The organism is Pseudomonas sp. GW821-FHT07G10 (assembly GCF_059418545.1).
The window spans coordinates 57,672-165,368 of the sequence record NZ_JBWKQB010000007.1 but is presented as its reverse complement, the minus strand read 5'-3'; the positions used below and the strand labels follow the sequence as shown (position 1 = coordinate 165,368).

Genomic DNA, 107,697 nt, shown 5'->3' with positions numbered 1-107,697 from the left:
CTCCATGGACGCTCTGCGTCCAATGTGACGCAGAGCGTCACAGGCTGCGTTCCCACGCGGGAGCGTGGGAACGATCTATGTCGTGTCATGGGCTTTTTTGTGTGCCGTGTCTCGTCCTGAATAAGGTTTACACCTGTTTCAGGACTAGACACCGCTGATCGTTCCCACGCTCTGCGTAGGAATGACTCCATGGACGCTCTGCGTCCAATGTGACGCAGAGCGTCACAGGCTGCGTTCCCACGCGGGAGCGTGGGAACGATCTAACTTCTTATGCCAACTCGACTGCCCGCTGCTGATAATCCGTGGCCAACGCCTGGATCTGCGGATCGCTCGCGCTCAACAGCACTGAGCCTGCCACTCTCATGAATTCTGATTCACATGTGAAGTCGCCAGGCCCCGCTCATCACGATGAGCGGGGCTTTTGCATGTAAAGAGGAATGTTTCTCGACAACTCACGGCATAATGCACGCCGTGAATTTTTCTTGAACAAACAGTTTCAGATGAACAAGGCGGTCGACGTGTTGAAGAAAACCCTGTTCCAGCTGCATTGGTTCTTCGGCATCAGTGCCGGGCTGGTGCTGGCCTTGATGGGCATTACCGGTGCGGCGGTGTCGTTTCAGGACGAGATCCTGCGGGCACTGAACCCACAGGTCTTGCAGGTCGGGAAGCCGCTGGCCGGTGTGCTGCCGCCTGCCGAACTGGTGGAGAAAATCGAGGCCGCTGAAGGCAAAAAGGTCTCGATGCTCTGGGTCGAAACCGACAGCGGTAACGCCGCGCGGGTGTTCTTCACCCCGCCGCCCGGCGAGCGTCGCGGACAGATGCGCTACTTCGACCCCTACACCGGCGACTTCATGGGCGATGCTACAGGTCAGGACTTCTTCAGCCTGATGCTGCAGCTGCACCGCTTCCTGGCGATGGGCGATACCGGCCGGCAAATCACCGGCGCCTGCACGCTGATTCTGATTTTCTTCTGCCTGTCTGGCCTCTATCTGCGCTGGCCGCGTCAGGTCGCAAGCTGGCGCGCCTGGCTGACCTTCGACTGGGCAAAAAAAGGCCGCAGCTTCAATTGGGACCTGCATTCGGTGGCCGGTACCTGGTGCCTGATTTTCTATCTGCTGGCGGCATTGACCGGATTGTCCTGGTCCTATGAGTGGTACAACAAAGGCCTGAACAAGCTGCTCTCGGATTCTCCCGATAGTCAGATGCGTAAAGGTGGCCGAGGCGCACCGCCGTCCGGCCCGGCACCGACCGCCGATTACCGCGCGATGTGGAGCAGCATCTACAGCACTGCCGGCCCAGGCTTGAGTGCCTACAACATCCGCATGCCGCCAATGGCCGGACAACCGGCCACGGTGTTTTACCTGCTGAAGAACTCGCCCCATGATCGTGCGCTGAACCAGATCATGCTCGATCCGGCCAATGGCGCTGTCAGCCGGCATGATCGCTATGCCGACAAAAGCTTCAAGGCACAACTGCTGACCAGTATTTACGCGCTGCATGTCGGCAGTTACTTCGGGATTGTGGGGCGCATTGTGCTGACCCTCGCCGCCCTGACCATGCCGCTGTTCTTTGTCACCGGCTGGCTGTTGTACCTGGATCGTCGACGCAAGAAACGCCAGGTAAAAGACGCCCGCAATGGCCTGGGTCAAAATAATAGCGATGCACCGGCCTGGCTGATCGGTTTCGCCAGCCAAAGCGGTTTTGCCGAACAGCTGGCGTGGCAAACCGCCGGCCAATTGCAGGCCGCCGGGGTGCCGGTCAAGGTGCAGCCATTGGCGGATGTCAGCGAACAGCATTTGCGAGAGTCAAACCACGCGTTGTTCGTGGTCAGTACTTTCGGCGACGGTGAAGCACCGGACAGCGCCCGAGGCTTCGAACGCAAAGTGCTCGGACAGGCGTTGACACTAAACAACCTCAATTACACGGTGCTGGGTCTCGGTGATCGGCAGTATCAGCACTTCTGTGGCTTTGCCCGACGTCTGCACGCCTGGCTCGCAGAACATGGCGGCGCCACGCTGTTCGCCCCGATTGAAGTCGACAGCGGCGACCCCTACGCCCTGCTGCACTGGCAACAGCAACTCGGTCAACTGACCGGGCATACCCCGGTGGACACCTGGAAAGCACCGAGTTTCGACAACTGGACACTGAGCCAGCGCAGGCTACTCAACCCTGACAGCAGTGGCTCAGGCGTGTATTTGCTGGGGCTGACCGCGCCAACCGCCAGCAGTTGGCTGGCCGGCGATCTGGTGGAAATCCTGCCGCGCAACAGCGGTGCTGCAGTCGAGCATTTTCTCAGTGGGATGAGCCTGCCTGCGACAGCTCCAGTCCAGCTCGACGGCTTGCAGGAAACCCTGGCCCAGGCCCTGGCAGGTCGCCAGTTGCCCGACAATCGTGTTCATCTGGTCGGTCTGCAAGCCCAGGCATTGGTCGATGCCCTGGTGCCGTTGGCCATGCGCGAATACTCGATTGCCTCGATCGCCAGCGACGGCCTACTGGAACTGATTGTGCGTCAGGAGCGTCACGCCGATGGCAGTCTGGGCATCGGCTCCGGCTGGCTGACCGAACACGCGCCGCTGGGTTCTGCCATCAGCCTGCGGGTGCGGCGCAACAGCGGTTTCCATCTTCCCGCAGAACCACGACCGCTAATCCTGCTAGGCAACGGCACCGGCCTGGCGGGGCTGCGCAGCCTGCTCAAAGCACGCATCGCCGATGGTCAGCAACGCAACTGGTTGTTGTTCGGTGAGCGTAATGCCGAGCATGACTTCCATTGCCGGGACGAGCTGCACGAATGGCTGGCATGCCGCGATCTGGCGCGCCTGGACCTGGCGTTCTCGCGGGATCAGCAAGAGAAGATCTATGTGCAGGATCGACTGCGCGACGCAGCCGAAGAGTTGAAAAAGTGGCTGGCCGATGGTGCGGCCATTTATATCTGCGGCAGCCTGCAAGGGATGGCGGCGGGTGTGGATCAGGTGCTCAATGACATGCTGGGGGCTCAAGAGGTTGAGAAGCTGATCGAGCAAGGGCGTTATCGACGGGATGTGTACTGATACACCGAGTAACTGATCGCTCCCGCGCTCCCGCGTGGGAATGCATCCCGTGCCGCTGCGCGTCACATCCAAAGCAGACGCAGAGCGTCCAGAGCGGCATTCCCACGCAGAGCGTGGGAACGATCATAACGCGGTGCGCCAGCTAGACCGCGTTGACCTTATCGCAGGCAACAGCTAGGCGCCCCCCTGCTTCCTACAGGCATCAGGCTTATGCCGGCTCCAGAACCAACTCAACCACCTCAGGCCGCTTGATCAGCGCATACGTCACCGCCGTCAGCAAACTCCCGGCGACAATCGCCAAGAGATACAACAACGCATGGTTGATTGCATTCGGGATCAGCATAACGAACAGCCCACCGTGCGGCGCCATCAGCTTGCAGCTGAAGTACATCGACATTGCGCCAGTCAACGCACCGCCGGCGATGCTCGCCGGGATCACCCGCAACGGGTCCTTGGCGGCAAACGGGATCGCCCCTTCGGAGATAAAGCACAGGCCGAGCACAAATGCCGCTTTGCCGGCTTCACGCTCGGCCTGGGCAAACTTGCGGCGGGCGATGAACGTAGCGATGCCCATACCAATCGGCGGCACCATACCGGCAGCCATGGTGGTGGCCATCGGTGCATAACTTTGCGATGCCAGCAGGCCCACCGAGAACGCATAAGCGGCTTTGTTGATCGGCCCACCAAGGTCAACGCACATCATGCCGCCGAGCAACACACCGAGCAGAATCGCGTTGGTCGTACCCATGCTGTCGAGGAAGTGAGTCAGCCCTTCAAGCAACCCGGCAACCGGTTTACCCACCACGTAGATCATCACCAGCCCCGTGAACAGGCTCGCCAGCAACGGGATGATCAGGATTGGCTTCAACGCTTCGAGACTTTGCGGCAAGCGCGCCCAGCGATTGATCGCTTGCGCGGCATAACCGGCGATAAAACCGGCAATGATCCCACCGATAAAACCCGCCCCCAGGGTACTGGCCAACAGACCGCCAATCATCCCCGGCGCCAGGCCCGGACGGTCGGCGATCGAGTAGGCGATGTAACCGGCAAGCAGCGGCACCATCAGCTTGAATGCGCTCTCGCCACCGATCTGCATCAGCGCCGCGGCCAGGGTCCCTGGCTCTTTGAACGCCGTGATACCGAAGACAAATGACAAGGCGATCATCAACCCGCCGGCCACCACCATCGGCAACATGAACGACACACCGGTCAGAAGGTGCTTGTAGGCACCGGTTTTTTCTTGCTTGGCCGGACCTTTGGTGCCGGTCGAAGCACTTTCCTGCTGCCCCTCGGCCAACGCTTTATTCAGCGTGGCTTCGGCCTGTTTCAAGGCGATGCCCGTGCCGCAGCGGTAAATCCTCTTGCCGGCAAAACGCTCAGTGGCGACTTCGATATCCGCCGCCAGCAATACCACATCGGCGTCGGCAATCGCCGCTGCGCTCAAGGGGTTACGTGCACCGACCGAGCCCTGGGTTTCCACCAGCAGGTCATAGCCCAGGCGCTTGGCCGCTTGCTGCAATGCTTCGGCCGCCATAAAGGTGTGAGCGACGCCGGTCGGGCAAGCGGTCACTGCGACCAGCCGTGGCGCGCGTTTGCCAACGGCGGCCGGCGTGGCAACCACGTCGGGCGCGGCATAGACCTGCGCCTCCTCGGCACCGCGTCGCAATACCGCTTCGACGTCTTGCAGCGCTTGAGCCGGCGAGCTCTGAAACACTCGCTTGCCAACAAAGCGCAACATATCCACCGGCGCGCTGCTGACCACCAGCACCCACTCAGCAGCTTCGATGGTCGCGGCCGACAACTGGCGTTCCGGATGCGCAGCGTCATGCACTTCGACGCTGGTGCTCCAACCCTGGCGTTGCGCCGCTGCGTCGAGCAAACGCGCGCAGAGCACACTGGTGACCATGCCATTCGGGCAGGCAGTAACAATGGCTAACTTCATTACGAACCCTCTTATTGTTCTGTCAGGGGATGAATACGAACACCCTGTTCGAGCTGCGCCAGTTGCGCAGCATCGTTGATTCCAAAACCGATCTGGGTAACGGCCATGGCGGCAATCGCGGTGGCCGTGCGCAAGGTATGTTCAGGGGTATGAGCACTGAGCAAACCGTGCAGCATCCCCGCCAGCAATGAATCGCCAGCACCGACGGTACTGGCGACTCGGACCTTCGGTGGCAGTGCCTGCAAGGCACAACCGACGCTGAACCAGTTCACACCGTCGGCACCTTGGGAAATCACCACATGCTCGACACCTTGCGCCCTTAACCGGCTTGCCGCCTCGGTTTGCGCAGCCACCGACACGACCGGATAATCCAGCACTTGGGCCAGCTCTTCAGTATTGGGCTTGACCAGCCATGGACCTGCCGCGAGCCCTGCACGCAAGGCTTCGCCGCTGGTGTCCAGGGCAACTTTCAAGCCGAGATTTTTCAGGCGGATCAGCAACGTCTGCAACCACTGCGCACTGACGCCCTGCGGCAGACTGCCAGCGACCACCACCGCATCATGCCCGACGGCGATCTGATCGAGACGATCAAGCAGCGCCTGTTGAGCGGCTTCACTGACCAGCGGGCCCGGCCCATTCAAGTCGGTGATACGCCCATTGCTTTCAGCCAGTTTGATATTGCTGCGGGTTTCTCCGGGCACGCGAATGAACGCATCGACAAAACCACGCCGGGCAAACAGGGTTTCGAAGGCCTGTAGATTGTCTTCGCCGAGGAAACCGCTGACGGTCAGCTGATGCCCGAGATCGGCCAGCACCTGCGCCACGTTCACACCCTTGCCGGCGGCGTGGGTGTGCATGGCATCACTGCGGTTGACCTGACCGGGTTCCAGGCAGGCCAACTGGACGGTGAGGTCCAGCGCCGGGTTCAGGGTAAGGGTAAGAATCTTAGCCATTACAGTGCCTCCACTAAAGCACGCACTTCATTGGCGCTGCCCACGGCCAACGCCTGCTGAGCAAGGATTTTTGCCTGGCTCAAACCGAGCTCGCGAACCCGCGCCTTGACCTCGGCAATACTGCGCGCCGAGACACTCAGTTCATCCACGCCAAGCCCCACCAGCACTGGTACGGCCAACGGATCAGCCGCCAGCTCTCCACACACGCCGACCCATTTGCCATGGGCATGGGCCGCACGCACGGTGATGTCGATCAGTTGCAACACGGCTGGGTGCAAGCCATCGGCCTGGGCCGACAACGTCGGATGGCCGCGGTCGATGGCCAGGGTGTATTGGGTCAGGTCATTGGTACCGACGCTGAAGAAATCCACTTCCCTGGCCAATACCGGAGCGAGCAACGCCGCCGACGGCACTTCGATCATGATCCCCAATTGTAGATCGGCCACCGGGATTTCCAGACGCAGGCGCTCGGTCATGTCCCTGGCCTGGCGCCACTCATCGACGCTGCCGACCATCGGGAACATGATCCGCAGCGGCCGGTTATCAGCGGCGCGCAGCAAGGCGCGCAACTGGGCTTCCATGATCTGCGGACGTTGCAGAGTCAGACGAATGCCGCGAACACCGAGGAAAGGGTTTTCTTCCTTGGCGATCGGCCAGTAAGGCAGCGGTTTGTCACCGCCAACATCCAGGGTACGCACCACTAAAGGCCGGCCGGCCAAACCATCGAGCACACGGCGGTATTCGGTTTCCTGGGTCGCCTCATCCGGCGCTTGCGTGTGGGCCATGAAAATCAGTTCGGTGCGCAGCAAGCCAATGCCTTCGGCGCCCTGCTCCACGGCACTGACGACACCTGCGCTTTCACCGATATTGGCGAACACTTCAACGGCGTGGCCATCGGTGGTCAACGCCGGTTCGTGGCGCTGGGCCGCTGCGGCTTGCAGACGTTGCTCGCGGGTATCGCGCTCTACGGTGGCGCGCTGCAATGTCGCGGCATCGGCGTCCACATGCAGGCGGCCACGCTGACCGTCGAGCAACAGGGGCGTGCCCGGCGCCAGCAGCAATACCGCAGCGCCGGCACCGACCAGCGCTGGAATGCCCAGCGCCCGCGCGACAATCGCACTGTGGGCGGTGGCGCCACCACGAGCGGTAAGAATCCCGGCAACCCGCGCTGGATCGAGACGCGCCACATCCGAGGGGCCGACCTCATCCATCACCAGAATGTACGGTTGCTCAGGTTCGACCCGGGTTTCGACGCCACACAGCTGCGCCAGCACCCGGCGACCGACATCTCGCAAGTCCGCCGCACGCTCGGCCAGCAGCGCATCATGCAGCGATTCCTGTTGTTTGGCCGCTGCCTCGACCACCGCCATCCATGCAGCCTCGGCGCTTTCACCTTGCTTGAGGCGAGTGTCGACTTCGTCGGTCAGCTCCGGATCGTCGAGCATTTCCTGGTGAGTAATGAAAATCTCGCGGATAGCCTTGGCCTTGCTGCGCTGAATCAGCCCTTCGATGTCACCACGGACATCGGCCAGCGCCTGTTTCAGACGCTCACGTTCAATGGCGGCGGACTCACCACGCAACGGGTAATCGATGGGCTGCAGTACATGAATGTGGGCCGGACCGATGGCAATCCCGGGTGCGGCGGCTATCGCCTGAATCAGACTGCCCGAGGCCGGAACTACCAGCACCGGCTCCACTTCAGCGACGATTTCACGCGGTGCGCTGACCGCCGGCAACGGCTCGACTTCTTCGCCAAGTCCTTCTTCGATGGCCGCCAGCAACGCGGGCAAGGCATCGGCAGCGATGTTTGGTTCAGCGATAAACTCCAGCACCTGGCCACGATGGGCGCCGAGGCTGAGCAACTTGCTCAGGCTCTTCACCGACACCGCACTGTCCTTGCCGTCGACGATCCGCACGCGTATCTCGCCTTCAAAGCTTTTCGCCAGTTGCGCCAGAATCTTTGCCGGACGCGCATGCAAGCCGTGGGCATTGGCCAAGGCGATCCGGGCGCTCGGCCAGTCCGCCGGCAATTCGCCACCGAGCACTTCCAGGACCGCGCGGCTGCTGGTAGCTCGTCCCAACTCATGACCGCGACCTTCAATCAGCAACGCGCAAAGGCGTTCGAGCAAGGCTTGGTGGGCTTCACCCAGGCTGGCCAGACAGAACAGACCGCTCAGCGGTTGGCCGAGGTAGCGGATCGGCTTGTCCGGCGTGACGAAGGCCAGGCCTGGACGCTTGACCGTCTGTTCGCTGTGCAACCACCACAGGCCGTCGCCCAGCGGCAGTGCTTCAACCTGTTGCAGTACTGCGGAAAAACCATTGCTCACACAGTCGGCCTGACGCAGCAAACGCGCGCCACGCCAAACCAGCTCTTCGAAATCTTCGGCGGGCACGCCCAACCCGATCATCTGCGCATCCAGCGCCAACTCTTGCGGCGCACCTTGCAGCAGCTTCAACAGGGCCTCGGCGGAACTGGCGCGGCGCAGGGCCTGGCCCAGATCGGTTTCACCCAGGGCGCGGGTGAGTAATTGCAACAGGTGCAGGTGCTCATCGGATTTGGCGGCAATGCCGATCGCCAGATAGACGATCTGGCCATCACCCCAGTCCACCCCTTCCGGGAACTGCAACAGGCGCACACCGGTGGTGAACACCTTATCGCGGGTTTCAGGGGTGCCATGGGGGATCGCAATACCTTGACCGAGAAAGGTCGAGCCCTGGGCTTCCCGCGCCTGCAAACCGCCGAGGTAACCCTCTTCGACCAGGCCATCAGCGACAAGATGTTCGGCAAGCAGGTGCAGTGCCGCGGACTTATCCACAGCCGACTGGCCCATGGATATCTGCTCTATGGTGAGCTCGAGCATGCTTTCTCCTATTTAGCGCAAGTTCGCGCTAGGTATTGTTTTGAATGAATCAGCTTAGGCTTATTGTCAGAACAGCCTCGGGCGGCTTCTCGGCAGAACCGGCCCAACTCCTTTATACCCCTGAAAACACGCTTGCTGAAACGTTTAATCTAGAATGTTTGGCACGTTACTCGATAATCGCTCATCCTTGAAGCCCTATCTGTCGGTCGCAGTTGCGACGATGGTCGCCCCCTCATTTCGGTTACGATTGGACAAAATGTCGGGGCAAGCTCCAAAACAACAAGGAAATCCCGGGTTGAAACTCAGTGATATCGCCCAACTGGCCGGTGTGTCTGTCACCACCGCCAGCTATGTCATCAACGGCAAGGCCGAACAACAACGGATCAGCCGCAGCACCGTCGAGCGTGTGCAGGCGGTGGTCGAACAACATGGCTTCACGCCTAACCCACAAGCGGCCGGGCTACGCAGCCGGCATACGCGTACCTTGGGTTTCATCCTGCCCGACCTGGAAAACCCCAGTTATGCCAGGATCGCCAAATTGCTCGAACAAGGTGCCCGCGCACGCGGCTATCAGTTATTGATTGCCAGTTCCGACGATGCGCCAGACAGCGAGCGACAATTGCTGCAATTATTCCGCGCCCGACGTTGCGATGCATTGTTCGTCGCCAGCTGCCTGCCGCCCGATGATGACAGCTATCGCCAGTTGCAGGCCAAGGGCCTGCCGATCATTGCCATCGACCGGGTCATGGAGCCCGAGCATTTCTGCTCGGTGATCAGCGATGATCAAGAAGCCAGCTTGCAACTCACCCGCAGTCTGTTGCAACCCGCACCTCGGCAGATCGTGCTCATCGGTGCGCGTCCCGAGCTGAGCATCAGCCAGGAACGTGCAGCAGGCTTCAAGCAGGCCTTGTCCGGATTTGACGGCAAGATCCTGATCGAGCACGGCGAAGCCTTCAGTCGCGATTGCGGACGACAGCTGATGGAGGAGTTACTACAACGCCTCGGCCACTTACCGGATGCGCTGGTGACCACCTCCTATGTGCTGCTCCAGGGCGTGTTCGATGCGCTGCATGACTTCCCGCTCAAATCCCGACCGCTGCGCCTCGGTACGTTCGGCGACACCCAGTTGCTGGACTTCCTGCCGCTGCCGGTGAACGCCATGGCCCAGCAACATCAACTGATCGCGGACAAAGCGCTGCAACTGGCGTTGGCGGCGATTGAAGAACAACACTACCAACCGGGTGTCCTGGCCATCGCGCGGACCTTCAAGCAGCGTATTCACGAGGCGTGAACGTGGAGCTGATCGACAGCCATACCCATCTGGACTTTCCGGATTTCGACGAAGATCGCCAAGCGCTGCTGGCTGACAGCCGCATCCTCGGGGTGCGACGAATGGTGGTGCTGGGGGTTTATCAGCGAAATTGGCAGCGGGTATGGGATCTGGTGCAAAGCGACCCGGACCTGCATGCCGCATTCGGCTTGCATCCGGCGTACCTCGATGAGCATTGCCCGGCGGACCTGACCGAGCTTGGCGACTGGCTGACCCGTCTGGCTGGCCATCCGCAGCTGTGTGCGGTGGGAGAGATCGGTCTCGATTATTTTCTCGAACATCTCGACCGCGAACGGCAACAAGCGCTGTTTGAAGCGCAGTTACAACTGGCGGCAGATTTCCAGTTACCGGCGCTGCTGCATGTCCGCCGTAGCCATGCGACCACGATCGCGACCCTCAAACGTTTTCGCTTGAAGCGCGCGGGCATCATCCATGCCTTTGCCGGCAGTCCGGAAGAGGCCCGCGAATACATCAAACTCGGTTTCAAACTGGGCTTGGGCGGCGCCGCGACCTGGCCGCAGGCGCAGCGCATGCACAAAGTCATCAAAGGCTTACCGCTGGATGCCGTCGTGCTGGAAACCGATTCGCCGGATATGGCGCCCGCCATGTATCCAGGCCAGCGCAACAGCCCGCAGCACTTACCGGCGATCTGTTCGGCGCTGGCCGAAATCATGGCCATCAGCCCCCAGCAACTGGCGGCGGCGAGCACTGCCAACGCCTGTGATTTGTTCAACTGGAATCAGTCGCAATAGGCCTTGGCAGCCTACAGGGTCATGCTCACTCGCCGCATGGCCTGGAAGCTGCCCACTCAATGATGGCTGCCGACCTCAAACCCGGAACGCGCTGATCAACGCCTTCAACTGCACCACCTGCGCGGAAAGCTGACGGCTGGCATCTTCGGTCTGGTGCGCACCTTCAGCGGTGCGCTCGCCGGCGCGGTTGATCTCGACAATGTTTTGATCGATATCGTGGGCCACTGCGGTTTGTTGCTCGACTGCTGCTGCGATCTGTTGGTTCTGATCGACGATCATCCCTACTGCTCCAAGGATGTTTTCCAGCGCCTGCTGAACCTTTTCCGACTGGCTGACCGTTCCATTGGCCATCTGATGGCTAACACCCATGGCTTTCACCGCTGCGCCGACACCGCTGTGCAACCTGGCAATCATTTGCTCGATTTCTTCAGTCGATTGCTGAGTACGCTTGGCCAATGTCCGGACCTCATCGGCCACCACAGCAAAACCGCGCCCCTGTTCACCGGCACGCGCAGCCTCAATGGCCGCATTGAGCGCCAACAGGTTGGTCTGCTCGGCAATGCTTTTGATCACTTCAAGTACACGGCTGATGGATTGGCTGTCACTGGCCAACTGATTGATTACCAACACTGACTGGTCAATCTCACCGGCCAACTGAGCAATGCTGCCCTGCTGAGACACCACCAAACCACGGCCGCTGACCGTTTCGTCGTTGACGCTGTGGGCGCTACTGACCGCCGCTGCTGCGCTACGGGCCACTTCCTGGGCAGTCGCCGACATCTGATTCATGGCCGTGGCAACCTGTTCAATCTGGCTGCGCTGACCGGCGACGGCCTGATTGCTGCGAGCCGATACCGATTCAACCTGACCGGCCTGACGCTCGACTTCATTGACGGTCTTGCCCACCAGTTCGATCAGGTCATGGATTTTCGCCACGGTACCGTTGAACACATTGCCCAATTCACCCAACTCGTCGCGACTGTGGGCGGTGAAAGTGACAGTCATGTCCCCCGCCGCGACCTTATCCATCACCGCTCCCAGGCGTTTGAGGGTAGTGCGGGTCGAAGCGTAGAAACCGCCATAGAGGTAAACGATCAATAAAAACACCGCGGCCAGTGCAACCACCAACGCCACCATCTGCGTGCGGTTCTGCTCCAGACGCTGCTGCAATTGCGCACCAAGGAACTTCAACGTGGCCTCATTGAGTTGGTAGGTCTGCGCCATTAATCCGCTGACATGATCGTAAAAAGCTTGCCAGGGAGCATCGAGGGTATCGGCCATCACCACCTGCTCTTCGAACAGTTCGCTACCTTGCTTGAGCGTCGCTCTGCTGGCGCTGGCCAATGGGTCCAGAGTGTCGTGGGCCGCTTTGCTCGAGCCCAAAGCATCCTGCAGCTTCAAGCCATACTCGGCCTGGAGCTTTTCAATCTGCTGTAACAGCTCATCGAAACGAGTGCTCGACGACGAATTGAGGAAACCCTGCCCCAGCGAATAGCTGCCTATGGCCCGGCCTTCGCCCAGGATTTGCGTGACTTGCGGGGTGACCCCAGTGATCAACTCACTCAATTGGCGCATGTCACTTTGATTGTCGCGGCTCAAGCCGGACTGGCTGGCGATAATCTGGCTGAACACTTGCGCACTGCCGAGCAACTTGCCGATCAACGCGCTTTTGCTTTGCAAAGAGTTTTCGGCTTGCTGAGCCTTGAAGGCCGTAATCATTTCATCGCGCTTGCCATCGAAAACGCTGATCTGCCCGGGGTCGATGGTCACAGCCGCCAGCCCCTTCATGCGTTCCAGGACGCTCTGTTCAAGGACGCTGATCTTCGGCTCGACATCCCCCGCTTTGCCGGACTGGCCAAGGTTGACGTTGATCTGCACCAGGTTATTCAGGGTTTCCAGATCACGCCGTAGCGTAAGGCTGCTGCCCAACAGGTCAAGACTTTGCAATTCGACCTGGGTGCCCTGGAATTCGCGATAGGAGTCGCGGACCAGATAGAAGTTGGTCACCAGCATCGGCAGGAAAAACAGAACACTGATCAGGCTGAACTTCATACCGAAGCTCAGGCGGTTCATCAGCGCTACAGCGGGATAGAGCAAGCTCTTCACTGAAAGTCTCCCTTTTCTTTTATTTTTATTGGCAGGCACGCGAAGACAGCAGATAGCCACTATTCGGCGCTACGTCTGTATAGCTCAAATCAAAGGGAGGTTTTGTAACTTAAAGTTAACCGCGTGAGTATCGGTCTGGTGAACGGGGAAGCTCCTTTGTGGCGAGGGGCAAAGCCCTCTCGCCGCAATGTTTTTCTCACCTCAGGTTTTGTGCACGTCTCAGAGAAACACAGTCCAGAGTGCAAAGCCGGCATACCAAAGCACCGCAGCCCGGAGCAGCAGTTCCCATAACCGGTCCAGACTGGTAATACCATCCGCGCCGACCATTGGTGCCGGGATCTCGCCAGCCCCCAGGCCGACTTTCTCCAGCAACTGCGCGGCACTGATGTTCCAGTTGAGCAACTCATGCAACATCACCCGGCTGACCGCAACAAAGTTGCCCACCAGCGCAAAGCTTGCTGCCAACAATCGCACCGGCAACCAATCGAAGGCATGACGCAATTGCTCGGCGCGCTCGGCCAGCGCCGGATTTTTCCCGTGCTCAGCCGCTAATGCCAGCAAGCGATAGCTCAACGCTGCGACCGGACCGAGCAGAAAGTACCAGAAAATCACCGCAAAAAAGCTCTGATAGGCCTCCCACAGCAAGTGTCCTTGAACCCGCCCAAGCAACTGTTCGCCGCTGTCAGCGCAAATATCCAGGTCACGCTTGGCAACATGAGCCGCTGCTTGCAGGTCCTCACGACGCCAGGCATCGCGAAACGGCCCCAGAGCACCCAACAAGTCGCCGCGTCCCAGGCTGTAAATCACCACTAACAGATGAACGGGTAACGCCAACAAACCGTAGAACACCGGTTCCAGCACCACCAGCCCTAATCCCAGCACCGTAACCGGCAGTAAAACCAGCAGCGCTAGCACTAACCAGGGTCGGTTCGTCAGTCGCGGACTGGCCTCAAGCTTGGCCAACTCGCGTAACCATCCACTGTCGCGCTGTACCTGATGACGCAAGGCCGAGAATTTTTCGACCCAGACCGCCAGCAGCAACACCAGAAAACTCATTGTTCGTCCCCTTTATCCAAGGCTGCACGAAAGCGTACCCAGTCGAAAGCCGGCCCCGGATCGGTTTTTCGCCCGGGAGCAATATCACTATGGCCGCAGATGCGCTGCACAGTGATCGCCGTGTAGGCGCTCTGCAACTGCCGGGTCAAGGCAATCAACGCCTGATATTGAGCATCGGTGAATGGCAACTCGTCAGTACCTTCCAATTCGATGCCCAAAGAAAAATCATTGCACCCTTCCCGCTCATCGAAGCGTGAGACACCCGCGTGCCAGGCACGCTCAAGACAGGAGACAAACTGAGTGATCGCACCGTCACGTTCGATCAAAAAATGCGCAGACACGCGCAGATCGGCTATCCCTGCAAAATAAGGGTGCTCCGTGACATCCAGGCGATTCTGGAAAAACTCCTGCACTTTACCCGTCGCGAACTGCGCTGGCGGCAGACTGATGTTGTGGATCACCAGCAGGGAAATCTCGCCTGTGGGGCGCGCATTGAAGTTTGGCGACGGACAATGACGCACGCCCTGACACCAACCGCTAGCGGGGTCCAACTGCATACAGATTCCTTGAACAACGACTTTGATGGCCCAGTATGCCGCGATCAGCACTCAGGTTGCGATCACTTGCGATTGAGTCGACGCAAGTTACCAAGCACCGACTCCAGCGCCCGGTCGAACAACAAGGTGTCATCCAGTTTTCGAACAGCCCCGCAGTGGAACTCCAGCGCCAGCGCGGTGCGGGTTCGCTCCAGTACTTTCATGCCGGTACGGTTGACAAAAATGTACTTGCCGGATGGCTGGATGATCGCTACCAGTTTGCATCGAGCCGTGTTTTCATCGTCTTCCTGGAATTCGACCCAACACCCCGGACGCAGCTGATTAACCTCAAGCAGGCCCGCGTCATCCTTGCCCAGGCGCACAGCGGCAACGTCGACAGGCCCCTCGTCGGCGGTCCTCAGAACAATCTTCTGGACTACCTCAACCATCGTCGGCAAATCATCATTGCCCACAATAGCCGGGCTCTTCTCAAGCTCCTGGCCCGACAGCCGCTGATTCAGCTCCTGTTCGACACACTGGTGGGCCAGTTGCATTTTGGCGCGGCCTTCTTCGGCATCACGGGTGCACTGCTCCAGCAATTCGCTGCGACGGCGTTCGTCAGCGGTGAAGGCCAGAAAATCGGCCAATAGCTCGGAGAAGATCGCCGGGTCATCGACAAAGTCATTCAACAGCCGCTGCACGAGCTGCTCGATACGCAGGTACAGACTGTCGCGCTGGTAGTCATCGCACTCGCCCCAGCCCACCGCGGCGGCGGCAATTTCATTGAGCAGGCGCCGGGCCGGATGATTGCCGCGACTGAAAAAACTCTTGTCCAGCACCGCGACTTTCAGCATCGGGATCTGCAAGCGGCCGATTAGCGCCTTGAGCGAATCGGGCAAATTGCGATCACCGAGGATGAACTCGAAAAGCATCGCAATCAGGTTGATCACATCCTCATCAGCCACGTCGACGACCCTGGACTTGCCGCTTTTGACGCTGACTCGGGTCAGCAATTGCTCAAGCTGATTACGCAGATCGAAATCATCCTGAGCACTAGGCTCTGGTACGTACTGCTGTAGATGCGAGAGCAGGCGCAACAAATCCCGGGTCGAAATAGGCTGAGTCTGCGCACTGACTTCGAAGGTCGGTGCAACGCTGCCTCTGACGTGTAAAAGCAGTTCCTGCAACGCCGCGAAAACCTCCTGCACCCCATCGTCGATCTGTGCGCCGCTGGATTTGGCCGTGCCAGGGTCGGTTTGCATGGCACCAGCGTTGACGGCCGCCCGCTCGGAAGCCCGGCGGGTGGGAGCGGCCTTGAGTTCGGGCAGTACGCCGGTGACTATCAACAATTGATTGGCTTCAGCATAGAGCTGGTCACCATCGCTGAGCACATACTTCTCGAACAGCTTGAGAATGATCAACTTGACCTTGGTCTCCACACCCAGATTGCACCAGGCCTCCAGGAAATGCTCGCAGAGCATGGCCGGCCCCATCGGGTTGTGCTGATCATCGAGACGCTTGCCGAGCAACGCACTCAAACGCGCGGTCAATTGGCCCAGGGCAAAGCCGTCACGACTGAGCGCCTTGGCGACCATGGCCTCCAACGCTACGGTTCGTTCCAGCTCGTCGTTGGGAGCCTGTAGCAATGGGTCGCAAAGCACCGACCGGGGAAACGACATTTGCGTTATGTCGTACTGAGCGAGGCCGGCAAAGGCCTCGAAAAATTTCTCGAGAAAGCCACGCTCAATGCTTTTTCGCTTGAGACGCAAATCGCGCATGGCTTCGAAGAACGTGCTCTGGTCAACATTGTTCTGAGCTCGGTCAGCCATTTCGAACAAGGTGTCATAGGCGTTATCGAACAACGCTTGCAGGCCATGCTTGAGTTGCTGCGCGGCTTTGTCGCGAACCTGGAGCAGAATGACTGGCAGGCGGGCGAGCGGCGAGTGAGTCGCCTGATCAGTAGCAGCCTTGTGCAAAGGCACTACCTTCCCGTCATTGTGCATCCAAGCCTCCTGAAACGGTCATCCTTCGGTTCTGTGTAAATGATCGGCAGCCTGCAACGCGCGCGGCCCGGTTTGGGGCGGGTACGGATGCACTGCGCGGCAATTCATCGATCGAAAGAACACAGCGACGTCAAAGCCATGACGTCAATTACAAGGCAGATTATCTGGTAAAAGATGCCACTTGTGCCAGCAGACCCTGCACTTCATTTTGAAGCAGCCCCTCAAACTCGTCCCTCGCCCGAACCTGACGGCTTAGCTGAAGCGACCAAATGCAGGGTTCAGAGCGAAGTGAAGGTGTATGTCGCCTTGGGTTAGCTCACGGCATGGCCCTATAATCGGGCCACTTTGTTTGTGGAGCCCGTTATGCCGAATCTACGTCTCGCCGACCTGACCGCCGAAATCGAAGCCAACGTGCGCCGTGCGTTGCTTGAAGACATAGGCAGCGGTGACATCACCGCACAACTGATCCCGACCGGACGCCTGGCCAAAGCCACCATCATCACGCGCGACACGGCCGTCATCAGCGGTACCGCCTGGGTCGACTCGGTATTTCGGCAACTGGACCCGCGGGTCGCGGTGCACTGGCAGGTGCGTGATGGCGAGCGCGTCAGCCCCAATCAGGCGCTGTTCCACCTCGAAGGCCCTGCTCGCTCGCTGCTCAGCGGTGAACGCAGCGCGCTGAACTTCCTGCAATTGCTGTCCGGGGTCGCCACCCGCGCGCAATACTTCGCCGACCAGGTTGCCGACACCCAGGTAAAGCTGCTGGATACCCGCAAGACCCTGCCTGGTCTGCGTCTGGCACAGAAATACGCGGTGACCTGCGGTGGTTGCCACAACCATCGCATCGGCCTGTATGACGCGTTCCTGATCAAGGAAAACCATATCGCCGCTTGCGGGGGCATCGCCCAGGCAATCACTGCTGCGCACAGGATCGCCCCGGGCAAACCGGTAGAGATAGAGGTGGAAAGTCTTGCGGAACTGAAAGAAGCACTCGCTGCCGGTGCCGACATCATCATGCTGGACGAACTCAGCCACGACGACATGCGCGAAGCTGTGCGCCTTAACGCTGGCAAAGCCAAACTCGAGGCAAGCGGCGGGATCAGCGAAAGCACCTTGCGCCCAATCGCCGAAACCGGCGTGGATTACATTTCTATCGGTACAATCACCAAGGATGTGAAGGCCGTGGACCTGTCGATGCGCTTGAGTCTCTGATGTAGCAAAACGCCAGCCTCAATGAGGCTGGCGCTGGCATCAAACCACCAGATTGTTCATCTCGCAGTATTCTTCCCACGCGACGCCCAACACTTCGGCCGCTTCCTTGTGCAATGCAAGGCGTGTCGCTTCGTATTCTTCCGGCGTTGAGGTGTACTTGAGCGTCAGCTCCCAGGGCTGCAAGCCCTGCGCTTCAGCCTCGTCCTCGAACGCCCACTGAATCTGATCTTTCTGATCGTCAGCGCTCAAGTCTTTGATCTCGTCCATCAACTCGGGCGCATCAAGAATGTATTTCTTGAGGGCCTCTTCGTGCCGGGCTTCTTGTGTCAGTTCTTTAATGGTCATTTCGTTCTCTCTGATCTGGGGAATGGAAGATGGATCTGGATCATCAAGGATCTCTCTGACGCAGAAAAAACCGCGTGCAATCCGGTTTATCTGGCCTTCAGAACCATTCGGGATCATCTGAAAACAGGTGGTGCCTGGTGCCCGAGACAGGAATCGAACCTGCGACCTTCGCGTTACGAGTGCGCTGCTCTACCGGCTGAGCTACACGGGCGGTGGGCTAAACCTAGCACTGACTTTCAGGTCAGGCAACTTACTGCGTATCTGAATTTCTACAGACTTGCGCGCAACCCTCTGTAGCAGCTTGCGGAGCCTGGGTTCGGCAGCGGCTACGTTTCCTGCACACAGCAAAACGCCCCGAACCAGTCGGGGCGTTTGCGTGTTCAGCGATCAAGCGAAGGGAGTATTAAACGCCCGAAGCCTTGGCAGCTGCTACGTCTTTGATGGACAACTTGATACGGCCGCGGTTGTCCACGTCCAGTACCAGTACTTCCACTTCCTGACCTTCTTTCAGGATGTCGGTCACTTTCTCAACGCGAGCATCGCTCAACATGGAGATGTGAACCAGACCGTCCTTGCCCGGCAGGATGTTGACGAATGCGCCGAAGTCGACGATGCGCTCGACCTTACCCACGTAGATCTTGCCGATCTCGGCCTCAGCGGTGATACCCAGAACGCGCTGACGAGCGGCTTCAGCGGCTTCCTTGGTTTCGCCGAAGATCTTGATCGAGCCGTCGTCTTCGATGTCGATCGAAGCCTTGGTCTCTTCACAGATCGCACGAATGGTCGCGCCGCCTTTACCGATGACATCACGGATTTTGTCGGTGTCGATTTTCATCGCGATCATGGTCGGAGCGTTTTCCGACAGCTCGGTACGCGACTGGCCAATGATCTGGTTCATCTGACCGAGGATATTCAGGCGCGCTTCCAGGGCTTGGCCCAGAGCGATTTCCATGATTTCTTCGGTGATGCCCTTGATCTTGATGTCCATCTGCAGCGCGGTAACACCTTTGGAGGTACCGGCTACTTTGAAGTCCATGTCGCCCAGGTGATCTTCGTCACCCAGGATGTCGGTCAGGACGGCAAACTTCTCGCCTTCCTTAACCAGACCCATGGCGATACCGGCAACCGGCGCCTTCATCGGCACGCCAGCGTCCATCAGCGCCAGGGAAGCGCCGCAGACCGAAGCCATGGAGCTGGAACCGTTGGACTCGGTGATTTCCGATACCACACGGATGGTGTACGGGAACACGTCAGCGGCTGGCAGCATGGCCTGAACCGAACGGCGGGCCAGACGGCCGTGACCGATTTCGCGACGACCAGCGCCACCCATGCGACCACACTCGCCCACCGAGAACGGAGGGAAGTTGTAGTGCAGCATGAAGGGGTCTTTTTTCTCGCCTTCCAGGGTGTCCAGCAGCTGTGCGTCACGGGCGGTACCCAGAGTCGCGACTACCAGAGCCTGGGTTTCACCACGGGTGAACAGTGCCGAACCGTGGGTCTTCGGCAGAACACCGACTTCGATGTTCAGCGGACGTACGGTGCGGGTGTCGCGGCCGTCGATACGTGGCTTGCCGTTAACGATGTTTTCGCGAACGGTGCGGTATTCGATTTCACCGAAAGCAGCTTTGACTTCGCTGGACGAAGGCTGGCCTTCTTCACCGGACAGCTTGGCAACAACCTGGTCTTTCAGTTCACCCAGGCGAGCATAACGGTCGGCCTTGACGGTGATGGTGTAAGCCTGGGAGATCGCTTCGCCGAACTCGGCACGGATAGCGCCCAGCAGTGCGGTGGCTTCTGGCTGAGGAGCCCAGGTCCACGTTGGCTTGGCAGCTTCGGCGGCCAGCTCTTTGACAGCGTTGATCACCACCTGGAATTCGTCGTGGGCGAACAATACCGCACCCAGCATCTGGTCTTCGGTCAGCTCTTTGGCTTCCGATTCAACCATCAATACCGCTTCCGAAGTACCGGCAACGACCATGTCCAGGCTCGATGCTTTCAGTTGTTCGTAAGTCGGGTTCAGCAGGTAGCCGGTGCTTTCGTGGAACGCAACGCGGGCAGCGCCGATCGGACCATCGAAAGGAATGCCGGAGATTGCCAGCGCAGCCGAAGTACCGATCATCGCAGCGATGTCCGGATCGGTTTTCTTGCTGGTGGAAACGACAGTGCAGACAACCTGCACTTCGTTCATGAAGCCTTCCGGGAACAGAGGACGGATCGGACGGTCGATCAGTCGGGAAGTCAGGGTTTCTTTCTCGGAAGGACGGCCTTCGCGCTTGAAGAAACCGCCAGGGATCTTACCGGCAGCGTAAGTCTTTTCCTGGTAGTGAACAGACAGAGGGAAGAAGCCCTTGCCTGGATCGGCTTGCTTGGCACCGACTACAGTCACCAATACGCTGACGTCGTCGTCAACGGTGACCAATACTGCGCCGGAGGCCTGACGGGCGATACGGCCAGTCTCGAGGGTAACGGTCGACTGACCGAACTGGAATTTTTTGATTACCGGGTTCACGGTGTCCTACCTTCTTTGTGGCTCTTGGGGGAACTGGTTTCTTGCGAAATTCTTGGGCAACGCCGGGAATCGGCCCGACTTGTATTGTCCAGATAAAACTACTGTCCAGATAAAACTTGAGGCTGGGAGCCTGCCATGCGCCTGCGGGAAACCCGCTGACGCACGACAGACAACCAACCTCTAGCGCAATCGCTTATTAGCGACGCAGACCCAGGCGACCGATCAGAGCGCTGTAACGGCTCAGGTCTTTGCCTTTCAGGTAGTCCAGCAGCTTACGACGCTGGTTTACCATGCGGATCAGACCACGACGGGAGTGGTGGTCTTTACCGTTGGCCTTGAAGTGACCTTGCAGTTTGTTGATGTTGGCGGTCAGCAGTGCAACTTGCACTTCTGGCGAACCGGTATCACCAACAGCTTGCTGGTAGTCGGTAACGATTTGAGCTTTTTCTTCAACGCTGAGAGCCATGAGGCAATCCTTTTATCAGGAAACTGTTTCAAAGAAACAGCTTCAACAGGCCAGGGACAAATCCCTGTATCTATAAATGAGTAGTGACCGTGCCTGTTAACAGCCACCCTCGTCCGGTCATTCTGACCGAATCAGTCGACGAGGCGCGATACGCCCGTCTTCGCTCACTTCACCGATACCGATGAAGCGACCGTTATGATCCTGTACCCGTACCATGCCGAACTTCGGTGCATCCGGGGCTCGTACCGGCTGGCCGTTAAGCCAGTAGAACGAGCTGTGCTCCGAGAACTGCAACAGTGGCCAATCCAGCAGGCCGCTGTCCGATGGCATCAGGAAGCGGTCAACCGCCTCATTGCCGCCTTCGGCATGTACTGCTTCCAGCTCTTCCAGCGTAACCGTCTGGGCCAGGCTGAAAGGACCGGCCTGGGTACGTCGCAATTGAGCAACGTAAGCGCCACAACCGAGTTGCTCACCAATATCCTCCACAAGGGTCCGGATATAAGTGCCTTTGCTGCAATCCACTGCAAGCCGGGCAGTATCGCCCTCGAACGCAAGCAATTCCAAGCGCGCAATAGTAACAGAACGCGCTTCGCGCTCCACCACTTCACCTGCACGGGCCAACTTGTAAAGCGGCTGGCCATCACGCTTGAGAGCTGAGTACATCGGTGGTATCTGACTGATTTGACCGCGAAAATTCGGTAAAACCGCTTCAATATCGGCGCGACCGACGGTCACTTCCCGTGTCTGCAAAACCTCACCTTCGGCGTCCGCCGTGGTGGTGGTCTTGCCCAATTGCATCAAGGTTTCATAAGCCTTGTCCGAATCGAGCAAATATTGCGAGAACTTGGTGGCTTCACCGAAGCACAACGGCAGCACGCCAGTGGCGAGCGGGTCCAGGCTGCCGGTATGCCCGGCCTTCTCGGCATTGAGCAACCAACGGACTTTCTGCAGCGCTGCATTGGAGGTGAACCCCAACGGTTTGTCGAGCAGGATGATGCCGCTGACGTTACGACGGATACGTTTGACCTGAGCCACCGATTACTCCTTGGCGTCTTCGGGTTCAGCCGCAACCAGGTGCTGACTGTCTTCAGCCACTGCGCGTTCGATCAATGCCGACAGATGAGCGCCACGCACGACGCTTTCGTCGTAGTGGAAGTGCAGCTGTGGAACGCTGCGCAGCTTCATCTCACGAGCCAGTTGCATACGCAGGAAACCGGCGGCCGAGTTCAGCACCTTGATGCTTTGAGCGATGTCGTCGGCGCTGTCCTGCCCCATCACGGTGATGAAGATCTTGGCGTGACCGACGTCACGGCTGACTTCAACAGCGGTAATGGTGACCAGGCCGACGCGCGGGTCTTTGACTTCACGACGGATCAGCTGTGCCAGCTCACGCTGCATCTGATCGCCGATACGTTGGGTACGGCTGTATTCTTTTGCCATGTATTGTTACCTGTTACTGCCTCACGGTGAAACCCGTGTGGTCTGAAAGCGGCAAACGCCCGGCCTGACAGAAGCCAGACCGGGCGTTGCGTTTAGAGTCCGGGTGATGCGCCGTGCATTTGCATGCGGCTGCCCATCACGGCTCTTGAAGTGCGCGAGTTAGAGGCTGCGAGCAACCTGAACCTTCTCGAAGACTTCGATCTTGTCACCGACCTTGACGTCGTTGTAGCTCTTCACGCCGATACCGCATTCCATGCCGGCACGTACTTCGGAAGCGTCATCCTTGAAGCGGCGCAGGGATTCCAGCTCGCCTTCGAAGATAACGATGTCTTCACGCAGTACACGGATTGGACGGTTACGGTGCACAACACCTTCGATAACCATACAACCGGCGATCGCGCCAAACTTCGGCGAACGGAACACGTCGCGGACTTCAGCGATACCCAGGATGTTCTCCCGAACGTCGCTGCCAAGCATACCGGTGAGGGCTTTCTTGACGTCTTCGATGATGTCGTAGATCACGTTGTAGTAACGCATATCCAGACCTTCCTGTTCGACGATCTTGCGAGCGCCGGCATCGGCACGCACGTTGAAGCCGAACAGTACAGCGTTGGAGGCCAGTGCCAGGTTGGCGTCGCTCTCGGTGATACCACCGACACCGCCACCGACTACGCGCACTTGCACTTCATCGTTACCCAGGCCGCCAAGGGCGCCCTGCAGAGCTTCCAGCGAACCACGGACGTCGGACTTGAGGACGATGTTAAGCGTCTTCTTCTCTTCCTGGCCCATGTTCTCGAAGATATTTTCCAGCTTGCCTGCGTGAGCACGAGCCAGTTTGACTTCGCGGAACTTGCCTTGACGGAACAGGGCGACTTCGCGCGCCTTCTTCTCGTCAGTCATTACGCTCAGCTCGTCGCCAGCTTCCGGCGTGCCATCCAGACCGAGAATTTCGACCGGGATCGACGGGCCGGCTTCTTTGATCGGCTTGCCGTTTTCGTCAAGCATCGCCCGGATACGACCGAAGTTCGAACCGACCAGGACCATGTCGCCTTGACGCAGTGTACCGTCAGAAACCAGAACGGTTGCAACCGGACCACGACCCTTGTCGAGACGCGATTCAACCACAACGCCACGACCAGGAGCGGACGGGGTTGCCATCAGTTCGAGAACCTCGGCTTGCAGCAGGACTGCTTCCAGCAGGTCGTCAACGCCAGTACCCATTTTCGCGGAGACTGAAACGAACGGAGTATCGCCACCCCATTCTTCGGACGTAACACCGTGGACGGACAGTTCGCTACGAATGCGATCGAGATCGGCACCCGGCTTGTCGATTTTGTTCACAGCCACAACCAGCGGAACACCGGCGGCCTTGGCGTGCTGAACAGCTTCGATGGTCTGCGGCATTACGCCGTCGTCCGCCGCAACTACCAGGATCACGATGTCGGTCGCCTTGGCACCACGAGCACGCATTGCGGTAAACGCGGCGTGACCAGGGGTGTCGAGGAAAGTGACCATGCCGCGATCGGTTTCAACGTGGTAAGCACCGATGTGCTGGGTGATACCACCGGCTTCGCCAGCAGCTACCTTGGCACGACGGATGTAGTCGAGCAGCGAGGTTTTACCATGGTCAACGTGGCCCATTACGGTCACGACTGGCGCACGGGAGAACGTCTCACCTTCGAACTTCAGCGATTCTGCCAGGGAGTCTTCCAGGGCGGTGTCGCTGACCAGGGTCACTTTGTGGCCCAGTTCTTCAGCAACCAGCTGAGCAGTTTCCTGATCGAGTACCTGATTGATGGTCGCCGGAGTGCCCATCTTGAACATGAACTTGATGACTTCGGCAGCCTTGACCGACATCTGCGCGGCCAAATCGCCCACAGTGATGGTCTCGCCGATTTGGACGTCACGAATCACAGGGCCGGTTGGGCTCTGGAAGCCGTGGGCATTGCGCTTCTTCAGCTTGGCCTTGCCGCGACCACCACGACGGAAGCCATCGCTTTCTTCGTCGGTAGTACGAGGGGCAACGCGTGGAGCCGGAGCCTTCTCTTTAACGGTTGCACGATGCGGAGCATTGCTCTTGCGCTCGCCATCGCCGCGACGACTGCTGTCATCACTGCGTGGTTTGTCCGGGCGACGTTGCTCATCTCGCTTGCGAGCGTCGACAGCCGGTGCAGCAGCCACTACAGGGGCCTCTTGCACTGGGGCGACGAAAGCAGCAGGCGCCACTACAACAGCGTCATTTGCAGACACTTGCACAGGAGCAGGCTGGCGACGCGCTTCTTCTTCGGCGCGACGCTTGGCTTCTTCTTCAGCCTTTTGGCGAGCAGCATTTTCTACTGCGCGACGTTCTTCCAGTTCGCGTTTGCGCTCGGCTTCGATTTCTTCCGGGCTGCGCTGTACGAAGACTTTCTTCTTGCGCACTTCAACGCTGATGCTTTTACTGCCAGCAACACGCAGGGTGCTGGTGGTTTTGCGCTGCAAAGTGATCTTGCGCGGTTCTTCCACTTTCGCCTTGTGGCTGCTTTTCAAGTGAGTCAGCAGAGCCTGCTTCTCACTGTCGGTCACATCTTGCTCGGCGGCGGTGTGCGGCAGACCTGCCTCACGCATCTGCTGCAACAGGCGCTCTACCGGTGTTTTGACCTCATCGGCCAGTTGTTTCACCGTGACTTGCGTCATGCACTTCTCTCCTCAGGCCGCGCCTAATTACTCGAACCAATGGGCTCGGGCGGCCATGATCAACTTGCCGGCACGATCATCGTCAATGCCGTCGATGTCGAGCAGGTCGTCAATAGACTGCTCGGCCAGGTCTTCGCGGGTAATTACGCCGCGCACCGCCAGTTCCATCGCCAAATCCTTGTCCATACCCTCAAGCGAGAGCAGGTCTTCGGCCGGATGGGCGTCTGCCAGCTTTTCCTCAGTAGCGATGGCTTTAGTCAACAAACGGTCTTTGGCGCGAGCGCGAAGCTCGTTGACTGTATCTTCGTCAAAGCCGTCGATGTTGAGCATTTCTTCCAACGGTACGTAGGCAATCTCTTCCAGGCTGGTGAAGCCTTCATCGACCAGCACCTGTGCCAGATCTTCGTCGACTTCCAGCTCGTCGATGAAGTTGCGCAGGATGTCGCCGGTTTCTGCTTGCTGCTTAGCCTGGATGTCCGATTCGGTCATCACGTTCAGGGTCCAGCCAGTCAACTGGCTAGCCAGACGCACGTTCTGACCACCGCGACCGATGGCCTGAGCAAGATTGTCTGCGCCAACGGCGATGTCCATGGCATGGGCATCTTCGTCAACGATAATTGCCGCAACTTCAGCCGGTGACATGGCGTTGATCACGAACTGCGCCGGGTTGTCGTCCCACAGGACAATATCCACACGCTCGCCGCCCAACTCGCCAGACACTGCCTGGACGCGCGAACCGCGCATGCCAATGCAGGCGCCTTGCGGGTCGATGCGTTTGTCTTTGGAACGGACCGCAATTTTGGCACGAGAACCCGGATCGCGGGATGCTGCCATCACTTCGATCAGGCCTTCGGCAATTTCCGGCACTTCAATACGGAACAATTCGATCAGCATTTCCGGCGCGGTACGCGACAGGATCAACTGCGGACCGCGGTTCTCGGTGCGGATTTCCTTGAGCAGCGCACGCAGACGCACGCCAACACGGAAAGTCTCACGAGAGATGATGTCTTCACGGGCCAACAACGCCTCGGCGTTGTTACCCAGATCGACGATCACATTGTCGCGCGTCACTTTTTTCACGGTGCCGGAGATGATTTCTCCCAAGCGCTCGCGATAGGCATCAACGACTTGAGCACGCTCTGCTTCGCGGACTTTCTGCACGATGACCTGTTTGGCGGTCTGTGCAGCGATGCGGCCAAACTCGATCGAGTCGATTTTTACTTCAACGATGTCGCCAGCTTTAGCGCCCGGCTGGGTTTCCTGAGCCTGCTCGACCCACATCTCGACAGCCGGATCGTCCAGATCTGCTTCTTCGACTACCGCCCAGCGACGGAAAGTTTCATAGGCACCGGTGTGGCGGTTAATTTCCACACGCAGGTCAACTTCGTCTTCGAAACGCTTTTTGGTAGCGGTGGCCAGAGCCAGCTCCAGCGCTTCAAAAATAACGTTTGCCGGTACGCCCTTTTCATTGGATACCGACTCAACAACCAGCAGTACTTCTTTGCTCATCGTACGCCTCGCCTTTCGCAAGCCATTGGATCCGCGGGATCCGCGTCTCAGTCAAAACTGGGAATAATGTTGGCCTTGTCGATCATATCGATCGGCAACAGGAACTCATGGTCTTCAACCTGCACCACGATATCCTGCTCTTCTACGCCGCGCAGAAGGCCTTGAAAGTTGCGTCGACCTTCGAAAGGCGAGCGCAGCTTGATCTTCACTTGTTCACCGGCAAATTTTGCAAACTGCTCAATAGTGAACAGTGGGCGTTCCATGCCAGGCGAGGAAACTTCAAGGGTGTATTCAACGGCGATCGGATCTTCAACATCCAGGACACCGCTGATCTGACGGCTGACGATGGCACAATCGTCCACCAGCACGCCGCCTTCTTTATCAATATAAACGCGCAACATTGAGTGGCGACCTTGAGCCGAAAACTCAATACCCCAGCATTCATAGCCCAGGGCCACGACCACCGGGGCCAGCAAGGCCTGCAACTCTTCTAGCTTGCTCGACACCTGAACCCCCTCGTGCATGTATGTGCATGCTATGCAAAATAAAAAAATGGGCGAAACGCCCATCCTTGAAACGCCGTCGAACAGCGGCGTAGAAAGTGTCCAGCTAACAAAAAGCCCCTAAAAAGGGGCTCCGCTAAAACTGGTTGCGGGGGCCGGATTTGAACCGACGACCTTCGGGTTATGAGCCCGACGAGCTACCAGACTGCTCCACCCCGCGACAAAGCTGGGGCGGAAGTATACGACCGATCCCTTGCAGGGTCAATCGAACCTCCACCTACAAGAAAGCCCGCAACAGCGGGCTCTCCTGATAATTGGTACCGAGAAGGGGACTCGAACCCCTACACCCTATGGGCACAACCACCTCAAGGTTGCGTGTCTACCAATTCCACCACCTCGGCAATACAACGTTACTGCATGAAACCCTTCTTACTTTTGCTCTTGAGCTGGAGGTACGTCAGTCGCATTGGTTGCCGACTTTTGCTCTTGAAGCACCGGGACATCATCAGAAGCCGGTTTTTGCTTTGGAACTTCCAACACCGCTGGATTTGGCAAACCTACTTGAGTCAGCTCATGAGCTTTCTCTTTAGCAAAGTAACCTAACCCTAAGCTGGTCATGAAGAAACCTGCGGCAAGTATAGCAGTAAACTTACTAAGAAAGGTAGAGGAACCTTGGCTTCCGAACACAGTATTTGAAGCACCTGCTCCGAAAGACGCGCCAGCGTCCGCACCTTTACCCTGTTGCAGCAATACCAGAGCAACAACGCCCAGAGCACCCAACAGATGAAAAACGACTACGACTGTTTCCAGCATTTTCTCAGTTTCCCGCGGCGCGACAAATCGCACCGAACTCATCTGCATTCAGGGAAGCTCCACCAATGAGCCCCCCATCGATATCCGGCATGCCGAACAGTTCGACCGCATTGGCCGCCTTCACGCTGCCGCCGTATAGAAGCCGCACACCTCGTGCGACTTCAGAATCCTCTGCCGCCAACTGGGCGCGAATGGCTGCGTGCACATCCTGCGCCTGTTGCGGTGATGCAGTCAGCCCGGTACCAATAGCCCAGACCGGCTCGTAAGCGATTACTGCCTTTGCAAATGCACCTACGCCCAAGTCCTCGATGATGCTGCCCAGCTGACGCCCGACAACCTCAAGGGTCTTCCCGGCTTCGCGCTGCTCGAGGGTTTCCCCTACACACAACACCGGAATCAAGCCACATGCTTGCGCCGCGGCGAACTTGCGATTGAGAGTCCCGTCACACTCACCCAGGATCAGGCGACGCTCGGAATGACCCACAAGCACCAGAGAACAACCTGCGTCCTCCAGCTGACTTGGCGCAATCTCGCCAGTCAAAGCACCTTGCATGGATTCCACCGCAGAATTCTGCGCGCCGACCGAAATCGACTGACCTTTCAAGCCATCAATCACTTGATTGATATACAAGCAAGGCGGGAATACCGCGACATCAACACCGCTTGGCAAGGCCAGATGACGAAGGCCATTAATCAGCTCAGCGACGCTGGCGCGGGTACCGTGCATTTTCCAGTTACCAGCTACCATAGGGCGACGCATGCTGTACCTCGTCGGTCAAAGTGGGCGCAGATGTTACCCAACCGCATCAACACTGGCAAGCCAAAATCAGGCGCAAACTTCAGTAACCAGTTTTGCCAGCTCATCGGCGTAACCACGAACCTGCGCTTCATCATCGCCTTCGACCATTACGCGGACCAAAGGCTCGGTGCCGGACTTGCGCAAAAGCACCCGCCCACGACCCGCCATAGCCGTTGTAACACGGGCGCAAGCCTCTTTCACGGTAGTATGCTCGACCGGATTTACGCCGCCCGAAAAGCGCACATTGACCAACACCTGAGGACACTTGCGCAACGCCTGGCGGGACTGAGCAAGACTCTCTTTACGGCCTTTCAATGCCATCAATACCTGCAGCGCTGCAATGATCGCATCACCGGTAGTCGTGTGCTGGAAGCAGACGATATGGCCAGAGTTCTCGCCACCGACCTGCCAGTTACGCTCCAGCAGGTCCGCTATCACATAGCGGTCACCGACATTGGCTCGCACGAATGGAATACCCAGGTCTGCGAGAGCCAGCTCCAGCCCCAGATTACTCATCAGAGTACCTACGACGCCGCCCTGCAACTTCTTACGCTCATGCAGATCACGAGCGATGATAAACAGCAACTCATCACCATCAACTACCGCGCCCGTATGATCGACCATCAACACCCGATCGCCATCACCGTCGAAGGCAATACCAAGGTCGGCATGCTCGGCAAGCACCGCCGCCTGCAGTTGCCCCATATGGGTCGAACCGCAGTTTTCATTGATGTTCAGACCGTTAGGCTGAGCTGAAAGCACCGTTACCTGCGCACCCAACTCACGAAAGACACTAGGCGCCACTTTATAGGTAGCGCCGTGTGCGCAATCGATAACGATATTCAAACCGGCAAAACTGGTACCGGTCGGCACGCTGCTTTTGCAAAATTCGATATAACGACCTGACGCGTCGTTGATCCGTGAAACCTTACCGATTTTGCTCGACTCGACCACCGTCATCGGCATATCGAGCAACTCTTCGATCATCAGTTCGATTTCGTCCGGCAGCTTGGTGCCCTGCCCGGAGAAGAATTTGATGCCATTATCGTCATGAGGGTTGTGTGAAGCACTGATGACAATACCGGCCTCGGCCTGGAAGGTGCGAGTCAGGTAGGCGATAGCCGGTGTCGGCATCGGCCCCAACAGCATCACATCGGCGCCCGCAGCAGACAACCCGGCTTCCAGGGCAGACTCGAACATGTAGCCAGAGATCCGCGTATCCTTGCCCACCAGCACCCGACAGGCGCCCATGCTTCGAAATGCCATACCCGCAGCCCAGCCGAGCTTGAGCATGAAATCCGGGGTAATAGGAAACTCGCCGACCCGACCACGAATGCCGTCAGTACCAAAATATTTTTTAGTCATAAATGCTCCATCACTCTTAATCGGCTGATTCTACCGCTTCGATCATCCGCACCACATCGACCGTCTCGGCTACGTCATGCACGCGCAAAATCCGCGCCCCTTTGACCACGGCCAATGCGGCGAGAGCCAGACCGCCATGCAGTCGCTCTCCAACCGGACGATTCAACGCCAGCCCTATCATGCTCTTTCGCGAAACCCCAACCAACAGGGGACGCCCCAAGGCATGCAGAGCCTCCATATGCTTGAAAAGACTCAAATTGTGCTGCAGGCTTTTCGCAAAACCGAAGCCCGGATCGAGGATGATCCGCCCGGGCGGGATGCCAACCATCGCACATTGAGCCATACGCTCAGCCAGAAACTCGCTGACCTCGCTTGTCACGTTTCGATATTGCGGATTGTCCTGCATATCTCCCGGCTCGCCGAGCATATGCATAAGACACACTGGCAGCCCTGTGGCCGCCGCCGCATCTAGCGCTCCATCACGTCGCAGTGAACGCACATCGTTGATCAGACCCGCACCCAGTCGCGCAGTTTCACGCATGACCGCGGGCGTCGAGGTATCGACCGAAATAGTCACATCCAGTTCACGATGAATTCGTTCGACAATGGGCGCAACGCGCTCAAGCTCTTCGATCGGCGAAACCACCCGCGCGCCCGGCCGGGTCGACTCACCACCGACGTCAATCAGCGTCGCACCAGCCGCAACCATCGCCTCGGCATGGCGCAAGGCCGCATCGAGCTGATTGAAGCGGCCGCCATCAGAGAAAGAATCAGGAGTGACGTTAAGAATACCCATCACATGAGTGCGGGCCAAATCAAGAACCCGGTTGCCGCAAGGCAACCGGGTCGAGGACTGTACAGAAGTCATTTAAAACCTTACACGTCAGCAGCCGGACCGCCGATTGGGGTTTGCGGACGTTCGTCCTGCACTACCGGAGGAGTTCCGGAAGTACCGGCACCATCCGACCAGTCGCGAGGCTCGCGCGGAGTCCGCCCAGCCATGATGTCGTCGATCTGCTCAGCATCGATCGTCTCGTACTTCATCAAGGCATCCGCCATGGCGTCGAGCTTGTCACGGTTGTCGGTAAGGATCTGCTTGGCAGTACCGTAGCACTGGTCAATGATGCTTCGCACTTCAGAGTCGATGAGCTTCGCGGTTTCACCCGAGAAACTGGCATGCTGGCCACCACCACCGCGACCCAGGAACACCTCACCCTCCTCTTCGGCGTACATCAACGGACCGAGCTTTTCCGACAACCCCCACTTGGTAACCATGTTTCGTGCGATCTGGCTGGCACGCATAATGTCGTTGGAGGCGCCAGTGGTGACACCGTCAAAGCCCAAGGTCATTTCTTCAGCGATACGACCACCGTAAAGCGAGCAAATCTGACTGATCAACGCACGCTTGGACAAACTGTAACGATCTTCTTCCGGCAAGAACATGGTGACACCCAGCGCACGACCGCGAGGGATGATCGAAACCTTGTAGACCGGATCATGCTCAGGCACAACACGACCAACGATAGCGTGACCCGCCTCGTGGTAGGCAGTGTTCTGCTTCTCTTTCTCGGACATGACCATGGATTTGCGCTCTGCGCCCATCATGATCTTGTCTTTGGCCAGCTCAAACTCTTTCATCTCGACAACGCGCTTGCCAGTACGGGCAGCAAACAACGAAGCCTCGTTCACCAGGTTGGCCAGGTCCGCACCAGAAAAGCCAGGGGTACCGCGAGCGATTACTGCCGGAGCGACATCATCACCCATCGGCACTTTGCGCATGTGGACCTTCAGAATCTGTTCGCGACCACGAATGTCCGGCAAGCCCACAACGACCTGGCGGTCGAAACGACCTGGACGCAGCAACGCAGGGTCGAGCACGTCAGGACGGTTGGTCGCGGCAATGACGATGATGCCGTCATTCATCTCGAAACCATCCATCTCTACCAGCAACTGGTTAAGGGTCTGTTCACGCTCATCGTGACCACCCCCCATGCCAGCGCCACGGTGACGACCGACGGCGTCGATTTCGTCGATGAAGATGATGCATGGAGCGTGTTTCTTCGCCTGTTCGAACATATCGCGAACACGGCTGGCACCGACACCGACGAACATTTCGACGAAATCGGAACCGGAAATGGTGAAGAAGGGCACTTTGGCTTCGCCAGCAATAGCTTTAGCCAGCAAGGTTTTACCGGTACCCGGAGGACCAACCATCAGCACGCCGCGAGGAATACGACCACCAAGGCGCTGGAACTTGCCCGGATCACGCAAGAACTCAACGAGCTCACCAACCTCTTCCTTGGCTTCATCGCAACCAGCAACGTCGCCAAGAGTGGTTTTCACCTGATCTTCAGACAGCAAGCGCGCCTTGCTCTTGCCGAAGCTCATCGGCCCGCCCTTCCCGCCACCACCACCCTGCATCTGCCGCATGAAGAACATAAAGACGGCGATGATCACCAGGATCGGGAAGCTTGCAACCAGAAGCTGGGTCCAGATGCTTTGCTGTTCAGGCTGCTTGCCTTCGACGACTACGTGGTTATCCACCAGATCGCCGATCAGGCCATTGTCCTGAATCGCAGGACGAATGGTCTTGAAGCTATCGCCATCATTGCGCTTGCCGGTAATCACATAGCCATCTACCGCTACGCGCTCGACCTTGCCATCCTTCACTTGCTGGATGAAGTCGGAATAGTTGAGGGTCTGTGGCTCGTTAGGGCTGGAGAAGTTGTTCATCACCGTCACCAGGACAGCCGCGATGATCAACCACAGGATCAGATTCTTTGCCATATCGTTCAATTAACTACCCTCTGAAGCAAGCTCCGCTATTGGCGCGCGCTTCGCATGATATTCACCATCCTAACTTACTACAGAACCTACAGATGTGGCAGGCGCCGTCTGTAACCCTTTGTGAAACCTTGACTACACGATTTTCGTTTATGCTTCACTCGTAAAGCGACACAAAAAAAACTATCACCTGCATTAAAGACGCTCATCACTCGCAGCACCTTCAATTCCGCGAAACCCGCGACCCAGCAAATACTGCTCACGGGACCTGTCACGGGAAGACAGCGGCTTGCGCATCTGCACCTTGTCGAACAACTTGCGAATGTCCTTGTGGTACTCGTCGAAGCCTTCACCCTGGAAGACCTTGATCAAAAAATCACCACCAGGACGCAAAACCCGACCCGCAAGGTCCAGCGCCAATTCGCAGAGGAACATAGCACGTGGCATATCCACAGCAGCCAATCCACTCATATTGGGGGCCATATCGGAAATCACAAGGTCTACTTGTGTATTACCTACGGCTTCGAGGATTTGTGCCAACACCGCATCCTCGGTGAAATCCCCTTGAATGAAGGTCACATCAGGGATGCTGTCCATTTCCAGGATGTCGGATGCGATCAGTCGGCCTTGGCCGCCGATCAGACGACTGGTCACTTGCGACCACCCTCCTGGCGCCGCGCCGAGGTCGATTACACTCATCCCGGGACGGATAAGACGGTCCTTCTCCTGGATTTCCAGCAGTTTGTAGCTGGCACGCGAACGATACCCGTCTTTTTGCGCCATTTTGACGTACGGGTCGTTGAAGTGTTCTTTCAGCCAGTTATGGCTTGTCTTGGAACGGGCCACGGGCCACCTCAAAATTAAACTCAAAAATAAACGGGTCGTGATTAACTGGGCGGTCCCGGACTCGCTCGGGTAAACTGGCCGCCGCTTTTTACAAGATCAGACACAGGGGTCAGATTATGCCGCTCACTCAAGAGCAGAAGAAACAGTACAAATCCATTGGCCACCATCTGAAACCAGTTTTGACTGTGGCTGACAACGGTTTGACTGAAGGTGTGTTAGCCGAACTTGAACGCGCATTGAGCGATCACGAACTGATCAAAATCAAGCTCAACATCCTCGAACGCGAATCCCGCCTGGGAGCCATTGCCGAGCTGTGCAAGGCCGGCAAGGCGGATCTGGTGCAAGTCATCGGCAAAATGGCATTGATTTACCGCAAGAACTTCAGCGTCAACAAGCAGCTGTCGAACGTCCATCGCTTCAAGTGATATCAAGGGTCAAGGGTGTGCTTCGCGCACCCTGCCACTCCACCCCGGCACCGACTGCAATACCAGTACCAATCCGGAAAAACCCAGAACAAGATAGCTGAACAAATGCCAGTGATGTGCCTCTGGCAACCACACACGCACCACGAAATACATCGCACACGCATACGACGCCATTAACAGTAACTGCCCGCGAATATCCCGCCACAGACTGGCCCGACCCTCGGCCTGAATCAGCACCAGAATCTGCAGAGCCACGCAAACGGCTGAAAACCCCACCAGCAGCGCACTCAACATATTACCAATCTCTTCGATCAGTAACGGCGCCAGGCCAATTTGACCCAGCACCGGCAGCAGACCTATGTGCAGCAGCCAGACGCCGCCAACCCAGAGCATCTGGGTCAGCTGCCAGAGCATGGCGCCCGCATGCAGCGGGCGCCTTCTTTTAGAGGTGACGGACTTCAACAATCTCATACTCGATAACGCCACTTGGCGTTTTAACCGCCACCACATCACCCTCTTCCTTGGCAATCAAGGCGCGAGCGAGAGGCGAACCGACCGAAATCTTGCCCAACTTGAAGTCAGCCTCATCCTCACCAACGATGTGATAAGTCACGCTCTCGTCGGTTTCGACATTGGCGATTTCGACGGTAGTGCCGAAAATCACTTTGCCAGTGTGAGGAATGGTCGTGACGTCGATGATGACCGCATTCTGCATGCGACCTTCGATATCACGAATCCGCGCCTCGACCATGCCCTGCTGTTCGCGGGCTGCATGGTATTCGGCGTTTTCCTTCAAGTCGCCCAGCTCGCGGGCCGTACCGATGTCCTGGCTAAGCTTCGGACGGACGACCTTGGTCAGGTGAGCGTGCTCTTCTTCCAGGGCTTTAGCGCCCTGGACGGTCATTGGGTATTTGATCATGCCTTCAATCCTGCGTGTAGATCCTGCAAGCGGCGCACGGTCTTCTCGGGACCGAACTTGAGCGCTTCACAGATGGCTTCGCCAGCAGCAATGGTGGTAGTGCAGTAGATCTTGTGCTGCAAGGCGTTGCGACGAATGGAATAGGAATCAGCGATCGACTGACGACCCTCCGTGGTGTTGATGATCAGCGTGACTTCGTCATTCTTGATCATGTCGACCACATGTGGGCGACCTTCGGTCACTTTGTTCACACGACGCACTTTCAGGCCTGCCGCTTCAATCAGCTTGGCAGTACCGGCGGTTGCGACCACTTCAAAGCCCAGGCTGATCAGATCACGGGCTACACCGGCAACCAACGGCTTGTCATCGTCGCGCACACTGATGAACGCGGTACCGCCGGTCGGGAGCACTTCGCTGGCACCCATCTGGGCTTTGGCGAACGCTTCACCGAAGGTGTCACCGACACCCATCACTTCACCGGTGGACTTCATCTCCGGGCCCAGGATCGGGTCAACGCCAGGGAATTTGGCGAATGGGAACACCGCCTCTTTCACACTGTAGAAGTTCGGAATGATTTCTTTGGTGAAGCCGATTTCCTTCAGGGTTTTACCGGCCATGACGCGAGCCGCGATCATCGCCAGGGAAACACCGATGCACTTGGACACGAACGGAACGGTACGCGATGCGCGCGGGTTGACTTCGATGACGTAGATGTCTTCGCCTTGCAACGCCAACTGAACGTTCATCAGGCCGACCACACCCAGTTCCAGAGCCATTTTCTTGACCTGTTCGCGCATCTCGTCCTGGATGTGCGCCGGCAACGAGTATGGCGGCAGCGAGCACGCGGAGTCACCGGAGTGCACGCCAGCCTGCTCGATGTGCTGCATGATCGCGCCGATCACCACGTCGGTGCCGTCGCAGACCGCGTCCACGTCCATTTCGATGGCGCAGTTGAGGAAGTGGTCCAGCAGCACCGGGCTGTCGTTGGACACTTGCACTGCTTCACGCAGGTAGCGCTTGAGCTCTTCTTCTTCGTAGACGATTTCCATCGCCCGACCGCCCAGTACGTAGGACGGACGCACCACCAGCGGGTAACCAATCTTGCCGGCAGCACGAATCGCTTCGTCTTCGCTGCGAACAGTAGCGTTTGGCGGCTGACGCAGGTTCAGACGCTCAACCATTTGCTGGAAGCGCTCACGGTCTTCAGCGCGGTCGATGGCGTCAGGGCTAGTACCGATGATCGGCACGCCAGCCTCTTCCAAAGCGCGAGCCAGTTTCAGCGGAGTCTGGCCGCCGTACTGAACGATCACACCTTTCGGCTTTTCGACACGGACGATTTCCAGGACGTCTTCCAGGGTTACCGGTTCGAAGTACAGGCGATCCGAAGTGTCGTAGTCGGTCGATACGGTTTCCGGGTTGCAGTTGACCATGATGGTCTCGTACCCGTCTTCGCGTAGTGCGAGTGCCGCGTGAACGCAGCAGTAGTCGAACTCGATGCCCTGGCCGATACGGTTTGGACCGCCACCCAGGATCATGATCTTGTCGCGCGTCGAAGGGTTGGCCTCGCACTCTTCCTCGTAGGTCGAATACATGTAAGCGGTGTCGGTCGCGAACTCTGCAGCGCAAGTGTCGACACGCTTGTAGACCGGATAAACCTCAAGCTTGTGACGGTGGCGACGCAGGGCCTTTTCTGTCACACCCAGCAGCTTGGCCAGACGCGCATCGGAGAAGCCTTTGCGCTTGAGGCGGTACATCACGTCACGGTCGATGGTGGCCAGACCGAGAGTCTTGACCCGCTCTTCTTCCTTCACCAGATCTTCGATCTGTACGAGGAACCATGGATCGATCATGTTCATGCCAAAGATATCTTCGACAGTCATGCCGGCACGGAAAGCATCCGCGACGTACCAGATACGCTCGGCGCCCGGCACGGTCAGCTCGCGCTTGAGTACACCCATGCTTTCCGGATTGCTCAGGTCAAGCTTCGGGTCCAGACCGGATACGCCTACTTCCAGGCCGCGCAGGGCTTTTTGCAGGGATTCCTGGAAGGTCCGGCCGATAGCCATGACTTCGCCGACCGACTTCATTTGCGTGGTCAGACGAGCGTCAGCCTTAGGGAATTTCTCGAAGGCAAAACGTGGGAGCTTGGTAACGACGTAGTCGATAGACGGCTCGAAAGAGGCCGGGGTCTTGCCGCCGGTGATTTCGTTCTGCAGTTCGTCGAGGGTGTAACCGATCGCCAGCTTGGCTGCGACCCGGGCAATCGGGAAGCCGGTGGCCTTGGAGGCCAATGCCGAGGAACGGGATACCCGTGGATTCATCTCGATCACAACCATGCGACCAGTGTCCGGGCAAATACCGAACTGCACGTTCGAACCGCCGGTTTCCACGCCGATCTCACGCAGTACCGCCAGGGAGGCGTTACGCAGGATCTGGTATTCCTTGTCGGTCAGGGTCTGAGCTGGCGCAACAGTGATCGAGTCACCGGTGTGCACGCCCATCGGGTCAAAGTTTTCGATCGAGCAGACGATGATGCAGTTGTCCTTCTTATCGCGGACAACCTCCATTTCGTACTCTTTCCAACCGATCAGCGATTCGTCGATCAGCAGCTCTTTGGTCGGCGACAGGTCCAGACCGCGGGCGCAGATTTCTTCGAACTCTTCACGGTTGTAAGCGATACCGCCGCCGGTGCCGCCCATGGTGAAGGACGGACGGATAATGCATGGGAAGCCGAGTTTATCGAGAACCGCGTTGGCCTCTTCCATGCTGTGGGCGATGCCGGAACGCGGACAGGCCAGGCCGATGGATTTCATCGCCTTGTCGAAACGCGAACGGTCTTCAGCCTTGTCGATGGTGTCAGCGTTGGCGCCGATCATCTCTACGCCGAACTTTTCCAGAACGCCTTCACGCTCCAGGTCCAGGGCGCAGTTCAGAGCGGTCTGGCCGCCCATGGTCGGCAGCAGCGCGTCCGGACGCTCTTTCTCGATGATCTTGGCAACAGTCTGCCACTTGATCGGCTCGATGTAGGTAGCGTCGGCCATGTCCGGATCGGTCATGATGGTCGCTGGGTTGGAGTTCACCAGGATGACGCGGTAACCCTCTTCGCGCAGGGCTTTGCAGGCCTGGGCGCCGGAGTAGTCGAATTCACAGGCCTGGCCGATAACGATCGGGCCAGCGCCGAGAATCAGGATGCTTTTAATGTCTGTACGTTTTGGCATGGGTAGTCACTCAAATCCGCAGGTCCGACGGCAATCCCCCGAGGAGAAGCCGTCTTGATCAATCTCTGAAGTCCTTCGGGGGCCGCCGGATTACCGGGGCCACCCTCAGGAGCTTCTCGCTACATGCTCAAGGCCAGCGATTAACGTCGCTTGGCCATCTCGTTGATGAAGCGATCGAACAGTGGCGCCACATCATTCGGACCAGGACTGGCTTCAGGGTGACCCTGGAAGCTGAATGCGCTCTTGTCGGTACGCTCGATGCCTTGCAGGGTGCCGTCGAACAGCGATTTGTGGATCGCGCGAACGTTGCCTGGCAGGGTCGCTTCGTCTACCGCAAAACCGTGGTTCTGGCTGGTGATCATGACGACGCCGGAGTCCAGATCCTGAACCGGGTGGTTCGCACCGTGGTGACCATGACCCATTTTCACGGTCTTGGCGCCAGAGGCCAAGGCCAGCAGCTGGTGACCGAGGCAGATGCCGAACACCGGAATCTCGGTTTCAAGGATGTCCTTGATCGCCTGGATTGCGTAGTCGCAAGGCTCTGGATCACCTGGACCGTTGGACAGGAATACGCCGTCCGGCTTGAGCGCCAGGACTTCGCTGGCCGGGGTTTGTGCCGGAACGACGGTCAGGCGGCAGCCGCGCTCTACCAGCATGCGCAGGATGTTCACCTTGACGCCGTAGTCGTAGGCAACCACGTGGTAGGGCAGTTCGGACGCGTCGATGGTCGCGTGACTGTCGGTTTTCAACTCCCAGACAGTGGAACGCCACTCGTAGCTTGACTGGGTGCTGACGACTTTCGCCAGATCCATGCCTTTGAGGCCTGGAAAACCGCGTGCAGCTGCAATCGCTGCTTCATCGGAAATGTTGTCGCCGGCCATGATGCAGCCGTTTTGTGCGCCTTTTTCACGCAGGATGCGTGTCAGGCGGCGAGTGTCGATACCGGCGATCGCCACAACGTTGTTGGCTTTCAGGTAATCGGACAGGGACATCGTGTTACGCCAGTTGCTCGCAACCAGTGGCAGGTCGCGAATTACCAAGCCGGCCGACCAGACACGATCCGACTCGGCATCTTGCGGCGTGGTGCCGGTGTTGCCAACGTGCGGGTAGGTCAGGGTAACGATCTGTTGGGCATAGGAAGGATCGGTAAGGATTTCCTGATAGCCGGTCATTGCGGTGTTGAACACCACCTCACCAACGGTTTGACCGTCGGCTCCAATGGCTTCGCCGCGAAAAATGCTGCCATCAGCAAGGGCGAGTATGGCTGGCTTAGTCAAGAAGACCTCCCGTAAATAAAGCCTGAAGGGCAATCGCAGGTTGCAAAAAAGCGGAATGACGTATAGACACGTCACCCCGCTTCTTCGTCGAATTATCTGCGCGCTTTTAGTGGACACACTAAAGCTGTAGCTTACAGAAAAAGGCTTTTTTGGTCCACCGCTAATGAGCCTTAAAGGCAGGAGAATGCGACAGGGCGTCGCTTAGCGGTTGAAAACAGGGCTCAAACTCACGTTCGAACCCTGTTTGCGGCACATCTCAACGCAGGTCGAGCACGTCCTGCATATCATACAGACCAGGCGCACGACCATCGAGCCACAAAGCGGCACGAACGGCACCCTTGGCGAAAGTCATGCGACTCGACGCCTTATGAGTGATCTCCAGTCGCTCGCCCTCACAGGCGAACAGCACCGTATGATCACCGACAACATCACCACCACGAACGGTGGCAAAGCCGATGGTTTCGCGCTCGCGCGCACCGGTATGGCCTTCACGCCCATAGACCGCAACCTTCTGCAGATCACGATCCAACGCACTGGCGATGACCTCGCCCATGCGCAAAGCCGTACCTGAAGGCGCATCGATCTTGTGCCGATGGTGTGCTTCGATGATTTCGATATCGGCATCATCGCCCAGCACGCGAGCCGCCATATCGAGCAGCTTCAGCGACAGGTTTACGCCGACACTGAAATTGGCCGCGAACACGATCGCAATGTCCTTGCCCGCCTCGACCAGCAGCTGCTTTTCCGTGGCGCCCAATCCCGTGGTGCCGATCACCATGGCCTTGCCCGCCTTGCGGCAGAATGCCAGGTTTTTCAGCATGACCTCCGGGAGCGTGAAGTCGATCAACACATCGAACTCGTCAGCCACCTTCTCCAGGCTGCCGGTCAACGACACACCGATACGCCCCAGCGATGCCAGCTCACCGGCATCCACCCCGATCAAAGTACTGCCGGGACGCACGATCGCTGCGGTCAAACCAGTGAGCGGCGCGCGCTGCTGCACCGCCTCGACCAGGATCTTGCCCATGCGCCCGGCAGCGCCCATCACAGCTATACGTCGCATGCCTGCCTCCTTACAGATCGCCAAAGAAGCGCTTCACGCCTTCGAACCAGCCGGTCGTTTTGGGCGAATGAGTATTGTCGTCCGCCAAGGAATTGCGAAGCTCTTCGAGCAGTTCACGCTGACGACGACTCAGATTGACCGGAGTTTCGACCGCAACACGGCACATCAAGTCACCCGCACCACCACCACGAACCGGCGCAACGCCCTTGCCGCGAACCCGGAATTGCTTACCGGTTTGCGTACCTTCAGGAATCCTCAGCTTGACCCGGCCATCGAGCGTCGGGATCTCCAGCTCACCACCCAGTGCAGCATCAACGAAGCTGATCGGCACTTCGCAGAACAGGTGTTTGCCATCACGCTGGAAGATCGCGTGCTCGCGCACATTGATGACCACGTACAGGTCGCCAGTCGGCCCACCCTGAGTACCCGCTTCACCTTCGCCAGACAGGCGAATACGGTCGCCGGTGTCAACGCCAGCCGGCACTTTTACCGACAGGGTTTTGGATTCTTCGACACGACCCTGGCCATGGCAGGAGTCGCATGGATCGGCAATGACCTTGCCTTGGCCATGGCAACGCGGGCAGGTTTGCTGCACCGAGAAGAACCCCTGCTGCATCCGCACCTGACCAATACCGCCACAGGTCGAGCAAGTGATCGGCGAGGACCCCTTCTTGGCACCGGAACCATCGCAAGGCTTGCAGTTGACCAGTGTCGGAACACGGATATTCACGGTCGTGCCGCGCACCGCTTCTTCCAGGTTCAGCTCCAGGGTGTAACGCAGATCGCTGCCGCGCTGAGCGCCACCACGAGAACCGCCGCGACCACCGCCGAAAAAATCACTGAACACATCACCAAAGATGTCCGAGAAATTCTGACCGCCAAAACCGGCACCGCCGCCCCCCATGCTCGGGTCAACGCCTGCATGGCCATACTGATCGTAGGCAGCACGCTTGCTGGAATCGGACAGCACTTCATAGGCCTCATTGGCCTCTTTGAACATATCTTCCGATGCTTTGTCATCGGGATTACGGTCCGGGTGGTGCTTCATCGCCAGACGACGGTAAGCCTTCTTCAGGTCCGACTCGCTGGAGCCGCGCTCCACACCCAACACTTCGTAATAATCACGCTTTGCCATAATTCTTTGCACTCTTAAGGACGTTCGGCAAACCCCTCCTGAGCCTCGCCAAACTCGTTGAGCCCCAATACAGGCCCGGACCCAACTCACGTCAATTCAACGATCCTGGTCTTTGATTTGCGGCCAATAAACTGGCCCGCGGATGCGGTATTTGTTGACCGAAAAGCAGGAGCATCCCGACCGTACCGCCAGCACCCGAACGTTGTCGCATGCTGTAAAAATTCACTTACTCCAGACACGCCAACGCGGGAGCAAGCTCCCGCGCGGCGACATCCTACCAGTCACCGCCCGAACGCAGTCAACCGGCCGACCAACAAGCTAGCTTACTTGTGGTCTTTTACTTCTTCGAACTCAGCGTCGACAACGTCGTCAGCTTTTCCAGCGGATTCAGCTGGCTTGGCCGCTGCGTCCGCCGGATTGGCTTGCTCTGCGTACATTTTCTGAGCAATCGGGGCAGACAGCTTGGACAGTTCTTCAACCTTGGCATCGATGGCAGCCTTGTCGTCGCCTTTAACAGCGGCTTCAAGTGCAACCAGAGCAGCTTCGATCGCAGTCTTCTCTTCAGCAGTCACTTTGTCGCCAGCGTCTACGATCATTTTACGAGTAGAGTGAACCAGGGCATCACCCTGGTTACGGGCACTGGCCAGCTCTTCGAACTTGCGGTCTTCGTCAGCGTTGACTTCAGCATCGCGAACCATCTGCTGAATTTCGTCCTCGGACAGACCGGAGTTGGCCTTGATCACGATCGACTGAGTCTTGCCGGTAGCCTTGTCTTTGGCGCCTACGTGCAGGATGCCGTTGGCATCGATGTCGAAGGTCACTTCGATTTGCGGCACGCCACGTGGAGCTGGCGGAATCTCGGCCAGGTCGAACTTGCCCAGAGACTTGTTCTGCGCGGCTTGCTTACGCTCGCCCTGCAGTACGTGAATAGTCACTGCGCCCTGGTTGTCATCGGCAGTCGAGAACACTTGGGATTTCTTGGTAGGAATCGTGGTGTTTTTCTCGATCAGCGCAGTCATTACGCCGCCCATGGTTTCGATACCCAGCGTCAGCGGAGTGACGTCGAGCAGCAGAACGTCTTTCACATCACCAGCCAATACCGCGCCCTGGATAGCAGCACCCATGGCTACAGCTTCGTCCGGGTTAACGTCTTTACGAGCTTCTTTACCGAAGAACTCGGTCACCAGCTTCTGAACCAGTGGCATACGGGTCTGACCGCCGACCAGGATCACGTCGTTGATCGCGCCTATGTCGATACCAGAATCCTTGAGTGCAATACGGCATGGCTCGATGGTGCGCTGAACCAGGTCTTCAACCAGCGCTTCCAGCTTGGCGCGAGAGATTTTCACGTTCAAGTGCTTGGGACCGGTAGCGTCTGCGGTGATGTACGGCAGGTTGACATCGGTCTGCAGGCTGGAGGACAGCTCGATCTTGGCCTTTTCAGCAGCTTCTTTCAGGCGCTGCATCGCCAGCGGGTCACCCTTGAGGTTCATGCCGCTTTCTTTCTTGAATTCGTCAACGAGGTAGTCGATCAAACGAATATCGAAGTCTTCACCACCGAGGAAGGTGTCACCGTTGGTGGACAACACTTCGAACTGGTGCTCGCCATCGACTTCAGCGATTTCGATCACGGAAACGTCGAAAGTACCGCCACCCAGGTCATAAACGATCACGGTGTGATCGCCCTTGGCCTTGTCCATACCGTAAGCCAGAGCGGCTGCGGTTGGTTCGTTGATGATACGTTTTACGTCCAGACCCGCGATGCGACCCGCATCTTTGGTGGCCTGACGCTGACTGTCGTTGAAGTAGGCCGGAACGGTGATCACCGCTTCGGTCACCGACTCACCGAGATAGTCTTCGGCAGTCTTCTTCATTTTCTTCAGGATTTCAGCCGAAATCTGAGGCGGAGACATTTTCTGGCCGTTGACTTCGACCCAAGCATCGCCGTTGTCAGCCTTGACGATCTTGTAAGGGACCATCTGGATGTCTTTCTGTACGACTTCTTCGTCAAAACGACGACCGATCAAACGCTTCACCGCATACAGGGTGTTGTGCGGATTGGTCACAGCCTGACGCTTGGCCGATTGGCCAACCAGGATTTCACCGTCGTTGGCATATGCAATGATCGACGGTGTGGTACGCGCGCCTTCAGCGTTTTCGATGACTTTGGCTTTGCCGTTTTCAAGAACGGAGACGCAGGAGTTGGTGGTCCCCAGGTCGATACCAATAATTTTGCCCATGTTAACTCTCCCGAAACTTTGGATTTGGTTGCCGCAGCAGTGGTGGCTAACTGCGGTAGCACTAAAACGTTTGACTTCTAAATGGGGGCCTTGCGGCTAATTTCAAGCTTGCTCGTCAATCGAAGGCGAAACTGCCGCAGGCGCCTTGCTGACCACGACCATGGCCGGACGCAGCAAACGACCATTGAGCTGATAACCCTTTTGAAACACCTTGAGCACGCTGTTTGGCTCGACGTCGGCGCTTTCCTGCATGGCCATCGCCTGATGAAGTGCCGCATTGAAAGGCTCGCCTTCAGGATCAATCGCTTCCAACTGATAACGCTTCAGGGTGTCCTGGAACATTTTCAGGGTCAGTTCGATCCCTTCGCGCATCGGACGGATGCTTTCGTCGTCCGGGTTGGACATCTCCAGACCACGCTCGAGGCTGTCGATGATCGGCAGCAGATCGCCAGCAAATCTTTCCAAGCCAAACTTGTGGGCTTTTTCCACGTCTTGCTCGGCGCGACGGCGGACGTTCTGCAGATCGGCAGCAACACGCAAAGCCTGATCATGGGCGCCAGCCAGTTGCTCTTCGAGCAGTTGCACACGAGCCGCCAGGTCATCACCCGAAGCCTCGGGAGCCTGATCGGCGTCTAGATTTTGCGTATCCAGCGTCTGTTCGTCAGCCATAGTTTTCTCCTTTCAATTTCGTCCGCGAGCTCGACTCGCTCTTCTGCCCCGGTATATGGGGTCGCAATTTTCAGCTTCAAGGGCTGACAGAGCGGCAAAAACCCTTAACCCTTCATAAAGCCCGGATATCACAATTCCCGAGTGCGCTAAAAAACATCGCGACTCAAACAAATCAAGCTAAGGGAGGGCATTGTCAGCCAGAAACAAAACACTGTATAAATATCCACACCTAAAGCCTGGGAGCGGCCTCTATGCTGGTTCACCTGTCTGTACATAACTACGCCATCGTTGAACATCTCGATCTGGAACTGGATCGCGGGATGAGCGTAATCACAGGCGAAACCGGCGCCGGCAAGTCGATCATGCTCGACGCCCTGGGCCTGACCCTGGGTGATCGCGCCGACAGCGGCGTCGTTCGCCCAGGCGCAGACAAGGCCGATATTCTGGCGACCTTCGACCTGGTGGACATTCCAGAAGCCAGCGCATGGCTGGCCGAACGCGACCTCGACAGCGACGGCCCGTGCATTCTACGCCGGGTAATCACTGCCGAAGGGCGATCGCGCGGCTACATCAACGGCAGCCCCTGCCCGCTCGGCGACCTGAAAGCCCTCGGTGAGCTACTGATCGACATTCACAGCCAGCATGAACATCAGTCCCTGCTGAAAACCGACACCCATCGTCGCCTGCTCGACGAATACGCTGGCGCCACTGATCTGGCCCGCCAGGTACAGCTCGCCGCCCAACGCTGGCGCCAGACACGACAGGAACTGGAGCATCTCTCCAATTCTGGCGATGAACAGCGTGCCCGGCATCAATTACTCAGCTACCAACTCGAAGAGCTGGAAAACCTGGGTCTTGGCGAGAATGAGCTGGAGCAGCTGGAACAAGAGCACAAAAACCTGACCAATGCCGAAACCCTGCTGGGCATTTGCCGGCAAGTTGTCGAACAGTGCAGTGAAAGCGATTCAGGAAATGTCCTCAATGCCCTGACGGCCAGCCTTAATCGTCTGTCGAGCGTGAATAATTCAACAGGCGCCTTGGGCGAGGCAACCAATTTGCTGACGAGCGCGCAGATTCAGGTTGAAGAGGCCGTTGGCGAACTGAATCGGTTTCTCGATCACTTCGACGCCGATCCGGCACGCCTTCAGCAACTCGAGGAGCGCCTCGATGCGATTTACACCCTGGCCCGCAAACACCGTATCCAGCCCACCGAAGTCTCAGACATGCAGCAAAAGCTGCTGGATGAGATCGAAACGCTGAACGCCAACGACGAATCCATCGAGCGACTGAGTGATGAGCTGGCGTCATTCGCCCGGCATTATCAGGAGAAAGCCAGAGAGCTGAGCGATTTGCGCCATCAGGCTGCAACGAGCCTGGCCAGCGCCGTCGAAATTGAAATTCAGCGCCTGGGAATGCCCGGCGGACGCTTCACCATTGAGCTGCACCCCAACACCAGCAATGAACTACTGCCTAATGGCCTGGAACAGGTGGAGCTACTGGTCAGTGCCAACCCCGGGCAACCGCTCAAGGCGCTGGCCAAAGTAGCGTCAGGTGGTGAGCTTTCACGCATCAGCCTGGCAATCCAGGTGATTACCGCGCAAACGTCCCGAGTGCCGACGCTGGTGTTCGACGAAGTGGACGTGGGTATCGGCGGGCCGACAGCCGAGATTGTCGGCCAGTTGCTGCGCCGACTGGGCGAGCGCGGGCAAGTCCTGACCGTCACCCACTTGCCGCAAGTGGCTGCCCAGGGCCATCAACACCTTTTCGTGCACAAAGTACGCGGCAGCGATGCCACCCACACCGCTGTATCCAGACTGGGCAAAACCGAACGGGTCGAAGAAGTGGCGCGCATGCTGGGTGGCATTGATCTCACCAAGGAGTCCCTGGCACACGCGAAAAAGATGGTTGTCACCGCCAAAATCTGAGGCAGCAGACAGCACGAAGGCGACCCTGGAGTCGCCTTCGATCGTTTCGCGGTTTCCCACGCGACATGCTTACTTTTTCTTGCGTACGTACAACACCAGATTGTGATCCACCATCTCGAAGCCATGCTTCTCAACGATCGCCTTCTGAAGCTTTTCGATTTCTTCGTCGAAGAACTCGATCACTTCGCTGGTCTCAACGTTGACCATATGGTCGTGATGTTTGCCGTCATCGAGCTCGAATACCGCGTGACCGCCGTCGAAATTATGACGGACCACCAGTCCAGCTGCTTCGAACTGAGTCAGAACACGGTAAACCGTGGCCAGACCGACATCCTCGCCAGCTTCCATCAGCGCCTTGTAAACATCTTCGGCACTCATGTGTCGCTGCTCGGCAGAATCGAGCATTTGTAGAATTTTGACCCGTGGAAGGGTCACTTTAAGGCCGGCTTTACGTAGTTCGCTATTTTCAACCATGGTCAGCTTTCTCGCGGATGCTGCTTCGCAGCTTCTCTTAATGCGGGTATGATCGGGGTTTACGTTGTCCCAGCCAAGATAGTGGAAGTCGCCCACCGATGCAAAACACCAAGCTCCTGCTAACCAGTTTCACCTTCGTGGGACTGCTCGCACTCGCCGGTTGTTCATTCCCCGGGGTTTACAAAATCGACATCCAGCAGGGCAATGTCGTCACACAGGACATGATAGACCAGTTACGCCCGGGAATGACCCGCCGGCAAGTACGGTTTATTATGGGCAACCCTCTGCTGACCGACACGTTCCACGCCGATCGCTGGGATTATCTGTATAGCCTGCAGCCAGGCGGCGGTGAACGCCAACAGGAACGTATCAGCGTAATCTTCAATTCCAACGACCAGCTCGTCAGCCTTTCAGGTGATTTCAGGCCTGGCGTAAGCCGTGACGAAGCCATTCTCGGCAAGAACAGCGGCACTACGGTGGCGGCTCCAGCGGAAAACGCCGAGAAGCCGAAACCAGAAAAACCAGAAAAACCGGTCAAGCCGGGCTCCCTGCTGGACCAGATCCAGAAGGACGTGGACAAAGTGGAAACCACTCCAGTCCCGACTCCAGAACCACTGGGAACCTCGCCGCAATAATCTGCGACAAACAACAAAGCCCGGCATGCCGGGTTTTTTGTTGCCTGTCGTAAAATAAAAGCTATTGGTCCCGCGCTTTCGCTTGCGCGGCCTTGGCTGCACGCAATCGGCGGACCTCTTTGGGATCGGCCAGAAGCGGACGATAAATTTCTATTCGATCCCCCGCCTGCACCGCACGACTGTCCGGATCGGCGACCACCTTGCCGAAAATCCCCAGCGGACAATTCTTCAGATCCAGCTCGGGAAACTGCGCACCGATCCCGGAACGCAACAGGACCGCCCGCACAGTAGAACCCGCCGGCACAGCGACCTTGAGTAGCACCTGACGATCTACAGCGGCATACACCACCTCGACCTCAATCAATGACTCAACCATGCAGTTGCTTGGCGCGCTGGCAGAAAGCATCGACCAGGGTATTAGCAGCCTGGTTGAACAGCGGCCCCAAGGTTGCCCGGACAATCGGGCCGGCATAGTCAAAGGCCAGATCAAGACTGATCTTGCAGGCCTTCTCACCCAACGGTTTGAACACCCAGACACCGTGTAACTGATTGAACGGGCCTTCTTCCAGATTCATTTCAATCGAATGCCCCGGGACCAAGGTGTTACTGGTTACGAAATGCTGGCTGAGCCCACCTTTTGCGACGGCAAGGCTGGCGCGCATATGCTCGTCACTGGCCTCCAGAACCTCGGCAGAAGAGCACCAAGGCAAAAACTCCGGATAACGCGCCACATCATTGACCAGGTCATAGAGCGCTTGCGCCGGATACGGCAGCAGGGCCGAACGTTGAATATGTGTCGTCATGTCAGCGTCACTTCCACAGCTGTTTGTTGCCAGATATTGAAGGAGAACACCGTCCCCAAACCAACGAACCAGCAGATAAATGCCAGCCAGAAAGTCACCCAACCGCGACGGATGCCGGTCGCAACGAGTATAGAGTCCCAGCGACTAGCCCATCCGCCGTGGACAGAAACCTTACCTGTCGACATCGTTAACACGCCCAACCGATCAAAAAAGAGGGCGCATTGTCCGGGATTCACTCAACGTGCTCAAGCACGCAGCTTCACCGTAGCCGACACGCGTGCAACTCCCTATAATGCCGCCCCTATGGCTAAACAGAAGAAACACCCAACAGGGACCATCGCGCAAAACAAAAAGGCGCGTCACGATTACTTCATCGAACATCGGTTCGAGGCTGGCATGGTCCTGGCCGGCTGGGAAGTAAAGAGTTTGCGTGCGGGCAAGGCACAACTGGTCGACAGTTATGTGCTGCTCAAGGATGGCGAGGCCTGGCTGCTCGGTAGCCATATCTCTCCCCTGACCACCGCCAGTACGCATGTCATCGCCGATCCTACTCGCAGTCGCAAACTGCTGCTCAACCAGCGTGAGCTGGAAAAGCTGTTTGCCGCCGTGCAGCAAAAGGGTTACGCCTGCGTCTGCCTCTCGCTTTACTGGAGCAAGCACTTGATCAAGTGCGAGATCGCTCTGGGCAAGGGCAAGAAGGAATACGACAAGCGTCACACCGAGCGCGAACGCGATTCCGATCGTGAATTGCAGCGTGCGGTGCGATCCAAGGGTAAGGAAGATTAATCTCCTTACCTGATCGTTCCCACGTTCTGCGTGGGAATGCCGCCATGGACGCCCTGCTTCCGCTTTGTGACGCGCAGCGTTACGGGATGCATTCCCACGCGGGAGCGTGGGAACGATCATGAGCCGAACCTATATGCCCTTACGCCGCTCCGCCCGCGCCATTCGCTGCACTTCCTGACGCACTTCTTCCAGCACTTCTTGCACATACAAAATGTGTCGGCTGGAGACTTCCCGCGCCTGCTCCGCTCGCCCTTCGATAATCGCCAGATACAATTCCCGGTGCTGACTGATCAGCATGTCGCGGGTTTCGGTGCGCTGTTTGTACATGCCGCCGATGTTGGTCACCACATTGCGCTTGAGCAAATCGAACAGACCGCGAATGGTGTGCAGCAACACCGCGTTATGACTGGCCTCGGCAATCGCAAGGTGGAATTTCGCGTCAGCTGCGCCCTCTTCCGCCCGGCTCACTTCATCAGAACGCGAATAGCAGTCCTGCAATTCGTCGAACGCCGCAGCCAATCGTTCGCGATCGACTTCGGTCGCCCGCAATGCCGCGTAGTAAGCACATGACCCTTCGAGGGTGTGCCGGAACTCCAGCAGATCGCGTTGCGCTTCGGGATTGCTTTCCAACAGATGCAACAGCGGATCGCTGAAGGTCGAACCCAGCGATTCCACCACATAATTGCCACCGCCCTGACGGCTGACCAGCAGCCCTTTGGCTGTCAGCTTCTGGATCGCCTCGCGCAATGAAGGACGGGACACACCAAATTGCTCGGCCAGCGCCCGCTCGGCCGGAAGCCGCTCACCCGACTTCAGCGTGCCCTCAAGGATCATCCCCTCGAGCTGCTCGACAATATCGTCAGACAAACGGCGCTGACGAATCTGATCAAACCCCATAACTCACTCCCCACCATCCCGACGACTCGCCGGGCTCTCTATTCTGGCCTATTGGCGCCGTGCCAGCACCTACCAGACAGCGCTTGATCAAGCTGCTCAGCAGGCACTTGCGCAGCCCCTACGACAAAAGTTTCAGGGCGACAAATTGACACGCCACTCATAAGGCTTTTAACCTAGCCCACAGCGATTGTAAATTGGTATTACCAATTATCCAAGAACGCTGACCAGTGCCTGACCAACAACAACTAGGGGCCATCCCATATGCAAACCTGGCAACAGCTCTACAGCCCGCTCGGCAGTCTCGGCTTGTCTGCTCTCGCGGCAGTTATCCCCATCGTATTTTTCTTCCTGGCCTTGGCCGTGTTCCGCCTCAAAGGACACGTCGCCGGGAGCATTACCCTGGCTCTGGCTATCCTGGTGGCGATCTTTGCTTTCCAGATGCCGGTAGACATGGCGTTCGCAGCGGCGGGCTATGGATTTGCCTACGGCCTCTGGCCTATCGCCTGGATCATCGTCGCAGCGGTTTTCCTCTACAAGCTGACGGTCAAAAGCGGACAGTTCGAAGTGATCCGCAGCTCGGTGCTGTCGATTACCGACGACCAACGCCTGCAAGTGCTGCTGATCGGCTTCTGCTTCGGCGCGTTCCTGGAAGGTGCCGCCGGTTTTGGTGCACCGGTCGCCATTACCGCGGCGTTGTTAGTAGGCCTGGGCTTCAACCCGCTGTATGCCGCCGGCCTGTGTCTGATCGCCAACACTGCGCCAGTCGCCTTCGGCGCACTGGGGATTCCGATCATCGTGGCCGGGCAAGTAACCGGTATCGATGCCGTCAAGATCGGCGCCATGGCCGGTCGCCAACTGCCACTGTTGTCGGTGTTCGTGCCGTTCTGGCTGGTGTTCATGATGGACGGCCTGCGCGGCGTCAAGGAAACCTGGCCTGCAGCATTGGTGGCGGGTTTGAGCTTTGCCGTGACCCAGTTCTTCACCTCGAACTTCATCGGCCCGGAGCTACCGGACATCACCTCGGCACTGGTCAGCCTGGTCTCTCTGACCCTGTTCCTCAAGGTCTGGCAGCCCAAGCGTTCGTTCGCCGAAGCGACCGCCAGCGTCGGTGCCGCAACCGTGAGAAGCGCCGGAGGTTTCGGCCAACCGCGTACGACCCAGCCTTCGCCCTACAGCCTTGGCGAGATTTTCAAGGCCTGGTCGCCGTTCCTGATCCTCACCGCGCTGGTGACCATCTGGACCCTCAAGCCCTTCAAGGCGATGTTCGCCGCCGGCGGTTCGATGTACAGCTGGGTGTTCAACTTTGCGATCCCGCACCTTGATCAACTGGTGATCAAGACTGCCCCGATCGTAGCCGCCCCGACCGCGATTCCAGCGGTGTTCAAACTCGACCCGATTTCCGCGACCGGTACGGCGATTTTCTTCTCCGCGCTGATCTCGATGCTGATCCTGAAGATCAACCTTAAAACTGGTCTGACCACTTTCAAGGAAACCTTCTACGAGCTGCGCTGGCCGATTCTGTCGATTGGCATGGTGCTGGCCTTCGCCTTCGTCACCAACTACTCCGGCATGTCGTCGACCATGGCCCTGGTGTTGGCCGCGACCGGTGCGGCATTCCCGTTCTTCTCGCCGTTCCTCGGCTGGCTGGGCGTGTTCCTGACCGGTTCGGACACCTCGTCCAACGCCCTGTTCAGCTCGCTGCAAGCGACCACCGCGCACCAGATCGGAGTCAACGACACCCTGCTGGTCGCGGCGAACACCAGCGGCGGCGTGACCGGCAAGATGATTTCGCCGCAATCGATCGCCGTGGCCTGCGCCGCGACCGGTCTGGTGGGCAAGGAATCCGACTTGTTCCGCTTCACGCTCAAGCACAGCCTATTCTTTGCCACTATCGTCGGCCTGATCACCCTGGCTCAGGCTTACTGGTTCACCGGCATGCTGGTGCATTAAGAGCCACACGCATTACGGTAAAAACCGACGCCCTGGGCGTCAGCTATTCACAACCCGGTCTGCAAGGCTGCTGAAAGCTCCACACTCTACATTTCAGCAGCTGCGCCAGACAGATAACCGGGACCACCCGGAGACGCGCCTGATGAGCGAGCTTTTTTACAACGCAGTGCCAAACGCGACCCGCCTCGCCCCGCCGCTGCCCGAACCGCGCCAATACCCGAGCGAGAAACCGCAAAAGGTTTATCTGTTCGGAACGTGCGTGGTTGACCTGTTTTATCCCGAAGCCGGGATGGACGCGATTCACCTGCTCGAGCGCGAAGGCATTCGTGTCGAGTATCCGCAAGGGCAAAGCTGCTGCGGGCAGCCGGCCTACACCTCGGGTTACACCGAGCAGGCACGGCAGGTCGCGCGCGCGCAATTGGCGCTGTTCGCCGGAGACTATCCCGTGGTGGTGCCTTCGGGCTCCTGCGCAGGAATGTTGCGTGAACACTACGCCGACTTGTTCAAGGATGAGCCGGACACCTTGAAACAGGTTCAGGCCCTGGCGGCGCGGACTTACGAATTGGCCGAGTTCCTGTTGTTCGTCTGCAAGGTGCAGCTCAAGGACCGCGGCCAGCCGGTCAAGGTGGCGCTGCACACCTCGTGCTCGGCGCGTCGTGAGATGAACACCCATCTGCACGGCCGGGAGCTGTTGGCGCAATTGAGCAACGTGGAACGGGTAGAACACAGCCACGAAAGCGAATGCTGTGGCTTTGGCGGGACTTTCAGCGTCCGAATGCCGGACATCTCCGGTGCGATGGTCGCCGACAAGACCCGTGCATTGAAGGAATCCGGCGCGCACCAGGTGCTGAGTGCCGACTGCGGTTGTTTGATGAACATCAACGGCTCGCTGGAAAAACAGAACGAAGCGTTACGCGGGCAGCATCTGGCCAGCTTCCTCTGGCAGCGTACCGGAGGTGCGAGATGAGCACGCCAAGGCTGATTCCTGTTCACCAGGAGCACGTAGAAACGCAGGAAGATTTCCGCGCCCGGGCTCGCCAGGCGTTGGGGGACACGCAACTGCGAAACAACTTTCGCAATGCGATGGATTCACTGATGAGCAAACGTGCGGCGTCGTTCAGCGACGCCCACGAAAGAGAACATTTACGAGCGCTGGGCAATGCCGTCCGCGCTCGTGCGTTATCCAGGTTGCCCGACCTGCTCGAGCAGCTTGAACAGAACCTGACTCGCAACGGTGTGACAGTGCACTGGGCGGAAACGGTGGACGAGGCCAATGACCTCGTCCTCTCGATCATCCGGGCTCACGAGGCGCGGCAAGTGATCAAGGGCAAATCGATGGTCAGCGAAGAGATGGAAATGAACCATGTCCTCGCGGCTCAAGGCATTGAATGCCTGGAGTCGGACATGGGCGAATTTATCGTCCAGCTCGACCACGAGAAGCCTTCACACATCATTATGCCGGCGATCCACAAGAATGCCGGTCAGGTCGCGTCCTTGTTCCACGACAAACTTGGCGTGGAGTACACCAAGGACGTTGACCAACTTATTCAGATCGGTCGTAAGGTCTTGCGGCAGAAATTTTTCGAGGCGGACATCGGTGTCTCCGGCGTCAACTTCGCCGTGGCCGAAACCGGCACCCTGCTGCTGGTCGAGAACGAAGGCAACGGCCGCATGTCGACCACCGTTCCGCCCGTGCACATCGCCGTCACCGGGATCGAAAAAGTCGTCGAGAACCTGCGCGACGTGGTTCCCCTGCTCTCGCTGCTGACCCGCTCGGCCCTCGGCCAGCCGATTACTACTTACGTCAACATGATCTCCGGCCCGCGCAAAGCCCATGAGCTCGACGGTCCGCAAGAAGTGCATTTGGTGTTGCTGGACAACGGCCGCAGTCAGGCCTTTGCCGACAGCGAATTGCGCCAGACCCTGAACTGCATCCGCTGCGGCGCCTGCATGAACCATTGTCCGGTTTACACCCGCATCGGCGGCCATGCCTACGGCGAGGTCTACCCCGGCCCGATCGGCAAAATCATCACCCCGCACATGGTCGGTCTGGCGAAAGTCCCCGATCATCCGAGTGCCTCATCGCTGTGTGGTGCCTGCGGTGAAGTCTGCCCGGTGAAGATTCCAATCCCGGCATTGCTGCGCCGCCTGCGCGAAGAAAACGTCAAAGCCCCCGACAGCCCAAATCAAGTGATGCGCGGCCAAGGCAGCAAGTACTCGCGCAAAGAGCGCTTCATCTGGAACACCTGGGCGCGGCTCAACAGTTCGCCGACGCTGTACCGACTGTTTGGCTTCTTCGCCACCCGCCTGCGCGCCCTCACGCCGAGCAATGTCGGCCCCTGGACGCAAAACCACAGCGCACCCAAGCCTGCCGCCCGTTCACTGCACGACATGGCCCGCGAACACCTGGCCAAACAGGAAGATCGTTGATGAGCGCCAAACAGAACATCCTCAACAAACTGCGCAAAAGCCTGACCGGCACCACGCCGCTGGCCGACAACTTCGACGAAGCGCTGGTGACCGAGCCGTGGACTTATCCACCAGAACAACGCATCGCCCAACTGCGCAAACAGATGGAAGCGGTGCACACCGAAATCCACCTGACGTCCGAACAGGCGTGGCCCGAGCTACTCGCGCAACTTTTGCGTGACCGCCAACTACCAAGCCTGTTGATCGCGCCGACGACGCCACACGGCAAGCGTGTGACCGAGCACTGGGCGAGCAATCCGCAGCCCTCGACGCTCAAAGCCTATGACCGTCCCGTGGAAGAATGGAAAGCCGAGCTGTTCAACGACACTCCGGCCAGCCTCACCACCACCCTCGGTGCCATCGCCGCCACCGGCAGCCTGATCATCTGGCCGACCCGCGAAGAACCCCGCTTGATGAGCCTGGTGCCACCGGTGCATTTCGCCCTGCTCAAGGCCAGCGAAATCCATGACAACTTCTATCAGGTGCAGCAGCAATTCGAATGGGCCCAAGGCATGCCGACCAACGCCCTGCTGGTGTCCGGCCCGTCGAAGACCGCCGACATCGAACAAGTACTGGCTTACGGCGCCCATGGCCCGAAAGACTTGGTGGTACTGATCCTGGAGGACCAATGAGTCTGCCAGCCGCTTTTGTGCGTGATGCACAGCTACTGATTCCTCAAGATCGGCGTTTCGATGATCCGCTCTCGACACTCGCGTTCGGCACCGACGCCAGCTTCTATCGACTGATTCCCAAACTGGTGATCCGAGTCGAGTCTGAAGACGAGGTGGTCGCCCTGCTGAAACTGGCCCAGCGCGATCAGGTACCGGTGACCTTCCGCGCGGCGGGCACCAGCCTGTCCGGCCAGGCCATCAGCGACTCGGTGCTGATCGTCCTCGCAGACACCTGGGGCGGCAAAGAGATTCGCGGCCAGGGCACGCAGATCCGTCTGCAACCGGGCGTCATCGGCGCGCAAGCGAATGCCTGGCTCGCGCCGTTCGGACGCAAGATCGGCCCGGACCCGGCCTCGATCAACGCCTGCAAGATTGGCGGCATCGTCGCCAACAACGCCAGCGGCATGTGCTGCGGCACCGCGCAAAACACCTATCACACCCTGGCCGGCATTCGTCTGGTGCTGGCCGATGGCAGCTGTCTCGATACCGAAGACGCCCACAGCGTTGCGGCCTTCCGTGACAGTCATGCCGAGCTGCTGGAACGGCTGGCGACCCTCAGCCGCGAGACTCGCGCCAACACCGAACTGGCCGCGAAAATCCGCCACAAATATCGCCTGAAAAACACCACCGGCCTGTCGCTCAACGCCCTGGTGGATTTCGATGAGCCGCTGGATATTCTCAGCCACTTGCTGGTGGGCTCCGAAGGCACGCTCGGGTTCATCAGCGCGGTGACCTACGACACAGTCATCGACCATCCGAACAAAGCCTCGGCACTGATCGTGTTCCCCGATGTCGAGACCTGCTGCAACGCCGTCACCGTACTCAAAAGCCAGCCGGTCTCGGCCGTCGAACTGCTGGACCGCCGCAGCCTGCGCTCGGTGCAGGACAAACCCGGAATGCCGGCATTCGTTCAGCAATTGTCCGCCAACGCCTGCGCCTTGCTGATCGAATCCCGCGCCGCCACCGCAACGCTGCTGCAGGAGCAACTGGCGCAGATCATGGCCTCGCTGGCCTCATTCCCGGTGGAAAAGCAGGTCGACTTCACCGAAGACCCTGTGGAAAACGCCAAACTCTGGGCGATCCGCAAAGACACCTTCCCTGCAGTCGGCGCGGTGCGCAAAACCGGCACCACGGTGATCATCGAAGACGTGACCTTCCCGGTGGAACAACTGGCCATCGGCGTGAACCGTTTGATCGAGCTGCTCGACAAGCATCACTATGACGAAGCGATCCTGTTCGGCCACGCGCTGGAAGGCAATCTGCACTTCGTCTTCACCCAGGGCTTCAACAGCGCCGAAGAAGTCGCGCGCTACCAGGCCTTCATGGACGACGTCGCGCAACTGGTGGCGGTGGAGTTCGGCGGTTCGTTGAAAGCCGAACACGGCACCGGGCGCAACATGGCACCGTTCGTTGAACTGGAATGGGGCAGCGACGCCTACCAACTGATGTGGCAGCTCAAATGCTTGCTCGATCCGCACGGGATTCTCAACCCGGACGTGGTGCTCAGCGAAGATCCACAAATCCACCTCAAGCACCTCAAGCCGCTGCCCGCCGCCGACGAGATTGTGGATAAGTGCATCGAGTGCGGTTTCTGCGAACCGGTCTGCCCCTCGAAAGGCCTGACCCTGAGCCCGCGCCAGCGCATCGTGATCTGGCGCGATATCCAGGCGAAAAAAAGCGCTGGCATTGATACCTCGGAGCTGGAGGAAGCCTACCAATATCAGGGCATCGACACCTGTGCCGCCACCGGTCTGTGTGCGCAACGTTGCCCGGTGGGAATCAACACCGGCGAACTGGTGAAGAAGCTGCGCGGCCTCAGCGCTAACCACACCAAAACCGCCGAATGGCTGGCGACGAACTTCAAGACTGCGCTGCAAGGTGCACGCTTCACTCTGCACGCCGCCAACGGTGCATGCAGGTTGCTGGGTGCGCCGCGGCTGGCGAAGATGTCTGCTGCGCTGAGCAAGCTGTCCAAAGGTAAAATCCCGCAATGGACCAACGCCATGCCGCAACCGGAACGGGCGATTCGCTTCAGTCCGCCAGTGACGGATCAACGTCCGCGTGTTGTGTACCTGGCCGCCTGCGTGTCGCGAATCATGGGGCCAGCGGCGGGCGATAAAGAGCAGATATCGCTCTACGACAAGACCCGTGGCCTGCTGGAAAAGGCCGGTTACCAAGTAGTGTTCCCGGACAATCAGGACAACCTTTGCTGCGGTCAGCCGTTCGCCTCCAAAGGCTACACCGAACAAGCCGAACACAAGCGTCAGGAACTGATCGGCGCTCTGCTGCACGCCAGTCGCGGCGGGCTCGATCCGATCTACTGCGACACCAGCCCCTGCACCTTGCGCCTGGTGCAAGACCTCGGTGATATACGGCTGGACCTCTACGACCCGGTGCGTTTTATCCGCACGCACTTGATGGACAGGCTCGACTTCACGCCTCAGGAAGAACCCATCGCGGTGCATGTCACGTGCAGTACTCAACACCTTGGGGAAAGCCAGGCGCTGATCGATCTGGCCCGCCGTTGCAGCAACAACGTGGTCATTCCCGAAGGCATACACTGCTGTGGTTTTGCCGGCGACAAGGGCTTTACCACGCCAGAGTTGAATGCTCATTCACTACGCACATTGAAGGATGCGGTGCAGTATTGCAGCGAAGGCATCTCCACCAGCCGCACCTGTGAAATTGGCCTGAGCCTGCATGGCGGGATCGATTATCATGGGCTGGTCTACCTCGTGGACCGGGTCACCCAGGCCAGAGCGGTCTGAAAGCGAGGCACTGAAAAAGGGGCATTTTTGCCCCTTTTTCGTACCCGCTCCCCGGAAAAATCTTCACCTCATCGCAAGCAAAACAGAACCCTTACACGCCGCCACAGTCCATGTGTTAAGCCTCAACGAGTGTGGCTCAAAGACCATCTGTTCCAGGAGATACCCATGAAGCGTTCTGCCCTGGCTGGACTGCTCATCACCGCAACAATGCTGGCCTCGCCCGCATTCGCTTCAAACGATAGCGATCAATGCGTGATGAACCTTCAAGCAGTCAATAACAAGCTGGCCAGCGCTACCACGCTGGACGCTGCCACCAAAGGCGTCGTCGTCACCAAAACCGAACAGGCCAAGGCCGCCCACAACGCAAACAATGACAAAGAGTGTGTTTCCCTGGCGCAACAGGCGCTCCAGGACATTCAAAGTCACACGAATGGCCAATAGGGCCGGGCCAGAGCCAATCCAGAGCAGGCCCTGACGCACAGGCGCAGACAGAAGGTCGACTCGCCGCGCGCATTGGCGTACACTGCACCTACCTGCTGGTTATGCACAGCAGGTTCGGGGCCGTTTAGGATTCGACGCCGGTTGCGAAACTCTAGGTGCATGCCGAGTTGGTAACAGAACTCGTAAATCCACTGTTGCAACTACTTATAGTTGCCAATGACGAAACCTACGGGGAATACGCTCTCGCTGCGTAAGCAGCCTTAGCCCTTCCCTCCTGGTCACTTCGGTGCCAGCAATCATCAGGGGATGTCTGTAAACCCAAAGTGATTGTCATATAGAACAGAATCGCCGTGCAGTACGTTGTGGACGAAGCGGCTAAAACTTACACAACTCGCCCAAAGCACCCTGCCCGTCGGGTCGCTGAGGGTTAACTTAATAGACACGGCTACGCATGTAGTACCGACAGCGGAGTACTGGCGGACGGGGGTTCAAATCCCCCCGGCTCCACCAAACGAAGCACCAACGAAGCCCGCCTTGTGCGGGCTTCGTTGCATCTGGGGTTTAGGTGATCTCCAAGGAGCGAGGCTTGCCCGCGAAGAGGCCCGTACGGCTGGCATCCCACTCCAGAGGACGACGGCCTGGTTCAAGCCGATCTCATCTTCATCAAACACGGCTACGTGCCCTACCCTGAAGCCATCAAATACCTGAAAAGCCTGAACGTGGATCGCGTTCTCGTGTGTGGCCTTCAGACTGAAACCTGCTGTCTGGCAGCGGGCTTTGCTCTGTTCGATGCGGGTTGCAACCGACATTGATTGATGGCCTGACGGTGGGTTCGTCACTGGATCGGACGGGCGGGTTGGGGGCCAGGCTTTGGCAGCATCACTTCAAGCACACGGTGGAGTCGAGTGAGGTGTGATGGAAAGCAAGCGTCTAGGCATCTGGAGCAGACCACGACTGGATGATCATGCCGGTACCTGATTAATCGCAATCTGTGAGCTTCAGACGTTTCCTGCAACCTATAACGCCTTGGGTGAACTTGCGCAGGATGACCCACGAAGATAATCTTCGCGGGTCGCTGCAAAATCAGCGACCGGATGTGGAAGTCCGTTCTGTAGCTAAAGGCGTTCAAGCGCCCATAAACACATGCTGGCGTTTTTTTATGCCTGCATCATTGTGTTATGGCAGCTGTGCGCGGGGCACTTTCGAGTGCGCCGGGTTCCTTTAGCCCCGGTCTTCCACACCTGCGTACAGCTGCCACCCTCATGTGGAAGTGAGATTGGCAGTTCATTGAATTGCTAAAGGAGCTTCACTATGAAAAAGATCACCCCCCCGATCCTCCTGAAACCCCAAGCCTTTCCACCTCCGACGCCCTCGATTCCAGCAAACTCCACGAAGCCGAGCGCGCCCTCGATTACCACCTGCAATCACCCCTCGATCAACCGAAGCTCGACAAGCGTCCAGGCACCATCTTCGCCGTTGCCCCCGACGTCGATACTGAAACGCTGTTGGTTCACGCCTGCGAGACGCTCGCGTCGCTCAACATCATGAACACCGACCTGGCCTTCGAGCTTGAAGGCTCTCGCCGCAATGTCGCGCTGGCGATTCAGCAAATGGTCGTGCTGAGCGAGTTGTTGGTGAACAGAGCTCTGGACAACCTCGACCCGCCCGATGCGCAGGCGCCCGGGGTCAAGCCAACCTCCCGCCACTGAGTGGTAGCGCTGTTTTATCGAATGGAGTTTTGCCCATGGCTCGATACATGGCCATCACCGGCCTGGACTGCACCATCCCTTCCCTGATGATCGATACCGAAGCGCCCCTCGACGTACTGCACGAAACCGCGGCCTACCGTATCCGCACCGTGACCCAATTGCTGGAAAACCTCGCCCTGCGCGAGGAAATTCACAGCGACGCCGCGCTGCTGCACGACTTCGCGCGGGTGCTGGCTATCCCGCTGCGCGACGGCTGCGATTTAATGGACGTCATCGGGCGACGCTTACAGGCGCAGATTGCGCCATAAAAAACGGGCGACCTCAGGGTCGCCCGTTTTTTGGGTTGAAGGAAATTTTAGGTAATCAGGAGCAGGCCACGATCCCTGGCCTGAGGGATCACGCAGATGCGAAATAAATCGTGTCCCCGATTTCCAACGATATAGCACCTTGAAATCAATGCGTGGGCGATATGCCCCGGCAAGGGTTCAGGCGCTCGTCGGAACGGGCGCTTTCCTGCCCAGACGAACCAGTTCATTGGAGAAGCACAGCCCGATGATGATCAGTACCGCGCCCGCGTAGAGACTATCTCGCGGCACTTCATTGAGCACCACGAACGCCAGCAACGCGGCAAACAGCGGCTCGGTCAGCTCCAGCGCCTGCACCTGGGACGGCTTTAGGTACTCGATGGCCTTGGTGGTACAGAAGAAGCCGAGGATAGTCGGCAGGGCGGCCAGAGCCAGCAGTGCGGCAATCGTCAGCGATGACAGCTCGCCTATCACGAAACCATCGGCCGCCGCCGGCATCAGCAGGTACAGGCTGCCGAAGAACAGCAACTGGCGAGTAAAGTGCAGCCCACCGGATACGCCCATGCGCTTCATGGCAACAGAAAAAGCCCCATAGCCACAGCCGGCTATCGCAGCCAGCGCCGCGCCCTGCAGGGTGAAACCTTGCTGCAGGTCGGCGCCAAAGATCACGGCAATACCGGCGATAGCCAGGGCGGCGCCGACGGTCGCGTTGGCAGTGATGGCATCCTTCAGGACGATGCGCCCCAGCAGGATCGACGAGATGGACGCGCTGGCCATCAGCACCACCACCACACCCGCTGCCGCGTAATGCCGGTAGGCGGATGTTTCGAAGTGAAACAGCACGAAGATGCCGAGGAACGCGCAGATCGCTGCCTGGGCCCATTTGGCCTTCGACGCCGGACGCTTGAGAAACAGCAGCAAGGCCGAGAGCAGCAGGCAGCCCAGGACGGTCTTGATGACGGCAACACTGCTGGCGGTGAAGCCGTTGCTCATGAGCACTTTGCTGAGCACACCAATTGTTGCGTTCAGTGCAGCGGCGGAGAGTGCAAAGGCGACGCCTTTGCTGAAATTAGCTTGCATTGATGACTGTCCCTGTCGCTGGTTTGTCGTTCGATAGAATGCCGGCCTACATCGACGGGACAAAGTTCGAGGACATGAAGATCCCGCCAAACCCTGCATTCGTCGAGGCATAGGCTGGGTCGCCCAGCAGGATACGATGGGCCCTCTTGAGATTCCAGTACGCAATAGCAGGAAACAGATGGTGGATCAGGTGGAAGTTCTCTCCATGCATGGCCGTGAAAAAGTGCTCAATCGGATGGCTGAAGCGGTTACGGGTGGCCCGTAGATCAACCTTGGCCTTGGCGATCATCGGATAATGCTCGGCAAGTTCGATGAACCAGGTCAGGGCCTGGAAAGTAGCGAGGTACGGTAACAACCAATAGAGGAAGTAGCCCTTGGCCCCCAGCACCGTCGTTAGGCATAACGCGAGCGTCCCCTGGCAAGCCAGCAATGAAAGCAGCTCGCCTTTCCTGGGGCTGCGGATCAACCGATTGACCAGCAGGTACTTCAGGCTCCCCGGAGCCCCCAAAAACAGCATCGGCCTCACCAGATGCACAAGCGCGAACCTGAACGTCGAACTCGTCTCGAACACTCCGGACTGTCGATAGTACTGGTAGTCGGGGTCACGATCAGGGTCGCCCAGCTTGTGATGGTGATCCAGAGTATGGGAGCGCTTGTAGCTGACCCAAGCCTGGAAGATCAGGTGGCCGGAGCACCAGGACGAGCATCACGAGCAGTTGGGTTTCATCTTCGTCGAGGCCCGGCACCGGCTGCGTGGAGTCTCGGACAAACTGTTGAGCGACGTGTGCGCTGGCATCCATCGTCGCCAACGCAAGCCGCTGACGTTTACTTGCGTCGGCGGTCCGTTGCGCTCTGGCCAAAAGCACCGGTGACGACTGGCAAAGCTGGGCCAACAACCGTCTCTTACCCTTGAGTATCTTTCGCAGGGGGCGATCATGAAGCGATTCATTGAAGGTTACGGTACCTGCAAATCGACCGGCACATTCTCGAATGGGTTGTTGCCGACAACCCACCAACTACCGCGAAAGTGTTCGCGGCAGTTGGTACTGATTGACAGGCGTAACTACGTCAAGCCCAAGTTTGGATAGTTGCCTGTCGATTAAAGGTAAACCTTCGGGAGCGCTTGCGAAAATGGGCTCCCTTAAAAAGGGGTGTCGTGTCGATTAGTACCGATATGTTGCCTGCACTGAAATTCCATTCGCACTGTTGTCGTAACTGGCGCTGTATGCAGGTTGAAGACCGGAGGTGTTCCGCTGATTTACCGAGACTTTGGAATCCCAGAGATAACCATAAGCGAAGTCTATCGTCAGATCGGGATTCGGCAAATAAGCGCCGCCCAAGGTCACGGCTTGGCGGTTGCCAACCGGAATGCGCACGCTGCGATCGGCATTTCCTACTGGCGACGGATCATAGGCGTAGCCTGCGCGCATCAGCCATTGCGGGGTCAATTGATAGGATGCGCCAACCGCGGTGGACCAAGTGTCGTGCCAGTTCAATGGTTCGCCCACACTCCCCAGGCCGACACTCCGACCAGCGGCGGAAACATCGCTGTTGATTGCTTCGAACTTGTCGAGCCGGCTCCAACGTTTCCAGGTGGCCCCCAGGTATCCGGTCCAGCGACTATCGAAATGATGGGTGATGGACGTATCCACTGATTCGGGCATAACAATAGCTATCTTGGCGGGATAACTTCCGTCCACCGGGAGAACAGCCGGGGAGCCGGAAACCGTAGTATGCCCTTTGAGTTGATAGCTCACCTTCGAGTGATAGTTAATCCCCCAACTCGTTGCATCACTCAAGTCGACCAAGAGGCCGACGTTGTAGCCCAATGCCGTGTCATCGCCCTTGATGGTGACCCGTGTGTCCTGGCCGTTGTTCAGGGCGCCGGTGGCCAAGTAATTCTGAAGTTTTGCATCGAAATGGTTTATGGTCGGTCCGCCACCAATGGACAAGTAATCATTGATCCGATAGGCAATGGTGGGCTGCAGGGTCACCTCCTTGGTCGAGCTATAGGAACCATGGTAGCGGCCCTGATAAGTGCTCTCGTAGTCATTGATCAGACCACTCGGAGCATAGAGGCCAAGACCAATCGAAAGACGATCATCAAGCGGCGTCGACATATAGAAGAAGGGCACTACCCCCAAAGGTACCGAGTTCCCCTTACTTGTTCCTGCGACACTGCTCTGCGCATCACTAATGTCGTTGCTCACCGAGACGACCGCGGCCCCGCCGGAAATTTCACTGCGCTGCAACTTGGTCAAACCTGCAGGGTTTCCGTAGATGGTGCTGGCGTCCAGCGCGGATGACGACCTTCCCGCATAAGCAGTTCCCGCACTGCTGGCACTTTGTTCGTTAAGGGCAATGCCATTGGCGACTGCAATTGTAGAGGCGCCGAGTAGTGCCATGGTACTGGTGAACTTAATCCACGCAGCACACTTTCGCTGAGCAGAGAGACACGGGATCGCACGGCTATTCAGTTTCATATTCCACCTCTTATTTATTGTTTTTGTTGATTGCACGCAGGCAAGGCTTCGCCTTCCTGTGCACTTGTCAGTGCCGGTTGGAGTTGATCGAAGTTGTGTAAAAGGCCCTGGCTGATTAGTACCAGGGCATGTTTGTTGGACTTACGGAAGCGAATTCGGGCTCATTTAAGCCATTCCACTTGAAAGCTGTAGCGACCTAGAAGGAGGGCAAGGTTTTCCTCATCGGCCCCGGCCCGGATGCATGCGACTAGCCCACGACGACCATCCTGTACCACCTCTACCGCAATCTCCCGCAGACACAGGCGCTCCACTTCCTGCTGGACTACCCTGCCAATCTCACGCTGCTGCAAGGCGGGCTTGAATATCTTGCCCACGGCAGTCAGTGGCAGCGTTTCGAGGATTTCAATGCGCTTGGGAACTGCAGCCCGCTCGCTGATGTTGAGCTGAGCGAACACCTGAAGGTCTTCGGCGTTGCAGGCTTGCCCGGGTCGCAGTTGAACGTAGGCGACCGGCACCTCGCCCGAGTAGGCATCGGGGCTGCCGATTGCAGCGGCTAAGGCAACGGCGGGATGTGCCTGCAGCGCCTCCTCGATTTGCTTGGGATCGATATTGTGGCCGCCACGGATGATCAACTCTTTCTTGCGTCCGGTCAGCCAGAAGTAACCCTGTGCATCCTGGCGACCCAAATCGCCCGTATTCAGCCAGCGCTGACCGTCGATATCGATCCAAAGACCCCGGTTATGACTCTCCTCCAGATAGCCATCGAAGAGGTTCGGACCACTGATCGTGATGACGCCGATTTCATCCACATTGGCGTCACGCAGGTACTCTCCAGAATCATTGAGCAAGACCGCGCGCATATTCTGATAGGCGATCCGTATCCCGATGGAGCCCATACGGCGCTCGCCATGGGGAGGATTGACCGAGGAGACACAGGCGCCTTCCGTGAGGCCATAGCCTTCGAGGATCTTCACCCCGGTCCGGCGCTCGAATTCTCGGAAAAGCTCCGCTGGCATTGGGGCGGCGCCACACATTGCATAGCGAAGACTGGATAGGTCGCGACCCTGCCATTCATTTTGCAAAAGTGCAGCATAGACAGTTGGCACGCCGGAAAAGAAGTTGATACCGAAGTGCTCGACCATCTCCCAGAATCGTGGGATCACCCCCTCGCCACGATACCCATGAGGCGTCCCAAGGATCACATGGTCGCCTTGAGTCCAAGGCATCAGTCCAGTCACCAGTTGTCCATTGACATGAAATAGTGGCAGACCACAAAAGATAACCTGGCCACCATTGCGCGGCTGCAAGTGAGCGGCCACGGCCCATGCATTGAATACTTCAGAACCATGGGTGCGCGCGGCGATCTTGGGAAGCCCGGTAGTGCCACCGGTACAGATATAGGAGGAGCATTCATCCGGGCAGATTTGCCGACCGCTCTTCAGGTGCGTGTGCGGCTGAGTATTCATCAGCGATTGCAAATCGTGGATCGCGATACCGTTGTGTAAGTCTCGCTCCTTCAGGGCCGCTGCTCTCAGGGCCTCACGCACAGGTTCGACGACATAGTCCTGCATGCTGACCCAAACGACATGCCTGATAGTTGGTAATTGATCCAGCTGCGAGGCCAATTTGGGCCATAGATCGCTGCCCGCAGTCGGCGCAAGCGTCACCACCACGGTTGCCTTTGCGGCATTCAGCAAGCCAGCCATCTGCTTGGCCTCGAGCAGAGGATTGATCGCCATGACGATGCCTGCCGCCTCGCCGCCCCATATAGTGAAGTGAGTTTCCGGCAAGTTGGGCAGGATGAAGGCAAGCACCTCGCCCGGTTTTATGCCCAGGTCGTGGAAAGCATTCGCCGCGCGGGTTATATCCGCGAAAAGCTCAGAATAGGTCCACTGGTAGATGCGCCTGAAATCGGCGGCATCGGCGAAGAAGCTGAGGGCTGGCGCGTGGGGAGTGCGTTCGACCGCTTGTCGCAACGCGTCGTAGGTACTGGCCGCCAAGCCGCGCTCCGACAACGGGACTCGTTCGAGACTCTCGATGTCGCTCAGGGTCTGTACCGTCATCAGACTTCCTCCACGACTCGGTTGCGTTGTACGCCGAGGTCGATCACGCCATCGGCGCTGCGAATGCGCGCCTCGACCATGTCACCTGGCTTGAGATACTGCGGCCGGCTCTCCTGCGCCTTGAGGAACAGCTTCCACTTGGTGGCTTCTGGCATCAGGGCCGCAATGCGCTGTTTGGCAGGCGAAGGTACCGTTAGAGCACAGCCGGCAGGAGTGCCGGTGGCGATCAGGTCTCCAGCGGCGAGATCTTGCAGGGAGGAGAGCTCGGTAAGGGTTTCAGCCGGGCCGTAAACCAGGTTGGCCGTGCTGTCGTTCTGTCGTACCTGATCGTTGACCGTCAGGCGCAGTTGCAGTGCTTTCAGGTAATGCATGTCCTTGGCACCCAGAAGGCAGAGGTAGGGGCCGACCGGGCCAAAAGTGCGGAAGCTCTTGCCCTTGTAGAACTGCATCTGGGGAATCTGAATGTCACGAGCCGAGTAGTCATTGACGATGACGACGCCTGCGATGAACTCATGCAGATTGGCGTCGGTGACAGTAACAGCGCCGGTGATCGCGCGTTTCATCACCAGCCCCAGTTCGATCTCGTAGTCAAGGAAGCGCACGCTGCGCGGCTTGATCAGGTCGCTGTCAGCCGCCACCAGGCAACTCGTCGCCTTGGTGAAGATCATGTTGAATTTCTTCGCATCCGGGTCCATGCCCGACTCGATCATGTGCTGACGGTAGTTGGCACCCTGGCAGACGAACTGCTGGTTACGGGTCACCGGCGACAGCAGTTTCACTTCGCCTTCATCCAACTCCGCACCTTTCATTCGAGCGAGGTCGTCGAGACTGTTCTGGCGAATGAAGTCACCGGTGGTTTCAAAAGCACCGGGGACAATAGTGATACGGCCTTGGCGTAGCACGCCCCAGTGGATACCGTTCTGAAACTCAAAGCGGACTACGTGTACAGCAGACATTGAAGGTACTCCTGGAGCAGCGTTGTCCCGCGCGCGGCGGCACGAGAACTGTGGTGTTGTTCTGAGGAAGGGCTGGCGGATCTACCCGAACATCCGCATAAGCGTTATCAACTTTCGAATTGTCAGGTCCGGGCTGCGTCGCAGGTTACGGATCAGCGCACGCAGACTGGTCAAGTTCATCTTGGGTTTTGTAAAACTCTTGGGCATGCGCTGCCCCCACTGCGCCATTGCCTCGGGGCTCACGGGATGAATGCCCGTAGGCTGTACGGCCGTGAAGATATCCCCGTCGCAGTAATGCTCGTGCTTATCGCCCCAAGGGTCTTGCCAGTAATCGAAGATCTGACTGCCCAGGATGTGCCGGCCAATTCCCCATGAGTGCTCCCAACCCCGCTCCCGCAGGACGCGCTGCCCCATGCCCACCGCGTCTGCATCGACGACCTCATAGGCGCTATGGCTATAGGTAGCCATGAACCCTTGCGCTATCGCGAGCGTATGGTGAGCCGTTGGAATATCACCGAGGTCAAGGCGCATGAAGGCGACGATAGGTGTGCCGTCGGGGAGTACCTGCACATCGCTGGGAATAAACCCGAAATGCTGCGTATACCAGGCACAGGTTGCCTGGTAGTCGGCCACTTCAATCACGACGTGGCCAAGTTTGAGTACTTCAGGCGGTGCAATCGGCGGGCGCTGCGTGGAGTTGATGCGCGGCTGCTCTTGCGCCAGATTCCAAGGAAGTGGGGCTCTGTGTACCAGCGTTTTACTTTGAGCCTGGTCGCAAACAGCTTCCACAATGAACCCGGAAGGATCGGTCAGTCTGACGCAATGTCCGCCTCCAGGATGTACCGATTTCTCGACCGCTGACGCGCCAGGGATTCGAGCCAGCTTTTCCAGATCCTTGAGAGACTGGACTGCCAGTCCGAACCCGACAAAGCGCGCATGTTCTGCACGATGGACACGGTAACAATAGGGAGCCGGTTCAGTGGCGCGCAGATAAAGCGTATCGGCGTTCTGATGACTGACCGTCAAGCCGAAGTCAGTCAGGAAACGCGCCGCCTCGTTCAAGTCCGGCCGTTGAAAGATCAAGTGAGTCAGATCCTGGGCCTTCACCGTCGGCTGCGGATGCCGGGCAGGATGTTGTGTCGCCAACTGGGGCATTTCATTTTTGTTGTTCATTGTTCTTGTTTTCCGGTTTTTCAGGGCAAAGCGATCCCCGACCCCCTGAAAATGCCAGAGGTGTTTTTTGTTGAGTCGGTTACCGCGCTCAGTCGAGAGGGGGAAGTGCCGGCAACTCTTTGGTCGCCAGCGCTCGCGCCTCCCCTGCCGGCACACCCAATGCCCGCAGCACTAGCTCGGCCGTGTCAGAGCCCGATTCGCGCCACGTTCTGTGCCCTTCCAGAACCAGGAAAATTGAGCCGAGGACGCTGCTCGATATTAGCGTCAGTATTGAGAGCAATTGCTCCTGCGCAAACGTGTACCGCCCACTGGAAAGTCCGCTCAGAAGATCCGTAGTCGCTTGGCTGCTAAACATTTCGCGCAACGAAGAGTTGCTCATGGCGAATTTATGTATGAACGCCCCCCACTGGGGGTCCTCGTGAGCTCGACGAATGAAGAATCGAATGCCATTGGCAAGGCGCTGAGCCGGATCGGAGAGGGAGTTGAAGCTCTTGTTGACGCGCTCATGCATCTCCCTCGCGAGATAGCCGGCGACTTCCTCGAATAGGCTTCCCATGCTGTCGATATTGCTATAGATCGTTCCGCGCGCCACTCCTGCCTCTTGCGCAAGGTCGAGGATGTTCACCTCAGAGGTGCCTTTTTCAGCGAACAGGCGAAAGGCGGCTTGATGAATGCGGCGCTGTATCGGATTTAGGGATTCCACACTCTCTCTCCAGAATTACCTTATGGCTGAATTGAACACTCGTGTTCAGCTGACGTCAACAAGGATTTTTGAATCAAGAGCGCGCCTCACAATAAAAACCGTTCTATGCCTCATGAATCTGGATGTTATGAGTGATATTGCAAGGTCCATGGAGGGTCTTTAGATCTCTACATATTGACTTAAATGAACACGCGTGTTCATCTGCGTCGTGCTTCTGGCCCATCTTCTCGGTAGGGCCATCAAACCGGCCCATCGATGTAAACCAGGACCTCAATAAACCTGAGGAGCGCCGTGCCTGCGTTGCTCCTCAGGTATTGCCCCTTCGCGGCGGCTGGCCGATTTTTCATTAACTGAAGGACAGAACATGACCGGCTCAAAGCTCTTCGAACCGCTTCGATTGCCTAACGGCACGGTGATTCCAAACCGAATCGCCAAGGCTGCCATGGAGGAGAACCTTGCCAATGAGGATCACGCTCCAGGGGAAGCGCTGGCCAGGCTCTATCGGCGTTGGGCGGACGGTGGGGCCGGTCTGATCATCACTGGCAACGTCATGGTTGATCGCCACGCCTTGACCGGACCGGCTGGCGTGGTGCTTGAGGACGATCGGAACCTGGGCAAATTCACGCTATGGGCCGATGCTTGCCGCAGTCGCGGAGCCCAGGCCTGGATGCAAATCAATCATCCCGGACGGCAGCTATTGGCTTCAATGGGGCAATCAGCACGGGGGCCCTCCGCGGTTGCCGTCGACATTCCCGGTCTATCAAAGGCTTTTGTGCCGCCCAGGGCCTTGAATGAGCAGGAGATCGAAGAGCTGATTGAGCGCTATACCCATGCTGCAGTGCTGGCCGAGCGTGCCGGATTCACCGGCGTGGAGATTCATGCGGCGCATGGCTACCTGTTCAGCCAATTCCTTTCGCCCTTGACCAACCGGCGTAGCGACCGCTGGGGTGGCAGCCTGGAAAATCGTGCGCAAATTCTCCTGCAAACCATCGACGCCATACGTCAGCGAGTGGCACCGACCTTTTGCGTCGCGGTGAAGCTCAATTCCGCGGACTTTCAGCGCGGCGGTTTCGATGCCGAAGATGCGGCTCGCGTGGTGGAAATGCTCAACGCCAAAGCGGTCGACCTGGTCGAGTTGTCAGGTGGCAGCTACGAAAGCCCGGCGATGCAGGGACAGACCCGCGATGGCAGCCGCCTGGCTCGAGAAGCCTATTTTCTCGAGATCGCGCAGAGAATAGGAGAAATAGCGCGCATGCCGCTGATGGTCACCGGCGGCGTGCGTAGAAAGGAGGTCGCGGAGCGAGTGGTGAGCGGCTCGGTGTCGATGGTGGGGCTTGCCACTGCATTGGCAATCGAGCCGGCCCTGCCAAGCCAGTGGATGGCAGGTCAGAACACCGAAGTGGAGCCCATCGTCGTGCGTTGGAAGAACAAGGCGCTGGCATCGCTTGCATTGGCGTCGGTGGTCAAGAAGCAGCTCGGCTTGTTGAGCCAAGGGAAGCGGACAAAACCCGGGACGTCGCCACTCTTGGCATTGATCGGCAATCAGCTGAAATCTCGTCGCCAGGCGAAGAACTATCGGCAATGGATTGGCCGGGTCTAACGGATCGAAGATGACATCAGGATTAGGGTAGCGGCTTACCGGCGATTCGCTTGGCTCTGGCAGGTGTTACGCCCAGAGCCTTGAGAATCATCTCGGCGACCCGCAGATCGTGCTCCGGCACCGCACGCCCCTCGACAACCGAGCGCATGGCTCCGGTTGTGCACGATACGACCATGTCCAGCGCGACCCCTTCGTCCTCGTAGGCGAAAGTGCCCGCGCGCAGACCTTCACGCAGGTCGCCCAGCACATGGGCAGCCAAGCGCGAGCGCATGGCCTGATCGGAATGGATGATGCGCAGCAATGCGTTGGCCCATTGATGGTCGTACGCGGCCCGGCATACGAACATGCGCACGCCAATCGAAAGCCGCTGTGCGCCGCAGTGCACGTCCGAGCTCAGGGCAGAAATGGCATCGGAGAACTCGGCCGCCATGGCGATGCCGACCGCCTCGAGTACTTCATCGCGAGTTCGAAAATAGTTGTAGATGGTGCCGTTGGATACCTCGGCCTCCGCGGCGACCTCGAGCAATGCGATCTCCCCCACCTCCTTGCGTGCGACAAGACGCAATGCCGCGTCCACCAGGCCGCGACGGGTGCGTTCACGCTTCTTGTGGCCTCGAGTGAGAGGCTCTTGCGCAGTTGCTACTGAAGGAAAAATGGGGGACGGCATCTTCAGGCTCTTAATCGAGGTGGTTCGTTGATGGTAATGGAAACGCTATCGGCAGTGACATCTTCGCTGGCCAAAAGACCTCGGCAGTCTCTGAGGAAACTGGCCGCTTCTGCGCCAGGGGCGTGGTGCATGATGATACGGTCGGGGCGAACCGCGACCAGCGTGCCTTCAGCAGCCAGCGGCAGGATGTCATGGTTCAAGTCTTCGATGAAGTCGCAACTGCCGCCTGAGCGCTGGCCGCATGTTCTGATCTGTAAGAAGTGGCCTCCCATTTTTTCCCAGGAAACGATCTGAGCAGGTGTCAGCACTGACAGCGGGTCAACACCGAATCCAACCAGAGTCAGGTTGTCTCCAAGAGCATCGTCGCTCAGCTTGACCTGCTTTTGCATGTTGCGAACCCAGGCCTGGGGAAACAGGCTGCCACGTACCAGCTTGTCGCCCCGACGGTGCTTCACGAACAGGCCGTGTTTGAAGATGTTCTTCGGTTTGATGTCCAACTGTTCGAAGTACCTCCGGGTAGCGGGGGTCAACGTCAGCATGCGCATCAGGCCGTGGATGAAGAAAGCTGCGATCTTGTTCTTGGGCATCACCAGGCGACCCATGAGTTTGGCTAGATTGATCATCGCCTGAGCATGAGGACGGCGCTCTACGTCATAGGTGTCGAGCACCGCAGGCGCGGCATAGCCGCGAAGGACCCAGGCCAGTTTCCAGGCCAGGTTGGCGCCATCTCGAAGTCCCGCTACGAGACCTTGCCCGACAAAAGGCGGGGTGATGTGCGCTGCGTCGCCGGCGAGGAAAACGCGTCCCTTGCTGAATCTGTTGCAGCAGCGCGCATGGAATCGATACACAGCCTTGCGCTCGATTTCCAGCTCCCGCGGATTGATCCATGGCGCTATCAGCCGGGCTATGCTTTCCGGGCTTTCCAGTTCTTCGCGCGATTCGCCGGGTTGCAGCATGAACTCCCAGCGCTCCCTGCCGCCGGGTGCGGGCATGTGCGGCGTTGGGCGCCGTGGATCGCAGAGAAACTCAATGTGATCAATCGCTGACTTATGCCGGTTCATGACATCGACAATCAGCCAATCCTCCGCATAGGTCTGCCCTTCGAACTCCTGGCCAATCAGTGTTCTGACCCTGGAGCTTGCGCCATCCGCACCGACCAGGTACTGGGCGCGAACGGAATGCGAGTGACCCTCCTGATCCCGTACGGAGGCGACGACGCAGTCCGACTCCTCGACCAGGCTTTCGAGCTCGAAGCCGCCCAGGCTGGTCACTGACTTCAGCCGGGAAACCTGGCTGCGCATCGCTCGTTCGAGGTCGGGCTGATAGAAGGTCACAAGCTTGGGGTGGCCGTCGATACACCCGGCAGTATTGGCGCGACCGAATTGCCCGAGAACCGGAGAGTGCATCCTCACTTCAGGGATAGCGATCTTCTCGAAAGCGTCCTCCGACAATCCGGCGAGTTGCAGGATACGCAGCGCCTCGTTGTCCAGGGCAATGGCGCGGGGCATCAGTACGACCTCATGGGTCTTGTCCAGCACCAGTGTCTTTACCCCATAGCGGCCGAGCAGAGCCGCGATTGTCGCACCTACCGGACCGTTACCGACGACCAGCACATCGACGGCGGTGGGAGGCAGTTCGGATACTTTCTTGTTGTTGTTCATATCGAGCCCTTGTTGTGATTGAAGTCGTGGGACGCGCAGGTCTCATCGTCAGGCAATGTGAAGATATGTAAAATTGAGACATATTTCAATATTGATGTTTTTGTCATTAATTCTTGGGATCATTACCACACCGGTATGAGGCCACGTGGGCTGTGCTGAGAGTGTCAGGAGGCTTGCGAATCGAGCGGTCCGAAGAGATGAATCCCGGATGCCTGAGGAGTGAAGTCGCGCTTGCGTCAGTTTCCGACCGGTGAGGCTTGGCTTCTGAGCCGAACAGCGTTGTCATTGGAGCCATGCTTCACAGCGCACAACTATGTTTTAGTCTTCAGGAATCCAACGTGGCGCGTCCGCAGCCCCATCCGAACCCAGTCCAGCTCTGCTTCGTCGACTTCGAGCTCGACGAGGCCAACGCCTGCTTGTCACGTAATGGAGAAGCCGTGGCGTTGGCGCCAACGCCCTTCACCCTGCTTTGCGCACTTGCACGCCAGCCGGGATCGCTGGTGACCAAGGATGCTTTGCTTGATGAAGTGTGGGGGCATCGGTTTGTCAGCGATTCGGTGCTGAAGACGGCCATCAGCGATCTGCGCAAGGTGCTGGGCGACGACCCCAGGCAGCCCCGCTTCATCGAGACGGTGTCGCGGCGCGGCTATCGCTTCATCGCCGCGCCGTCCCCTGCCCCTTCAATGCCGCCTGCATCCACGACGTTACCCGCGGCTGGCGCGCATCCGTCGCCGCCATTCATCGGTCGCACCGACGAGGTTTCAAAGCTGCAATGGGCGTGGGAGCGGGCTTACGGTGGCCAACGTGCAGTGGTCTGGCTCGCCGGAGAACCGGGGATTGGCAAGACCACGTTGATCGAGTATTTCCTCGCCAGCCTTGGCGGCGGCATCGCCTGCGCACGCGGCCATTGCGTGGAACACTACGGTGCCGGCGAGCCGTACCTGCCGGTGCTGGAGGCGTTGGCCGATCTGTGCCGCAGCGACCCCACCCTGTCGACGCTGTTGCGCGCCGTGGCGCCGACCTGGCTGCTGCAACTGCCGTGGCTGAGCACTATGGAGGAGCGAGATGCATTGCGGCGCGAGCTTGCCGGCATCGGCCCGGACCGCATGCTGCGGGAAATGGGCGAACTGCTGGACCGCTACACAGAGCAGCGCCCGCTGTTGCTGGTGACCGAAGACCTGCACTGGAGCGATCGGGCGACGGTCCAGCTCATCGACTATCTGGCGCGGCGACGTAGCCCCATGCGGCTTATGTGGCTGTCGAGCTTTCGCCTCGCCGAGGTGGTAGCGCTCGATCATCCGCTCAGCTCGTTGCGCCACGAACTGCGCCTGCAACGTCTGTGCGAGGAAGTGGTGCTTGATCCGTTCTCGGAAACCGAGGTCGCAGACTATATTGCGCTGCATTCCCTCTCGTTGGCGCGAGATGAAACTTTCGTACGTGCCCTGCACGAGCGCACTGACGGTGTGCCGTTGTTTGTATCGTCAGTCATCAGTGAAGTGATGGACCCAACGGACGACGACGCCACCATCGAGGCTCGGCTGGCGGGATTGGCGGTCCCCGAGAACCTCGCGGCCATCATCGATCACTACATCACCAAGCTCGGACAGGAGCAGCGTGCGCTGCTCTCGGCGGCAGCGGTGTGCGGAGTCGAATTCCGGATCGAGACGGTTTCGCTCGCCCTCGAGCGCGACCTCGCATCTGTGGCCGACACCTGCGAGGAACTGGTGCGCGAGCAGGTATGGCTCACACGATCGCGGGCCACCGACGTTGAAGAGTCGGTGGAGCCACCCTACTCGTTCCGGCATGCCCTCTTCCGCCAGGTGCTGTACGACCGCACGCCACGCTCATTGCGCACCCACCTCCATCGCCAGGTTGGCGCGGCCCTCGAACGCGAGCGCACAGCCGGTATGCCGGTCGCTGCCTCGGAGCTGGCAATGCACTTCGACCGGGCTCGGCAGCCGATGGTCGCGCTGCGCTACTACGCCGAGGCCGCAGAAGCCGCGCTGCTGCACTTCAGCCCGACCTTGTGCATCGCCCTCACTGAACGCGCGTTGGTCCTGCTGACGCAGGCACCAGAAGGGACCGAGCGCGATACGCTCGAAATCACCTTGGCCACGCTGCAGGGCGTGTCGGCTTTTCACACGGTCGGTGTCGGCAACGAAGCCAGGAACGCGTTCGAACGCGCGTACACGCTGTTAGCGGATGTACCCGAACATCCAATGCGCGGTCGCCTGCTGCACGGATTCGGCTATCTGCTTGGTCTGCGCGGTGACTATGCGCTGGCGCTGGAGGTGGCGGAACGCGCCGAAGCCCTCTCGTGCGAGGCGAACGATCCAGCGCTCATGCTGGCAGCGTGCATCGTGCAGGGCGAGGTGCATCACCTTCAGGGTCGCACACAGACGACCCGCAGTTGGCTAGGGCGCGCCCTCGCGATTGCCGAGTCGCTGGACATCGGGGCGAACGAGATTTTTGCGGCCGATCCTCAGGTCATGCTGCACGGTATGCTGGCCATAGAACTCGTGCGTTCTGGCCTGATTGAGCAAGGCCGAGCCCACATGCAGCGGGCGCGGACCCGCGCGCAGGTGCTTCGCCAACCCATGACCTGGCTGGTCGCCACCTGGCAGGAGGTGTTGATCGAGGTGCGGATGGGCAACCCTGTGCGTGTAGCAGCGCTGGCTGACGACATGCAGAAGCTGGTCGATGAGTATTCGCTCGCACTGGGGCGTACGGCTTGCCGCTGGTGGCGCGGCTGGGCCGATGCGCGCAATGGCGCGCCGCGCGACGGCTACCGACGCATCCGCGAGGCCTACGAAGAGCACACCGGGCTCGGCATGCGCTCCGGTGCCAGCGAGGTGCTCGGCTACGCCGCCGAGGCGTTGCTGCTGGCGGGTGATTGCGACGCCGCGCGAGTCGAGCTGGAGCAAGCACTACGGGTGGGGGAAGAACTGGGCGAGCGCGTATACCTGCCGCAACTGTTGCTACTGGAGGCAGCGATTGCGCGGATGCAGGGCCGCTTCGACGCCGGCAACACTGCGGTTCGGCATGCGATTGAGGAGGCTCGTACCCAGGAAGCACCGTGGCTGGAGCTGCTCGCGCTGGTCGAGCTGTGCGAGCACCACAACGCCACGGCCAAGGACCACCAGGCATTGGCGACGCTGGTTGACCAGTCACCCGAAACTGACGGAACCGAGCTGGTGAAACGTGCACGCTCGCTGCTTCAGGCTGCAAAGCCTGCTTGAAGGGTTAAGGACACAAACCTGTGGGAGCGAGCTTGCTCGCGATGACGGCGGTACATTCAGCATCAATATTGGCTGACCCGCCGCTATCGCGAGCAAGCTCGCTCCCACAGGGTTGTGGTGTTCAACTCCTTAACTTACCGGCATTAATTTCTGCGGGAGCGGCACGGTCCCGACCGAAGTCTGACCTTTCGCTTACGACTCGACCCAAGGGGCGGCCTACGCTGTCGTCGAACTTTCTTGCCCCCTGGTCTGCAATGAGCCTGAACCCTGAATCCAAGTACCCGAACCGCCGCTCGTACGTCGTGAAGCTGCGTAGCGATGCCATGCCCGGGGCCCTCGTGGGCCGCCTCGAAAACCTGGTCACCGGGCGTCAGCGCGACTTTTCGTCCGCCGAAGCGTTGCTGGAGTCGATTGACTCGGACCTCGCGTCAGCGGCCGGCGAGCACACGGCAGATGCCGACGGCGAATGACGTCTCCAACATAAATGAGCGCTCGATATGGCGACCGAACGGCGACGCTTCGCTGACGACTTCGCGCACACCGGGCCCTACGCTGATGCCATCTCGAATCTACACGAGTCCAATGCGATGCCGCGACTTCCAGTTTCCTTTCCACCGCCCCTCCACAACGGCCGGACGACCCTGCAACAAGCCGGGCTCGCCGTTGTGGCCGCCCTTGCCACTTCGATCGCCCTCACCCTGTCCGGTTGCTCCACACCGGTCGTCAAGCCGTCGGTCGACCTGCCGAGCAACTTCGCCGCGAGCACGGCCTCCGAGATGGAACCCGAGGCGGCGTGGTGGGAGGTCTACCACGACCCGGTGCTGACTGATCTGGTGCGCCGAGCAGCGCGCGAGAACCGCGACGTGAAGATTGCCGCCGAGCGTCTGCGCGCTGCGCGTGCCGGCGAAACGGTCAGCCGTTCCTGGTTGCTCCCGAGCGTCGGCGCATCCGCCTCCGGCAGCGATCGCAGCAGCGGCTACAACTCGGCCACGAAACAGGGTTATCCAGATACCAAGACCACCAGTGTGGGCCTGGACGTCTCGTGGGAGCTCGACCTGAGCGGCCGCCTGCGCGCCGGCGCAGCGGCGGCCGACGCCGATGCGCTGGCCGCAGAGGACAGCATGCGCGGTGTACGCCTGCTGGTAATGAGCGACGTCGTCAGCAACTACTTCTCACTGGTCGGCGCGCAGCGCCAGGTCGCAACGCTGCGCGCCATCTCGGCGATGCAGGACGAAACGCTGCGTCTGATCACCGCGCGTCAGCAGGCGGGGCTGGCATCCGCCTTCGACGTCGAGCGCGCACAGACCGACGCCTTGTCGGCGCGGGCGCAGATTCCGCCGCTGGAAACGCTGGCAGCCGTGTCGCGCCATCGTATTGCGGTGCTGATCGCCGACCAGTCCTTCAATACCGCGAACATCCAGCCCTCGAGTAGCGATGTGGCAGTGGTGCCCGAGGCCAAGCCGGGGCAGCCCGCCGCGCTGCTGCAACGCCGACCTGACGTGCTGGCACTGATGGCGCAGCTCGACGCAGCCAATGCGCGCCGCCAGCAGGCCGCCGCCGAGTGGTTCCCGCAACTGTTCCTCGGCGCGTCCTTCGGCCGCCAGGGCCTGAACGTGAACGGCGCCGATCTTGGCGTTGCACGCTTCACCAACGTGGCGGGCCTGCTGGCGATGCCGATCTTCAACGCCGGGCGCACACAAGCGATCAACGAGGCTGCCGAAAGTGCTCAACACGAGGCATTGCTGCGCGCCGAAGACGGCATCGTACGGGCGCTGGAGGATGTGGAGAACGCCCTCGTCACGCTGTCGCAGGAACGCCGCCGCGCCGGGTCGCTGCAATTGGCCGCCGCATCCGCGGAGTCTGCGCAGAACCGCGCCCAGTCGCTCTATAACCGCGGGCAGATCGACCTGTTGCCGCTGCTGGATTCGCAGCGGGCGCGCCTGGCGGCACGCCTGAACGCCAACGACAGCAACACCCGCCTGCTGCTCGATAGCGTGCAGCTCTACAAGGCACTGGGCGGGGGCTGGCAGGTGTTCGAACAACCCGCCACCCCCACCGCAGCCACCGCAGCCACCGCAGCCGACCGGCCCCCACTTTCCTAAGAATCTGTCGTTTTTCAAAGAGGAACCGCCTTGAAAACCTCCCTTACTGCGGCCGGCGCCCTGGCCGTCGCCGTCATGCTGTCCGCGTGTAGCCCGGACCAGCCCACCGTGCAGGCACCACGGCCAGTACGCACCGTTGAAATCAACTATGACAATGCCCGCGACATCAGTCGCTACGTGGGCACCGTACAGTCGCGGCATGAAGTCGACCAGGCCTTCCGCGTGGGCGGCAAGGTCGCCCAGCGCAAGGTCGATGTAGGCCAGTTTGTGCACGAAGGCGACATACTGGCTGTGCTGGATGACAGCGATTACCGCCTCGCTGAGCAAGCGTCGCAGCAACAGTGGGCGGTTGCCGTCGAGCAGACGCATCAGGCCGACTCGGACCGCCAGCGCCTGACCGCGCTGAAGGTTGACGGCTCGGTCAGTGCGGCCGACGACGAGCGTGCGCATACCAATGCCCAGACCGCGCATGCGACCGCCGAGGCCGAGGCGCGAAAGCTTGAGCTCGCGCGCAACCGGCTCAAATACACCGTGCTGCACGCCTCTCGAAGCGGCGTCGTCACGACGGTGCGCTTTGAGGCGGGGCAAATCGTGGCGGAGGGCCAACCGGTTATCTCGATTGCGAATCCGGATGAATCCGAGATCGTCGTCGATGTGCCCGAGGATCAGCTGTCGGTCTTCAAGGAGGCGCGTTTCAAGGCCTCTCTGGCCAGTGCGCCAAACGAGACCTTCGATGTCACGCTGCGCGAGTTGTCGCCACAGGCTGCGGCGCAGACGCGCACCTATCGCGCGCGGCTTAAGCCGGTGCAGGCGCTGCCGCTGGGCGCCACTGCCACGGTAACGGCCGAGCGCATGATGACAAGTATCTCCGTGGCGGCGGTGCCGGCCACGGCACTGACGCAAAGTGGCGGCCAGCCGGCGCTGTGGGTGGTCACTCCCGCGGGCAAGGATCCGGTAGGCACCGTCGAACTGGAGCGTGTGGCCGTTTGGGGCTACCGCAACGACGAGGTGCTCGTCTCCGGGCCGCAGGCCGGCGTATTGGTCGTCACTGCCGGGGTCCAGAAGATGACGTCCGGACTGAAGGTCGCGCTCCCCGGCGCGGCGATTGTTGACGCGAACACCACGCAGCAGGCCGCCCGATGAACAACTTCAACCTCACCGACTGGGCGCTGCGCCATCGCGCCATCGTCCTGTTCATGCTCCTCATTGTCGCAGTGGCCGGCGCCTTCAGCTTCACCAGGCTCGGTCAGCTCGAGGATCCGAACTTTTCCGTGCCCTCCATGACCGCGATCGTCATCTGGCCGGGCGCAACCGCCCAGCAGATGCAAGACCAGGTCCTCAATCGCATGGAGAAGAAATTCGAGCAGATCGACAACTTCGAGAAGGTGGTCACCTACGCGCGGCAAGGCTACGCTGGCATGACGCTTACCGTGCGCGGCGGCACCTCCAAGGCCGACCAGCGCGAGGCCTGGTACCAGGCGCGCAAGAAACTCAACGACCTGAACCGTGAGCTGCCTGACGGTGTGATCGGCCCAATCGTAAACGACGAGTACGGCGACGTGTATGGCCTGATGTACGCGGTCAAGGGCGACGGTGTCGGCCACGCCGACCTGTCGGACGCCGCCGAGGACATCAAGCGCCGCATGCTGAAGGTGCCGATGGTCAAGAAGATCGATGTCATCGGCAAACAGGCCAAGCGTGTCTACGTCGAGTTCTCGCACGAACGCCTCGCAGCGCTGGGCATTACACCGCTGGCCATCGCCGAAAGCCTCAAGAGCCAGAACGCCCTGTTGCCCGCAGGCCAGATCGATACCAACGGCGACCGCGTCATGGTGCGCGTGAGCGGCCAGTTCGCCAGCGAAGAGGCTATCCGCAACGTGCCCATCGCCGCGGGCGGCCGGCTGATCAAGCTCGGCGACATCGCGACCGTCTCGCGTGGCTTTGAGGACCCGCCAACCTACACGGTCCGCCACAATGGCCAGCCGGTGCTGATGCTTGGCATCACGATGACCAACGACGGCAATATCGTAGACCTCGGCAAAGCGATGGAGACAGCGGTCGACAAGATCCAGTCCGAGCTGCCGCACGGCGTGGAACTGGAGCGCGTGGCCGACCAGCCCTCCACTGTGAAGGATGCGATCTGGGACTTCGAGCGGTCGCTGATGGAGGCACTGATCATCGTGATCGCGGTGAGCCTGGCCAGTCTGGGATGGCGCACAGGCCTTGTGGTCGCGACCTCGGTGCCGCTGGTGTTGGGTGGCGTGGCGTTGGTGATGCTGGCAATGGGCTGGAACCTTGAGCGCATCTCGCTCGGCTCACTGATCATTGCGCTTGGCCTGCTGGTCGATGACGCGATCATCGCTATCGAAATGATGGTGGTGAAGATGGAGGCCGGTATGGACCGCGTGAAGGCGGCCGCGTTCTCCTACCAGTCCACCGCCATGCCGCGCCTGACCGGTGCACTAATCACCGTCGTGGGCTTCTTGCCCATCGGCCTCTCGAAGTCCACCACCGGCGAGTACGCGGGTGGCATTTTCTGGATCGTCGGCGCCGCGGTGCTGTTCTCGTGGATCTGCTCGGGTATCTTCACGCCGTACCTGGCGGTCAAGATGCTGCCCAATGACTTCGGCAAGCACCAGCATGCCGGCGATCCGTATGACTCGAAGTTCTACCGCAAGCTGCGCGGTCTGATCGACACCGCCATTGAGCGTCGCTGGGTGGTCATCGGCGCAACGTTTGGCGCCCTGGCGCTTGCTCTGGCCGGCATGAAGTTTGTGCCGCAGCAGTTCTTCCCCAACAGTTCGCGCCCTGAGCTGGTCGTCGACCTGCGCATGAAAGAAGGTTCGTCCTTCGCGGCGACCACCGAGCAGGTGAAGCGGATGGAGGCGCAGCTGTCGAAGGACGAGGAAGTCAAGTACTTCACCGCCTACACCGGCGCCGGCGCACCGCGCTTCTATCTCTCGCTCAACCCCGAGTTGCCGAATCCTGGATTTGCCCAGTTCGTCGTGATGACCAAGGATCTGGATGCCCGCGAGCGGGTGCGTGCACGGTTGATGGCCGCGGCCGACCAGCAGTTCCCGCAGGCGTGGGTGCGGGTAACCCGGCTTGAGCTGGGGCCGCCCGTCGGTTACCCGGTGCAGTTTCGCGTCGTCGGCCCCGATACCCAGGTGGTGCGCCAGATCGCCCGCGATGTGGAGAAGGTGGTCGGGGCCAGTCCGAAGGTGCGCGACCTCCAACTCGACTGGAACGACCCGGTGCGCACGCTGAAAGTGCAGCTTGATCAGGACAAGGCGAGCGCGCTTGGCCTCACGCCGGCTGACGTGTCACTGGCGACCCAGACCGTGATGAACGGCGCAACCCTGTCGCAGCTGCGTGAGCACGAGGACCTGATCGACATCGTGGCCCGTGCCGTGCCTGAGGAGCGCTTGAGCCTCGACACACTGAAAGACATCAACCTCTACACGCGCCAGGGCACGGTGGTGCCACTGTCGCAAGTCGCACAGGTGCGCTCTGAGCTGGAAGAGCCGGTGCTGTGGCGCCGCAACCGCGACATGGCGATCACGGTGCGTGCCGACGTGAAGGATGGCGAGCAAGGTGTATCGGTGACACAGGAGATCCAGCCGCTGCTTAAGGACATCGAAGCCAAGCTGCCGACGGGCTATCGCATAGACGTGGGTGGCGCGGTGGAGGAAAGTGACAAGGCCAACAAGGCGCTGCTCGCCGTGGCCCCACTGATGCTGATCACCATCCTGCTGCTGCTTATGCTGCAACTGCAGAACTTTTCCCGCATGTGGATGGTGATGCTGACTGCACCGCTCGGCCTGATCGGTGTGGTGCCGGCGCTGCTGGTGTTCCAGTCGCCGCTGGGCTTCGTCGCGATCCTGGGCATCATCGCACTGGGTGGCATGATCATGCGCAACTCGGTGATCCTGATCGACCAGGTGCAAACCGAGATCGCCGAAGGGCGCGACCCGTGGAATGCCGTGCTGGATGCCGCCATTCACCGGGCCCGTCCGGTGATGCTGACGGCGCTGGCCACCGTGCTTGCAATGATCCCGCTAACGCGCAGTGTGTTCTGGGGACCGATGGCAATTGCGATCATGGGCGGCCTTACCGTGGCGACGCTACTGACGATCTTCTTCGTCCCGGCGTTGTACGCCGCATGGTTCAAGGTGGGTCGCCAGACGGCCGCTGACACCCAACAACTACGGGGGGACGCCGCGCTCGCTTCTGAGTGATGAGTGCCGTAGCACGTGTGCAATTTCGCACGGTATTCCAACTAAAAAATCAAACCCGATATCAATGTTATAAATCAATAGGCTACTGAGCAGATTCAAATCACCTCGGCCCACCAAACGAAGCCCGCCTTGTGCGGGTTTCGTTGTTTTCGACGGTTGAGCAAACCTGACCAATCTCAAAATGATCAGGGCAACGGAGGTCAGGCTGCGACACTTTCCGAATCTCGCCGCGGCCACTCTTGGACTCGAGCCTAGGAAATTTCCTGCAAGCTATAGCGTCTTAAGTGAACTGGCGCCAGATGAATCGTGAAGATAATCTTCGGGAGTCGCTGCACATCAGCGATCGGCTTTGACAGGCCGAAAAGTGTAACCTTTCACACCGCTCGATTAGACGGCATGCTTCCACGCGTGCGGTTTTGTTTATGGCGGCTGTGCGTGGGGCATCTTCGGGTGCGCCGGGTTCCTACACTTCCGGTCTGTCAACCCGCGCACAGCTGCCACCCAATCCTGTTTGACAGCAGGGGAATGGCAGCTTCTCTAGACAGTGTAGGAGTTGCAACGTGAAAAAGATCACCCCCGATCCTCCTGAAATCCCAAGCCTTTCCACCTCCGACGCCCTCGACTCCAGCAAATTCCACGAAGCCGCCGAGCGCGCCCTTAATTACCACCTGCAATCACCCCTCGATCAACCGAAGCTCGACAAGCGTCCAGGCACCATCTTCGCCGTTGCTCCCGACGTCGATACTGAAACGCTGTTGGTTCACGCCTGTGAGACGCTCGCGTCGCTCAATGTCATGAGCACTGACCTGGCCTTCGAGCTTGAAGGCTCTCGCCGCAACGTCGCGCTGGCGATTCAGCAGATGGTCGTGCTGAGCGAGTTGTTGGTGAACAGAGCGCTGGACAACCTCGACCCGCCCGATGCGCAGGCGTCCGGGGTCGAGCCAACCTCCCGCCACTGAGTGGTGGCGCTGTTTTATCGAATGGAGTTTTGCCCATGGCTCGATACATGGCCATCACCGGCCTGGACTGCACCATCCCTTCTCTGATGATCGACACCGAAGCGCCCCTCGACGTACTGCACGAAACCGCGGCCTACCGTATCCGCACCGTGACCCAATTGCTGGAAAACCTCGCCCTGCGCGAGGAGGCTCACAGCGACGCCGCGCTGCTGCACGACTTCGCGCGGGTGCTGGCCATCCCGCTGCGCGACGGCTGCGATTTAATGGACGTCATCGGGCGACGCTTGCAGGCGCAGATTGCGTCATAAAAAACGGGCGACCTCAGGGTCGCCCTTTTTTGGGGTTGAAGGAAATTTTAGGTAATTGGGAGCAGACCACGATCTCTGGCCTGAGGGATCACGCAGATGCGAAATAAATCGTGGTCTCCGATTTCCTTTGATAGCCACCTCGGCGTCCGGCTTTTCTGACAGCGACCAATCCACTAACGGGCCCGACCCCGCATGGATTACAACTTGCCTGCCAACTCGATGATGACTTCGCGTACCCAGCGTTGGCCGCTATGGCCATGGTTGCGCTCGTGCCACAGCATGCTCACGGTGAAGCCCGGCACGGGGAAAGGGCATTCAACCACCGTGAGCGCTTCGCTACGATCGTGCACCAGCCGTTCCGGCACCAGGGCAATAAAGTCAGAGTTGGCGACGATTTCAGGTACGAGCAGGAACGATGCCGCGGAAAGCGCAACGTTACGTTTGTAGCCTAGCGCTGCGAGTCCGTCGTCCACTGGGGTTGTGAAGTCGCCACCGCGCAGCGAGACGACAATATGGTCCAGCCGCGCGAACTGTTCCACAGAAAGCCCTAGTCGCAGTCCCGGATGCCGATGCCTGCCGATAAGCACGTAGCGCTCGTCGTACAGATGCCGGCTGCGCAGACTGACTGGGCCATGCTCGGGCGTCATCAACGCCAGGTCCACTTCGCCACTGGCCATCTGCGCTTCCAACTCTGGCGGATCAAGATGGCGCAAGGCAATCCGCACACCGGGTGCCTGCTTTCGTAGCGCAACCGCCAACGGCTGGACCACTGTCTTCTGCAGGTAATCGGTGCAGGCGATAGCGACAGTGAGTCGAGCCTTTATCGGGTCGAAGTGGCGGTGCCCGGCCACCGTGGCGCGCACCTGATCCAGCGCGAGGCGAAGCGGATCAAGCAGCTCAATGGCCTTGGCAGTGGGCGTCATGCCGCGCTGCACCGGTATCAGCAAAGGGTCATCGAACAGTTCGCGCAAGCGGTTCAACTGTGCGCTCACCGCCGGCTGGCTGAGGTGCAGGCGCTCAGCCGCGCGAGTCACGTTCTGTTCCACCAAAAGGGTTTCCAGAGTGACCAGCAGGTTAAGGTCCAAACGTCTTTTGGTATCCATTGCATGGATGGTAGCGGAAAATTATTTTGATTTCACGGATACCTTAGGCCAATACAGACTGCCAACTGTCTCATTACTCTGTGAAAACCAAGCCATGCGCTCAACCAGCAGAAAAAAAGTTCTTATCGTCCATGCTCACCCCGAGCAGACTTCCGTGACCTGTCATCTTGTCGATATCTCCATCGAAGTACTGAAGGCCCAGGGCCACGAGGTAATGCATTCTGACCTGTACACCATGGGATGGAAGGCAGTGTTCGACGGCGAGGATTTTCCCAAACGTGTCAATCAGGACCGTCTGTCTTTCATCGAGGAATCGGGGCACGCCTTTTCCAACGGTTGCCAGACGCCCGACGTCGAAGAAGAGCAACGAAAGATCCTGGCGGCGGATGCGGTGATCCTGCTGTTCCCACTGTGGTGGTTCAGCATGCCGGCGATCATGAAGGGGTGGGTGGACCGAGTGTGGGCCTATGGTTTGGCCTACGGCTACCAAGGGGCCGGTAACGCCTATCGCTACGGCGAAGGCGGCTTTGAAGGAAAGCGCGCGCTGCTGGCGGTCTCTGTCGGCGGGCCGGCAGACGACTACTCTCCCCGTGGAATCAACGGGTCGTTGGAGCAATTGCTCTTTCCCATCACGCACGGTGCGCTGTTCTTTCCTGGCATGCAGGTGCTGCCCACCTTCGCGGTGTATGGAACGGGTAGAATCGACGCCCAAGCTATGGCCGAAGCGGCTGCAGCCTGGCGCGGCCGAGTGGAGCGTCTGTTCGACGACGCGCCGATTGCTTTCCGCCCACAGAACGGCGGTGACTATCCAGACCGCCACGTGTTGGCCGACCACATTGCACCGACTCAGACAGGATTGACGGCTCACATCGCCGATGCCCCTCAACCCGCTGCGGCCGAGGAATACAGCGCCCCTGTCCCTGCCGCCATTCTGGAGCGCTGAGATGAAGACGATCGTGATCCTCACGCGCAAAGCGAACGCGTCTAGTGAAACGCTGGCGAGCCTTGCCGCGCCGGAGATGCAGGCCGTCTGGCAAGGCTTTGCAACCGGCTGCGTGCGCGCCGCACATGGGTTGCTGGAAGGCGCGGGCGCACTACTGGAACTGGAAACTTCCACTCCAGAAGAAGCGATGCATTTTGTAGAAGCCCTGCCATATGTGGCGCAAAGGCTGCTCGACGTGCAGTACTACGCCCTCAAGCCCTTTCCTGGCTTCGCAGCGCTGGCGGGGTGACTGCGTAAGCCCCACAACTTTCGGAGCCTACTGTGTTCTCGCACACTTTCATCGGCGTCAATAACTTCGAACGAGCACTTTCGTTCTACACGGCATTGAGTGGCGGCTGGGTTTGCGCTGTTTGATGCAGGGTTGCAGCCGACGTTGATTACGGATTTGACGGTGGGTTCGTCGCTGGATCGGACACAAAAAATCTGACAGTCCCGATTAGTCGCAATCTGTGAGCTTCAGACGTTTCCTGCAACCTATAACGCCTTGGGTGAACTTGCGCAGGATGACCCACGAAGACAATCTTCGCGGGCCGCTGCAAAAATCAGCGACCGGTTTTGACAGACCGAATAAGATCAAGGCATGCAAGTGCCGCTATCCGATCAGTTGGCGCTTTTTTTGCGTCCGCTGTTTCGTATTATGGCGGCTGTGCGTGGGGCACCTTCGGGTGCGCCGGGTTCCTTGATCCTCGGTCTGTCAACCCGCGTACAGCTGCCACCCATTCTTGTTTGACAGCAGGTAGTGGCAGCTCCATTTGATCAAGGAGCTTCACTATGAAAAAGATCACCCCCGATCCTCCTGAAATCCCAAGCCTCTCCACCTCCGACGCCCCCGATTCCAGCAAACTCCACGAAGCCGCCGAGCGACCCGCCCGATGCGCAGGCGTCCGGGGTCAAGCCAACCTCCCGCCACTGAGTGGTGGCGCTGTTTTATCGAATGGAGTTTTGCCCATGGCTCGATACATGGCCATCACCGGCCTGGACTGCACCATCCCTTCCCTGATGATCGACACCGAAGCGCCCCTCGACGTACTGCACGAAACCGCGGCCTACCGTATCCGCACCGTGACCCAATTGCTGGAAAACCTCGCCCTGCGCGAGGAGACTCACAGCGACGCCGCGCTGCTGCACGACTTCGCGCGGGTACTGGCCATCCCGCTGCGCGATGGCTGCGATTTAATGGACGTCGTCGGGCGACGCTTGCAGGCGCAGATTGCGCCATAAAAAATGGGCGACCTCAGCGTCGCCCTTTTTTGGGGTTGAAGGATATTTTAGGTAATTGGGAGCAGAGCACGATCTCTGGCCTGAGGGATCACGCAGATGCGGAATCCGTATTAGCACTTCTTCGCTTGCTCTTTCGCCTGTGCCCATACACGCTCTTCCTGCTCGCGCAGTTGCGGTGTGAACTCGGCGCCGAAATCCTCCGCCTCAAACACCTGGCGAATCTCGATCTCGGCGTCCGTACCCGGCATCGGGTTGGGGCAGCGTTTGACCCAGTCGATGGCTTCCTGCTTCGACTTCACCTGCCACAGCCAGTAGCCGGCGATCAGTTCCCTGGTTTCGGCAAACGGGCCGTCGATGACCGTGCGCTTCTCGCCCGAGAAGCGCACGCGGGTGCCTTTGCTGCTGGGGTGCAGGCCTTCGCCGCCGATGAGGATGCCGGCCTTGACCAGCTCTTCGTTGTAGTTGCCCATCGCGGTCAACAATTCTTTGGTGGGCATCACGCCGGCTTCGGAATCCTGGCTGGCTTTCACAATAATCATGAATCGCATCGTCTTATCTCCGCTGGATTTGTGTGACTCACTTCCTGGCCGACGGTCGGGATCGCCTGGTCGACAAGATGCCGGGCTATTTTGTCTATGCCGGCCTGATTCCGTTGATCTTGTCCGGTGCATGCATCATTCACTACCGCCGCAATCCGGTCGATACCTGCCTATCCTGTTACAACAAGCAATTCGGCGGTGAGTAACTGTTCAGCTACGACCACGCCGAATTGGGGCAGTTCTATCGCGACTACCAGAGCTTGAGGGTTCACTGGCGCCAGATGCTACCCGTCGAATCCTTTATTTAAGTGGACTACGAAGCGGTGGTCGACGATCTGGAAGGACAGGCGAAGCGCTTGATCGACTTCATTGACCTGCCTTGGAATGAGGCCTGCATGGACTTTCACAAGACCCAACGCGTGGTGCACACCGCGAGCGTCAATCAAGTGCGGCAACCCCTCTACAAAACCTCGAAAGGTCGCTGGCGCGCGCATGCCGAACAGCTCGGGCCGCTGTTGGCGGCGCTGGGACTTGCCGAAGCATGAACGACTCAAGCGCAGCGCTGGCACAGCGCCTGCTAACGGTGTTCGCCTGCGTGTGTGCGCTGCTCGGAATCCTCACAGGTTGCGCCGATCCGAACCGGCACGCCGAAACCCTGGCGCACACCGGTAACTTGCAGCGTGACCAGGTCGATACCGACAGCTTTGTGCTGACCAGCTTTTACCGGATAACCCATCCAGACCTGCCGCTGACCCTCTACATCGAGGGCGACGGCATGGCCTGGCGCTCGCGTACCGTGCCGTCTGAAAATCCGACACCGCATCAGGCCCAGGGCCTGGCGTTGGCGGTGGCAGACCCGGCACCCAACGTCGTGTACCTGGCACGCCCCTGTCAATTCACGCCGCTGGCGGTCAACCCACGCTGTGAAAAAGCCTACTGGACCCACAGGCGTTTTTCAGAGGAGGTGGTCGCCGCAATGGACCAGGCAGTCACGCACTACGCCGCACGAGTACCCGGTCAGGGCATCCATTTGGTCGGCTATTCGGGCGGTGGTGCACTGGTGGTGTTGATCGCCGCCAGACGTCACGATATCGCCTCGCTGCGCACCGTGGCCGGTAACCTCGACCCTGTCGAAGTCAACCGCCTGCATCAGGTGTCGGCGATGCCTGAGTCGCTCAATGCCATCGATGTTGCACGCCTGGTCGCGTCGATTCCGCAGCTACATTTCAGTGGTGCCGATGACAGCGTCGTGCCACCGGTGATCGCGCAACGGTTTGTCAGCGCCACTGCCAGTGGATGCGCGCACAGCCATATCGTGCCGGGCATGGGCCATGAAAGCGACTGGGCTCGCCACTGGCCAGAACTACTCAGCCACCCTCCCCTGTGCTCCACGGCGCCCTGAAAAAGTCAGTCGACAATCCTTGAGTGAACGGCATTGCGTACTCGGCGAAATCGGTGGCCTTGATTTGAGAGAAGCAGACTGTTCCCCACAATACCTTATAAGTACCAAACCATACTTACTCAATATTAGACGACCGAAAACACAGGAGAGGAAACTACCTGCAACTACAATAATACCTAGAGGATATACATATGATCCGCACATGCGAAAGCGTTTCGGCAGTATCCCCTTCGACCTTCAACACGTTGATCGGGTGACAAACATGCAGTCCACTTCTTCCTGGATCGTCCTTTCCATCACCGGCATCTACATGCTCAGCCTCGCGCTGATCAGTTTCGGTGTTCGCCGGCACTCTCGCAGTGCCAATAACTACACCACCGGCGGCGGGCAGTTTCCTGCATTTTTGATCGGCTTTTTGATGCTGTCGGAATTCATCGGCACGGCGGTCAGTATTGGCACCGCCCAGACCGGCTTCAAAGTCGGGATCTCCGCCGCCTGGAACCTCTTCGCACTAGCACTGGGCTTTGTGTTGTTCGCCTGGTTGCTGGCGCGCAAGTACAAGGAGCTGGGCGACAACACCATCTCCGGTGTGTTGGCGCACAACTACGGTCAGAAAACCCGTTTCGCTACGTCAATCATCACCATCTTCGCCCTGGAAATCGTCGCGGTCTCGATCTACGCCAGCGGCGGCGCGGTGCTGGCCAGCGTGCTGCAAGTGGATCGCACCCTGGCGATCATCATCGTCGGCGTGGTCTCAGTGCTGTATGTCAGCATCGGCGGCATGCGTTCGGTGATCTACACCAATTTCGTGCACGCCAGTCTCAAATACCTCGGCGTCGCGTTGGCGCTGTGGTTCGGCCTGAAACAGGTCGGCGGGATCAGTGCGTTGCAGACTCAATTGCCGGAGCGGATGTTTGACTGGACCGCCATCGGCTGGGGTCAGATCGTCGCCTGGATGATTGCCGGAATCGGCTCGATCTTCTCCACCCAATACGTGATTCAGGCGGTGAACACGGTCAGCCATGCCGGCAAGGCCCAGCGCGCCTGCTTCTACTGCGCAATCCTGATGATCCCGTTCGGCATCGGCGCGGCACTGATCGGCATGTGCAGCGCGGTGTTGTTCCCCGCGGTCGATTCGCTGCAAGCCTTCCCGCGCCTGATCGCAAGCATGGACCAACTGACGGCTGGGTTGGTGGTCGCTGGCCTGGCAGGCTCGCTGTTCGGCACCATCTCGGCCGTTAGCATGGGTTCGGCCACCTTGCTGCTGCGCGACTTCTACGAGCCGTGGTTCAACCCGGAAAAAAGCGACGTCAAATCCCTGCGTTTCGTACGCCTGGCAACCATCGCCGTCGGCCTGCTGCCCATCGCTCTGGCGCTGACCTCAGACAAAGTACTGATGATCGCCTTCCTCGGCAAAGCCCTCCGTGCCTCCCTGGCCGTGCTGGTGCTGATGGTGTTCTACGCACCGAAATTCGGCACCGCCGCAGGCGCATTTCTGAGCATCATCGCCTCCCTGGTTGCCACCGTTGGCTGGTTCCTGGCAGGCAACCCGTTCGGCATCGACAACGCCTACATCGCCCTCTTCACCCCACTGGTGATCATGAGCATCAGCCACCTCAGCCGTCGAGGCACGCCGCCCGAGCAGGTGGAGCGGGTGGTTGTGGAGATTGGCTTGAAGTAGTTCGGTCGTGAAGCGTAGCGCGACACGCGATGTAAGCCGATCATCTGATTGGCGCCCAGCAACAACAACCGGCAATCAGCAGGTTTTCGCGGGCTGGCAATTATCGACGGCAGAAACTACATTGAGGCGGCATAGTGATAAACAAACGGAATGTTTTCGCCATATGGCAGCCATAGAGCTGAAAGGGGATAGCACAAATGAACGCAAACCAGCGCCGCCGACGCATCGTATTCTGGCGCGGATCATTCCCAGTGATAGTAGGCTTTGCTGTTCTGATTCTGACCTTGACTCTGGCTGAGCAAGCAGCCCCGGTAACGCCTCAAGAACTCGATGGCGTAAATTTGAGCCAGCAGGTGGTTCACTCTCCAAAATTGGGGAGCCAGACAACCGCGCCAATTCTGGCGGTATCTCAATAAGCCAAATCGCAGATAACAGGTAGACGAGCACATTGATCAGAAATACCAAAATGCCCAGTCATCCCTGTATGCAGGGTGTCTCAGATGTGAAATGACCGGTATTCACCGAGAACACTGCAGTGAATACCGGTCAAATCATCAACTAGCGGTCGTTCTTCATCGTTGAGGTGGCGGCGTTGCTCAAACCTTTTGTGTTGTGTTCGCCTGGCGTGGTTTTAGCAATCGAAGTGGCCTTGGCCACCCCTCTGGTAGCTTTAGAGTGCGCTACTCCGGAAGTGACCGAACCATGACCTTTGTCATTATTGCGCAGGCTTCCAGAATGCTTGCCGCTGATGCCCCTATCCCTCACGGCTTTTTCAGCTCTTCCAGCGACCTTAGCTTTTTCAGCACGATCTTCAGCGCGATCTGCAGCCTTTTCAGCACGGTCTTGAGTGCGATCAACAGCCCTTTCAGCACGGTCTTGAGTGCGATCTGCAGCCTTTTCAGCACGATCTGCAGCTCGATCGCCACTTAACCCCTTGCCCATGCCTTTCCCGCCCGCGCCATCAGAATGGCCGGCACCACCAGCCCCCCCACTATGACCACCGCCATTACCACCACCATTACCACCGCCGTGACCGCCACCGCCACCGCCACCGCTGCCTTTTGCATAAGCAGAGGAGATGGGAGATAGCTCACCAGGAAGCATGGATGCCCCGGCGAGCATCAAGGTGCATACAGCCATAACCATCAAATTTTTCTTCTTTATAAACATGATGCCTCCCGGCGCTCTGGATTCATTCCAATGAGACAGGGGTCTTGAAGTTAGGTTCTTGGCTGGCGATGAACGGCACGCTCACCGAACATGAGTCGATGGTGAATTATTCTGCAGGTGCTTTATTGCCGTTCTCCGCCACCAGGCAACCTTTTGCCATCCATTGGTAATCCCGCGCCCACTGAGCGTGCGATCATCAGAAAAGCTTCGCTCTGGGGCATCTTTGCCAAGCGTTTGAGAACGCAGGCGTCGACATGCCGAGTTACTACATCACACCGTTGTTCACACTTTGTTGAGAACTAGTCCCGTATACTTTCCCGACTGCCTGAATGTTCTTCGGCCCTATTCCTTTCCTTGGTAGCCAGAAGCCTATGTCCCGACCTGCCCCACTCTTATTCCTGCTCACTTGCCTGTTGTTCTTTTTTGCCCTTGGCAATCACCAGCTGCAAGGTTCTACCGAAGCCCGGGTCGCCGGGATTGCAATGGAGATGCACCTGGATAACGACTGGGTGACGCCCCGACTATTTGGCCAGCCTTTTTTGGAAAAGCCACCGCTGAGCCTCTGGATCGACGCCGCAGCTATCCGCGCGTTTGGCGGCACGCCTTGGGCGGTGCGGCTGGCCTCGGCCTTCGCCGGGCTGTTTAGCGTGATGCTGCTGTACACCATGCTGCGCAGGTTCGATCGGCCGACGACCATCGCCTGGTCCGCGGCCATCATGCTGGCGACCATGGCCAGTTACTGGAGCAATGTTCGCGGGGTTGGTGAGGATGCGCTACTCAGCCTTGGCGTGACGATGGCCTTGCTGGCGTTTTTTCAGGCTAACCGGCGACAGGCTGAACAACAGTCAGCCATGGCGACCTGGTTGTTGTTCGCGCTGGGCATCGCCATCGCGAGCTTGAGTAAAGGTGTGCTGGGGCTGGCAATGCCGGGGGTGGTGATCTTCGCCTATCTGGTGGCTGACAGCGTGATCGAGAAACGGTTCAAGCTGTCGGACTGGGTACGTCCGGGCCTGCTGACATTGCTCGGTCTGATCCCCTTGGTGATCTGGCTGTACATGCTCTATCAGCGAGGCGGTTTGCAGGCGGTAGAAGAAGTATTGTGGACCAACAGCATCGGGCGCTTCGGCGGCTCGTTCGAGTTGGCCGGACACTATGAACCGTTCTATTACTATCTGGCCAAGCTGCCAGAGGCCTTTCTGCCATGGAACATTCTGGTGTACCTGGGCCTTTGGCATTTCCGCAAAAGCCTGATGAGCAATCGTTACCTGTTGTTTTTCACCCTCTGGATTCTGGCGCAGTTCACCTTGCTGTGCTTCGCCTCCAGCAAACGCACGGTGTACCTGATGTCACTGACGCCCGCCGCTGCCGTGCTGGCGGCCGAATACGCCTCGGTGCTGTTCGAGCGACTGCGCGAACGTACCAACGCTACGACGTTTATCGGCAAGCTTGCCCGGCACCGTCGAGGCCTGGTGGTCGGTGTGCTGAGCCTGGTGATCTGCATCTACCTGGCGGCCGCGCAATGGGTTGCGCCCCACGCTGACCGCAAATTGTCCTTCCTGCCGCTGACACAGCAAATTCAGACAATGCAGGCCAACGGGCAAGAGGTCGCGCTGTATCAGGCGAATGAACGTACAGCCGGAGCCAGCGTGTTTTATACCCAGAGCCTGCTCAAGGGGTTGGAGACCGAAGCTGAGCTGAGTGAATTTCTCACGGCATCACCCAATCATGTGGCGCTCATGGGCAGTGACACTGAACCGCCAGCGTCCTTGAAAGTGCTGAAGAAAATGATTGTGGGCAAGCAGGATTATTATTTCGTTGGGGCAATAGTCCAATAGAGCCACGCTAGCTGTAGGCAAAAAAAACGGCACCTTCATCAGGTGCCGTTTTTTTTGTATTTCGCCAGAATCACACGAGCTTTTCCTGGACCTGAGTATTGATCATGGCATCGCCGCCCTTGGCGTTGATCGCAGCATCCTGAGCGCGGACAAACCGGTGGCTGTCGCTTCGCGATGGCCAACAACGGTGTATTGGCTGCTATCCAGCGGAGCCTGTGGAACCGCTGATAGCCAGCGCAAACAGCAGGGAGGCGACGACGTTCAGCCGGTCAGACTCGTTATTGGGGAATGACTGAACTCCAGTCGGACGCGTCAATGAAGCCGAGCATCTGAGGCTTTCCAGTCGCCAGCGCAGTTGAAATAAACAGCGATGCGCCATAGCCCAGCGTCGATGAAGCGAACTTCATGTTTTTTTCAAGTTCCGACATGCACTCACTGTGCGTCACCAGAATCAGGTTTCGGCCGGCGACCTTGTGGCTGAGGACGTCCTTCAACATACGGCCTTTACAGTTGATCAGCCAATCCTGGCCCGCGTCGACCGTCTTGAACATGAAAGACGATGTCTGCGCTGCGCGGGTCAAAGGGCTGTGGTAGATGTCAGCCTTGTCCAGACCCAAATGTTCAAATTGCGAACCTACCGCGACCGCAACGTCGCGGCCGCGCTCGGTAATGCCATCGGCACTGCCAAGGCAAGTGGCGCTGGAGTGGTCGCAACGCTCGGCGTGACGAACCAGCACAATCATCTCGCCCTTGGCCCAATCCGCCCTCAGTTGCACTAACCCGGAGGTTTTGCCATGGACCAGATCGGGTACCGCCGCCGGCCTTAAAAGAACAACAGTCAGCGCAATAACAAACAACGCACACAACAGTACTACGACAATAGTTCTATATTTCGTAGCGCCACTTAAACCAAATCTTAATCCCACGATCAAGCTGCCCCTGTGGCGAAAAATCTATAAGCGAGCCATACCAAAGATACAAAACACCCATGGCAACTGCGCTATTGAAAACGAACGACCCGTGATTCGGGCGCCCAAGTGAACAAAAGACTCTATGGGGCGCGACGTCGGGCCCCAGTGAAATGAATGTGAAAAAAAGCTCAAAGAACAAGCACGTCCGGGCACCGGTATTTTCGATCACTCCTCCCCTGTAGATCAAACGCAGCACGCAATAGAGACGGCTCGCCCCCATTGTCCATGAAGGCAAGACAAAAACCGTTTCAGCTCTCGCGTACGCTGCCGATACACCACTACACCAAAACCTTGCTGGCTACCAAAAACAACAAACTTCCAGCCAACTGACGACCAACACTCGCAACGTTCCTGGAGTAATTGCAATGAATAGCTGGTTCGGCAATATCAGCGTCAACCTGAAACTGGGCCTGGGGTTCGGCGTGGTACTGGCGCTCACTACGGTCCTGGCCCTGACAGGCTGGACCAGCCTTGGCGGTCTGATCGATCGTAGCAACTGGATGAGCGATATCACCCAACTGAACGCCGGCTTGACCAAACTGCGCGTCAGCCGTTTGCAATACATGCTGACCAACGGCGACGAGACCGCCGCACAGAATGTGCAAACCACCCTCGATGGGTTTGTTGCCCAGCAAAAATCCCTGCTCAATAGCTTCAAGAGCCCGGAGAACCTCAAGCTGCTCAAACAGCAAAGCGCGACCATCGACGCTTACCAGCAATCGCTGAACAAAATGCGCAGCGCCTACCGCGCAGGCAACGCCGCTCGCCAGACCATGGGCAATAACGCCGAGAGTGCCAACACACTGATCGCCGCGATCAACACCCACGTACAGCAAATGCCTTCGAGCGATCAGCGTTTCGAGCAATTCCTGGCAATCACCAAAGCCAAAGAGGCGTTCCAGCTCGCCCGCTACGAAGTGCGTGGCTACACCGCCGACACCAACCCTGAAACCGAACACAAAGCCGTCGCTCAACTGGACGCAGCCATCGCCGGATTGAATGACCTCAACCTGCATTTTAGCGGTACTCAACAGGACGAACTGCGTCAGCTGGAAAGCGCCCTGATCGGCTATCGCAGCGCGCTGCAGGCCTTTAAAGCAGCGGACGGTGACGCGGATCAGACCCGCAAGGAAATGACCGATCAAGGCAATGACATCGTTGCCCGCAGCGATGAGCTGTACCAGATCCAGCTGGACCGCCGCGATGCCGAAAGCACCCAAGCCCGTAGCCTGCAATTGATCAGCACCCTGCTGGCGTTGCTGGTCGGCATTCTGGCCGCCGTGATCATCACCCGACAGATTACCCGCCCGCTGCGCGAAACCCTGGCCGTGGTTGAACGCATCGCCTCGGGCGACCTGACCCACGATGTGCATGTCACCCGTCGCGACGAGCTTGGCGTATTGCAGCAAGGCATCGCACGCATGGGTGTGACCTTGCGCGATTTGATCAGAGGCATTCGCGACGGCGTCACGCAGATTGCCAGCGCTGCCGAAGAACTGTCGGCCGTCACCGAACAAACCAGCGCCGGGGTTAACAGCCAGAAGATCGAGACCGATCAGGTCGCCACCGCCATGCACGAAATGACCGCCACCGTGCAGGAAGTCGCGCGCAATGCCGAACAGGCCTCACAAGCCGCCTCCGACGCTGACGGCCAGGCCCGCGAAGGTGACAAAGTGGTCTGTGAAGCGATCGCGCAGATCGAACGCCTGGCCACTGAAGTCGCGCGCTCGACCGACGCCATGACCGTGCTGCAACAGGAAAGCGACAAGATCGGCAGCGTCATGGACGTGATCAAAGCCGTGGCCGAACAGACCAACCTGCTGGCGCTCAACGCGGCCATCGAAGCCGCCCGCGCCGGTGAAGCCGGTCGCGGTTTCGCGGTAGTCGCCGACGAAGTCCGTGGCCTGGCTCAGCGCACGCAAAAGTCCACCGAAGAAATCGAAGGGCTGGTCGCTGGTTTGCAGAACGGTACCAAGCAAGTCGCCGCGGTGATGAACAACAGCCGCAACCTGACCGACAGCAGCGTCGAGCTGACCCGCAAGGCCGGCACCTCGCTGGGAAACATCACTCGCACGGTGTCCAGCATCCAGTCGATGAACCAGCAGATCGCCGCTGCCGCCGAGCAACAGAGCGCCGTGGCCGAAGAGATCAGCCGCAGCATCATCAACGTACGCGACGTGTCCGAACAGACCGCCGCCGCCAGCGATGAAACCGCGGCATCGAGCGTTGAACTGGCGCGGTTGGGCAATCAGTTGCAGATGATGGTCAGCCGCTTCCGGGTTTGACCTGGCGAGGACAAGCCGCTTCCACAGGATTACGCGGTCAACGGTGGGAGCGAGGCTTGCCCGCGATGGGCTGCTTCACCCGAGCACGGACCGGCCGAACGGGAGCAGGCCCTCGCCGCAGATTGTGCATTGATCAACCTTTATGTGGAACAAACCTGCGCCGCAGATCCCCCGCCCGCGCCAAAAAACGCCCTTCACGCCGTCCATTCACCTGACCATCCGCATAACTGCAAACGCCGTTGACCCATACCCCATCAATCCCCTCTGCTGCCCGCTGCGGGTCCTTGAAGTCGGCCACGTCACGCACCCGCGCCGGGTCAAACAACACCAGATCGGCCCAATGCCCTTCGCGAATTTCACCGCGTTCGACCAGGCCGAAACGTGCAGCCGAAAGCCCGGTCATTTTGTGCACGGCGGTGTGCAGCGGGAACAGCCCCACATCGCGACTGAAGTGCCCGAGCACCCGCGGGAAAGTGCCCCATAAACGCGGATGCGGGAAAGGATCTTCCGGTAAACCGTCGGAGCCGATCATCGATAACGGGTGCGACAGGATGCGCCGCACATCGGCCTCGTTCATCCCGTAATACACCGCGCCGGCCGGTTGCAGGCGGCGGGCTGTGTCCAGCAGAGGGAGGTCCCATTCGGCGGCGATATCCATCAGGTCGCGGCCGCCCACCTCAGGATGGGGTGTCGACCAGGTGATGGTGATGCGAAAAGCGTCGGTAACCTGCTTGAGGTCCAGGGTCGAAGAACTCGCCGCATAGGGATAACAATCACAACCCACCGGGTGGCTGAGCGCGGCACGCTCAAGGGATGCGAGCAGCTGTGGGCTGCGCCCCCAATTGCCGGCACCGGCGCATTTGAGGTGGGAAATGATCACCGGCGAGCTGGCGTGACGAGCGATCTGAAAAGCCTCGTCCATCGCCTCCAGCACCGGCTCGAACTCGCTGCGTAAATGGGTGGTGTAAATCGCGCCGAAGGCTGTCAGCTCTTCAGCCAGTTGCAGCACTTCATCGGTCTGGGCGCAAAAAGCACTGGCGTAGGCCAGCCCTGTGGATAAGCCCAAAGCGCCGGCCTCCAGGCTCTCGCGCAATTGCTCACGCATGGCGTTGATTTCACGGCGCGTGGCGGTGCGATACAGGTCATCCAGGTGATTGCTGCGCAGCGCCGTGTGGCCAACCAGCGCCGCCACATTCAGGGTCGGGTGCGCCGCTTCAACCGCGGCCCGGTAGTCGCTGAACGTCGGGTAGACGAAAGCGCTGGCCGCACCCAGCAGGCTCATCGGGTCCGGCGGTTCGCCGCGCAAACTCACCGGCGAGGCGCTGATCCCGCAGTTGCCGACGATCACTGTGGTCACGCCCTGGCTGAGCTTGGGCAGCATCTGCGGCTGACGGATCACCACCGTGTCGTCGTGGGTGTGCACGTCGATAAATCCCGGCGCCAGCACTCGACCGACGGCATCGATTTCTTCTTCAGCGCAAGCACCGTTCATGTCACCGATGCGTTGAATGCGGCCATCCAGAATCGCCACATCGGCGGGAAAACCCGGTGTGTCAGTGCCGTCGATGACCAGGGCATTGCGGATCAATGTGTCGTACTTCATGTCAGTTTCCCAGCAGCAGGCAATCGGCACCGGCGTGATCGCAATGAAGGGATTGACTCGGTAACGAGCGATCAAAACGATCCGCGCGATGGCTGAGGCAGTTTGTCTTCATAGTAGATGACGTCTCAAGCCTTATCAGCGCTAGCATCGCCACCAATGCTTTCCGCAGGTCACTCCCTGCGTGAATCAGCGATGGAACGAGTATCGAGGACTGATCCCTGCTGCAAAAATCCGGATGCCCCCATTCAATCCTGCGCAGCGATCGCCAATCAACCTTCGAACACCGTCATGGCATAGGCCGCCAGCTTGCTCTGAATGAAGTCCAGGAAGCATTGAATACGCAATGCCAGCTGCGAATTACGGTAGTACACCGCATTGATCGGTTGGCGATAGCCGCTATTGGCCTCGGCCAAGACCACCTTCAAGCGACCGGCCTTGATGTCATCAATAGTCATGAAGTGCGACAGGCAAGCAATACCCTGCCCCTCCAGCGCCAGATGTCGCAAGGTTTCACCGCTGGAGGCGCAAATTCCCGGCTGAATCTGCCAGCGGTCACCCTGGGCATGACGCAACGGCCAATGATTGAGGCTTTCGGTCTGGGTGAAACCCAACAGCGAGTGCCCGGCCAGTTCCGCCACGGTGGCCGGCGAGCCGTGCTTTTCCAGGTACTCTGGGCTGGCGAGGATGTGCAGCGGGCTGCAGCCCAGGGAGCGGGCATGCAGGGTGGAGTCCACCAGAGGCCCGATACGGATGGCGATATCGGTGCTTTGTTCCAGCAAATCGATGATCAGGTCGTTGCTGTTGAGTTCCAGCTGGATGTCCGGGTACAGAGCGCGAAATTCGCTGATGTATGGCACGATCGCGTGCAGCATGAACGGCGAGGCGGCGTTGATTCGCAGTCGACCTGAGGGCGTTTTCTGGCGCGAGGACAAGCGCTCTTCGAGTTCATCCATCTGTTCGAGAATCAGTTTGGCCCGCTCGAAGAAATATTTGCCCTCTTCGGTCAGGTCCATACGCCGCGTGGTGCGGTTGATCAGCGTGGTGTCGAGCTTGGCCTCGAGCCGCGAGAGCGTGCGGCTGACCGCCGAGGGCGTTTGCCCCACCTGTTCGGCCGCAGCCGAGATAGACCCGCACTCGATGACGCAGACGAAAATTTGCAACTCATCGGATCTGGCTTTCACGTATGTCCTCTGTATCGAGTTGTCCCGGCGGGTGACTTACTGTGGGAGGGGGCTTGCCCCCTCGCCACCGATAGTAGCCCGATGCGGGGCAAAAGGAACCTTACGCCGGCAGGCCGAACACCTCGCTCAGGTGCTGCTCGTAGCGGACAACGTCGGCCTCAACGGCCGGACGCTTCATCACATCGACGCAAAGGAACGTCGGCAGCCCGGTCATGCCAAGGAAGGTGTTGGCCTTATGGAACGGGAAATACACGGCATCCACACCCTTGGCTTCGAAGAAGTCGGTCGGGTCGTCGAAGGCTTGCTGCGGCGCGTTCCAGGTCAGCGACAGCATGTATTGCTTGCCTTGCAGCAAGCCGCCGCTGCCGTATTTTTGCGATGCGTCGGAACGAGTGCGGCCATCGCTGGCATACAGGCTGCCGTGGCCTTCGGTGAAGACTTCGTCGATGTACTTTTTAACGGTCCACGGCGCGCCCATCCACCAGCCCGGCATCTGATAAATGATCACGTCGGCCCAGACAAACTTCGCCACCTCTTCAGCAATGTCGTAGCCCTCGTCGATGTGGGTGACTTTCACATCGATTCCGCCGCGATCCAGCACGCTCAGCGCGGTGTCATGCAGCGTCGAGTTGTAGCGCCCGTCGGAGTGGGCGAATTTCTTGCCACCGTTGAGCAACAGTACTTTTTTCATGGGGGTGCCTCATCAAGGTCCAATGCGCAGCGCTGTGGATAAGTCGCTGGATTGAGAAGGTTGAAAGTTGATGGCGGCAGGGTATCGATGCGGTGCCGAGGGAATAAGCCCGAAGCGGTCAAAATTCATTTGACCTATACGCACGAATTGCAGGTGGATTGTTGTCGTAGACTTTCCGAACCCGGAATTGAGGAGATCGACATGAGTGACTTGCACGGTTTTATCTTGCACGCAAAAACCAGACCGGAAAAAGCCGAGGCGTTCGAAGCGCTGTTTCGCGATTATGTCGAACCGAGCCGCGCCGAACCCGGTTGCATCGAGTACCACATGCTGCGCGACCAGCAGGATCCAACACTGTTTATCTTTTACGAAATCTGGCAATCCCGGGCTCACCTGGACATGCATTCGAATCTGCCACACATGAAGCAGTTCTTCGACCAGCGCATGGATTACCTGGAGCGCGATTTCGATATCCGTCGCATCGATATGCTCAGCCGGTCATCAGCTAGCCGCTGATCCGCTAATCGCTGCCTCAAAGGCAGCTTTCATCCTCAGACCTTCCCTTCCCCCAACCCACCGGGTTTGTGTACCTCTCTCACCTGTAGCAATCGCGGGTTCAGGCGGTCTCCAGCGGCAAATTATCAGCACGATTCCAGAAACCTGCTATCACTTGAATCTGTAACAGGAACGTCACCGATTCATTGTCGAACGCAAATATCCAGCTGGAACATCTGCATTTTGTCTGGATGATGGCAATTTGCTGCAATACAATCCGAAAACTGTCATAAAACGCTAAATGAGCATGGATGCCAAACAGATTCAGGCTGCCTCAAGTCCCTCATTTTGTCTGCACTCGGCCAATCGAACAGTCCGAGTGGACGAGCGCGGAAAATAATTAGAACCGGGTGGTTAATTGATGAGGGAAAGGACACCGGGCGGTATGTTTTCCAGCCTTGAGAATCACCGTGAGTGGTTGGGCGCGTGGGTAATGCACCGGATAGTCGGGTTTATCGCAGATCTATTGCCGGTTTTTTTCAGGTCGTTAGCGGTGCTACCCGAGGACTATGCCAATGTCCTTTAAGATAGCGATCAACGCCGAGCACCTGAGCAAGTGCTATCAAATCTACGACAAGCCGATGGATCGCATGCTGCAAATGCTGACCCGTGGCAGAAAACGCTATTACCGTGAATTCTGGGCACTCAAGGATGTGTCCCTGCAAATTGCTAAAGGCGAGACCGTCGGCATCATCGGTCGCAATGGCAGCGGCAAGTCCACGCTGTTGCAGTTGATCTGCGCAACGATGGCACCCACCCAGGGCAGCGTTGAAGCTCGAGGCCGTATTGCGGCGCTGCTGGAGCTAGGGTCCGGCTTCAATCCAGAGTTCACCGGCAGGGAAAACGTTTACCTGAACGGTGTAATACTGGGCCTGAGCCAATCCGAGATCGACACCCGTTTCGATGAAATCGCTGCCTTTGCCAACATCGGCGACTTTATCGACCAACCGACCAAGACCTACTCCACCGGCATGTTGGTCCGGCTCGCCTTCGCCGTCTCGGTGTGTGTGGAACCGGACATTCTGATCGTCGACGAGGCGCTCTCCGTCGGTGATGCGTCCTTTCAGTTCAAATGCTTGAACCGGCTGGAGAGCTTGATCGAGAACGGCTCTACGCTGCTGTTCGTGTCCCACGACATGAGCATGGTCAGACGCTTTTGCAACCGCGTCATTTATCTTCGCGAAGGTCAGATATTCGCCAGCGGTGCCCCCGACGAAATGGCCGAGTTGTACCTGCTTGATATGCGTGATGAACAGCGCCGCTGGGCAAGCGGCGGCGACGTTGCGGTCACGCGCAAACCTTTTCTGGGTGTTTCAAGCGATGTCAAAGAGGGTATTGCCTTCGGCACACAGGAAGGGCGCATTACTTCTGCCTTCTTTACAAACACCCGGGAACTCTTCTCCAGCTACCTGTATGGCGATGAGATCGAGATCCAGGTCGAAACCTTGCTGCGCGACAGCATCACCCAGCCATCGCTCAGTTTTACGGTCCAGGAGGCTCGGTTGATGGTCATCGGTGGGGCGAACTTTGCACTGCAAATGGCACCGGCCGAGGACGGCTGGCGGCAGGCTTCGATCTGCGTGCGATTCCCGGCCAGTCTGTCGGCAGGTCGCTACCACATTACCCTCAAGCTTCTACAGGGCGGGACTGAGGACACCTCACAGCTGATCGAGAAACAGGTGGGGCTACTGGCATTCGACATGCTGCCCAATAACAGGGGTTTCCTCGGCGTCGTAGATCTGGGTTTGCAAAGCGTGGTCCAGCCTCCTGAACAACAGGGTCAAATAAAAAAAATGTGTAATGTCGATGTCCCGGAGAGTACATGAACGGACGCACCTGGCAGATCGCCATAGTTGGTACCTTCGACGTCGAGAATTATGGCGATCTACTGTTTCCGATCATTGCACAAGTCGAGCTGAGCAAACGGCTGGGAGCCGTACATCTACGGCGGTTTTCGTACAACTCCAGGCTCGCTGGGCAATGGCCCTATCCGGTGACGTCTCTGAGCGAACTGCCTGGTCTGGCCGAGCATCTGGACGGCTTGTTGATCGGCGGCGGCTTTCTGATTCGCTTCGATAAGCTCGTGGCTGAGGGCTATGGCCCTGCTTCACCGGATATCCACCACCCCACCGGATACTGGCTCACCCCGGCGCTGATCGCTTTGCAACACGCAACGCCCGTGATCTGGAACGCTCCCGGCATGCACTGCAACAGCATTCCCGACTGGGCCGCACCGCTAGTGAAACTGGCCCTGGAACAAAGCCAGTACGTGCGGGTTCGTGACAGCCTGTCACGCGATACCCTGGCTGCAATCTCGAGCGAGATTGACGTCGAAGTCCTGCCCGATACCGCATTTGGCTTACCCAACCTGATCGATGACCAGCAACCTTCCAGGCCATTCATCCATCTGTGCGAGCAGGCAGGATTGACCGCTCCGTATATCGTCATCCATGCCATCCACATGGTTGAGCCGTTTTTGCGCTTGTTCGAGCAATATCCGCAGGCGTTCGAACACTATCAGTTTCTGGTGCTACCCATTGGTCCGGTCCTTGGTGATCACCCCTCGATAGTCACCCGGCATTTGCCCCACGCAATCAGCCTGCCGGAATGGCCCGAGCCGTTATTGCTGGCAGAATTTCTCAGCCGGGCAGAGGCCGTTATCGGTCACAGCTATCACCTGGCGATCAGCGCGCTGGCCTTTGGCGTCCCGGTGTTTTGTTCCGCCGATCTGAGTGCCGGGAAATACACCGCCCTGGCCGACTTCGAATCGCTGCACGCCCTGCCCGATGTCGAGACCATTGACGCACAGTGGTTTCTCGATCGAGCCGGCAAAACCCGGCCCTGCGCCGCAGCACAGGCGGCTGCGCTGCAGGTGAGCACTCACTGGGACCAGGTCGCGACCCTCATCAAGCAGGGAAAGACCTCTTCGACGCGGGCGCTAGACGCGTTTTGGCAAGGTTTGCCGACGCTGCTCGAAACGGCAGCAGAGCCCCGCGACACACCGTACATCGAGGCCGCGCCCCCGTCTGTCGATGCGGACCAGGCAGGCGAACGCGCTGTCCTGCACGCCAGGTTGAGCACTCAACAGCAACAGATAACGAGCCTTCACCAGCGCCTGGCACGAAGCGAGGCAAAAGTGCTTGAGTTGCAAAACTCCAGCTCATTTCGAATCACCGCCCCACTGCGCTCAATTGCACGTGGCCTCAGAACCCTGAGAGGAAGGTAAGGACAGGATGCTAAACCTGACACGGCTGCAATCCAGCGCGTTGAACATTCAACCGTATTCATGGGCCGAAATTGGTGATTTGTATTCGCCAGAAGACGCGATTGCCCTGGCGACCACCTTTCCCCACGATCATTTCAAGACCGTGACGGGTTATGGCGGGGAAAAAAACTATGACTATGAGGCACGGGGCCTGGTGTCGATGGGCACCAACGCCGTTGTTTTTCCTGAGGAACTGAGCGTGGCATGGCAGAAGCTGGCTCAAGACCTCTGCTCTTCGGCCTATCGGGAAGCCCTGTCGCACTTGACCGACCATGACCTGCGCGATGTACCGATGGAGGTGAATGTCTTCCATTACGGTCCGGGTGCCAGCCTTGGCGCCCATCCCGACCTGAGCGACAAACTGGTCACCCACATCCTGTACTTCAATGAGTCCTGGAACCGCATCGACGGTGGCTGCCTGAACATATTGCGCAGCTCAGACCCGACCAGCATTGCGGCCGTCATCGAACCGCGGGTGGGCAACTCCGCCGTGCTGGTGCGTTCGAATCACTCCTGGCATGCCGTTTCACCGGTCGTCAGCGGCTGCCGCTCATCTCGTCGCAGCCTGACCGCGACCTTTTATCGTCCGGGCTCGAAGAGTTCCATGTGGCCGGATGATGACTGCACTGCATTGCACAGGTACCCACGTGACTGATCCGATCAAGCACGACACGGCCCTGGCCGAAAGAGATGCAGTACTGCAGGAGCGCGATGCCGCGCTCGCCAGGGTCGATTTCCTGCTGGGTAGCCGCTCATGGTTTGTGACCAGACCACTGCGTTTCATTGCCTGCATGATGCGCTATGGATTGCTCGAGGCTCTCTCTGGCGGTGCCGATGTTGCGTTTCGCGCTAAAGAGCTAACGCTCCCCAGCGACCCGGCCCGACATCCTGCGCAGCGCTCCGTAGGCGAAGTAGTCCCCCACAAGAAGCTGGATATTCTGTGCTTTGCGAATATCGAGTGGGCCGCCAGGTTTCAACGACCGCAGCAGTTGATGAGCCGATTCGCGCGCCAGGGAAGTCGAGTGTTTTATATCGTGCCCTCGAGAGTCCCTCCTGAGGGGCGGCCTTATAGTCTGACCCGTGTGGCGCACAACATTTTCGAAGTGACCCTTCAGCGTGATGCTCAGGATCTCTATTACGAGAAAGTCTTGACGCCCGAGAACACCCAAGCCTACCAACGTGCCCTCGACCTGCTGATAGAGGACTTCCAGATCCGGGATGCGCTTTCACTCATCCACATTCCTTACTGGAGCCCATTGGCCATTGAGTTACGCGCTGATCGCGGCTGGCCCATTCAATACGATTGCATGGATGACTGGGATGGTTTTCCGAATATCGGTGCCGGGTTGGTGACCGAAGAATGGAACCTCGTCGCCCAGGCAGATCTGGTAACGGTATCGGCGGCGCGTCTGCACCGTAAATGGTCCGCGCATTGCAAAAGATGCGTTCTGGTGCGCAACGCAGTGGACTTTGAATTCTTCCACCGGCACTGCATGCCTAACGATCTACTACCAGACTTTGCGGGACCTGTGATTGGGTTCTACGGAGCCCTGGCACAGTGGCTGGACTTCCCCTTACTCGCGGCGCTGGCAGACAAACGCCCGACCTGGAATTTCGTACTGGTGGGAGACGTCTTCGTCGACAACCTCGCAGGTCTCGAGGGCAAACCCAATGTGCTGTTGTCAGGAATAAAACCTTACGCTCAAATGCCTCTCTATCTTCATCGCTTCGATGTCTGCCTGATCCCTTTTCTGCTCAACAATGTGACCCACGCCGTGGATCCGGTGAAGCTCTACGAATACCTGAGTGCGGGAAAACCAGTGGTTTCGGCGCCCCTCGAAGAGTTGAGCCGCTACAAAGATATTCTGTACTTCGCGAGCGACGTCGATGAGTACCTGGTGCAGATCGAGCACGCCTTGACTGAAACCACACAAGACAGGATCCGGCATCGGGTGGAAACCGCCCGCAGCAATGACTGGAAAGAGCGCGTCGAAACCACCCGACAAGCCATCAGCGCGCTCGATGTGCAGGTGTCCATCATTGTCGTGACCTACAACAACCTCGATCTGACCCGAGAGTGTATCGACAGCATTGTGCGTAACACCACGTCGGTCCGTTACCAACTGATCATTGTCGACAACGGTTCAGCGGATGGCACCCCCGCCTACCTGCAACAGCTGAGCCGCGACAATCCTGATGTCGATATCATCCTCAATGCCGATAACCGCGGGTTTTCTGCCGCAAACAATCAAGGTTTGCGTCGGACCAGAGGCGAGATTCTGCTGTTGCTCAATAACGATACGGTGGTGCCCAAAGGCTGGCTGACGCCACTGATCAAACACTTGCAGGATCCAGGCATCGGACTGATCGGCCCCGTCACCAACATGGTCGGTAACGAGGCGAAAATCGCGGTTCCGTATACCAGTATCGGACAGATGCACGACTTTGCATCCCGCTACACCGCCGAACATAAAGGTCAGGTGTTCGACATTCCAATGCTGGCGATGTTTTGCGTCGCCATGCGCCGGGACGTTCTGCGCCAGGTAGGGTATCTGGATGAAGCCTTTGGCATCGGTCTGTTCGAGGATGATGACTACAGTCGCAGGGTTCAGGGCGCTGGTTACCGTACTGTCTGTGCCGAAGATGCATTCGTCCATCACTATGGACAGGCATCGTTCAAGAAGCTGATCGTCAGTGGCGAGTATCAAGCCCTCTGGGATAAAAATCAGGCGTACTTCGAAAGCAAGTGGCAAACCTGGACGCCTCATACTCACCGTGCGAGTGCCACACCCGGCAAGAACGAAACGGCTCCGCCACTGGCAGAGCCGACATAGCGGCCTGAACTGCCGGACATCAACGCCCACAACAACTGGCCCTGATGCAGAAGACCTGCTTTTGCGTACACAACGCTAGCCGCTGATCAACAGATGGCCTCCGAGCACTCCGAGGCCAATGAAAAATACGCGTTTGAACTGCACGGCGCTGATTCGCTGGCGTAGCCATTGCCCCAGCAACATACCCAGTACGGCCGGTATCAGGGCGAGCAGCGAAGCACTCAACTCGCCGCCGCCCAACGCCCCACGCCACAGCAGGCCGGCGGCCAGCGCCAGCGCCAGTGTCGAAACGCTGAACGACAGGCCCAGCGCCTGCACCAGTTCATCCTTGTTCAGAGCCAGTGCCTGAAGGTATGGCACCGCTGGAATCACGAAGACTCCGGTAGCCGAGGCGATGATGCCGGTCAGCACGCCGCAGACCGGGCCAAGCCAGCGCTCGGTGCTGGCGTTCACATGCAGCGTCGGCAATAACAGACCGCTCAGGGCGTAGAGCA

89 protein-coding genes, 3 tRNA genes, 1 other RNA gene and 4 pseudogenes (1 of these 97 cut by a window edge) are annotated in these 107,697 nt (G+C 58.7%); 42 read left to right on the top strand and 55 right to left on the bottom strand.

The genetic code is table 11. From position 1 onward, the window contains the following. Positions 1-518: 518 nt before the first annotated feature. Entirely contained in the window at positions 519-3,047 is a 2,529-nt protein-coding gene (locus AC07O1_RS11560; protein WP_495088855.1) for a PepSY domain-containing protein, read from the top strand. Between the two features lie 208 nt (positions 3,048-3,255). Here the strand turns inward: AC07O1_RS11560 and AC07O1_RS11555 are convergent, their stop codons facing one another. The 3 genes from AC07O1_RS11555 to ptsP are packed head-to-tail and all read right to left on the bottom strand — an operon-like array spanning position 3,256 to position 8,803. Beyond that, a complete protein-coding gene (locus AC07O1_RS11555; protein ID WP_495088844.1) occupies positions 3,256-4,989 on the bottom strand; it encodes a PTS fructose-like transporter subunit IIB in 1,734 nt (577 codons plus the stop codon). An 11-nt stretch (positions 4,990-5,000) separates the two neighbouring features. Next, on the bottom strand, positions 5,001-5,942 hold the full coding sequence (gene pfkB / locus AC07O1_RS11550) for a 1-phosphofructokinase (RefSeq protein WP_494995333.1): 942 nt from the start codon (positions 5,940-5,942) through the stop codon (positions 5,001-5,003). Further along, the gene (gene ptsP, locus AC07O1_RS11545) at positions 5,942-8,803 is read right to left on the bottom strand and encodes a phosphoenolpyruvate--protein phosphotransferase (protein WP_495010221.1); all 2,862 of its coding nucleotides are present in this window, start codon (positions 8,801-8,803) and stop codon (positions 5,942-5,944) included. The genes pfkB and ptsP overlap by 1 nt, the downstream gene beginning before the upstream one ends. A 295-nt stretch (positions 8,804-9,098) precedes the next feature. Here ptsP and cra point away from each other — a divergent pair, with 295 nt between their 5' ends. Continuing rightward, entirely contained in the window at positions 9,099-10,094 is a 996-nt protein-coding gene (gene cra, locus AC07O1_RS11540) for a catabolite repressor/activator (RefSeq protein WP_495023347.1), read from the top strand. A gap of 2 nt (positions 10,095-10,096) precedes the next feature. Continuing rightward, positions 10,097-10,885, top strand: coding sequence for a TatD family hydrolase (locus AC07O1_RS11535; RefSeq protein ID WP_495088843.1), 789 nt, complete (start codon positions 10,097-10,099; stop codon positions 10,883-10,885). 75 nt (positions 10,886-10,960) lie between these two features. Here the strand turns inward: AC07O1_RS11535 and AC07O1_RS11530 are convergent, their stop codons facing one another. From AC07O1_RS11530 to AC07O1_RS11515, 4 genes are all read right to left on the bottom strand, one after another. After that, a complete protein-coding gene (locus AC07O1_RS11530) occupies positions 10,961-11,665 on the bottom strand; it encodes a methyl-accepting chemotaxis protein (RefSeq protein WP_495088854.1) in 705 nt (234 codons plus the stop codon). A gap of 1,545 nt (positions 11,666-13,210) precedes the next feature. Next, positions 13,211-14,047: a regulatory signaling modulator protein AmpE gene (gene ampE, locus AC07O1_RS11525; protein ID WP_495023349.1), complete on the bottom strand. Its 837-nt coding sequence runs from the start codon at positions 14,045-14,047 to the stop codon at positions 13,211-13,213. Beyond that, the gene (gene ampD, locus AC07O1_RS11520; RefSeq protein ID WP_494995389.1) at positions 14,044-14,604 is read right to left on the bottom strand and encodes a 1,6-anhydro-N-acetylmuramyl-L-alanine amidase AmpD; all 561 of its coding nucleotides are present in this window, start codon (positions 14,602-14,604) and stop codon (positions 14,044-14,046) included. The genes ampE and ampD overlap by 4 nt, the downstream gene beginning before the upstream one ends. A 62-nt stretch (positions 14,605-14,666) precedes the next feature. Beyond that, positions 14,667-16,586, bottom strand: coding sequence for a DUF1631 domain-containing protein (locus AC07O1_RS11515; RefSeq protein WP_495088842.1), 1,920 nt, complete (start codon positions 16,584-16,586; stop codon positions 14,667-14,669). Between the two features lie 363 nt (positions 16,587-16,949). On the opposite strand from AC07O1_RS11515, the gene nadC reads away from it, so the two are divergent. Beyond that, positions 16,950-17,798 carry a carboxylating nicotinate-nucleotide diphosphorylase gene (gene nadC / locus AC07O1_RS11510; protein ID WP_495023351.1) on the top strand — a complete coding sequence of 283 codons (849 nt, stop codon included), beginning with the start codon at positions 16,950-16,952 and terminating at the stop codon, positions 17,796-17,798. Between the two features lie 39 nt (positions 17,799-17,837). On the opposite strand, the gene AC07O1_RS11505 is transcribed toward nadC, so the two are convergent. The 17 genes from AC07O1_RS11505 to rlmE form a co-directional block, all read right to left on the bottom strand. Then, positions 17,838-18,143, bottom strand: coding sequence for a DUF6388 family protein (locus AC07O1_RS11505; RefSeq protein ID WP_494995340.1), 306 nt, complete (start codon positions 18,141-18,143; stop codon positions 17,838-17,840). 135 nt (positions 18,144-18,278) lie between these two features. Continuing rightward, positions 18,279-18,354 (bottom strand) — tRNA-Thr (locus AC07O1_RS11500). A 192-nt stretch (positions 18,355-18,546) separates the two neighbouring features. Beyond that, complete coding sequence (gene pnp, locus AC07O1_RS11495) at positions 18,547-20,652, bottom strand: polyribonucleotide nucleotidyltransferase (protein ID WP_494995341.1); 2,106 nt, start codon at positions 20,650-20,652, stop codon at positions 18,547-18,549. A 196-nt stretch (positions 20,653-20,848) separates the two neighbouring features. Beyond that, a complete protein-coding gene (gene rpsO, locus AC07O1_RS11490; protein WP_009042128.1) occupies positions 20,849-21,118 on the bottom strand; it encodes a 30S ribosomal protein S15 in 270 nt (89 codons plus the stop codon). Positions 21,119-21,235: 117 nt separating this feature from the next. Further along, a complete protein-coding gene (gene truB, locus AC07O1_RS11485; protein ID WP_495023352.1) occupies positions 21,236-22,153 on the bottom strand; it encodes a tRNA pseudouridine(55) synthase TruB in 918 nt (305 codons plus the stop codon). Positions 22,154-22,156: 3 nt separating this feature from the next. Further along, positions 22,157-22,558 carry a 30S ribosome-binding factor RbfA gene (gene rbfA, locus AC07O1_RS11480; protein ID WP_495088841.1) on the bottom strand — a complete coding sequence of 134 codons (402 nt, stop codon included), beginning with the start codon at positions 22,556-22,558 and terminating at the stop codon, positions 22,157-22,159. Positions 22,559-22,717: 159 nt separating this feature from the next. After that, positions 22,718-25,234: a translation initiation factor IF-2 gene (gene infB, locus AC07O1_RS11475; protein ID WP_495088840.1), complete on the bottom strand. Its 2,517-nt coding sequence runs from the start codon at positions 25,232-25,234 to the stop codon at positions 22,718-22,720. Between the two features lie 27 nt (positions 25,235-25,261). Further along, the gene (gene nusA, locus AC07O1_RS11470) at positions 25,262-26,743 is read right to left on the bottom strand and encodes a transcription termination factor NusA (protein WP_489068704.1); all 1,482 of its coding nucleotides are present in this window, start codon (positions 26,741-26,743) and stop codon (positions 25,262-25,264) included. 47 nt (positions 26,744-26,790) lie between these two features. Beyond that, positions 26,791-27,249, bottom strand: coding sequence for a ribosome maturation factor RimP (gene rimP / locus AC07O1_RS11465; RefSeq protein WP_419118832.1), 459 nt, complete (start codon positions 27,247-27,249; stop codon positions 26,791-26,793). Between the two features lie 140 nt (positions 27,250-27,389). Next, positions 27,390-27,466: transfer RNA gene (locus AC07O1_RS11460), tRNA-Met, on the bottom strand. A gap of 95 nt (positions 27,467-27,561) precedes the next feature. Next, positions 27,562-27,647: transfer RNA gene (locus AC07O1_RS11455), tRNA-Leu, on the bottom strand. 28 nt (positions 27,648-27,675) lie between these two features. Further along, on the bottom strand, positions 27,676-28,059 hold the full coding sequence (gene secG / locus AC07O1_RS11450) for a preprotein translocase subunit SecG (RefSeq protein ID WP_419118821.1): 384 nt from the start codon (positions 28,057-28,059) through the stop codon (positions 27,676-27,678). Positions 28,060-28,063: 4 nt separating this feature from the next. Next, complete coding sequence (gene tpiA, locus AC07O1_RS11445) at positions 28,064-28,819, bottom strand: triose-phosphate isomerase (protein ID WP_495023354.1); 756 nt, start codon at positions 28,817-28,819, stop codon at positions 28,064-28,066. 66 nt (positions 28,820-28,885) lie between these two features. Then, a complete protein-coding gene (glmM, locus tag AC07O1_RS11440) occupies positions 28,886-30,223 on the bottom strand; it encodes a phosphoglucosamine mutase (protein WP_495023355.1) in 1,338 nt (445 codons plus the stop codon). Positions 30,224-30,239: 16 nt separating this feature from the next. Further along, positions 30,240-31,091: a dihydropteroate synthase gene (gene folP / locus AC07O1_RS11435; protein WP_495088839.1), complete on the bottom strand. Its 852-nt coding sequence runs from the start codon at positions 31,089-31,091 to the stop codon at positions 30,240-30,242. Positions 31,092-31,099: 8 nt separating this feature from the next. Then, positions 31,100-33,010, bottom strand: a complete 1,911-nt coding sequence (ftsH, locus tag AC07O1_RS11430) for an ATP-dependent zinc metalloprotease FtsH (RefSeq protein ID WP_495023422.1) — start codon at positions 33,008-33,010, stop codon at positions 31,100-31,102. A gap of 192 nt (positions 33,011-33,202) precedes the next feature. Next, positions 33,203-33,853: a 23S rRNA (uridine(2552)-2'-O)-methyltransferase RlmE gene (gene rlmE, locus AC07O1_RS11425; RefSeq protein ID WP_419118816.1), complete on the bottom strand. Its 651-nt coding sequence runs from the start codon at positions 33,851-33,853 to the stop codon at positions 33,203-33,205. 116 nt (positions 33,854-33,969) lie between these two features. Between rlmE and AC07O1_RS11420 the strand changes: the two genes are divergently transcribed. Continuing rightward, positions 33,970-34,278 (top strand): YhbY family RNA-binding protein, encoded by a 309-nt coding sequence (locus AC07O1_RS11420; RefSeq protein ID WP_494995349.1) that lies wholly within the window; start codon positions 33,970-33,972, stop codon positions 34,276-34,278. A gap of 9 nt (positions 34,279-34,287) precedes the next feature. Here AC07O1_RS11420 and AC07O1_RS11415 read toward each other — a convergent pair whose 3' ends face one another. From AC07O1_RS11415 to grpE, 8 genes are all read right to left on the bottom strand, one after another. Further along, the gene (locus AC07O1_RS11415) at positions 34,288-34,692 is read right to left on the bottom strand and encodes an MFS transporter (protein WP_495023357.1); all 405 of its coding nucleotides are present in this window, start codon (positions 34,690-34,692) and stop codon (positions 34,288-34,290) included. Positions 34,693-34,720: 28 nt separating this feature from the next. Next, entirely contained in the window at positions 34,721-35,197 is a 477-nt protein-coding gene (gene greA, locus AC07O1_RS11410; protein WP_495023358.1) for a transcription elongation factor GreA, read from the bottom strand. Continuing rightward, complete coding sequence (gene carB, locus AC07O1_RS11405) at positions 35,194-38,415, bottom strand: carbamoyl-phosphate synthase large subunit (RefSeq protein ID WP_494995352.1); 3,222 nt, start codon at positions 38,413-38,415, stop codon at positions 35,194-35,196. The genes greA and carB overlap by 4 nt, the downstream gene beginning before the upstream one ends. A 140-nt stretch (positions 38,416-38,555) precedes the next feature. Then, positions 38,556-39,692: a glutamine-hydrolyzing carbamoyl-phosphate synthase small subunit gene (gene carA / locus AC07O1_RS11400; protein ID WP_494995353.1), complete on the bottom strand. Its 1,137-nt coding sequence runs from the start codon at positions 39,690-39,692 to the stop codon at positions 38,556-38,558. A gap of 256 nt (positions 39,693-39,948) precedes the next feature. Then, complete coding sequence (gene dapB / locus AC07O1_RS11395) at positions 39,949-40,755, bottom strand: 4-hydroxy-tetrahydrodipicolinate reductase (RefSeq protein ID WP_494995354.1); 807 nt, start codon at positions 40,753-40,755, stop codon at positions 39,949-39,951. Positions 40,756-40,765: 10 nt separating this feature from the next. Next, positions 40,766-41,890, bottom strand: a complete 1,125-nt coding sequence (gene dnaJ / locus AC07O1_RS11390; protein ID WP_495023360.1) for a molecular chaperone DnaJ — start codon at positions 41,888-41,890, stop codon at positions 40,766-40,768. Between the two features lie 323 nt (positions 41,891-42,213). Next, positions 42,214-44,130 carry a molecular chaperone DnaK gene (gene dnaK / locus AC07O1_RS11385; protein ID WP_494995356.1) on the bottom strand — a complete coding sequence of 639 codons (1,917 nt, stop codon included), beginning with the start codon at positions 44,128-44,130 and terminating at the stop codon, positions 42,214-42,216. Positions 44,131-44,232: 102 nt separating this feature from the next. After that, positions 44,233-44,799 carry a nucleotide exchange factor GrpE gene (gene grpE, locus AC07O1_RS11380; RefSeq protein ID WP_494995357.1) on the bottom strand — a complete coding sequence of 189 codons (567 nt, stop codon included), beginning with the start codon at positions 44,797-44,799 and terminating at the stop codon, positions 44,233-44,235. A 251-nt stretch (positions 44,800-45,050) separates the two neighbouring features. On the opposite strand from grpE, the gene recN reads away from it, so the two are divergent. Beyond that, on the top strand, positions 45,051-46,724 hold the full coding sequence (recN, locus tag AC07O1_RS11375) for a DNA repair protein RecN (RefSeq protein WP_494995358.1): 1,674 nt from the start codon (positions 45,051-45,053) through the stop codon (positions 46,722-46,724). 69 nt (positions 46,725-46,793) lie between these two features. On the opposite strand, the gene fur is transcribed toward recN, so the two are convergent. Continuing rightward, positions 46,794-47,198, bottom strand: coding sequence for a ferric iron uptake transcriptional regulator (fur, locus tag AC07O1_RS11370; RefSeq protein WP_150641005.1), 405 nt, complete (start codon positions 47,196-47,198; stop codon positions 46,794-46,796). Positions 47,199-47,296: 98 nt separating this feature from the next. Here fur and AC07O1_RS11365 point away from each other — a divergent pair, with 98 nt between their 5' ends. Next, positions 47,297-47,833 carry an outer membrane protein assembly factor BamE gene (locus tag AC07O1_RS11365; RefSeq protein WP_495088838.1) on the top strand — a complete coding sequence of 179 codons (537 nt, stop codon included), beginning with the start codon at positions 47,297-47,299 and terminating at the stop codon, positions 47,831-47,833. A 61-nt stretch (positions 47,834-47,894) separates the two neighbouring features. Here the strand turns inward: AC07O1_RS11365 and AC07O1_RS11360 are convergent, their stop codons facing one another. The 3 genes from AC07O1_RS11360 to AC07O1_RS11350 are packed head-to-tail and all read right to left on the bottom strand — an operon-like array spanning position 47,895 to position 48,872. After that, on the bottom strand, positions 47,895-48,209 hold the full coding sequence (locus AC07O1_RS11360) for an RnfH family protein (RefSeq protein WP_495088837.1): 315 nt from the start codon (positions 48,207-48,209) through the stop codon (positions 47,895-47,897). Continuing rightward, complete coding sequence (locus AC07O1_RS11355) at positions 48,202-48,636, bottom strand: type II toxin-antitoxin system RatA family toxin (RefSeq protein WP_419118805.1); 435 nt, start codon at positions 48,634-48,636, stop codon at positions 48,202-48,204. The genes AC07O1_RS11360 and AC07O1_RS11355 overlap by 8 nt, the downstream gene beginning before the upstream one ends. Further along, positions 48,633-48,872 carry a hypothetical protein gene (locus tag AC07O1_RS11350; RefSeq protein WP_494995392.1) on the bottom strand — a complete coding sequence of 80 codons (240 nt, stop codon included), beginning with the start codon at positions 48,870-48,872 and terminating at the stop codon, positions 48,633-48,635. Before AC07O1_RS11350 ends, AC07O1_RS11355 begins: the two co-directional genes overlap by 4 nt. Before the next feature lie 67 nt (positions 48,873-48,939). On the opposite strand from AC07O1_RS11350, the gene smpB reads away from it, so the two are divergent. Beyond that, positions 48,940-49,422: an SsrA-binding protein SmpB gene (gene smpB, locus AC07O1_RS11345; protein WP_494995361.1), complete on the top strand. Its 483-nt coding sequence runs from the start codon at positions 48,940-48,942 to the stop codon at positions 49,420-49,422. Positions 49,423-49,551: 129 nt separating this feature from the next. Here the strand turns inward: smpB and AC07O1_RS11340 are convergent, their stop codons facing one another. Beyond that, on the bottom strand, positions 49,552-50,319 hold the full coding sequence (locus AC07O1_RS11340; protein ID WP_495088836.1) for an FCD domain-containing protein: 768 nt from the start codon (positions 50,317-50,319) through the stop codon (positions 49,552-49,554). 261 nt (positions 50,320-50,580) lie between these two features. Here AC07O1_RS11340 and AC07O1_RS11335 point away from each other — a divergent pair, with 261 nt between their 5' ends. From AC07O1_RS11335 to AC07O1_RS11290, 10 genes and pseudogenes are all read left to right on the top strand, one after another. Then, a complete protein-coding gene (locus AC07O1_RS11335; RefSeq protein ID WP_494995363.1) occupies positions 50,581-52,269 on the top strand; it encodes a lactate permease LctP family transporter in 1,689 nt (562 codons plus the stop codon). Positions 52,270-52,411: 142 nt separating this feature from the next. Beyond that, positions 52,412-53,236, top strand: a complete 825-nt coding sequence (locus AC07O1_RS11330; protein ID WP_494995364.1) for a (Fe-S)-binding protein — start codon at positions 52,412-52,414, stop codon at positions 53,234-53,236. Then, the gene (locus AC07O1_RS11325; RefSeq protein ID WP_495088835.1) at positions 53,233-54,699 is read left to right on the top strand and encodes a LutB/LldF family L-lactate oxidation iron-sulfur protein; all 1,467 of its coding nucleotides are present in this window, start codon (positions 53,233-53,235) and stop codon (positions 54,697-54,699) included. The genes AC07O1_RS11330 and AC07O1_RS11325 overlap by 4 nt, the downstream gene beginning before the upstream one ends. Then, positions 54,699-55,370 (top strand): LutC/YkgG family protein, encoded by a 672-nt coding sequence (locus AC07O1_RS11320; protein WP_495088834.1) that lies wholly within the window; start codon positions 54,699-54,701, stop codon positions 55,368-55,370. The genes AC07O1_RS11325 and AC07O1_RS11320 overlap by 1 nt, the downstream gene beginning before the upstream one ends. Further along, positions 55,367-58,177: an FAD-binding and (Fe-S)-binding domain-containing protein gene (locus AC07O1_RS11315; protein ID WP_495088833.1), complete on the top strand. Its 2,811-nt coding sequence runs from the start codon at positions 55,367-55,369 to the stop codon at positions 58,175-58,177. The genes AC07O1_RS11320 and AC07O1_RS11315 overlap by 4 nt, the downstream gene beginning before the upstream one ends. 165 nt (positions 58,178-58,342) lie before the next feature. Then, complete coding sequence (locus AC07O1_RS11310) at positions 58,343-58,618, top strand: PA2433 domain-containing protein (protein ID WP_495023368.1); 276 nt, start codon at positions 58,343-58,345, stop codon at positions 58,616-58,618. Between the two features lie 116 nt (positions 58,619-58,734). Beyond that, positions 58,735-59,128: a transfer-messenger RNA gene (ssrA, locus tag AC07O1_RS11305) on the top strand. A 98-nt stretch (positions 59,129-59,226) separates the two neighbouring features. Further along, a pseudogene (locus AC07O1_RS11300) lies at positions 59,227-59,534 on the top strand (isochorismatase family protein); the annotation flags it as partial. Positions 59,535-59,910: 376 nt separating this feature from the next. Continuing rightward, on the top strand, positions 59,911-60,327 hold the full coding sequence (locus tag AC07O1_RS11295) for a DUF6124 family protein (RefSeq protein WP_495088832.1): 417 nt from the start codon (positions 59,911-59,913) through the stop codon (positions 60,325-60,327). A gap of 35 nt (positions 60,328-60,362) precedes the next feature. Then, on the top strand, positions 60,363-60,635 hold the full coding sequence (locus AC07O1_RS11290; protein WP_495088831.1) for a hypothetical protein: 273 nt from the start codon (positions 60,363-60,365) through the stop codon (positions 60,633-60,635). A gap of 177 nt (positions 60,636-60,812) precedes the next feature. Here the strand turns inward: AC07O1_RS11290 and AC07O1_RS11285 are convergent, their stop codons facing one another. The 7 genes from AC07O1_RS11285 to AC07O1_RS11255 all read right to left on the bottom strand — a co-directional run bounded on the left by AC07O1_RS11285 (position 60,813) and on the right by AC07O1_RS11255 (position 69,090). Next, positions 60,813-61,712 (bottom strand): DMT family transporter, encoded by a 900-nt coding sequence (locus AC07O1_RS11285; RefSeq protein ID WP_495088830.1) that lies wholly within the window; start codon positions 61,710-61,712, stop codon positions 60,813-60,815. A gap of 46 nt (positions 61,713-61,758) precedes the next feature. Continuing rightward, positions 61,759-62,391: a fatty acid desaturase gene (locus AC07O1_RS11280; protein WP_495088853.1), complete on the bottom strand. Its 633-nt coding sequence runs from the start codon at positions 62,389-62,391 to the stop codon at positions 61,759-61,761. 484 nt (positions 62,392-62,875) lie between these two features. Then, complete coding sequence (locus tag AC07O1_RS11275) at positions 62,876-64,195, bottom strand: outer membrane protein transport protein (RefSeq protein ID WP_495088829.1); 1,320 nt, start codon at positions 64,193-64,195, stop codon at positions 62,876-62,878. Positions 64,196-64,356: 161 nt separating this feature from the next. Then, a complete protein-coding gene (locus AC07O1_RS11270) occupies positions 64,357-66,258 on the bottom strand; it encodes an acyl-CoA synthetase (protein WP_495088828.1) in 1,902 nt (633 codons plus the stop codon). Continuing rightward, positions 66,258-67,214, bottom strand: a complete 957-nt coding sequence (locus AC07O1_RS11265; RefSeq protein ID WP_495088827.1) for a fumarylacetoacetate hydrolase family protein — start codon at positions 67,212-67,214, stop codon at positions 66,258-66,260. The genes AC07O1_RS11270 and AC07O1_RS11265 overlap by 1 nt, the downstream gene beginning before the upstream one ends. An 81-nt stretch (positions 67,215-67,295) precedes the next feature. After that, entirely contained in the window at positions 67,296-68,387 is a 1,092-nt protein-coding gene (locus AC07O1_RS11260; RefSeq protein ID WP_495088826.1) for a VOC family protein, read from the bottom strand. A gap of 88 nt (positions 68,388-68,475) precedes the next feature. Next, positions 68,476-69,090 carry a TetR/AcrR family transcriptional regulator gene (locus AC07O1_RS11255; RefSeq protein WP_495010183.1) on the bottom strand — a complete coding sequence of 205 codons (615 nt, stop codon included), beginning with the start codon at positions 69,088-69,090 and terminating at the stop codon, positions 68,476-68,478. Positions 69,091-69,454: 364 nt separating this feature from the next. Here AC07O1_RS11255 and AC07O1_RS11250 point away from each other — a divergent pair, with 364 nt between their 5' ends. Further along, complete coding sequence (locus tag AC07O1_RS11250) at positions 69,455-70,690, top strand: NADH:flavin oxidoreductase/NADH oxidase family protein (protein ID WP_495088825.1); 1,236 nt, start codon at positions 69,455-69,457, stop codon at positions 70,688-70,690. Positions 70,691-70,712: 22 nt separating this feature from the next. On the opposite strand, the gene AC07O1_RS11245 is transcribed toward AC07O1_RS11250, so the two are convergent. Both AC07O1_RS11245 and mhpA read right to left on the bottom strand, forming a co-directional pair. Then, entirely contained in the window at positions 70,713-71,357 is a 645-nt protein-coding gene (locus AC07O1_RS11245) for a TetR/AcrR family transcriptional regulator (RefSeq protein ID WP_495088824.1), read from the bottom strand. 2 nt (positions 71,358-71,359) lie between these two features. Next, positions 71,360-73,018: a bifunctional 3-(3-hydroxy-phenyl)propionate/3-hydroxycinnamic acid hydroxylase MhpA gene (gene mhpA, locus AC07O1_RS11240; RefSeq protein ID WP_495088823.1), complete on the bottom strand. Its 1,659-nt coding sequence runs from the start codon at positions 73,016-73,018 to the stop codon at positions 71,360-71,362. Between the two features lie 338 nt (positions 73,019-73,356). On the opposite strand from mhpA, the gene AC07O1_RS11235 reads away from it, so the two are divergent. From AC07O1_RS11235 to AC07O1_RS11205, 7 genes are all read left to right on the top strand, one after another. Beyond that, positions 73,357-76,257 (top strand): AAA family ATPase, encoded by a 2,901-nt coding sequence (locus tag AC07O1_RS11235; protein WP_495088822.1) that lies wholly within the window; start codon positions 73,357-73,359, stop codon positions 76,255-76,257. A gap of 254 nt (positions 76,258-76,511) precedes the next feature. Further along, positions 76,512-76,727, top strand: a complete 216-nt coding sequence (locus tag AC07O1_RS11230) for a hypothetical protein (protein WP_494995378.1) — start codon at positions 76,512-76,514, stop codon at positions 76,725-76,727. A 117-nt stretch (positions 76,728-76,844) separates the two neighbouring features. Beyond that, entirely contained in the window at positions 76,845-78,359 is a 1,515-nt protein-coding gene (locus AC07O1_RS11225) for an efflux transporter outer membrane subunit (protein WP_495088852.1), read from the top strand. Between the two features lie 30 nt (positions 78,360-78,389). After that, complete coding sequence (locus tag AC07O1_RS11220) at positions 78,390-79,502, top strand: efflux RND transporter periplasmic adaptor subunit (RefSeq protein ID WP_495088821.1); 1,113 nt, start codon at positions 78,390-78,392, stop codon at positions 79,500-79,502. Continuing rightward, positions 79,499-82,597, top strand: coding sequence for an efflux RND transporter permease subunit (locus AC07O1_RS11215; protein ID WP_495088820.1), 3,099 nt, complete (start codon positions 79,499-79,501; stop codon positions 82,595-82,597). The genes AC07O1_RS11220 and AC07O1_RS11215 overlap by 4 nt, the downstream gene beginning before the upstream one ends. Positions 82,598-83,157: 560 nt before the next feature. Then, positions 83,158-83,556, top strand: coding sequence for a DUF6124 family protein (locus AC07O1_RS11210; RefSeq protein WP_495088819.1), 399 nt, complete (start codon positions 83,158-83,160; stop codon positions 83,554-83,556). Positions 83,557-83,591: 35 nt separating this feature from the next. Beyond that, positions 83,592-83,864 carry a hypothetical protein gene (locus tag AC07O1_RS11205; protein WP_495088818.1) on the top strand — a complete coding sequence of 91 codons (273 nt, stop codon included), beginning with the start codon at positions 83,592-83,594 and terminating at the stop codon, positions 83,862-83,864. A gap of 197 nt (positions 83,865-84,061) precedes the next feature. Here the strand turns inward: AC07O1_RS11205 and AC07O1_RS11200 are convergent, their stop codons facing one another. Further along, complete coding sequence (locus tag AC07O1_RS11200; RefSeq protein WP_495088817.1) at positions 84,062-84,967, bottom strand: LysR family transcriptional regulator; 906 nt, start codon at positions 84,965-84,967, stop codon at positions 84,062-84,064. 94 nt (positions 84,968-85,061) lie between these two features. Here AC07O1_RS11200 and AC07O1_RS11195 point away from each other — a divergent pair, with 94 nt between their 5' ends. The 4 genes and pseudogenes from AC07O1_RS11195 to AC07O1_RS11180 all read left to right on the top strand — a co-directional run bounded on the left by AC07O1_RS11195 (position 85,062) and on the right by AC07O1_RS11180 (position 87,191). After that, a complete protein-coding gene (locus tag AC07O1_RS11195; protein ID WP_495088816.1) occupies positions 85,062-85,910 on the top strand; it encodes an NAD(P)H-dependent oxidoreductase in 849 nt (282 codons plus the stop codon). A 1-nt stretch (position 85,911) separates the two neighbouring features. Further along, positions 85,912-86,199, top strand: a complete 288-nt coding sequence (locus AC07O1_RS11190) for a hypothetical protein (protein WP_495088815.1) — start codon at positions 85,912-85,914, stop codon at positions 86,197-86,199. A gap of 99 nt (positions 86,200-86,298) precedes the next feature. Beyond that, positions 86,299-86,397 (top strand): annotated as a pseudogene (locus AC07O1_RS11185) (hydrolase); the annotation flags it as partial. Positions 86,398-86,918: 521 nt separating this feature from the next. Beyond that, positions 86,919-87,191 (top strand): hypothetical protein, encoded by a 273-nt coding sequence (locus tag AC07O1_RS11180; RefSeq protein ID WP_495088814.1) that lies wholly within the window; start codon positions 86,919-86,921, stop codon positions 87,189-87,191. A 110-nt stretch (positions 87,192-87,301) separates the two neighbouring features. Here AC07O1_RS11180 and AC07O1_RS11175 read toward each other — a convergent pair whose 3' ends face one another. Further along, positions 87,302-87,739, bottom strand: coding sequence for a YciI family protein (locus AC07O1_RS11175; RefSeq protein ID WP_494995400.1), 438 nt, complete (start codon positions 87,737-87,739; stop codon positions 87,302-87,304). Between the two features lie 23 nt (positions 87,740-87,762). On the opposite strand from AC07O1_RS11175, the gene AC07O1_RS11170 reads away from it, so the two are divergent. From AC07O1_RS11170 to AC07O1_RS11155, 4 genes are all read left to right on the top strand, one after another. After that, complete coding sequence (locus AC07O1_RS11170; RefSeq protein WP_495088813.1) at positions 87,763-87,936, top strand: sulfotransferase; 174 nt, start codon at positions 87,763-87,765, stop codon at positions 87,934-87,936. Between the two features lie 117 nt (positions 87,937-88,053). Then, on the top strand, positions 88,054-88,275 hold the full coding sequence (locus AC07O1_RS11165) for a hypothetical protein (RefSeq protein WP_495088812.1): 222 nt from the start codon (positions 88,054-88,056) through the stop codon (positions 88,273-88,275). Next, positions 88,272-89,132, top strand: coding sequence for an alpha/beta hydrolase family protein (locus AC07O1_RS11160; RefSeq protein WP_495088811.1), 861 nt, complete (start codon positions 88,272-88,274; stop codon positions 89,130-89,132). Before AC07O1_RS11165 ends, AC07O1_RS11160 begins: the two co-directional genes overlap by 4 nt. A 262-nt stretch (positions 89,133-89,394) precedes the next feature. Next, a complete protein-coding gene (locus AC07O1_RS11155) occupies positions 89,395-90,813 on the top strand; it encodes a sodium:solute symporter family protein (RefSeq protein ID WP_495013215.1) in 1,419 nt (472 codons plus the stop codon). A 558-nt stretch (positions 90,814-91,371) separates the two neighbouring features. Here AC07O1_RS11155 and AC07O1_RS11150 read toward each other — a convergent pair. Further along, positions 91,372-91,983: a hypothetical protein gene (locus AC07O1_RS11150; RefSeq protein WP_495088810.1), complete on the bottom strand. Its 612-nt coding sequence runs from the start codon at positions 91,981-91,983 to the stop codon at positions 91,372-91,374. A gap of 371 nt (positions 91,984-92,354) precedes the next feature. Here AC07O1_RS11150 and AC07O1_RS11145 point away from each other — a divergent pair, with 371 nt between their 5' ends. Continuing rightward, positions 92,355-93,818, top strand: coding sequence for an ArnT family glycosyltransferase (locus AC07O1_RS11145; protein WP_495088809.1), 1,464 nt, complete (start codon positions 92,355-92,357; stop codon positions 93,816-93,818). 82 nt (positions 93,819-93,900) lie between these two features. Here the strand turns inward: AC07O1_RS11145 and AC07O1_RS11140 are convergent. After that, a pseudogene (locus tag AC07O1_RS11140) lies at positions 93,901-94,083 on the bottom strand (hypothetical protein); the annotation flags it as partial. A 13-nt stretch (positions 94,084-94,096) separates the two neighbouring features. Next, positions 94,097-94,750 (bottom strand): lipopolysaccharide core heptose(II)-phosphate phosphatase PmrG, encoded by a 654-nt coding sequence (gene pmrG / locus AC07O1_RS11135; protein WP_495088808.1) that lies wholly within the window; start codon positions 94,748-94,750, stop codon positions 94,097-94,099. 404 nt (positions 94,751-95,154) lie between these two features. Here pmrG and AC07O1_RS11130 point away from each other — a divergent pair. Together AC07O1_RS11130 and AC07O1_RS11125 are read left to right on the top strand one after the other, a co-directional pair. After that, positions 95,155-96,216 (top strand): annotated as a pseudogene (locus tag AC07O1_RS11130) (methyl-accepting chemotaxis protein); the annotation flags it as partial. Next, positions 96,211-97,074 (top strand): methyl-accepting chemotaxis protein, encoded by an 864-nt coding sequence (locus AC07O1_RS11125; RefSeq protein ID WP_495088851.1) that lies wholly within the window; start codon positions 96,211-96,213, stop codon positions 97,072-97,074. The pseudogene AC07O1_RS11130 and the gene AC07O1_RS11125, both read left to right, overlap by 6 nt. 133 nt (positions 97,075-97,207) lie before the next feature. Here the strand turns inward: AC07O1_RS11125 and AC07O1_RS11120 are convergent, their stop codons facing one another. The 3 genes from AC07O1_RS11120 to mdaB all read right to left on the bottom strand — a co-directional run bounded on the left by AC07O1_RS11120 (position 97,208) and on the right by mdaB (position 100,549). Continuing rightward, positions 97,208-98,677: an N-acyl-D-amino-acid deacylase family protein gene (locus tag AC07O1_RS11120; RefSeq protein ID WP_495088807.1), complete on the bottom strand. Its 1,470-nt coding sequence runs from the start codon at positions 98,675-98,677 to the stop codon at positions 97,208-97,210. A 269-nt stretch (positions 98,678-98,946) separates the two neighbouring features. Beyond that, positions 98,947-99,858 (bottom strand): LysR substrate-binding domain-containing protein, encoded by a 912-nt coding sequence (locus AC07O1_RS11115; RefSeq protein WP_495088806.1) that lies wholly within the window; start codon positions 99,856-99,858, stop codon positions 98,947-98,949. Positions 99,859-99,958: 100 nt separating this feature from the next. Continuing rightward, positions 99,959-100,549, bottom strand: a complete 591-nt coding sequence (gene mdaB / locus AC07O1_RS11110) for an NADPH:quinone oxidoreductase MdaB (protein ID WP_495088805.1) — start codon at positions 100,547-100,549, stop codon at positions 99,959-99,961. 201 nt (positions 100,550-100,750) lie between these two features. On the opposite strand from mdaB, the gene AC07O1_RS11105 reads away from it, so the two are divergent. The 5 genes from AC07O1_RS11105 (at position 100,751) to AC07O1_RS11085 (ending at position 107,203) form a co-directional block, all read left to right on the top strand. After that, positions 100,751-101,065, top strand: a complete 315-nt coding sequence (locus tag AC07O1_RS11105) for a putative quinol monooxygenase (protein WP_495088804.1) — start codon at positions 100,751-100,753, stop codon at positions 101,063-101,065. 554 nt (positions 101,066-101,619) lie between these two features. Continuing rightward, positions 101,620-102,930 carry an ABC transporter ATP-binding protein gene (locus AC07O1_RS11100; RefSeq protein ID WP_495088803.1) on the top strand — a complete coding sequence of 437 codons (1,311 nt, stop codon included), beginning with the start codon at positions 101,620-101,622 and terminating at the stop codon, positions 102,928-102,930. Then, positions 102,927-104,330, top strand: a complete 1,404-nt coding sequence (locus AC07O1_RS11095) for a polysaccharide pyruvyl transferase family protein (RefSeq protein ID WP_495088802.1) — start codon at positions 102,927-102,929, stop codon at positions 104,328-104,330. Before AC07O1_RS11100 ends, AC07O1_RS11095 begins: the two co-directional genes overlap by 4 nt. Positions 104,331-104,337: 7 nt before the next feature. Then, the gene (locus AC07O1_RS11090) at positions 104,338-105,024 is read left to right on the top strand and encodes a 2OG-Fe(II) oxygenase (protein WP_495088801.1); all 687 of its coding nucleotides are present in this window, start codon (positions 104,338-104,340) and stop codon (positions 105,022-105,024) included. Then, complete coding sequence (locus tag AC07O1_RS11085; protein ID WP_495088800.1) at positions 105,017-107,203, top strand: glycosyltransferase; 2,187 nt, start codon at positions 105,017-105,019, stop codon at positions 107,201-107,203. Before AC07O1_RS11090 ends, AC07O1_RS11085 begins: the two co-directional genes overlap by 8 nt. 75 nt (positions 107,204-107,278) lie before the next feature. Here the strand turns inward: AC07O1_RS11085 and AC07O1_RS11080 are convergent, their stop codons facing one another. Beyond that, positions 107,279-107,697: the 3' portion of a sulfite exporter TauE/SafE family protein gene (locus tag AC07O1_RS11080; protein WP_495088799.1), read on the bottom strand. It continues 352 nt past the right edge of the window; 419 of the gene's 771 nt are visible here — the last part of the coding sequence; its start codon lies beyond the right edge, outside the window — the gene reads right to left on this strand; the stop codon is at positions 107,279-107,281.

Bases quoted from the DNA above. Each gene is read 5' to 3' on its own strand.
- AC07O1_RS11555 (WP_495088844.1), bottom strand. From the start codon at position 4,989: ATGAAGTTAGCCATTGTTACTGCCTGCCCGAATGGCATGGTCACCAGT.
- pfkB (WP_494995333.1), bottom strand. From the start codon at position 5,942: ATGGCTAAGATTCTTACCCTTACCCTGAACCCGGCGCTGGACCTCACC.
- ptsP (WP_495010221.1), bottom strand. From the start codon at position 8,803: ATGCTCGAGCTCACCATAGAGCAGATATCCATGGGCCAGTCGGCTGTG.
- AC07O1_RS11530 (WP_495088854.1), bottom strand. From the start codon at position 11,665: ATGTCGGCGACTGCCCAGGAAGTGGCCCGTAGCGCAGCAGCGGCGGTC.
- ampE (WP_495023349.1), bottom strand. From the start codon at position 14,047: ATGAGTTTTCTGGTGTTGCTGCTGGCGGTCTGGGTCGAAAAATTCTCG.
- ampD (WP_494995389.1), bottom strand. From the start codon at position 14,604: ATGCAGTTGGACCCCGCTAGCGGTTGGTGTCAGGGCGTGCGTCATTGT.
- AC07O1_RS11515 (WP_495088842.1), bottom strand. From the start codon at position 16,586: ATGCACAATGACGGGAAGGTAGTGCCTTTGCACAAGGCTGCTACTGAT.
- nadC (WP_495023351.1), top strand. From the start codon at position 16,950: ATGCCGAATCTACGTCTCGCCGACCTGACCGCCGAAATCGAAGCCAAC.
- AC07O1_RS11505 (WP_494995340.1), bottom strand. From the start codon at position 18,143: ATGACCATTAAAGAACTGACACAAGAAGCCCGGCACGAAGAGGCCCTC.
- rpsO (WP_009042128.1), bottom strand. From the start codon at position 21,118: ATGGCTCTCAGCGTTGAAGAAAAAGCTCAAATCGTTACCGACTACCAG.
- rbfA (WP_495088841.1), bottom strand. From the start codon at position 22,558: ATGGCAAAAGAATACAGCCGTACCCAACGTATCGGCGATCAGATGCAG.
- infB (WP_495088840.1), bottom strand. From the start codon at position 25,234: ATGACGCAAGTCACGGTGAAACAACTGGCCGATGAGGTCAAAACACCG.
- nusA (WP_489068704.1), bottom strand. From the start codon at position 26,743: ATGAGCAAAGAAGTACTGCTGGTTGTTGAGTCGGTATCCAATGAAAAG.
- secG (WP_419118821.1), bottom strand. From the start codon at position 28,059: ATGCTGGAAACAGTCGTAGTCGTTTTTCATCTGTTGGGTGCTCTGGGC.
- tpiA (WP_495023354.1), bottom strand. From the start codon at position 28,819: ATGCGTCGCCCTATGGTAGCTGGTAACTGGAAAATGCACGGTACCCGC.
- glmM (WP_495023355.1), bottom strand. From the start codon at position 30,223: ATGACTAAAAAATATTTTGGTACTGACGGCATTCGTGGTCGGGTCGGC.
- folP (WP_495088839.1), bottom strand. From the start codon at position 31,091: ATGACTTCTGTACAGTCCTCGACCCGGTTGCCTTGCGGCAACCGGGTT.
- ftsH (WP_495023422.1), bottom strand. From the start codon at position 33,010: ATGGCAAAGAATCTGATCCTGTGGTTGATCATCGCGGCTGTCCTGGTG.
- AC07O1_RS11420 (WP_494995349.1), top strand. From the start codon at position 33,970: ATGCCGCTCACTCAAGAGCAGAAGAAACAGTACAAATCCATTGGCCAC.
- AC07O1_RS11415 (WP_495023357.1), bottom strand. From the start codon at position 34,692: ATGCTCTGGCAGCTGACCCAGATGCTCTGGGTTGGCGGCGTCTGGCTG.
- greA (WP_495023358.1), bottom strand. From the start codon at position 35,197: ATGATCAAATACCCAATGACCGTCCAGGGCGCTAAAGCCCTGGAAGAA.
- carB (WP_494995352.1), bottom strand. From the start codon at position 38,415: ATGCCAAAACGTACAGACATTAAAAGCATCCTGATTCTCGGCGCTGGC.
- dapB (WP_494995354.1), bottom strand. From the start codon at position 40,755: ATGCGACGTATAGCTGTGATGGGCGCTGCCGGGCGCATGGGCAAGATC.
- dnaJ (WP_495023360.1), bottom strand. From the start codon at position 41,890: ATGGCAAAGCGTGATTATTACGAAGTGTTGGGTGTGGAGCGCGGCTCC.
- dnaK (WP_494995356.1), bottom strand. From the start codon at position 44,130: ATGGGCAAAATTATTGGTATCGACCTGGGGACCACCAACTCCTGCGTC.
- grpE (WP_494995357.1), bottom strand. From the start codon at position 44,799: ATGGCTGACGAACAGACGCTGGATACGCAAAATCTAGACGCCGATCAG.
- recN (WP_494995358.1), top strand. From the start codon at position 45,051: ATGCTGGTTCACCTGTCTGTACATAACTACGCCATCGTTGAACATCTC.
- fur (WP_150641005.1), bottom strand. From the start codon at position 47,198: ATGGTTGAAAATAGCGAACTACGTAAAGCCGGCCTTAAAGTGACCCTT.
- AC07O1_RS11365 (WP_495088838.1), top strand. From the start codon at position 47,297: ATGCAAAACACCAAGCTCCTGCTAACCAGTTTCACCTTCGTGGGACTG.
- AC07O1_RS11360 (WP_495088837.1), bottom strand. From the start codon at position 48,209: ATGGTTGAGTCATTGATTGAGGTCGAGGTGGTGTATGCCGCTGTAGAT.
- AC07O1_RS11355 (WP_419118805.1), bottom strand. From the start codon at position 48,636: ATGACGACACATATTCAACGTTCGGCCCTGCTGCCGTATCCGGCGCAA.
- smpB (WP_494995361.1), top strand. From the start codon at position 48,940: ATGGCTAAACAGAAGAAACACCCAACAGGGACCATCGCGCAAAACAAA.
- AC07O1_RS11340 (WP_495088836.1), bottom strand. From the start codon at position 50,319: ATGGGGTTTGATCAGATTCGTCAGCGCCGTTTGTCTGACGATATTGTC.
- AC07O1_RS11335 (WP_494995363.1), top strand. From the start codon at position 50,581: ATGCAAACCTGGCAACAGCTCTACAGCCCGCTCGGCAGTCTCGGCTTG.
- AC07O1_RS11330 (WP_494995364.1), top strand. From the start codon at position 52,412: ATGAGCGAGCTTTTTTACAACGCAGTGCCAAACGCGACCCGCCTCGCC.
- AC07O1_RS11325 (WP_495088835.1), top strand. From the start codon at position 53,233: ATGAGCACGCCAAGGCTGATTCCTGTTCACCAGGAGCACGTAGAAACG.
- AC07O1_RS11320 (WP_495088834.1), top strand. From the start codon at position 54,699: ATGAGCGCCAAACAGAACATCCTCAACAAACTGCGCAAAAGCCTGACC.
- AC07O1_RS11315 (WP_495088833.1), top strand. From the start codon at position 55,367: ATGAGTCTGCCAGCCGCTTTTGTGCGTGATGCACAGCTACTGATTCCT.
- AC07O1_RS11310 (WP_495023368.1), top strand. From the start codon at position 58,343: ATGAAGCGTTCTGCCCTGGCTGGACTGCTCATCACCGCAACAATGCTG.
- AC07O1_RS11290 (WP_495088831.1), top strand. From the start codon at position 60,363: ATGGCTCGATACATGGCCATCACCGGCCTGGACTGCACCATCCCTTCC.
- AC07O1_RS11285 (WP_495088830.1), bottom strand. From the start codon at position 61,712: ATGCAAGCTAATTTCAGCAAAGGCGTCGCCTTTGCACTCTCCGCCGCT.
- AC07O1_RS11275 (WP_495088829.1), bottom strand. From the start codon at position 64,195: ATGAAACTGAATAGCCGTGCGATCCCGTGTCTCTCTGCTCAGCGAAAG.
- AC07O1_RS11270 (WP_495088828.1), bottom strand. From the start codon at position 66,258: ATGACGGTACAGACCCTGAGCGACATCGAGAGTCTCGAACGAGTCCCG.
- AC07O1_RS11265 (WP_495088827.1), bottom strand. From the start codon at position 67,214: ATGTCTGCTGTACACGTAGTCCGCTTTGAGTTTCAGAACGGTATCCAC.
- AC07O1_RS11260 (WP_495088826.1), bottom strand. From the start codon at position 68,387: ATGAACAACAAAAATGAAATGCCCCAGTTGGCGACACAACATCCTGCC.
- AC07O1_RS11250 (WP_495088825.1), top strand. From the start codon at position 69,455: ATGACCGGCTCAAAGCTCTTCGAACCGCTTCGATTGCCTAACGGCACG.
- AC07O1_RS11245 (WP_495088824.1), bottom strand. From the start codon at position 71,357: ATGCCGTCCCCCATTTTTCCTTCAGTAGCAACTGCGCAAGAGCCTCTC.
- mhpA (WP_495088823.1), bottom strand. From the start codon at position 73,018: ATGAACAACAACAAGAAAGTATCCGAACTGCCTCCCACCGCCGTCGAT.
- AC07O1_RS11230 (WP_494995378.1), top strand. From the start codon at position 76,512: ATGAGCCTGAACCCTGAATCCAAGTACCCGAACCGCCGCTCGTACGTC.
- AC07O1_RS11225 (WP_495088852.1), top strand. From the start codon at position 76,845: ATGCCGCGACTTCCAGTTTCCTTTCCACCGCCCCTCCACAACGGCCGG.
- AC07O1_RS11215 (WP_495088820.1), top strand. From the start codon at position 79,499: ATGAACAACTTCAACCTCACCGACTGGGCGCTGCGCCATCGCGCCATC.
- AC07O1_RS11205 (WP_495088818.1), top strand. From the start codon at position 83,592: ATGGCTCGATACATGGCCATCACCGGCCTGGACTGCACCATCCCTTCT.
- AC07O1_RS11200 (WP_495088817.1), bottom strand. From the start codon at position 84,967: ATGGATACCAAAAGACGTTTGGACCTTAACCTGCTGGTCACTCTGGAA.
- AC07O1_RS11195 (WP_495088816.1), top strand. From the start codon at position 85,062: ATGCGCTCAACCAGCAGAAAAAAAGTTCTTATCGTCCATGCTCACCCC.
- AC07O1_RS11190 (WP_495088815.1), top strand. From the start codon at position 85,912: ATGAAGACGATCGTGATCCTCACGCGCAAAGCGAACGCGTCTAGTGAA.
- AC07O1_RS11180 (WP_495088814.1), top strand. From the start codon at position 86,919: ATGGCTCGATACATGGCCATCACCGGCCTGGACTGCACCATCCCTTCC.
- AC07O1_RS11175 (WP_494995400.1), bottom strand. From the start codon at position 87,739: ATGCGATTCATGATTATTGTGAAAGCCAGCCAGGATTCCGAAGCCGGC.
- AC07O1_RS11160 (WP_495088811.1), top strand. From the start codon at position 88,272: ATGAACGACTCAAGCGCAGCGCTGGCACAGCGCCTGCTAACGGTGTTC.
- AC07O1_RS11155 (WP_495013215.1), top strand. From the start codon at position 89,395: ATGCAGTCCACTTCTTCCTGGATCGTCCTTTCCATCACCGGCATCTAC.
- AC07O1_RS11150 (WP_495088810.1), bottom strand. From the start codon at position 91,983: ATGTTTATAAAGAAGAAAAATTTGATGGTTATGGCTGTATGCACCTTG.
- AC07O1_RS11145 (WP_495088809.1), top strand. From the start codon at position 92,355: ATGTCCCGACCTGCCCCACTCTTATTCCTGCTCACTTGCCTGTTGTTC.
- AC07O1_RS11125 (WP_495088851.1), top strand. From the start codon at position 96,211: ATGGGTGTGACCTTGCGCGATTTGATCAGAGGCATTCGCGACGGCGTC.
- AC07O1_RS11120 (WP_495088807.1), bottom strand. From the start codon at position 98,677: ATGAAGTACGACACATTGATCCGCAATGCCCTGGTCATCGACGGCACT.
- mdaB (WP_495088805.1), bottom strand. From the start codon at position 100,549: ATGAAAAAAGTACTGTTGCTCAACGGTGGCAAGAAATTCGCCCACTCC.
- AC07O1_RS11105 (WP_495088804.1), top strand. From the start codon at position 100,751: ATGAGTGACTTGCACGGTTTTATCTTGCACGCAAAAACCAGACCGGAA.
- AC07O1_RS11100 (WP_495088803.1), top strand. From the start codon at position 101,620: ATGTCCTTTAAGATAGCGATCAACGCCGAGCACCTGAGCAAGTGCTAT.
- AC07O1_RS11095 (WP_495088802.1), top strand. From the start codon at position 102,927: ATGAACGGACGCACCTGGCAGATCGCCATAGTTGGTACCTTCGACGTC.
- AC07O1_RS11090 (WP_495088801.1), top strand. From the start codon at position 104,338: ATGCTAAACCTGACACGGCTGCAATCCAGCGCGTTGAACATTCAACCG.